Here is a 108,273-nt window from a genome sequence, read left to right as displayed (position 1 = left end):
GTCTCCCTGAGCTGACGCTCGTCCCCTCTCACTAGGATCGACCCATGACCGCCGTCCCCCTCGGAATGCCCTCCGCGCCACCGCCGGTGCTGGCGCCTCGCCGGCCGACCCGCCAGATCAAGGTGGGCAAGGTGATGGTCGGCGGGGACGCACCGATCTCCGTGCAGTCGATGACGACGACGCTGACCGCGGACGTGAACACCACGCTCCAGCAGATCGCCGAGCTCACCGCCGCGGGCTGCGACATCGTCCGGGTGGCCTGCCCGTCGCAGGACGACGCGGACGCGCTGCCGGACATCGCGCAGCACTCGCAGATCCCGGTGATCGCGGACATCCACTTCCAGCCGAGCTACGTCTTCGCCGCGATCGAGGCCGGCTGCGCCGCGGTCCGGGTCAACCCGGGGAACATCCGCAAGTTCGACGACCAGGTCAAGCAGATCGCGCAGGCCGCGAAGGACCACGGCACGTCGCTGCGGATCGGCGTCAACGCGGGTTCGCTGGACAAGCGGCTGCTGGAGAAGTACGGCAAGGCGACGCCGGAGGCTCTGGTCGAGTCCGCGGTCTGGGAGGCGTCGCTGTTCGAGGAGCACGACTTCCACGACTTCAAGATCTCGGTCAAGCACAACGACCCGGTCACGATGGTCCGCGCGTATGAGCTGCTCGCAGAGCGTGGCGACTGGCCGCTGCACCTTGGCGTCACCGAGGCCGGACCCGCCTTCCAGGGCACCATCAAGTCCGCCACGGCCTTCGGCGCCCTGCTGTCGAAGGGCATCGGCGACACGATCCGGGTCTCGCTCTCGGCCCCGCCGGTCGAGGAGGTCAAGGTGGGCAACCAGATCCTCATGTCGCTCGGCCTCAGGCCGCGCAAGCTCGAGATCGTCTCGTGCCCGTCGTGTGGCCGGGCACAGGTCGATGTCTACACGCTCGCGGACCAGGTGACCGCGGGTCTCGAGGGGCTCACCGTCCCCTTGCGCGTCGCGGTCATGGGCTGCGTCGTCAACGGCCCCGGCGAGGCGCGCGAGGCGGACCTCGGGGTCGCGTCCGGCAACGGCAAGGGCCAGATCTTCGTCAAGGGCGAGGTCATCAAGACCGTCCCCGAGAGCCAGATCGTCGAGACGCTCATCGAGGAGGCCATGCGCATCGCCGAGGAGATGGGGGAGCCGGTGGACGCCGAGTCCGCGGGCGCCCCGACCATCACCGTCGGCTGAGTCGTGCGCCACGGCTTCCTCTCCACCGAGAGGTATGCCGCTGTGCTCGCTCTGGCTGCACGCGTCGTCGCACTCCTCCCGCGGGAGCGCATCGCGGTTGCCGTGGACGGGGTCGACGGTGCAGGCAAGACGATGCTGGCCGACGAGCTCGCTGACGCGGTGGGGCATCGTCGTCACGTGATGCGGGTCTCGATCGACGGGTTCCACCACCCGAGCGCGGTCCGCTACCGCCATGGTCGCGGGCCGGAACAGTACTACCGCGATTCCTACGACTACGCGCAGTTCCGGGCTGCGGTCCTCGAGCCGTTCCGCCGCGGGGAGCCCGTCACGCCCGCCGTCAACGACGTCGAGCAGGACCGCCGCGTCGACGTGCCGGCGGTGCCGGTGCAGGCGGACACGGTGCTGCTCGTCGACGGGATCTTCCTCCAACGCCCGGAGCTGCACTCCGCTTGGGACGCGACGCTCTTCGTGGACGTGCCGTTCGAGGTGTCTGTCCCGCGCGGCAACACGCGATTCCCCGGCCTGCACGACTCGGATCCCGAGGCCGAGTCGAACTCCCGGTACGTCCGGGGCCAACGGATCTACCTCGACGAGGTTCGACCGCGCGAGCGGGCGACGTGGGTGCTCGACAACACCGACCTCCGGCGTCCCCGCATCGACGTTCCGGGCTGACCCGACGCGGCGCGCCAAGGATCGAGCTGATGGGGGTCAGGAACATCGGATCTCCCAGGCCGGCTGCTGGGGGTCGTCGTTGTGCACGACGATGTCGGCGAGAGCGGTCGGGCGAACCGTGTCGAAGTAGAACTGTTGAGAGGGGATGTAGCGCTCACGCCACCGTCGGGCGACCTCGACGGCAGACATCACTCCCGCTTCCCGGACGAGGGCGCGCTCCACGGTCGTCTCGAATGCGGTCGAGACGAAGATCCGCAGCTCCCACCGGTCCCGCAGTTCCGGGCGCTGGAGGAAGACGCCGTCGAAGATCAGCACGGCGTCGGCAGCGGCCGTCGTGACCGGCGGTGACAGAGCGCGGTCGGCCGTGCGGTCGTAGACCGCGTGCTGGAACCGCCGGTCTCCACCGGGTCCGAGCGGGTCGAGCAGCACCCGCTTCAGCCCGTCGTAGTCGTGGGTCTCGAGGTAGCAGCCTTCGGGCGAGTACGTGCCCCGCCGGTACCGCTGTGCCTGAGGGTAGAGGAAGCCCTCGATCGTCGCGCGGACGACATCGTGGCCCCGTGCGCCCAGGACAACGGCCAACTCGTCAGCCAGCGTCGTCTTACCGGCCGCGGGAGGGCCGTCGACGGCGACCCTCGTCGGGTGGTCGACCGTGACCGACTCGATCGCTCCGGCGAGGGACGTGAGCAGCTGAGCGCGGGTGCCGCTGTCCATGCCTGCCGGGTCCTCGCCTCGTGAAGGTGCGTCGCGATCACCTTAGCGCCGAAACCCTCAGTTGCGTACCTTGACGGTTACGTAACCTATACGGTACAAAGATGACATGGAGGCTGCTCTACGGGCGCTCGCGGACGACAGCCGACGGACCCTGCTCGAAGCGCTGGCTGACGGCCCGGCAACCGCGGGTGAACTGGCAGCGCTCCTACCCATTGCCCGCCCCGGGGTATCGCGCCACCTGAGGGTGCTGCGGGAGGCGGGTCTCGTCGAGGTTCGCCCAGAAGCACAACGGCGGGTCTACTCACTCCGCCCCGAGCCGCTCGCGGAGATCAACGACTGGTTGGTTCGACACCTGTCGCTGTGGGAACAGCGCCTGGATGCCCTGCACACCGAGATAGCACGCGGCAAGCGTGCGCGAAGGAGCACCCCATGACCGGCAACACACCCGGAAGCGTCCGCATCCTGGGCACCCTGCGCTCAGTGGACGGCAAGGGCATCGTGCGCCTGGAGGACCGGTTCGACACCGACATGGACGACCTCTGGTCAGCCCTCACCGATCCGCGCCGCCTGGCCCGCTGGCTCGGCGACGTCGAGGGCGATCTGCGGGAGGGCGGTGTGTTCCGCGCACGCTACTTCGCGAGCGGCTGGGAGGGCACCGGCCGGGTCCAGGAGTGCGAGCCGCCGCGCCGGTTGATCGTCCTGACCTCGTCGCCAGACGAACGGGAGGGTGTCATCGAGGCGACACTCAGCGCCGACGGCGACGAGACCATCCTCGTCATCGAGTTCCGCGGCCTGCCGCTCGAGCAGCTCGCCGCCTACGGGGCGGGAAACCAGGTCCACGTCGAGGACCTCGCCGCCTACCTCGCCGGCGGAGAACGCTGCGACGCGCGGGCGCGGTGGGAGGAACTCCACCCCGCCTACCAACAGCTCGCCGGCGATATCATCTAGCTCCTCGTCTGGAGGTTGAGCCATGGACACCCACGACCGGTACGCCAGCGTCCGCTACCTCGTCACGGACGTGCAGTCCGCCATCGACTTCTACACCAATCACCTGGGGTTCACGCTCGACAGCAGCGCGGGAGCAGCGTTCGCCGACGTGCGTCGCGGTCCGCTGCGGCTGCTCCTGTCCGGACCCGCCAGCTCGGGCGCCCGAGCCACCCCGCCGGAGGCCAACGTGCCCGGACGTAACCGCATCCACCTGGTCCTCGATGACCTGGACGCCGAGATCGACCGGCTCCGAGCGGCGGGTCTGGCGTTTCGCAGTGAGGTGGTCAGCGGACCCGGCGGTCGTCAGGTCCTGCTCGCCGATCCGGACGGCAACCTCGTCGAGCTGTTCCAGCCCGCCTCGCGCGGCTGAGGCGCCCGCGCGGCGGCTCCAGCGGTTCACTCTCGTTCCCTAGACTCGTTGCACGTGTCCATGGCTGGCGCCACGTGTGGAGGAGGGCCGCTTGTCCGATCCGTTGCTGGCTGGCGCTAGGGCGGCGCCGCCGAGGACCCTCCTCGACGTCCTCGACGCGACGATCGCTTCGCACCCGGACGCCCCGGCCATCGACGACACCAGCAGCGTCCTGACCTATGCGGAGCTGGACGAGCAGGTCGACCGGATGGCCCGCGAGCTTGCAGCGGAGGGGGTCCGCCGAGGGGACACCGTGGGCGTCCGGGCGCCGTCGGGCACCCATGACCTCTACGTGGGGATCCTCGGCATCATGCGCGCCGGCGCGTCCTACGTCCCCGTCGATGCGGACGACCCGCAGGAGCGCGCGGACCTCGTCTTCGGGGAGGCTGGGGTGACTGCTGTCGTCGGCCCCGGCCGCGCGGTCAGCAGTGTTGCCCGTCCTCCCGCTGTCGGGCGGGGCGGCGTCGGCACGCCGGACCTGGCCCCGGACGTGACTCCCGACGTGACTCCTGAGGTGACCCCGGCCGACGACGCCTGGGTGATCTTCACGTCCGGATCGACGGGCGTGCCCAAGGGCGTCGCCGTCAGCCACCGGTCGGCCGCCGCCTTCGTCGACGCCGAGGCGCGGATGTTCCTCCAGGCTGAGCCGCTCGGCCCGGGCGACCGGGTCCTCGCCGGTCTGTCGGTCGCCTTCGACGCGTCGTGCGAGGAGATGTGGCTCGCGTGGCGCCACGGCGCCTGTCTCGTCCCGGCACCCCGCGCGCTCGTCCGGACCGGGATCGACCTCGGTCCCTGGCTCATCGCCCAGGGCATCACGATCGTGTCGACCGTTCCGACCCTGGCCGCCCTGTGGCCCCCCGAGGCGCTCGAGCAGGTGCGGCTGCTCATCTTCGGCGGGGAGGCCTGCCCGCCCGAGCTCGCCGAGCGGCTCGCCACTCCGGAGCGTGAGGTCTGGAACACCTACGGCCCGACCGAGGCGACCGTCGTGGCCTGCGGCGCGGTGCTCGACGGGCGCAGCACCGTGCGCATCGGCCTGCCGCTCGACGGCTGGGACCTCACCGTCGTCGACTCCGACGAGCAGCCTGTCGGGCCGGGGGAAGTGGGCCAGCTCATCATCGGCGGGGTCGGTCTCGCCCGCTACCTTGACCCGGTCAAGGACCTCGAGAAGTTCGCGCCCATGCCCGGCCTCGGCTGGGAACGCGCCTACCGGTCGGGCGACCTCGTGGTCAACGACCCGGAGGGACTCATCTTCGTCGGCCGCGCGGACGAGCAGGTCAAGCTCGGTGGCCGTCGGATCGAGCTGGGAGAGGTGGACGCGGCGCTCCAGGGACTCCGCGGGGTCACCGGAGCTGCTGCAGCCGTCAAGGCGACCGCGGCAGGCACCCAGGTCCTCGTCGGCTACGTCGTGCCCGCTGACGCCGACGACTTCGACCACAAGGCGGCGCTGACGCGCCTTCGCCAGGAGCTGCCGGCCGCCCTGGTTCCGTTGCTCGCCACCGTCGACACGCTCCCGACCCGCACGTCGGGGAAGGTCGACCGCAACGCACTCCCGTGGCCACTGCCCGGCTCCGGTGCCGCGGACGAGACGGAGGCTGGGAGCGAGCTGAGCGGCATACCGTCCTGGTTGGCCCATCAGTGGACCAACACCCTTGGCGCGCCGGTCCGCTCGCTCGACGCGGACTTCTTTGCGCTCGGAGGCGGGAGCCTCTCCGCGGCCCAGCTGGTCTCACGGCTGCGCGAGCAGTACCCGACGGTGACGGTCGCCGACCTCTACGACCACCCCCGCCTCGGTGCCCAGGCGGACTTCCTCGACTCGATCGCGCCCGACCTCGCCGAGGCGACGGTGCGGGAGGTCCGCCGGATCCCGCGCTCGACCCAGCTCGTCCAGACCGTCATCTCGCTCGGCCTGCTCACGGTCAAGGCGCTCCAGTGGCTCGTCGCGCTCGTCGCTGCGACCGAGCTGCTCCGTGCGCTCGACCTGGCCCCGTGGGCGCGTCCCGTGTCGTGGTGGGTCGTGGGCCTCGGTGCGCTTGCGTTCGTCACCCCGCTCGGGCGGATGGCCATCAGCGCCGTGGGGGCGCGCGTCATCCTGGCCGGTGTCAAGCCCGGCACCTATCCCCGCGGCGGCAACGTCCAGCTGCGGCTGTGGGCCGCCGAGCGGTTCACCGAGGTCATGGGTGCGGTCAGCCTGGCCGGGGCGCCGTGGATCATCCACTACGCGAGGGCCCTGGGCGCCGAGGTCGGTCGCGGCGTCGACCTCCACACCGTCCCTCCCGTCACCGGCATGCTGACGATCGGCGACGGCGCCAGCGTCGAGCCGGAGGTCGACCTCTCGGGTTACTGGATGGACGGTGACGTCATCCACGTCGGCCGCATCGACATCGGCGCCGGCGCCCGGATCGGTGGCCGCAGCACGGTCGGACCCGACGTGAAGATCGGCCGTGAGGCCGTCGTCCAAGCCGCGTCGACGGTGCTCAGCAACGTGCGCAAGGGCGCGACGGTGGCCGGCTCGCCAGCCGTCCGGGTCCGCTCCGACGACACGGCGTGGCCGGTGGCGCGCCCTGCGCCGCGCTCGTACTGGGTCGCGCTGTACGGGGTCTCCTCCTTCCTCGTCTCGCTGATCCCGCTCGTCTCGCTCCTGCCCGGGCTGCTCCTCGTCGCCGGCTGGCTTCGCGATGAGACCTCCTTCCGCGAGGCAGCCGTCACGGCCCTGCTGTCGGTACCGGCGGTCACCGTCCTGGGGATGCTGACCCTCGGCGTGCTCACCGTCGTCATCGTCCGACTCCTCGGCCTCGGCCTCACAGAGGGGCACCACCCCGTGCGCGGCCGCGTCGGCTGGCAGGTGTGGATGACCGAGCGGCTTCTCGACCAGGCGCGGACCATCCTCTTCCCGATCTACGCCAGTCTCTTCACGCCGGTGTGGCTGCGCCTGCTCGGCGCGCGGGTGGGCAAGGGCGTCGAGGCCTCGACCGTCCTGCTCGTCCCGCGGATGACGAGCATCGGTGACGGGGCCTTCCTCGCCGACGACACGATGATCGCGAGCTACGAGCTGGGCCGCGGCTGGATGCGCATCGCGCCGGCCAGGGTGGGCAAGCGAGCCTTCCTCGGCAACTCCGGCATGACCGCGCCCGGCCGCCGAGTGCCGAAGCACGGACTCGTGGCCGTCCTCTCGGCGGCGCCGGAGAAGGCCAAGGCGGGGTCGAGCTGGCTCGGCAGCCCACCCGTCCGGCTCCGCCGGGCACCGCAAGGCACCGATGCGGAGCGCACCTACGAGCCGTCCACGCGACTGAAGCTGATCCGGGCCGTGGTCGAGCTCTGCAGGATCGTCCCGGTGACGGTGACCGTCGGCCTCGGGGTCGTGGTGCTCGTCGCGCTGTCCGGCATCGTCCAGGCGTGGGGGGTCTGGGAGGCCGCGGTTCTCGGGGGAGTGGTCCTCGCTGCCGTCGGGGCCGGGGCCGCTGGTGTCACCGTGGTCGCCAAGTGGGTCGTCGTGGGCCCCATCCGTGCCGTCGAGCACCCGTTGTGGAGCCCCTTCGTCTGGCGCAACGAGGTCGTGGACACCTTCGTCGAGATGGTGGCCGGCCCGTGGTTCGCGTGGACGGCGACCGGGACCCCGGCGATCAACATCTGGCTGCGCAGCCTGGGAGCGAAGATCGGGCACGGCGTGTGGTGCGAGACCTACTGGCTGCCGGAAGCCGACCTGGTGCGCCTGGGGGACGGCGTCACGGTCAACCGAGGCTGCGTGCTCCAGACCCACCTCTTCCATGATCGAATCATGAGCATGGACACCGTCACTCTGGCCGCCGGTGCGACTCTCGGACCCCATGGCGTGATCCTGCCCGCTGCCACGATCGCGGCGGGAGCGACCGTCGGCCCCGGGTCGCTCGTCCTTCGCGGCGAGACGGTGCCGCCGAGCAGCCGGTGGACCGGCAATCCGATCGCGCCGTGGCTGGAAGCCCGCCACTGATGCCGCGATCGGCCAAGGTCCGAGACGACGAGGCCCTCGACCCCTACGTGCCCGAACGAGGGGACCGCCGCTACGCCGTCACGCACTACGACCTCGACCTCGTCTACCGGGTGTCGAGCAACCGGCTCGCCGGCCGGGCCACCCTCGACGTGAGCTACCTCGAGGAGACCGACCGGATCGCCGTCGACCTCGCCGGGCTGCGGGCGAGCAAGGTGACCGTCGCTGGAAGAGCCGTCCCCTGGACGCACCGGGGGAGCCGGATCACCGTGCGCCTCCCGGACACCGCGGTGGTGGGCAACACGACGACCGTGTCGATCACCTACGCCGGCAACCCCCGGCCCGCGAGGAGTCGCTGGGGCGCGGTCGGCTGGGAGGAGCTCGACGACGGAGCGCTCGTCGCCTCGCAGCCCTCCGGGGCGGCCACCTGGTTCCCCTGCAACGACCACCCCAGCGACAAGGCCACCTATCGCATCGCCATCGACTGCGACTCGCCCTACGACGTCGTGGTGACCGGCAGCCTCACGGACAGGCGCGTCCGGGGCAGCCGCACCAGTCGGGTCTTCGTGCAGGACGCACCGATGGCGACCTACCTCGCCGCAGTCCACATCGGCCAGTACACGCGCTTCACCCTCGCGCGAGAGCCCGTGCGGCAGGAGGTCGTGCTCCCGGCCGGCCTCGTCGCTCCAGCGCGGGCCGACCTGTCCCGGCAGCCACGGATGATGGAGGTGTTCGAGCGGCTCTTCGGGCCCTATCCCTTCGCCGACTACACCGTCGTCGTCACCCCTGACGAGCTGGAGATGCCGCTCGAGGCGCAGGGCATGGCGACCTTCGGTCCCAACTGGCTCCAGGGCAGGGGACGCGAGGAGCGCCTCGTCGCGCACGAGCTCGCGCACCAGTGGTTCGGCAACAGCCTGACGATCGCCACGTGGCGCGACATCTGGCTCAACGAGGGCTTCGCCTGCTACGCGGAGTGGCTCTGGTGGGAGGTGGCCGATGGCATCCCCGCACACCGCTCTGCCCGCGAGCACTGGTCGCGACTCGCTGCTCTCCCGCAGGACATCGTCATCGGCGATCCCGGCCCCGCCCTGATGTTCGACGACCGGCTCTACAAGCGAGGCGCCCTGACCCTGCACGCCCTGCGCCAGGAGTCAGGTGACCCCAGCTTCTTCGCCATGCTGGGTGAATGGGTCGCCGACAACACCCACGGCTCGGTGACCACCGAGGCGTTCAGTGAGCACGCCTCTCGCCACCTCGGGACCGTGGCCGAGGAGCTGCTTGACGACTGGATCTGGGGTGCAGCCCTTCCCGACCTGCGGATTCCGGCTGGAGGCGACCGTTGAGCTCTGGCGCTCACCGCAGACGCACGTCCACCTGGCCCACCTGACCGGCCACGGCGACCGCCGCGGTTGCCTCAGGCCAGGGCAGCGCCAGGTCATGGACGGTGACCGTGGCGTCGCCGTCCCCGAGGAGCTCACTGGATAGGCCGCTGGGCGGGGTCCGCAGTCCCGCCGGGTCCGTCCGCAGCCCGATCCCGTGGGCCTTGAGCGCCGCCTCCCTGCGCACCCAGCTGACGGCGTGTCGTCGCAGGAGGCCGTCGCCGCTGGGCACGACGTCTCGCTCGTCCGGGTGCAGCGCCACGGCCGGAAAGCCGGGGAACCGGACCGCCTCGGTCGACTCGATGTCGATGCCGAGCGGAAGGGCCGAGAGGGCAACCGCCACCCAGTCGTCGCAGCGCGAGAGGGACAGCTCGACTCCAGGGAATCCGAGGAGCACCGGGCGACCGTGGGGAGCGCCGCACCTCGTGCAGGTGCGATCGAAGCGGAGGGAGGTCGCGGTGGACCCGACCCGGCTCGCGACAGCACGACGCGCGAGCGCGTGCCCAGCGGCATACGACCTGGCAGTGGCCGGTGGGACGATCCGAGCCAGCGTGGCGCGCTCGTGGTCGTCGAGGAGGTCGCGGCCCTCCGGGACGTCGGCGACGCGCCGCACCCAGACGTCGACGGTGACCGCAGTGACAGTGCGGGGCGTGGACGATGCGGTCACTCGTCCATGGTGGCCCACTGCCGTGGCCCGTGCCGGGACGTCAGTGCAGCCGGACCCGCGGGTCGAGGCCGGCGTAGGCCACGTCGACGAGGATGTTGGCGACGACGACCGCCGCGGAGGCGAACAGGACGATGCCGATGATGACGGGCAGGTCCTGCTGGTTGATCGCATCGATGGCGGTCTTGCCGAGCCCGGGGAGGCTGAAGACGGTCTCGGTCACGACGACGCCACCGAGCAGGGTGCCGACGTCGATCCCGAACTGGGTGACGACGGGCGTCAGCGCGGCGCGCAGGCCGTGACGGACGACGACCCTTCTCTCGCCGATTCCCTTGGCCCGTGCGGTGCGGATGTAGTCCTCGCCGAGGACGTCGAGCATCGACGCGCGGGTCAGGCGGGTGTACGTGGCGGCCGACACGAGGGCGAGGGTCACCCACGGCAGGACGAGGTGCTGGAACCACGGCACGAACCCGTCGGTCAGGGGCGCGTAGCCGCCGGGCGGGAAGATGGTGATGCCGTTGAGGGTGAGCCGGAAGTAGAGGAAGTAGAGCAGGAGCAGGCCGAGCAGGAACGTCGGCATCGAGTAGAAGAACAGTGAGAACACGGTGAGCCCGCGGTCGACGTAGGAGCGAGGCCGGACGGCCGAGATGACCCCGTTGAAGACGCCGAAACCGAGCCAGAGAATCGAGGCGCCGATGACGAGCGAGAGCGTGATGGGCAGCGCGGCGGCCATGATCTCGGTGACGGGGACCTGGTGGTAGTAGTCGTAGCCGAGGTCACCGCGCAGGGCGTTGCCGAAGAAGCTGAGGTACTGCTTCCACAGCGGCTGGTCGAGCCCGAGCCGCTGCGAGATGAGCGCGACCGTCTCGGGCGTCGCCTGCCGTCCGGCGAGCGTCTGCGCCACGTTGTTGGGGGCGATGAAGAACAGGGCGAAGACTGCGAGGGTGATGAGCCAGAGGACGAGGATGCCGAGGGCGATGCGGCGCACGAGGAAGCGGGCCATGTGGGTCACTCCTCCCTGAGGAGATCGTCGCGCGGGTTGAACGCGTCACGCACGCCGTCGCCGAAGAGGTTGAAGGCCAGCGTCGTGATGAGCAGCGCCGCACCGGGGAAGATGACGAACCACCACGCCGTGGTGTAGTAGTTCTGCGCCGAGCTGATCATGCCGCCCCAGTCCGCCGTCGGCGGGGGCAGGCCGAGCCCGAGGAAGGACAGCGTCGCCTCGACGACGATGACGACGGGCACGAGCAGCGACGCATAGACGATGACCGGCGCGAGGACGTTGGGCATGACGTCGACGAACATGATCCTCCGGTCGCTGGCACCGAGCGACCTTGCGGCCTCGATGAACTCACGTTCTCGGAGCGAGAGCACCTGCCCTCGCACGATGCGTGCGACGCTCGCCCAGCTGAAGAAGCCGATGACGAGGACAGTGACGAGCAGGCTCGGACCGACGATCGAGACCAGCGCGATCGCGACGAGCAGGAACGGCACCGACAGGATGACGTCGATGAGGCGCGCCAGGATCGTGTCCACGACGCCACCGAGGTAGCCCGCCGCCAGGCCGACGACGACCCCGATGAAGACCGTCATGGCGGTCGCGACGACGCCGACGAGCAGCGAGATCCGGGCGCCGTAGGCGATCCGCACGAAGATGTCGCGCCCGAGGTCGTCCGTCCCGAACCAGAAGATGCGCGACGGCGGGACGGGGAGGCCGTCCGGCGTCAGCCCGATGTCGCGGTACTGGTCGTTGACGCCGTGCCCGGTCAGGGCCGTCGTGACCGGCGCGAAGATGGCCATGAGGATGACGAGGACGATGACCACGAGGGAGATCATGGCGACCCGGTCACTGCGCAGGCGCCGCCACGCGAGGTACCAGGGGCTGCGCCCCTGGATGGTGGCCCCACCCGGGCCTGGTTCCCCTGTGCCCGGAGGGGGCGCCGTGGTCTCTTCGATGCCGTATGCCGCTGAGCTGGCTGACGTGGTCATGGCGTGGCTCCCGAGGTGGTCGGTTGCACGAGTTCCTCGCCGACAGCGAGCGGGTGGAGGCACGCCGTGGGGTGGTCCTCCGCGTCGCCGAGGACAGGCACGAGCGGGGGATCGGTCACCGCGCAGTCCGCCTGGGCTTTGGGGCATCGTGGGTGGAAACGGCAGCCGGAGGGCGGGTTGGTCGGGCTCGGCAGGTCACCGGTGAGCACGATCCGCTCACGGCTGTCGGTCTGATCGGGGTCGGGCACCGGCCGCGCGGAGAGCAGCGCGCGCGTGTAGGGGTGGCGGGGTCGGGAGAACAGCTCGGCCGCGGGCGCGAGCTCGACGACCTTGCCGAGGTACATCACCGCGATCCGGTCGCTGACGTGGCGCACGACGGACAGGTCGTGGGTGATGAACAGGTAGGTCAGCTTGAACTCGTCCTGCAGGTCGATGAGCAGGTTGATGACCTGGGCCTGGATCGACACGTCGAGCGCGGAGACCGGCTCGTCGCAGATGAGCAGGCGGGGGCGTAGAGCCAGGGCCCGGGCGACGCCGATCCGTTGACGCTGCCCACCGGAGAAGTCGGCGGGGAAGCGGTTGTAGTGCTCCGGGTTGAGGCCGACCACCTCCATGAGCTCCTGCACCTTCTTGCGCCGCTCCGCACGGGATCCGATCCCATGGATGACGAACGGGTCGGCGATGATCGAGCCCACTCGGCGCCGTGGGTTGAGGGAGCCGTATGGGTCCTGGAAAATCATCTGGACCTCGCGCCGCACGGCGCGCATCTCCCGCCTGTCGAGATGGGTGATGTCCCTGCCCTCGAAGGTGATGGTGCCGCTCGTCGGCTCGTGCAGCCTGGCCAGGCAGCGGGCCAAGGTCGACTTGCCGCAGCCGGTCTCGCCCACGAGGCCGAGCGTCTCCCCGGGCTCGATGGCCAGGGACACACCGTCGACGGCGCGCACCTGGTCCCCTTGCTGGCGGCCGACCGACCGCGAGCGCGCGTTGAAATACTTGGTGAGCGAGTCCACCTGCAGCAGTGGCGTGTTCACATCACTTTCCCTCCACGGCATGCGACGGAGCGCCAGAACTGGTGTGGGCCGCGACCCCGGAGTACGTCCGCGCATGGGGCAGCCAGCAGGCTGACTGGTGCGCGTCGTCGCCGTCGACCGGCGCGAGCGGCGGGCGCTCGTCCCAGCACCGGTCGAAGACGTCGGGGCAGCGCGGCGCGAAGGGACACCCACCCGGGAGGGCGATGAGCGAGGGGGGCGTGCCCGGGATGGGCGTGAGGCGCTCGACACTGCTCCCCTGCGCAGGGAGGGATCCGAGCAGGCCCGCCGTGTACGGGTGGTGGTGCAGGTAGAACAGGGTGCGTCGCGGCGCCTGCTCCATGACGCCACCGGCATACATGACGATGACGTCGTCGGACATCTCCGCCACGACTCCGAGGTCATGGGTGATGAGGATGATCGCCGTGCCGAAGTCCTGCTGGAGGCTGCGCATGACGTCGAGGACCTGGGCCTGGACCGTCACGTCGAGCGCGGTCGTAGGCTCGTCCGCGATGAGCAGCGCCGGGTCGAGGGCCATGGCCATGGCGATCATGGCGCGCTGGCGCATTCCCCCCGAGAACTGGTGCGGGTAGTCGTCGACCCGACGCTTCGCGTTGGGGATCCCGACCGTGGCCAGGAGCTCGATCGCCCGCTCGTGGGCCTGGTCCTTCGACCGGGACCGGTCATGCGCCCGGATCATCTCGACGATCTGCCACCCGACGGTGTAGTACGGGTGCAGGCTCGACAGCGGATCCTGGAAGATCATGCCGATCTGGGCCCCGCGCACGTGCCGCAGCACCTCCGGGGGGGCCCCGATCAGCTCGACGCCGTCGAGGCGCGCGGACCCGGCGACCCGAGCGCCCCGTGCGAGGCCGGTGATGGCCTGCACGGTGGCGCTCTTGCCGGAGCCGGACTCGCCGACCACTGCGAGGGTGGCGCCCTGGTCCACGTCGAACGAGAGCCCGCGCACGGCACGGACGATTCCGTCCGGTGTGTTGAACGACACGTTCAGGTCACGTACCTCAAGGAGCGCCATGGTCGGTTCCTTCGTCCGTCAAAGGCTCGGTCAGCCGCCCTGCTTGTCTGCGCTCAACCAGACGTTGGTCGGGTCGAACTGCTGGAATTGAGGGATGAAGACGGAGTTGTGGACCTGCTCGGCGTGGTAGTTGGCGTTCTTCGGGTTGGTGATCGGGAAGAACGCTGCGTCCTGCATCACCTGCCGGTCAGCCTGGGCCCACAGCGTTGCGGCTGCGTCCCGGGTCGGGGCCTGGACCGCCTGGGCGATGACGCTGTTGGTGGCCGGGCTGTTGTAGAGGCCGAAGTTGCTGCCCACGGGCGGGAACGACGGCGGTCCGGAGAAGAGCGGGTTGAAGAAGGACAGCGCCGCGTCGCCGTACCAGTCGGCGCCCCACCCCGCGATGGCGAGGTCCCAGACACCGCGCCGGGCGACCGAGGGCACCTGGAGGTACTTCGTGTAGAAGTCCGCATTGGGTGACGGCACACCGACGACATTGACGCCGACCTTCGACAGGTCCTGCTGGAGGGTCTGGAAGACCTTGCTCGAGCCCTCCGACTTGTTGCGGTAGAGGACCTTGAGGGTCATGTTCGCCTGCCCGGCGCTGGCGAGCATCGACTTCGACTTGTTCGCGTCGTACGGGTAGAGGTCGAAGCTGTTCTCACCGCCGACGATGACCGGTGGCAGCACGTGGGATAGCGGCGGGTTGATGGTCGGACCACCGAGGACCTGGATCATGTTGCTGCGGTTCAGGCCGTAGGACAGGGCCTGACGGACCGCTGCCGTCTTCAGGGCGCCACCGTTGTTCGGCGACTCCGTGTTGAAGACGACGTACGGGTTGTTCGAGGCCTGCTCACCGAGGTTGAGCTTGGGGTCCTTCGCGGCGATGAGCGCGGGGAGCTGCGAGGGCGGCGGGCCGAGGTCGAAGCCCATGTCCGCGGCCGGCGTGCCCGTCTGCAGCTGCTGCTGGATCGAGTCCTGCGTGAGCGTCTGGTTGATGTCGATCTTGTCGACGTACGCCTTGCGGATCGGGTCGGTGTCGGCCTTCCAGGCTGGGTTGCGCGTGAACACGATCGACTTCGTCGGGCTGTAGGACTCGACTTGGTAGGGGCCGTCCGACAGCGTGTGCTGCGCGAGCTCTGCGCTCGCGGGGACGTAGGCGTCCCACTCCTTCGGAGCCGGTGAGAACGCCGGCAGGGTGAGCATGTCGACGAAGAACGACGCCGGGTGGTTGAGCGTGAACACGACGTTGAGGTCGCCGTTCGCCTTGACGCCCGGCAGGTCGGTCGAGTTGATGTAGTTCGCGATGGAGCTCGCGTCGGGCTTGACCTTGGCGAAGCCATCACAGAAGGACTTCATCCCGGAGATGAGGTCGATGAAGTCGGGCAGACCGCCGAACGGCTGGGCCGGGTTGCACGTGCGCTTGACGCCGCGGACCACGTCCGCGGCCGTCACCTCGCGTGGCGGACTGGTGTTCCACATGACACCGGAACGGAGCGTGATGGTGTAGGTCTTGCCATCCGCACTCAACCCGGAGCCCTCCTTGGGGATCGCGGTGGCGAGGTCGGGCACGGTGGTCGTCACCTGGCCGTTGACGGCGGGATAGGTGAACAGCTGCCTGCTCCACATCCGTAGACCCAGGTACCCGATGGAGTAGTAGCTGATGTTCGGGTCCATGTAGTCGACGTCTCCGGTCCCAAGCATGTTGAGCGTGCCGCCGCGCACGGCGGCCCCCTCGCCCGTCGCAGTCTGTCCCGCCCCGGGCGTCGCGCTGCTGCACGCGGTCAGGACGAGGGCGGTGGCGACACTGGTGCCTGCCGCCGCTAACGCCTTGGTTCTCGAAGTCATCACGTCCTCCTTCGGCTGCCCTGCAGGCCGGCAGGGCGAGGTGCCTGCGTGACCGCCTGCAAGTGATGACGACCCGAACGTAGGCACGATCCAGCCGGCGGCTGCGTTCGAGTCGCGCGTCGTCACGTGATCGCAAGGCTGTGGTCACGCGCCGTGGGGGAACATGACATTCGTGTGACACTTCTCGGCGGGACGAGATGAGACTCGGGACGCGAGCGGATTACGCTGGTGCCGTGAGGCGAAGCGTCTTACTGGTTGAGGACGACGCCAGGGTCCGGCGGGTTCTGCGGCTCGCCCTGGAGGACGAAGGTTTTGAGGTCACCGAGGCGGCCACCGGCGAGCAGGGCCTGGAGTCCTGTCATGGGTCCGGCCCCGACATCGTGCTGCTCGACCTGATGCTCCCGGACCGGGACGGATTCGCGGTGTGTCGCGAGTTGCGCCGGACGAGCTCGGTCCCCGTCATCATGGTGACGGCTCGGACGGACAGCCACGACGTGGTCGGCGGACTCGAGGCGGGCGCTGACGACTACGTGACCAAACCCCTCGTCGCCAAGGAGCTCACTGCACGGATCCGTGCCCTGCTGCGGCGCGTTGAACCTGCTATGGACCGCAGCCCCCGAAGGGTGGATTTCGGTGACCTCTCAATAGGTCTCGATGATGGTGTCGTGCTCCTGGGAGGAGAAGTGGTGCCGCTGACCCGCACCGAGTTTCGCCTGCTCGTCGAGCTGGCGGTCGCCGACGGCCAGATCTGCAGCCGAGAGCGACTGCTCGACCGCGTCTGGGGCTATGGCTACTTCGGCGACAGCAGGTTGGTCGACGTCCACGTGCGCCGGCTACGGACCAAGGTCGAGCGCGATCCCGCGACACCACGCCACGTGGTGACCGTCCGCGGACTCGGCTACCGACTGACTGCCTAGGGGGTCGCCACGGGAACGCCCACTCGCACCTCATCGAGGCGCCTCGGCGTGCGTGCGCGAATGGCCCTGACCTTCGGCCTGCTCGCTGGAACCCTCTCGCTCGGGTTGTCGATCCTGGCCTGGGTCGTGGTGTCGTCCAACCTGGTCAGCGAGGCGAAGGCCCATGCCGTGACGGAGGCAGTGCTCGACAGGGACGCGGTGCAGGCAGCGGTCGTGCACGGCCCCGAGGCCGTCGACAAGGCCTTGCCCGCCAAGGTGCGGTCGGGCAAGAGCCCCCTGGCCCTCGTCGGAGGCCACTGGCTCTCGGGGGCGCCGGGCTTCGGCCCGGAGCAGCTACCCGTTGATCTCAGGAAGGGCCACGCGCCCATGGAGGGTGTTGTCCAGCGGACGAGCGTCGCTGATGCGCCCTACCTCGTCGTGGCACTGCCGCTCCAACCATCCGGCAATGCGTACTTCGAATGGATCCCGGAGGGGGCCCTCGGGCCCATGCTGCAGCGGCTCGCGCTCGGCCTCACCGCGTCGGCGCTGGTCATGACGGCCGTTGGTCTCCTCCTCGGGAGGTCGGCGACCGGGCTCGCCCTGCGCCCCCTGGCCTCGCTCGGGAGTGTTGCAGGGCGGGTCGCACGGGGTGATCTCAGCGCCCGGCTCCCCACCGACGACGACCCCGACCTGCGAGAGATCGCAACGTCGTTCAACGCCACCATTGACGAGCTGCAGCGGCGGGTCAGGATGGAGTCACGGTTCGCCCTCGACGTCAGCCATGAGCTCCGGACGCCGCTCACCACGATGCTCAACTCGGTCGAGGTCATCCGCAACCGACGCGAGAACCTGCCTCGCGACGTCCGCGAGCCGCTGGACATGCTGACCGCCGACGTGCAGCGCTTCCGCAGCCTGGTCGTCGACCTGCTCGAGTTCTCCCGTGATGACGCGGGAGACCGGTTGGTGAGCGAGGAGGTCGTCATCGCCGACCTCGTCCGGCACGCCGCCGATGCGGCCGCCGGCCGGTGCGTCACCGTCGTGGATCCTGAGGCAGAGGGTGTCGTGATGGCTGTCGAGAAGCGTCGGCTGGAGCGGGTCGTGGCCAACCTCGTCGGCAACGCCGAGACGCATGGCGCCGGCTGCACCGAGGTGCGGGTCAGCAGGAGTGACGGCGTGGCGCGGATTCTCGTCGACGACGCCGGGCCGGGCGTACCGCCCAGCGAGCGGCGTCGCGTCTTCGACCGGTTCGCTCGCGGCGATGGCCGCGGCAGCGCGGTGGGATCTCCCGACGGAGTCAGCGGATCGGGCATCGGGCTTGCCATCGTCGAGCGCCACGTCACGCTGCACGGCGGGAAGGTGTCGGTCGACTCGAGCCCGTCAGGCGGGGCTCGCTTCATCGTTGACCTGCCGATCGCCAGCCCGGCGTCGACCCGTCGCGTCCTGGCGGGATCGGCGGACCGGTCCCACCCGGGAGGGCCGGACGGCGCGCTGGGATGACAGGTGGCCCGCGGACGGGCAGAGTGTGGGAGTGCTCCGCCAACGACTCCCGGTGCGGCCCCTGACGGCTGCGGATCGCGACACCGCGTTGGCATGGTGCGCCCGGGACCGGCCGGCCAACGTCTTCGTGGCCGCCAGGATCGAGGAGGGGGCGCTGCGATCCAACCCGGGCGCCCTCCTCGGACACTGGGTCGACGGCCGCCTCGACGGGCTGGCCTGGGCTTCTGCCAACGTCGTGCCGGTCGGTCTCGACGAGTCGGGCGTCGCCGACATCGCTGCTCGAATCATGCGCCAGCGCCGACAGTGTGCCTCGATCTTCGGGCCGAGCGAACAGGTCGTCGGCCTGTGGAACCGCCTCGGTCCCTCATGGGGACCCGTCCGCGCCATCCGTGGTCACCAACCCCTCCTCGCCACCTCAACCCGGCCCTCGAGGCTCGGCCTCGCGATCGACCCAGCGGTCCGGCCGGCGACGATGGCCGAGGTCGGGCTGGTCGTCCCGGCCGCCGCGCACATGTTCACCGAGGAGATCGGCTACCCCCCGTACTTCGGCTCGGACCGCAGCTATCGCGCCGGTGTCGCAGCGCTGATCCGGCAGGGCCACACGTTCGTGCGCATCGAGGGCGACGAGGTCATCTTCAAGGCCGACATCGGCTCATTGGCGCTGGGTGGCGCGCAGGTCCAGGGCGTCTGGGTGCACCCGCGACTGCGCGGACAGGGGCTCGCCGTGCCTGCCATGGCGGCCGTCGTCGAGCACATCCTCGGCGGGTTGGCCGAGGAGGTGTCCCTCTACGTCAACGACTACAACGTCGCCGCGCGGGCGACCTACGCCCGCTGTGGCTTCCGTGAGGTGGGCGCCTTCACGACTGTTCTGCTCTGAACGTCTCCCGCACAGGCGGCTGAGCGGGGCTCTGGGTCCGCGCCGATACCGGGACCCGATGGCGGCGCTCTCCCTAGAATGAGGAGTCCGTTCCAGTGGCTCGGGGTGCCGTGACAGAGTCCCGGCAGAGGCGGTGCCGACATGCCTGACATCGAGGTCATCCACACCCAGACCTTCTGTGCCCTGTGCGTCTCCAGGTGCGGCGCGCGGGCCACGACGATCGACGGCGAGTTTGTGGCGCTGGAGCCCGACCCCTCCCACCCGACGGGCCACGCGCTGTGCCTGAAGGGGAAGGCGGCCCCCGAGATCACGCGTCACCCGGACCGTCTGCTCCATCCCCTGCGTCGAACGCGGTCCAAGGCGAGTCCGGACCCGGGCTGGGAACGGATCAGCTGGGACGAGGCGCTCGACACCATCGCCGGGCGCCTGTCCACGTTGGCTCGCGAGCACGGGGCCGAGTCGGTCGCCTTCAGCACGTCGTCGCCCTCGACGTCGGCCCTGTCGGACACGGTCGACTGGGTTGCGCGGCTGCGCCGGGCGTTCGGCAGCCCGAACCAGTGCGTCTACATGGAGCTGTGCGGGTGGGGCCGCTACCAGGCACCGTTGTACACCTTCGGGGCGCCGGTTCCCGGCGTCTACATGCCGGACCTGGAGCGAGCCGGGTGCATCCTCTTCTGGGGCTACAACCCGTCGGTCGCGCGGCTCGCTCATGCCACGAGCACCGTGGCCGCGGTGGCCCGCGGCGCCCGCCTCGTGGTGGTCGACCCTCGGCGTGCGGGGCTGGCGAGCAAGGCGCAGCACTGGCTGCAGGTCCGTCCCGGCACCGACGGGGCGCTCGCCCTCTCGCTCATCGACGTCATGATCGAGAACGACTGGTACGACGCGGAGTTCGTGCGGCAGTGGACCAACGCCCCACATCTCGTGCGGTCTGACACCGGTCGACTGCTCCGTGCCCGCGACCTCTCCGCGACGGCAGACCCGGCGGCCCTGGTCGCCTTCGACCTGCAGCGGGGAGTCCCCGTCGAGTACAGCCCGTCCGCGGGCCGTTACGCAGTGGACGCCGTGGACGCCGTGGATACTGCCCACCTTGCCCTCCGGGGCCAGTTCGACGTGGACACCCAGGCAGGGCCGGTGCGCTGCCTTCCGGTCCTCGAGGTCGTGGCCAGGGCGAGCCACCAGCTCGAGCCCGGCGCGGCCGAGCGAGTCACGGGGGTGCCGGCGGACCAGATCGTGGCCACGGCCGAGACGCTGTGGCGGTCGCGGCCGGTCGCCTTCTACGCGTGGAGCGGGCTGGAGCAGCACGGCAATGTCAGCCAGACGATACGAGCGATCGACATCCTCTATGCGCTGACCGGGTCCATCGACCGCCCGGGTGGCAACGTCCTGTTCACGCCGGTGCCGACCAACGCGATCGACGGAGCGGGCCTGCTCCCGGCGGGGCAACGCGCCAAGACGCTCGGTGTCGGGACGCGCCCTCTCGGACCGTCGCGGTTCGAGTTCGTCACGGGAGAGGCCCTCGTGGCGTCCGTCCTCGAGGGCGAGCCGTATCGAGTCCGTGGCCTGGTGAACTTCGGCGCCAACCTCACCATGGCCCACGGCGACAGCGCGCGGGTGCGTGAGGCACTGGCAGCGCTCGAGTTCTTCGTGCATGCGGACCTGTTCCTCAACCCGACGGCCGAGCTCGCGGACATCGTGCTGCCCGTGACGAGCGCCTTCGAGGCCGAGGGACTGAGGGTCGGCTTCGAGGTCAGCCAGGAGGCGCAGTCCCTGGTCCAGCTGCGCCGACCCGTCTCGCGCCCACGCGGAGAGGCCCGGTCCGACCTGCAGATCGTCTTCGCGCTCGCGACAGGGCTGGGCCTCGGCCAGCACTTCTGGGACGGGGACGTCGACGCGGGGCTGCGCCACCAGCTCGAGCCGAGCGGGGTGACGCTCGAGCAGCTGCGCGCCGAGCCGGGCGGCGTGCGCGTGCCCCTCGTCACGCGGCACGAGAAGCACGCACAACGCGACGACGACCGACCCCGCGGGTTCGGCACGCCTTCCCGCAAGGTCGAGCTCTTCTCGGACGTCTTGGCCGAGCACGGCTACGCGCCTGTCCCCGGGTTCGTCGAGCCGTCGTTGAGCCCGGTGTCGCGCCCTGACCTCGCCGAGCGGTTCCCACTCGTCCTCACCTGTGCCAAGTCGCTCTTCTTCTGCGAGACGCAGCACCGCAACGTCGCTGCGCTGCGCAAGAGCGCGCAGGACCCGCCAGTAGAGCTGAACCCGGTGACGGCGCGAGCCAGGGGGATCGCGGCAGGCGACTGGGTGCGGGTCTCCACGCCCCACGGCGACATCCGCGCCCGAGCACGACTCAACTCCAACCTGGCCCCCGACGTCGTGTGTGCCCAGCATGGCTGGTGGCAGGCCTGCGAGGAGCTCGGGCTGCCCGGCTATCCGCCCTTCGGCGCGGGCGACGAAGAGCTGAGTGCCAACCTGAACCTGGTGCTGCGGCAGGGCCCGAGCGACCCGATCAGCGGCAGCTCCCCCCTGCGCGCGACGCTCTGCGACGTCGCTCCACTCGAGCCCGCACTGCAGGACTCGGCCCACGGCACCCAACCGATCGAGTGAACAGCTTTGGGGGTGGGCAGGTTCCCGGAAGTCGTTCACTCGATCGGTTGGGGGGCCCGCGAGGGGTATGCCGCTGAGCCCGGTCCCAGCCGCCGGGCACTCCCGCACGTGCGAAGTTTCCCGTCGTGGGGTGGCCGGGATCCCGGAAGTCGTTCATTCGACAGGCGTGGAGAAGGCGATCGTGATGTCGTCGCCGATGCGCCGATAGCCCATCGCCTGGTAGATCTTGTTGCTCGTCGGGTTCGACAGGTCCGTGAAGAGCATGCATGACTCGCCCGCGTCCATCCGCTCTGCGCTGAGCGCGGCGACCACCGCGGACGCGTAGCCGTGACCGCGCAGCTCGACGGGAGTCCACACACCGCTGATCCGCGTGACGCCGCCGTTGGCCGGCGACGCGTGCGCCATCGAGACGGGGCGTCCCTCGTCGACCCAGAACCCGACCCGCCCGGCGGCGACGCGGTGGGCGAGGCTGTTGACCTTGCGTGGGGTGTGCTCCACGCTGTCGCTGAAGTCCTGGGCCCAACGGTCCACGAGGCCGAGCTCCTCGGGGCGGGCGAGGCGGTAGTGCCCGGTCACGGTGAAGGGCAACGTCGGCCGGGCCGGCAGGTCGAAGGCTCCGACCTCCATGATCGTCCGGGCCGATGACCCGGTGAGTCGGACCCAGGCGTCCCGGAAGGCCTCGGCCGGCCCGCTTCGGCCGCCGACGCCGGGTAGGGAGTCCCGCTCCGCGGCAAGCTGCTGGGCGAGCGCCACGGCCTGCCCCGGCGTCGCCACGGCGACGTGGAGGGGATAGGGCGGGGTGTGCATGAACGCCGCGACGACCTGCCCGGACGCGTCCCGGCCGGCCCACCAGCGCCTGTCCTTGTACTGTGCAGGATCGGCGAGGACCCCGTCGGCCACACTCGCGATGACGGACAGGAGGGCGGGCTCGTCGGCAATGAGCCGGCCGAACCAGGACTTTGCCTCAGCCGGATCGCGAGTGCACTGGAAGGTGACGGAGGTGGGCGGCATACGACCACTGTCCCAAGGCGCGGGGAGGTGCTCCACCGACTTTCGCACATCGCACCCGCTCAGTGGGACACGCGTGCGACGACCTCGCCGTGGGTCATGGCGAACCAGGCGTCCGGGTGCTGCGACCACGCAGCCCAGTCCCGGCTGATCCGCTCGAGGTCGGCTCGGCTGGCGAGACCGCGTTCGATCGCCTGGCTCGCGTACGTCGACTCGAGAGTGCGACGCGCCCAGACGCCGCCCCACCATGCGGTCTGCTCGGGCGTCGAGTAGGTCCACAACGACGCCGAGGGCGCGAGGTCGTCAAGACCCGCCGCGTGCGACCAGGCGAGCAGGCGCCGTCCGGCGTCGGGCATCGCCCGGTTGGCTCGGGCGAGCCGACGGTAGAGGTCGAGCCAGTGAGTCATGCCGTCGGACGCGGGGTACCAGACCATCGAGGCGTAGTCCACGTCACGGACGGCCAGCAGTCCGCCGGACCGCGCGACGCGCGCCATCTCCCGCAGCGCGGCCACCGGGTCGACCAGGTGCTGGAGGACCTGGTGGGCGTGCACGACGTCGAAGGTGTCCGCCTCCCAAGGCAGCTCGTAGACGTCAGCCCGCAGGAACTGAGTCCGACGATCGCCACGCACAGCCGCGTTGCGGCGGGCCTCGACGAGCGGTTCCTCGACCGGTTCGATCCCGATCACCTGGCCGGTGCCGACCGCGTCGGCGAGGTCGAGCGTGATGGTCCCCGGGCCGCAGCCGACGTCGAGCATGGACGTGCCCTCTCGCAGGTGGGGCAGGAGGTATGCCGCTGAGTCGGCGGCGGTGCGCACGCCGTGGGACGCGATGACGCTGGGATGGTGGCCGTGGAGGTAGACGTCGCCCATGCGTCCGACCGTACGGGGCACCCAGCGAGCGCGGAAACGGAGGCGAGCCCAGCGGCATACGGCAGATATCCTTCCGTCGTCAACGTCACTGCCCACCACGTCCCGAGGAGCCAGCCCGTGGTCCTGCACATGTCGTCCCTGTTCCTGCGCACCCTGCGCGAGGACCCGGCGGACGCTGAGGTCCCGAGCCACCGGCTCCTCGTCCGGGCGGGCTACATCCGCCGGGTCAGCCCGGGCGTCTACACGTGGCTGCCGCTGGGCCTGCGGGTGCTGCGCAACGTCGAGCGCGTCGTCCGCGAGGAGATGGACGCCATCGGCTCGCAGGAGCTGCTCTTCCCGGCCCTGCTGCCGAGGGAGCCGTTCGAGTCGACCGGTCGGTGGATGGAGTACGGCGACAACATCTTCCGGCTCAAGGACCGCAAGCAGGCCGACTACCTGCTCGGGCCGACCCACGAGGAGATGTTCACCCTCACGGTCAAGGACCTCTACTCCTCGTACAAGGACCTGCCGCTGTCGATCTACCAGATCCAGACGAAGTACCGCGACGAGGCCCGGCCGCGCGCCGGCCTGCTCCGCGCCCGCGAGTTCGTCATGAAGGACAGCTACTCGTTCGACCTCGACGAGGCGGGCCTGGACAAGAGCTACCAGGCCCACCGCGAGGCCTATGTGCGGATCTTCGACCGGCTCGGGTTCCACTACGTCATCGTCGAGGCGATGGCCGGCGCGATGGGCGGGTCCAAGAGCGAGGAGTTCCTCGCCACCGCGGAGGTGGGCGAGGACACCTACGTCCGCTGCAGCAACTGCGGGTACGCCGCCAACGTCGAGGCGGTCAAGGTCCCGGTCCCGGAGCCGGTCGGGTGGGACGGGGTGCCGGCAGCCCATGCGGAGGACACGCCGGACACGCCGACGATCGAGACCCTCGTCGCCCACCTCAACGAGCACTTCCCGCGGGACGACCGCGCATGGACGGCGGGCGACACGCTCAAGAACGTCGTCGTCACGCTCGTTCACCCCGACGGAACGCGCGAACCGCTGGCCATCGGCGTGCCCGGCGACCGTGACGTCGACGAGAAGCGGCTCGGTGCCCAGGTCGAGCCGGCCGAGGTGGAGGCCTTCGACGAGAAGGCGTTCGCGGAGCACCCCGGGCTCGTCAAGGGCTACATCGGCCCCGGAGCGCTCGGGACCGAGGGCACGACGGGCATCCGCTACCTGCTCGACCCTCGAATCTCCGAGGGCACGCGGTGGGTCACCGGCGCGAACGAGCCCGGCCGCCACGTGATCGACCTCGTCGTCGGCCGTGACTTCACGGGTGACGGGACGATCGAGGCGGCCGAGGTGCGCTTCGGTGACCCCTGCCCGAACTGTGACCACGTCCTCGAGGGAGCCCGCGGCATCGAGATGGGTCACGTCTTCCAGCTCGGCAAGAAGTACGCCGAGGCGCTCGACCTCCGGGTCCTCGACCAGAACGGCAAGCTGGCGACGGTCGTCATGGGGTCCTACGGCGTCGGCGTCTCGCGTGCCGTGGCCTGCGTCGTCGAGGGCAACTACGACGACGCCGGCATCATCTGGCCCCGTGAGCTCTCGCCGGCGGACGTCCACATCGTTGCCGCGGGCAAGGACGAGCCGCTCTTCGTCGCGGCAGAGAACCTGGCGCGCGAGCTCGAGGCCCGGGGTCTGACCTGCATCGTCGACGACCGCCGTGGCGTCAGCCCGGGCGTCAAGTTCAAGGACTCCGAGCTCATCGGGGTGCCGACCATCGTCGTCGTCGGCCGCGGCCTCGCCGAGGGGAAGGTCGAGATCAAGGACCGCCGCTCGGGGGAGCGCCGCGAGGTGGCTCTGGACACGGCCGCCGAGTCGGTGCTCGCCGAGGTGCGGGGCTCGTGACCGATACCGAATCGGCGTCCACGCGCCCCGGCAGGGCGCTGGTCAAGGCGGTCATCTTCGACTGGGGCGGCACCATCACGCCGTGGCACACGGTTGACCTTCGTGCGCAGTGGACCGCCTTCGCCGACGGCGCCGGTCTGGTGGCATGCTCGCGCGACGACCTCGTGAGCGCCCTGTTTGCCGCGGAGGACCTCGCGTGGAAGCGCGGCCGCTCCGAGGGGCTGAGCGCGCGCCTCCACGAGATCCTCGAGTCCTGCGGCCTGCCGCACGGGGACGCCCGGACGGAGGCCGGCACCGCGGCCTACCGTGCGTTCTGGGAGCCGCACACCTTCACCCATCCCGCCATCGGCCCGCTGTGGGAATCGCTGCGCGCCAAGGGGATCCGCATCGGCGTGCTGTCCAACACGATCTGGGACCGCGACTACCACCGGGGCATCTTCGAGCGAGACGGCGTGCTTGACCTCATCGATGCAGATGTCTACTCGAGCGAAGTGCCGTGGGTGAAGCCCCAGGCAGAGATCTTCGCCCATGCCGCTGGTGCGTTGGGGGTCTCCGCCGACGAGTGTGCCTACGTCGGGGACCGCTCCTTCGAGGACGTGCACGGCCCGCAGCAGGTCGGGATGCGGGCCATCTGGATCCCACACTCCGAGATCCCGGTCGACCAGCAGGTGTCGCACGAGGCGACTCCCGACGCCGTTGCGCACGACCTCGTCGACATCGCGACGATCGTCGACGCCTGGAACCTCCTTTGACGGAGGACCTGACGCCGGGCGTCATCGCCCTGCTGGGCGTCGCGGCCCTCGCCGCGGGCTGGATCGACGCGGTCGTCGGTGGTGGCGGCCTGATCCAGCTGCCGGCCCTGCTCATCGGGATCCCGTCCGCGACTCCTGCGCAGCTGCTCGCGACAAACAAGGTGAGCTCGATCTTCGGCACGGCGACCAGCTCGGTGACCTACTTCCGACGCGTGGGCGCCGACCTGCGAACGGCGCTGCCCATGGCGGGGGTCGCCTATCTCGGAGCCATCGGCGGCGCCGTCATCGGGCTGCACATCCCCAAGTCGGCGTTCTACCCGATCATCCTCGTGCTCCTCGTCGTCGTCGGCGCCTACACGATCCTGCGGCCGGACCTCGGCCGGGAGTCGATCAAGCGCTTTCACGGGCACAAGCACGTCGCGCTCGCGATGCTCACCGGATTCGTCATCGGCGTCTACGACGGGGCGCTCGGCCCGGGTACCGGGTCGTTCCTCGTCTTCGCCCTCGTCGGCCTGCTCGGATACACCTTCCTCGAGGCCAGCGTGAAGGCGAAGATCGCCAACTTCGCGACCAACCTCGGCGCGTTGACGGTCTTCGCCCCGGGCGGGCACGTCCTGTGGCAGGTCGGCCTCGTCATGGCGATGGGCAACATCGCAGGCGGCTACATCGGGGCTCGCACCGCGGTCGCCCGGGGCAGCGGCTTCGTCCGGGCCGTGTTCGTCCTGATCGTCTCGGCCTTCATCGTCCGGATCGGCGGCAGCCTCCTCGGCTGGTGGACCTGAACCCCGGGGCGCGAGGGGCGACACTCACACTGGGGTCACTCTGACCTCACAGAAAGGCCACAGGGCTCGGCCGAAGGGTCGAGGCCATGACGAGGCCCCGAACCCCCGACTACTCGACGTCTTCGACCTGGCGAGGTCCATCGACTGCGTTTCGAGCGGACCGCGGCGACATCAAGCGGGTCCCGGGATGGTGGCGCGATGCCTCCGCCATCATCGCTTGGGGGCTCGTCCTCTTCGTCGTCTGCCTCTGGCTCGGTGGAGGCGCGTTGGGCGAGCTGGGTCTCATGGGTTCCGCCGCCGACGCCGTGACCAGCGTCGGGCGTCTCAGCGGTCTGCTTGCCTCGGTCCTCATCCTGATCCAGGTCGCGATCATGGCCCGGATCCCCTGGGTCGAGCAGGCGTGGGGCCAGGACGAGCTGGCCCGGGTGCACCGAATCGTCGGCTTCACCTCCTTCAGCCTGATGCTCACCCACATCGCGCTCACCATCGTCGGCTACGCCATGGGCACGGGGGCGGAGGTGCTCGCCACCTTCCTCGACGAGGTGCTGGGTTCGCCCGGAATGCTGTTGGCGCTGGCCGGCGCCATCGCCCTCGTCATGGTTGCGCTCACGTCCCTCAGGAGGGCCCGGGCACGATTGCGCTACGAGTCGTGGCACCTCCTCCACCTCTACGCCTACCTCGGTGCCGGACTGGCGCTGCCGCACCAGCTGTGGACGGGACGGGACTTCCGGTCGAGCACCGTCGCCACGGTGTTCTGGTGGGGGCTGTATGCCGCTGTGCTCGCGTCCGTCGTCGCCTTCCGTGTCGTCCTGCCGCTCCTCCGCTCCCGCCGTCATGCGCTCGTCGTGCGTGACGTGGTGGCCGAGTCGCCGGACGTCGTGTCCGTCGTGATGGAGGGTCGCGATCTCCACCGGCTGCCGGCTCGGGCGGGGCAGTTCTTCCAGTGGCGCTTCCTCGGGGCTCCGGGTTGGTCGCGGGCGAACCCCTACTCCTTGTCGGCGGCTCCGAACGGCCAGACGCTGCGGATCACCGCGAGGGGCGTCGGCGACTCATCCGCGCGGCTCGCCGGCCTCGCCCCCGGCACCAGGGTGCTCCTCGAAGGGCCGTACGGCCGGCTTCATGCCGGGGTGGCGGTCCGGGACAGATGGCTGCTCATGGGCGCCGGCATCGGCATCACTCCGCTGCGCGCCCTCCTCGAGGAACTGCCGGCGGGGACCGACCGGACGGTGGTCGTCTATCGGGCGAGCAGCGGGGACGAGCTGGTGTTGACCGATGAGCTGCTGTCACTGGCGGAGTCCAAGGGCGCTCGCGTGCTCTCGATGCTCGGTCCCCGAGCCACCAGCCGCCACAGCTGGCTCCCGGAGGACGCGGCCCAGGTGGACGACGCCGAGGCCCTTCGCTCGATCGTCCCCGACATCGCCCACCGTGAGGTCTACGTGTGTGGCAGTGCGCCCTGGATGGAGCTCGTCATCCGTGCCGCCCAACGGTCAGGGGTCCCGCCCGAGGCGATCCACCACGAGCGCTTCACCACCTGAACCGAACTCGGCCCTCGCCTACCCGGACACCAGCGAACCCACCGCACGCACGATGAGGAAACCACCATGCGACGCATCACCTTCTGGGCCCTGAGCACTCTGACTGTTCTGGTCCTGCTCTTCAGCTATCACACGTCACGGTCCTCCGTCGCCGCGCTGCCGTCGTTGACCACGCAGGCGGTGGTCAGCCAGCAGTCGGCGACCCCGTCGAGCTCGCAGCCGACGACCTCCTCGACCTCGCCGTCGGGTGCTTCTGGCACCTTCTCCGGGGACGAGGTCATGACTCGGTACGGCGTGGTCCAAGTGCGGATCACCGTCGACGGGGGTCGGATCACTGCTGCGGAGGCGATCCAGTTCCCGACGGCGGACCGCCACGACCAGATGATCAACTCGCAGGCCGTGCCGGTCTACAACTCCGAGGCGGTGGACGTCCAGTCGGCCGACATCGACGTCGTGTCGGGGGCGACCGTGACGTGGGAGGGCTACACCTCCTCACTCCAGTCGGCCATCGACCAGGCTCACCTGTGAGGGGCCGGACATGACGACGCCGACGATGAAGAGCCCGGCAGGCCGTCCGCTGCAGCGAAGGGCCTGGGTGGAGCAGGTCATGGGGCTGCCGGTGAGCATCCACCTCAGGGGCGAGGCGATCGACGAGTCCCGTTCGAGCGCTGCGGTGCAGGCCGCCTACGCGACGTTACGACGGCTCGAGGGCATCTTCTCGACCTACCGCACCGACAGCGAGGTCATGCGGTTGCGTCGCGGCGAGCTGTCGATCGACGAATGCTCGGACGAGGTGCGCGACGTGCTGGGCGTCGGAGAACTCGCCGAGCAGCGGACGTGTGGGGCGTTCACCACGCTGCTGCCGACCGGCGCGGGAGACCTCGCGTTCGACCCGACCGGCCTGGTCAAGGGTTGGGCGGTGGAGCGAGCGGCTCGAGAGCTGGTCGGTCTCGCTGGCCTGTCCTACTGCATCAACGCTGGCGGTGACCTGATGATCGGCGTCGGCGCAGACCTGCCGCTCAGCGGCCCGGGATCGATCAGCTGGCGGGTCGGGATCGAGGACCCACGGAATCGGTCCGCCATCGCGGGAACGGTCCAGATGACGCACGGCGCAGTCGCCACCTCCGGCACGGCGGCGCGGGGCGCGCACCTGTACGACCCGGCCACCGGCGAGCACGTCGGACGTTCCGGCTCGGTGACTGTCATGGGTCCGGAGCTCGTGTGGGCAGACATCTGGGCGACCGCGCTGTTCGTCGGTGGAGAGCGGGCACGTGACGCCTTTGCCCTGGCCGCGCCGGACTACCTCTCAACTGCGTTGTAGCAATTTTGGTCTTGACTTAATTAAGCAGAAGCGAAAATACTTGGCTCGTGCACGCATTCGACGTTCTCGGTGACCCGGTTCGCCGACGGCTGCTCGTCCTCCTTTCCCAGGGGGAGCAGTCGTCAGGCGAGCTGGCGCGGGTCATCGGCGACGAGTTCGGCATCTCGCACCCGGCCGTCTCGCAGCACCTGAAGGTGCTGCGCGACAACGGGTTCACCACGGTTCGAGCCGAGGGCACCCGGCGGATCTATGCCGTTGACCCTGCTCCATTGGAGGAGCTGGACATGTGGCTCTCGCACTTCCGGGCCTTCTGGACGCAGCGGCTCGACGCCCTCGGCACGGAGCTGCGGCGGGGCAGACGAGCCGCGGCTGCGCAGACGCCGGCCCCAACCGACCATGCCAACGAAGAGAACACACCTCACAAAGGAGTTCCCGATGAAAACGCTGGACCAGCTCGACGCCGTGGACCGCGCCGTCGGAACGGGAAGCCGTGACGACCGAGAGACCAAGTCGGTCGTCCTCACCCAGACCTACCCGGTGCCTCTCGCGGACCTCTGGGACGCCTGCACCGATGCCGAGCGGATCTCGCGGTGGCTCATGCCGGTCACCGGTGACCTCCGCGAGGGCGGCCACTACCAGCTCCACGGCAATGCCGGCGGCACCATCGAGGAGTGCGTGCCCCAGGACCGCATCCGCCTCACGTGGGAGTTCGGTGCCATGGGCGTCTCGTGGGTCGTCGCCACGTTCCGGGCGGAGGGTGACAGCTCCCAGCTCCGCGTCGAGCACATCGCGCACGTCGACGAGCGGTGGCCGGACTTCGGTCCCGGAGCGGTCGGCATCGGCTGGGACATGATGCTCCTCGGGCTCTCGATGCACCTGACCACTGGCGAGCACCTCGACGACGCCCAGGCGCTCGAGTGGCAGATGAGCCCCGAAGGCCTCGAGTTCATGAAACGCAGCCTCGCCGGCTGGACGGAGGCGCAGATCGCATCGGGCGAGGATCGCGCGGCCGCCGAAGCCGCCGCGCAACGCTGCCTGGCTGCCTACACGGGCGACGCCTGATCGCGCCAGCCCTGACTCCCGCCCACTTTTCTCGTCGAGTGTGCAGTTCGCGCCGGGCGCACGGCGCCCACTCGAGCAGGCCTGTCGTCGAGTGTGCAGTTCTCGCCGGGCGCGAACTGCACACTCGACGAGGACTTGGCCCCACCCGCTAGGTCGAGTGGGCAGGCATTGTCCCTCGCGCGCGGCCTGAGATGGCCTGGCTGAGTTCCTCGGTCGTCGTCACCGGCCGGTCGCACACGAAACCACGGCAGACGTATGCCGCTGGGTTGCCTTCCACAAGAGGGCGATCCGCGAGCAGGGGGATCCCGGGCGTATCGGGCTCCCCGTGGACGAGCACCAGGCCGGGGCTCGACGAGAGCCGCGTGGTGCGGGCGAGTGCTTCGCCGCTGACCCCGTCGCCGACGATGGCGACCTGGAGCGGCCCGGCCGCAAGGGCCTCCGCGACAGTGAGGGTCCACCCACCGAAGCGGGGCTCGCGGACGGCGAGTGCCATCCCGGCCTCGACGGCGCGGCGCCCTGCCTCGACGTCGTCCGAGGAGCCGGTCAGAGCGCCGAGCGTCACCAGAGCGCCGGCGAGAGCGGACTGGCCGGATGGCTCGGCGTTGTCGGCGCCGCTGCGCGGACGCAGGAACAGCTGCTCCGCGTCCGAGGCGGTGTCGTGGAAGCCGCCGTCCTCGGCGGCAAAGCGGTCTCGCGCCTGCGCCAGCAGCCGTTTCGCAGCGAAGAGCCACCGCGCCTCGCCCGTCGCCTGATGCAGCGCGAGCAGCCCCTCGGCGAAGTTGCCGTGGTCATCGGCCACCCCCGCAGCCTCGCCGACGCGGCCGTCCCGGGAGGCACGCCGAAGGTGCCCGTCGACGACATGCACATCGAGCACCAGGTCCGCGCAGCTGGCAGCCGCCGTGACCCACTCTGGCTCGTCGAGGATCGCCCCGGCCTCCGCCAGGGCGGCGATGGCGAGACCGTTCCACGACGTCACGACCTTGTCGTCCCGGGCTGGTTGGGGACGCTCGGCCCTGGCACCAGCGAGCCGCCCCCGCACGTCGTCGAACCAGGTCCGGTCGTCGGGATCGCTGAGGAGCTGAAGGGTCGAGGTGCCGTGCTCGAACGTCCCACCCGCGGTCACCGACAGAAGCCGTGCGGCGCGAACGCCGTCGTCCTCACCCAGCACTTCGATGAGCTCACCAGGGGTCCAGACGTAGGTCAGGCCTTCGACGCCGTTCGTGTCGGCATCGAGCGAGGACGCGAACCCGCCCTCGGCCGTGCGCAGCGCATCGAGAAGGAAGGTTGCCGTCTCCCGAGCCACCTTCTCCGCCAAGGGCCTGCCATTCAGACGCCACCAGTGCGCGTACACCCGCAACAACAGCGCGTTGTCGTAGAGCATCTTCTCGAAGTGCGGCACGACCCAGCTCGCGTCCACGGAGTAGCGCGCGAAACCCCCGCCGACCTGGTCGTACATGCCGCTACGAGCCATCGCCTCGAGGGTCCGGTTCGCCATGGCAAGCGATGCGTCGTCACCGGTCCGGGCATGGTGTCGCAGCAGGAACTCGAGCACCATCGACGGCGGGAACTTCGGCGCCGTCCCGAATCCACCTGCGGCGGAGTCGAACTGACCCGACAACATGATGACTGCACGGTCGAGCTCAGCGAGCTCAGCGGCATACGGCTGAGGGCTTCCGACGGCCTCGCGAAGGGCACCGGCGATGTGAAGGCCGGAGGCGCGCACCTCGTCCTCTCGGGTGCGCCACGCCTCGTCGATGGCGTCGATGATGCGAAGGAAGTGCTCGCGAGGGAAGTAGGTGCCGGCGAAGAAGGGCTGTCGGTCGGGGGTGAGGAAGACCGTCATCGGCCACCCGCCCTGGCCCGTCAAAGCGGTGACCGCGGACATGTAGACCGCGTCGATGTCGGGTCGCTCCTCACGATCCACCTTGACGGACACGAACCGGTCGTTCAGCGCTTGGGCCACGTGCTCGTCCTCGAAGGACTCGTGCGCCATGACGTGGCACCAGTGGCACGCGGCGTAGCCCACCGACAAGAGGACGGGGACATTGCGCTCACGCGCCTCGGCGAAGGCAGCATCACCCCACTCCTGCCAGTGGACCGGGTTGTCCCGGTGCTGGAGGAGATACGGGCTGGTGGCCGCGCTGAGTCGGTTGCTCATCACCCCACGCTAGGCGACGGATGGACGGCCTCAGTCGTTCATCGCCTTGATGATCATGACCGCCAGACTGATCCGGTCGCGCGCCGACGGGTCGTCCGCGACCTCGAGCGCGTTGTCCGCCTCGCGCACGATGGTCCACGCCCGCGCGCGCCCCTCGTCCAGGCCACCTCGCTCGCAGATGATCTCCAGGCGGCGGCGGAGCGACCAGCGGACCTGGGAGCCGGTGCCGAGCTCGTCGTCGCGGTTCCAGAGGGCTGGTGCCACCTCGAATGCCGGGTCCCCCGCCATCGGCTTGGGGTCGATGGCGAGCCAGGGGGCCCGGTCGGCGGCCAGGACGTTCGCGTAGTGGAGGTCGGTGTGGAGGAGGCGCTCCTCGGACGGAGGTCGGGCGATCAGCTCGCGGGCGAGGGCGGCCGCCTGGTCGAGGTAGCGCCGTGGGATGACCGGCGGCGCGGCGCGCAGCTCCTGCGCCTGCCGCGCTGCGTAGTCCCTGAGGCGGGGGACTCGCGGGTGCGGTGGGCGGCGCAGCGTGGTCAGCAGGTCGCCGATGACGGCGCACGCGTCGTCGATGGGAACGTCGGTCAGGTCCCGGGTATCGAGGCGCTCGAGCAGCAGCGCAAAACGGGCGGGGTCCGCCCGGACGAGCCGGACCGCGCCATGTCCGTTCCAGGTCTGGAGCGCGAGGGCCTCCGTGGCCGCCTCCGGATGCGGCCAGGTCACCTTGAGGACGGCCGTGCCACCGGTTTCGAGGATCCGCACGGGGATGACGACGGAGCAGAAGCCGCTCATGCTCCGCCCGGTCGGCTCGAGCTCCCACTCGTCCACCAGGTCGCGGAGCAGTCCCGGAAGCGTCTGCAACCAGTGCTCGCCAGAGACGTACCCATCCGCATCGAAGCCCGCGATGTGATGGGCGAAGTGCAGCGGGATGAGGTCGATCACCGGTCCGGCTGCTCCATCCCGGGGAACGCGACGGGATCGAGACCCCACGTGTCGCCGGCGAGCTGGACCGCGGCAACCCAGCGAGCCACGTCATCGAGCGACTGGGTCGTCGGCGCGGCGCCGAGGACCTCACCGATGCCGCCGACGGCACGCTTCAGCACGGTGTCCCCGAGGCGGCGGGCGCTGCGCTGGTCGGTCACGGGGAAGGGGAGCGACCATCCGCTCGCGGCGTCGTCGCGCCCGACGAGTCGCTCGAGGCCGCGCAGACGCTCGAGGGTGCCCAACGCCTGGCGGCGCTGCGTCTTTGAGGACTGCGCCGCGACCACCTCGAAGGCGTAGACCAGCGGCGACGTGCGCTCGGCGAGCTGCGGCCGCACCGGGCTCGCCTCCGAGGCGGGTGCGGCCTCCGCTCCGAGGCGCTGCGCCGAGGCGAAGATCGTGCCGTATGCCGCCGTCAGCAGTTCCCGCGTCTCAGCCGTTGCGCTCGCCGTGGCCTCCAGATGCGCCGAGGGGAGGGCGGCCAGCCTCTTCCTCAGCTCGCCGACCGAGAGGGTCTTTGCCGTTGGCGTCGACGTCGGGGCCGAGGTGATCTCCGCCGTGGGCACCCCGTCGTTCGTCAGACGGCCGACCAGCACCGTGCGCAGCTCGGTGAGCAGTGATCGGGACTCCTTGAGCGCGGCGGGCTTGGCCGCAGCCGGCCACGACCGGAGGAGTGCGTCCAGGTCCCTGACGACCCCGATGATGAGGGCTTCGTCGGGAGCGCGGCGTCTCGTCGGGACCGGCGGCGGGGGCTGGGGGAGGTCGACGCGCAAACCGCAGCCCGTGACTGCCGCCAGCAGGGCCGCGCCGCCCCCGACGAGGAACAGGCGTCGGGTCGTCGACACCGGCGGGAGCTGCACCCGGGACCCGTGCGCCCGGGTGTCGCCATTCATGGGTCAGATCCTCCCACGGGACGTGCGTCATCAGGCGCGCGGCTAGAGTAGAGCCACGCGGCGGGCATCCCAGACGGTGAGCGCCGGGATTCGAGAAGAGCAGGAGGTGTGGGCGATGAGCACGGCCGAGCAGATCAGAGCCACCATCGAGCCCGCTCTCGCGCCGCTCGGGCTCGTCATCGAGGACGTCACCATCAGCCCGGCCGGCAAACGCAGGGTGGTGCGCGTCCTCGTGGACACGGACATCGCCAGGCTGGATCCGGCCGACTCGTCCAGCCCCGTCCCGCCCATCTCTCTCGACGACGTCGCCGAGGCGACTCGTGTCGTCAGCGACCGCCTCGACGACTCCGACGTCATGGGCGGGTCGCCGTACGTCCTCGAGGTGAGCTCGCCGGGCGTCGGCCGGGCCCTGAAGTCCCGCGACCAGTTCCGCCGCCAGGTCGGTCGGCTCGTCGAGGTCGTCCACGAGGGTGGCTCGGTCACGGGGCGGCTCACCGAGGTGGGTGCGGATCGCCTGACCGTCGAGGTCCCGGCCACGAAGCAGGCCGCCGCCCGCATCCAGCGGATCGAGCTGGACTCGGTCCAGCGGGGGACGGTTCAGGTCGAGTTCAAGCGGGCCGACGCGAGCTCGTCTGCTCCGGATGCCGCCGACATGGACGCCGGAGTCGCCGGCGTGGAGGAGGACCACTGATGGACATCGACCTTGCCGCCCTCAGAGCCCTCGAGCGGGAGCGAGACCTAAGCCTCGACGTGCTCATCCCCGCCATCGAGCAGGCCCTTCTCGTGGCCTACCACCGCACCGACGGCAGCTACCGTCTCGCACGCGTCGAGCTCGACCGCAAGACCGGGCACGTCATCGTCTGGGCCCGGGAGGAGGGTGAGCTCCTCCCGGCAGAGGAGGGCGAGCGCGCCGAGCGGGACGAGCCGGGTCCGGAGTTCGACGACACCCCGGAGGGCTTCGGTCGGATCGCCGCGTCGACGGCCCGTCAGGTGATCGTCCAGCGTCTGCGCGACCTGGAGGACGAGGCGATCCTCGGCGACTTCAAGGGCCGCGAGGGCGACGTCATCTCCGGCATCATCCAGCAGAGCCAGGACCCGCGGAACGTCCTCGTCGACTTCGGCAGCGTCGAGGGGATCCTCCCGCTCGCCGAGCAGGTGCCGGGGGAGCGGTACGTCCACGGCGAGCGTCTGCGCTGCTACGTCGTCAGCGTCAAGCGGGGCCCGAGGGGGCCGCAGGTGGGCCTGTCCCGGACGCACCCCAACCTCGTGCGCACCCTGTTCAAGTTCGAGGTGCCGGAGATCGCCGACGGCACCGTCGAGATCGCCGCCCTCGCGCGAGAGGCGGGGCACCGGACGAAGATCGCGGTCCGCTCCAAGGTGCCCGGCGTCAACGCCAAGGGCGCCTGCATCGGTCCCATGGGAGCTCGGGTGCGTGCCGTCATGACGGAGCTGCGCGGCGAGAAGATCGACATCGTCGACTACTCGGACGAGCCAGCCAACTTCGTCGCCGCTGCCCTCTCGCCCGCGCGGGTCCAGGCCGTCGAGATCGTCGACGCCGCCGCCCGCACGGCCAGGGTCATCGTGCCCGACTACCAGCTCAGCCTCGCGATCGGCAAGGAGGGCCAGAACGCCCGCCTCGCCGCCAAGCTGACGGGTTGGCGCATCGACATCCGCCCGGACACCGAGGCCCCGCCTGCGATCGAGTGAACAGCTTCTGGGGATGCGGCTTCGCCGCGGCCGACCCAAAAAGCTGTCCACTCGATCAGAGGGAAGGGCCCCCGGGACGAGACTTCGCGGCATACGGGTTAGACTGTTCTGTGGCCGACCGGACTGGACTCCGCGCCGAGCCGTCCCGCACCTGTGTGGGATGTCGAGGAACGGATAGCTGGTCGGCCCTGCTGCGAGTGGTCGCGGAGAAGGACGCAGATGCACCGGGAAGCACTCCGGTTCACCTTCGGCCCGACCCGGGACACCGACTGCCGGGGCGGGGTGCGTGGTTGCATCCCCGACCTGAGTGTTTCGAGCTGGCAGTGCGCCGCAAGGCGTTCGGACGTGCCCTGCGCCTGCAGGCCCCGGTCGACATCAGCGCGGTGGCACGGCATCTCGGGATCCAGCACCCGTAGCAGCACGAGATCGGTCGTCACCCGACGGCCGTGCACCACACGTCAACGAACCAAGGCGGGTCAAACGCTATGAGCCTCCGATGAGTCATCAGCGATGAGCAAGCCCCAGCAATAACCCACGGTTCGGCCTCCTGTCAGGTCCGGACCAAGACAGGAGAAATGTGGCCAAGGTCCGGGTCTACGAGCTCGCGAAGGAGCTCGGAGTCGAGAGCAAGGTTCTGCTCGCACACCTGAAGAGCCAGGGGGAGTTCGTCCGGTCGGCGTCGTCGACCATCGAGCCCCCCGTCGTCCGCAAGATCAAGGAAACGTTCCCGACGGAGCTCCGCTCTGGAGGCGATGGCAAGGCCCCGGCCAAGACGGCCGCGAAGGCTTCGCCTGCTCCCAGCAGTGCCTCCGCAAGCACAGCTCCGGCGCCGGCCGCACCTGCGGCCAAGGCAGCGCAGAGTGCGCCCAGCCCGAGCCGTCCCGCACCGGCGCCTGCCGCAAAGGCGGCCCCCGTGGCTGCACCAGCGCCAGCGGCCACGGCCCCCGCACCGCCCACGGCTGCTCCGGCCGCGCCCGCAGCCCCAGCAGCGAAGGCAGCCCCCGCTGCCCCAGCTCCCACGCCTGCGCGGCCCGCGCCGTCCCCAGCCACCCGTGCGGGCGCCGCACCGGCGGCACGTGGGGATGCCGCTCCGGCCGCCCGTCAGGGGGGCGCTCCCACCCCCGGCCCGCGCCCTGCGCCGAGGCCGGGACAGCCCCGTCCGGGCAACAACCCGTTCGCGTCGAGCCAGGGCATGGGCCAGACCCGGTCGCGCTCGGGTGACGGGGGACCCCGTCCGGGCAACAACCCGTTCAGCTCGAGCCAGGGCATGCCGCGTCCGCAGCAGCGACCCGCACCGCGCCCCGGGGCACCGGCAGCCCGCCAGGGAGGCGCGCCCGGTGCCGGCCCCCGCCCGGGTCCGCGTCCCGGTGGCCCCCGTCCGAGCCCCGGCATGATGCCGGAGCGCAGCACGGTCGGTCGCCCGGGGCAGCGACCCGCGGGCGGTCCGGGCCGTGGCGCTCCGGGTGGTGGCCGTGGCGGCTTCGGCCCCGGTGGCGGCGGCGCCCCCGGCGGTGGTCGCGGCGGCTTCGGCGGTCCGCGCGGCGGCGGTCCCGGTGGCCGTGGTGGCACGCAGGGCGCCTTCGGCCGTGGCGGCGGGCGTCCGGTCCGCGGTCGCAAGTCGAAGCGCGCGAAGCGCCAGGAGTTCGAGCAGATGCAGGCGCCGTCGATCGGCGGCGTCACCGTCCCGCGGGGTGACGGCTCGACCGTCATCCGGGTGCGTCGTGGCTCGTCGCTGACCGACTTCGCCGACAAGATCAACGCCAACCCGGCGTCGCTCGTCACGGTGCTCTTCCACCTCGGTGAGATGGCGACGGCAACGCAGTCGCTCGACGAGGACACCTTCAAGCTCCTCGGCGCCGAGCTGGGTTACGACGTCCAGGTCGTCTCCCCGGAGGAGGAGGAGCGAGAGCTCTTCGAGCAGTTCAACATTGATCTCGAGACGGGCATCGAGTCCGAGGAGGACGAGGACCTCGAGGCGCGGCCCCCGGTCGTGACCGTCATGGGCCACGTCGACCACGGCAAGACGCGACTGCTCGACGCGATCCGCAACGAGGACGTCGCAGCGGGCGAGGCCGGTGGCATCACCCAGCACATCGGTGCCTACCAGGTCCGCAAGGAGCACGAGGGCGTCGAGCGGGCCATCACCTTCATCGACACCCCGGGTCACGAGGCGTTCACCGCCATGCGTGCCCGTGGTGCCAAGGTGACCGACATCGCGATCCTCGTGGTCGCCGCCGACGACGGCGTCATGCCGCAGACGGTTGAGGCGCTCAACCACGCCCAGGCCGCGGACGTCCCGATCGTCGTCGCCGTCAACAAGATCGACGTCGAGGGGGCCAACCCGGCCAAGATCCGCCAGCAGCTGACCGAGTACAACCTCGTCGCGGAGGAGTACGGCGGCGACACGATGTTCGTCGACGTCTCTGCCAAGCAGGGCATCAACATCGACGGCCTGCTCGAGGCGGTCCTGCTGACGGCGGACGCCGCCCTCGACCTGCGCGCCAACCCGGATCGGGATGCCAAGGGCGTCGCCATCGAGGCCAACCTCGACCGCGGTCGTGGTGCCACGGCGACCGTCCTCGTCCAGACGGGCACCCTCGAGGTCGGGGACGCCATCGTCGCCGGTTCCGCCCACGGACGCGTCCGGGCCATGCTCGACGAGCACGGCAAGAACGTCACCCAGGCGGGTCCGTCCCGACCGGTCCAGGTGCTCGGCCTGTCCTCGGTGCCGCGTGCCGGTGACACCTTCGTGGTGGCCCCGGACGACCGCACCGCTCGTCAGATCGCCGAGCGGCGCGAGGCCGCCGACCGCCAGGCGAGCCTGGCCAAGGCCCGCAAGCGGATCTCGCTCGAGGACCTCAACGAGGCCCTCGCGGCCGGCAAGGTCGAGACCCTCAACCTCATCCTCAAGGGTGACGTGTCGGGTTCGGTCGAGGCCCTGGAGGACGCGCTCCTCAAGATTGACGTCGGCGAGGAGGTCGACCTGCGGATCATCGACCGCGGCGTCGGCGCCATCACGATGAACAACATCAACCTCGCGATGGCCTCGAACGCGGTCATCATCGGCTACAACGTCCGCGCCGAAGGACAGAACGCGGACTACGCCGAGCGCGAGGGCGTCGAGATCCGCTACTACTCGGTGATCTACCAGGCCATCGAGGAGGTCGAGGCGGCGCTCAAGGGCATGCTCAAGCCGGAGTACGAGGAGGTCGAGCTCGGCACGGCGGAGATTCGCGAGATCTTCCGTTCGAGCAAGTTCGGCAACATCGCCGGTTCGCTGGTCCGCAGCGGTGAGATCAAGCGCGGCTCCAAGGCGCGGATCACCCGCGACGGGGTGGTCGTGTCGGAGAACGTCGAGATCGCCGGCCTGCGGCGGTTCAAGGACGACGTCACCGAGGTGCGCGAGGGCTACGAGTGCGGCATCAACCTCGGGTCGTTCAACGACCTGCAGATCGGTGACCTCATCGCCACCTACGAGATGCGCGAGAAGCCGCGCGCCTGAGCCCGAATCGAGAGTGCAACTCCTGCCAGCAGCAGGAGTTGCACTCTCGGTCGGCAATCCAGTCCGTATGCCGCTGGGTTCGCTCCCGTGATCCCCGGGCCTGCCGCGCCGGCGGGCTCCGGGAGGGGTCTGTTCCGCCGCGGCTAGGGTGGGTAAGCGGCCTTCGGGCTGTGCATCGCAGATCCAACATCGAGAAGAAACGAGGTAAGAGCCATGGCTGACCCAGCTCGCGCCCGCAAGATCGCCGACCGCATCAAGGTCATCGTCGCGGAGTACCTCGAGTTCCGTCTCAAGGATGAGCGCCTGGGCTTCGTGACCATCACCGATGCCCGCGTGACCGGCGACCTGCAGCACGCCTCGGTGTTCTACACGGTCTTCGGCTCCGACGAGGAGCGCAAGGCCACTGCCGCCGTTCTCGAGGCCAACAAGGGCCGGATCCGCTCCGCCGTCGGCAAGCAGATCGGCATCCGGCTGACACCGTCCCTCGAGTTCATCGCCGACGCCATTCCCGAGGGTGCGGCCCACATCGAGGACCTGGTCGCACAGACGCGGGCCCGGGACGAGGAGCTGGCCCGCGCTGCGGCCAACGCCAAGCACGCCGGCGAGCCGGATCCGTACCGAAAGCCGGCCGACCGCCCAGTGTCGGACGAGATGTCGCATGAGCTCGACCTCGACGTGGACGTCGAGGCCAGGTGACGGGACCGCGCAGCGGGCTGCTCGTCGTCGACAAGCCGGTCGGGTGGACCAGCCACGACGTCGTCGCCCGCGTACGGCGCCTGTGTGGCACGAGACGGGTCGGTCATGCGGGCACCCTCGACCCGATGGCGACGGGTGTGCTCGTGCTCGGCGTGGAGAAGGGGACCAAGCTGCTCACCTTCCTCGTCGGCTGTGACAAGGCGTACCGCGCGACGATCCGGCTCGGGCAGGCCACCGTCACCGACGACGCCGAGGGTGAGCCGACGACCTCCGCGGGGATCGCCGACCGTGGCGCCGTGGAGGCGGCCCTCCCCGCCGTCGTCACCGGTCTGACCGGCGAGATCGAGCAGGTCCCCAGTGCGGTGAGTGCCATCAAGGTCGGCGGCGAACGAAGCTACGCCACCGTCCGCAGGGGCGGAGAGGTCGACCTGCCCGCGCGACCCGTCACCGTCAGTCGCTTCGACGTCCACTCGGTCGCACCCGCCACCGCGACGGCCGAGGACGGCTCGACGGTGGACGTCCTCGACGTCGAGGTGGAGGTCGAGGTGTCGTCGGGCACCTACGTGCGCGCGCTGGCGCGAGACGTCGGCGCTGCGCTGGGCGTCGGGGGCCACCTGACTGCCCTGCGTCGGACCCGGGTCGGGCGGTTCGACCTGTCAGCGGCAGCCCCTCTCGCCGAGCTGATCGCGCAAGTCGAGCGTGGCGGGGCGGACGCTCTCAACATCCTCCCCCTGGCGGCCGCGGCGAGAGCCCAGCTTCCCGTCCACGAGGTCACGGTCGAGGAGGCCCGCAGGCTCGGCCACGGTCAGCGCATCGCCAGCGCGGCCACCCGGGTCGACTCCGTGGCGGCCATCGACCCGGCCGGCCGGCTCGTCGCGATCCTCGACGAGACGAGGGGCGAGGCGAGAGCGCGCGTGGTCTTCGCCCCCGCCGACTGAGGACTGGCCCACGGCCTCGATGTCGAGTGTGCAGTTGGCGCCCGGCGTGTGTGTGACGTCACGTGCACACTCGAGGAGGAGGGGGTCGGGCACCCGGGTGGTGTGTCGGGGGACCCAGCCCGGCGGCATACGGCCACGCTGTCGAGAACCCGCTCACCGACTGAGGCGGGCGACGACAGGCGTGGACGCCCCGGCCACTACAGTGGTCGCCGTGCATCGCTGGTACGCCCTCCAGGACATCCCATCGGACCTGGGACCGACAGTTGTCACCCTGGGCAACTTCGACGGCGTTCACCGAGGGCATCGAGAGGTGCTCAGCCGGGTCGTCCGTGAGGCCCGGGACCGCGGCGCGACACCCGTGGCGGTGACCTTCGACCCTCATCCGGTGGCCGTGCTCTACCCCGAGCGGGCGCCGGCCCAGATCATGTCGCTCGAGCAACGCCTCGAGGTGCTGGACTCCGTCGGTGTGGGTGCGTCCCTCGTCCTCCACTTCACCCGCGAGTTCGCGCAGCAGACTCCGGAGGAGTTCGTCGAGACGACGTTCGTCGAGGCCCTGGGCGCCGTCGCCGTCGTCGTCGGCAAGGACACCCGGTTCGGGGTGCGCAACTCGGGAGACGTCGGCACGTTGACCGAGCTGGGGGAGAAGCACGGCTTCGACGTCATCGCCCTCGACGACATCGGGGAGGCGGCACCCGAGGGTCGTCGCTGGAGCTCGACCCAGCTGCGCGCGGAGATCCTCGACGGCAAGGTCCGGCACGCGGCCGAGATTCTCGGTCGGCCCCACCGCGTCAGCGGGACCGTCGTCCACGGCGACCACCGTGGCCGCGAGCTCGGGTTTCCCACGGCGAACCTGTCCCCGGACCACGCGGGACTCGTCCCGAGCGACGGCGTCTACGCGGGCTGGCTCGTGCGGCTCGACCTCGAGCCCGGAGCGGTCGACCGCACCCTCCCGGCCGCGATCTCGATCGGCACCAACCCGACCTTCGACGGGCACCAACGGCGGGTGGAGGCCTATGCCCTCGACCGGACCGACCTCGACCTCTATGGGGAGCGGGTCGCCATGGACTTCGTCTCCCACCTGCGGCCGACCCTGCGGTTCGACTCGATCCAGGCCCTCATCGACCAGATGAGCGACGACGTCGCCAGGTGCCGGGAGATCCTCTCCGCAACGGTGCCCGCGTAGGGACGCCCGGGACGCCTGGCCCACCCGGCGGTCACGGAGTGATGCCGATCTGCGTCCACTGGGTGACGTTTGGCCCCAGTTGCGGCATCATCCGGCTCAAGCGGGAGCCCCGCCGTCGCCGAGGACGGGGTCTCGTAGCCGTGACGAAGGAGTCCTGCATGCCCCTGCACGCCGTCGCCGACCGCAAGGTCAACCAAGCCGTCCTCGACAACCGCGCGCCAAGTGTGGGCGCCCTTTTCCGCCAGCGGGTCCAGCAGACGCCGGACAAGCCTGCCTACCTCTACTTCAAGGACGGCGGAGCCGAACTGACCACGCTCACGTGGCGCCAGACCCACGACCTCGTCCAGGAGTGGGCGGCCGGCCTCATCAGTCTCGGCGTCGAGCTCGAGGACCGGGTCGCCATCGCCTCGACGACGAGCCTGCAGTGGGTCCTCGCCGACCTCGCGATCGTCTGCGCCGGCGGCGCCACGACCACGGTCTACCCGACGACGATCGCGGACGACGTCGCCTACATCCTGGGCGACTCCGGCAGCGCCATCGTGTTCGCGGAGGACGAGGGCCAGGTCGCCAAGCTGTCCGAGCGCCGGAACGACATCCCGCACGTCAAGCACGTCATCGTCATGTCCGGCCAGGCGAGCGAGGACGGGTGGGTCATCACGACCGATGACCTGGCCACGACGGGTCGCGAGCTGCTCGCCTCGACACCCGACGCCGTCGATGCACGGATCGACCAGCTCGGCCCGGACAACCTCGCCGTGGTGATCTACACGTCCGGCACGACCGGGCGCCCCAAGGGGGTCCGCCTCTCGCAGGACAGCGTCGTCTACGAAGGCGCGGTCATCGAGGCGACCGACACGATCCGTGAGGACGACCTCCAGTTCCTCTGGCTGCCGCTCTCGCACGTCTTCGGCAAGATGCTGCTCGCCATCGGGCTCCAGATCGGCTTCCCCACCGCCGTCGACGGCCGGATCGACAAGATCGTCGACAACATGGCCATCGTCAAGCCGACGTTCATGGCGGGGCCGCCCCGCATCTTCGAGAAGGCCCGCGGCCGGATCGAGCTCATGCTCGGCCAGGAGACCGGCATCAAGAAGAAGCTGATCGACTGGGCGCTCAAGGTCGGCGGCGAGATGCGCGACGTGCTCGAGCGCGGCGAGACACCGTCCGCCGGACTGGCGCGCCGGCATCGGTTGGCGACGAAGCTCGTCCTCCACAAGATCCAGGAGCGCTTCGGCGGCCGCGTTCGGTTCATGATCAGCGGCTCGGCGCCGCTCAACGCGGACGTGGCCAGATGGTTCGGGTCAGTCGGGCTGCTGCTCGTCGAGGGGTACGGCCTGACGGAGACGTCATCGGGCACCACGGTCAACGACCCGGTGGCCGGCTCCTACCGGTACGGATCGGTGGGCTGGCCGCTGCCGGGGACCGAGGTCCGCGTCGCCGAGGAGGACGGCGAGATCCTCGTCAAGGGGCCGGGCGTCATGCGCGGCTACCACAACCAGCCCGAGGCGACCGCCGAGGTCATCGACGCCGATGGGTGGTTCCACACCGGTGACATCGGACGCATCGACGAGCGCGGCTTCGTCCACGTCACCGACCGCAAGAAGGACTTCTTCAAGACGTCGGGCGGCAAGTTCATCGCGCCGGCCGAGATCGAGGCGAAGTTCAAGGGCATGTGCCCGTACGTGAGCCAGTTCCTCGTGCACGGCGCCGGGCACAACTTCGCCACAGCGCTCGTCACGCTGGACCCCGACGCCATCACCGCCTGGGGCGCGGCGAACGGGATGAGCGGCAGGTCCTATCCCGAGATCGTCACCTCAAACGCTGCCCGCGAGCTCGTCCAGGGCTACGTCGACAAGCTCAACGACAGCCTCAACCGGTGGGAGACGATCAAGAAGTTCACCATCCTCGACCACGACCTGACCGTGGAGATGGGCGACCTCACCCCGAGCATGAAACTTCGCCGCCGAGCCGTCACGGACAAGTACCAGCCCCAGCTCGACGCCCTGTACGAGGAGGAGAACTGAGCCAGCCCCACGTCGAGTGAGCACTTCGCGCCCGCCGAGCCCAGCGGCATACGGCAGCAGGTGAGCGCGAAGTGCACTCTCGATCTGCACGTACCATGGACGGATGCCCGGCGAGTCGATGTTCCATGCCCTCGAGCCGCTGCTGGACAGGGTGACCAAGCCGATCCAGTACGTCGGCGGTGAGCTGAACTCCACCGTCAAGGACTGGAACGTCGGCGGTCACGGGCCGTCCGGTGAGGACCTGACGACCCGGTGGGCGCTGATGTATCCGGACGCCTATGAGGTCGGTTTGCCGAACCAGGGCGTCATGATCCTCTACGAGGTCATCAACGAGCGGCCCGATGCCCTGGCCGAACGCACCTACGCCGTGTGGCCCGACATGGAGGCAGCCCTCCGTGAGGCGGGTTTGCCGCAGTTCACCGTGGACGGGCACCGTGCGGTGGGCGACTTCGACCTCCTCGGTGTCTCGTTCTCCACCGAGCTCGGCTACACGAATCTGCTCACCGCCCTCGACCTGGCCGGCATCCCGCTCCACGCGACCGATCGCACGCTCGAGCATCCCGTCGTCATCGCGGGCGGGCACGCGGCGTTCAACCCCGAGCCGATCGCCGACTTCATCGACGCGGCGGTCATCGGCGACGGCGAGCAGGCTGTCCTGGCGATCACCGACATCGTCTCCGCGTGGAAGGCCGCGGGCCGCCCGGGCGGCCGGCGCGAGCTGCTCCTGCGGCTCGCCAGCACGGGCGGCGTCTACGTCCCCTCGTTCTACGACGTGTCCTACCTGCCGGACGGGCGGATCCAACGTGTCGCCCCCGCGCCGGATGCGCCCGGCGTCCCATGGCGGGTCTCCAAGCACACCGTCATGGACCTTGACGCGTGGCCGTACCCGAAGCAGCCCCTCGTGCCGCTCGCCGAGTCCGTCCACGAGCGCATGTCCGTCGAGATCTTCCGCGGCTGTACCCGCGGCTGCCGGTTCTGCCAGGCCGGGATGATCACCCGCCCGGTGCGGGAGCGCTCCATCACCGGGATCGGCGAGATGGTCGAACGCGGCCTGGCGGCGACCGGCTTCGAGGAAGTCGGGCTCCTCTCGCTCTCGTCTGCGGACCACTCCGAGATCGCCGACCTCACCAAGGGTCTCGCGGACCGCTACGAGGGAACCCAGACCGGGCTGTCCCTGCCGTCGACGCGCGTCGACGCCTTCAACATCGACCTCGCCAACGAGCTGACCCGCAACGGCCGCCGCTCGGGCCTCACCTTCGCGCCCGAGGGCGGGTCCGAGCGGATCCGGCGCGTGATCAACAAGATGGTGACGGAGGAGGACCTCATCAAGACGGTCGCAGCCGCCTACGGGGCGGGATGGCGGCAGGTGAAGCTCTACTTCATGTGCGGCCTTCCGACCGAGACCGACGAGGACGTCCTCCAGATCGCCGAGGTGGCGCGCAGGGTCATCGAGACCGGTCGCACGGTGTCGGGACGTCGTGACATCCGGTGCACGGTGTCGATCGGCGGGTTCATCCCCAAGGCGCACACCCCGTTCCAGTGGGCGGCCCAGCTCGGTCCGGAGGAGACGGACGCGCGGCTGCTCAAGCTGCGCGAGGCGATCCGGGCCGATCGCAACTACGGGTCGTCGATCGGGTTCCGCTACCACGACGGCGAGCCCGGAGTCGTCGAAGGCCTGCTCTCACGCGGCGACCGGCGGGTCGGCCGTGTCATCGAGCAGGTCTGGCGCGACGGTGGTCGCTTCGACGGCTGGTCGGAGCACTTCTCCTACGAGCGCTGGATGGCTGCGGCCGAGCGTGCCTTCGACGGCGATCCGGTCGATGTCGCCTGGTACACGACCCGTGAGCGCGAGCAGAACGAGGTGCTCCCCTGGGACCACCTGGACTCCGGTCTCGACAAGGACTGGCTCTGGGAGGACTGGCAGGACGCCCTCGACGAGCGGGAGGTCGACGACTGCCGCTGGACGCCGTGCTTCGACTGCGGAGTGTGCCCTCAGATGGGCACCGAGATCGAGATCGGCCCCACCGGCAAGACCCTCCTGCCGCTCACCGTCCTCGGCGCCGGGCGCCAGGACCTCCTCGAGCACCAGCACTGAGCCGTATGCCGCTGGGCTCACTTCTCGACGCCTGCTCAGCCCCTGCCCTCCCGCGCCTCCGAGCCGCAACACGCCCGGAAGTCTCGAACGCACCCCGGAAATTACCGGGGTGCGTTCCGAGGAGCCGGGCGTGTTGCAGGCCAAGGGGTGGGCCCGGCTGACACGAGGTCGGCCGGGCCCACGGTGTGCAGCGCTGTCAGCAACGCGTGCCGGTGGGAGACCCACCCACTGCGTAGTTCCAGCAGAAGAGCGTCGCGCCCTCCTGGGTGACGACGAACTGCGCGCTCGTCGCCAGCAGCGTGTCGAGGACGACGGTCCACGCCGTGCTGCCGCCCCCTCCGCAGCCGACCTGCTTGGCGGTCGGGGTTGGGGGAGCCTGGACGGTTGCGGTGATGTCCGGCACGGTGGCGCGGCCGTTCTTGCTCGTTGGGAGCAGGACGGGGCCGGACGAGCCGGACTGCGCCTGCACCGGGTTCTGGCCGGGCACGAAGTTGCCGGACGGGTTGAAGCAGTTGTACGTCGCAACACCCGACACGGTGAGGTTCCCGAAGATCGGAATGTTGCCAAGGCCGCTGAAGTTGCCCCCGGACACGGTGGCGCTCGCAGCGCTGAACGCGATGGTGGGGTCGGCCTTGACGGTGACTGCCGCGAAGGCCGAGGTGGTTCCAAAGGCGACAGCCGCGATACACGCGACGATCGCCATCAGGAGCGACTTGGTGTGCTTCATGTGTGCTCCCTCTTTCCTGTGTGAAGGTGTGTGCCCTGCCCCCGACCAAGGATTCTCACCGACCCGGGGTGAGGCCCGGGTCGGTGCTTGGAGGCGGGCTTCGGCGGCGCAGGTACTGCGCCGCCGAAACCCCGGTTTGATGGTCGATGAGACTGTTTCAGCTCACCGGAACCATCAGTTGGTGATGTCCAACACGGTGCTCTCGCAGTGGTTGCTGCTCCCCACCAGCGGGTCAGTGCTGGTGAAGACGACCTTCCACGAGACCGTCTTGTCCGTGGTCACCTGGATGTTGTCGCCCGCGGGGACGTTGTCACCATTCGTGGTCGACTTCGTTCGGTCGGCCAACGACACTGCGTTGGTGAGGGTGAACGTCTCGGCGTCCCGCAAGACAGTGCCCGTGCAGTTCGCGCTGTCGTAGAGCGTGAACGACACGGTGCCGTTCAGTGCCGTTCCGCCAGTCGCGGTGATCGTCGCCGCGTCGTTCGGCAGCCAGGTCTGAGCAGACGTTGCGCTGGTGGCGTCGTTCACGGTGAAGCACTCACCGTGCGTCGCGTCGCTTGACCCGGTGTAGTTCGCCGTGTCCGAGGTGTAGACCGCCCTGAAGCACCAGACGCCCACGACATTCGCGGTGACGTTGCCCGACACCGCAGATGACGTGTTGTTGGCGCCCACGGTCAACGCCTTTGGGTTGCCAGTGACGGCAGTCCCGTTGGGCGAAGCGCACACTTCAGCACCGGCTGCGCCAGTGACCTGGCTGGGGTTGCAGATGAAGAAGTCGACCGTGCCAGTGGGCGAGCCGCCGGCTGAGGTGCCCGTCACGAGGGCGTGGTCATTGACGACCGTGTTGACGGCCACGGGCGCCGTGATCGGCGTGCTGCCGACACGCGGAGTCGTCAGGGTAGTCGTCGACGCCGGGCCGACCGTCACGTCCTCATTGGTCTCGGAGCAGGTGGCGTTGTGCGACTGGTCCTTCGTGTTCGGAGTGTCTCCGCTGTAGCTGGCCTTCCAGTGGTAGTCACCTGCTTGGGTCGGGGTGAACGTTGCGGAGTAGACCTGTGTGGCCGAGCTGTCCCCGTTCACAGTGACCTGCTGTGTTGCGGCAGCGATCTGACTCCCACAGCCGCTCGAGCTCGGGCCGAACAGCGTAAAGGTGATCGTGCCACCAGCCTTCGTGCGCGAGGCGGCGTTGGGTGCCGACGTCTCGATGACGTTGGCCGTCGGCTTGGGCGCCGTTCCGGACAGCGTTGCCACGTCAGTCACGGGGCTGCCCAGCGTCACATCGTCCCCGGCCGCAGTCGAGAGAGTCGGAGTCACCGGGTTGACGACGAAGCACTCGCCGATGCTCACATCGCTCGAGCCGGTGATGTTCTGGGCGGGGATACCGGAGTAGACCGCCTTCCAGCAGTAGCGTCCAGCCGCCGTGATCCAGGCACTGGGCGAGGTCACGGTGACGGGGAAGGCGCCGTCCGGATCCGACACAGCGACGTCATCACCGACCAGAACGGACTTACCACCGGTGTCACAGTCGGCGTTGGCGGCGTTGTTCGCCTCACACAGGGTGAAGTCGATGGTCCCGGCGGGGTTGGCGGCGCCGCCCTGGATGTCGATGAGGGCCGAGTCCTTGACTTGGACCACCCCGTCCGTTCCGAGGTCGATGCCGGCCTGGGGGATCGGGTTGCCCGCGTCATCCTGCGGGGTCGTCGTCGTGGTGGTCGTGCAGTCCGAGAGGTCGACGCCCGGCTGGAGGATGGTGTCCTTGTAGTCGGCCGTATCCGAGTTGCCGGTCACCGTGCTCGGGATGATGTTGGCGAAGGCCAGACAGGACGGCGTGCCACCGAAGACGACATCGGTGATGTTGATTGCGGCCTCGCCGCGGAAACCGTCCGCGCTGTAGGCCGCAACGGCGACCGAGCTCGAGAGCTGCACGGACGGCGTCAGGGTGAGGTTCGGTGCGGTGCCGTGCCACTCGCGGTAGAACAGGTCCCTGCTGCCACCCTGCTGGTCCCAGAGGATCATGAAGTCGCCCTCTTGCGGAGAAGCCGGGTTGGGGTCGCCCTGGCGGTTGGCCCATGGGTTGCAGCTTGCCAAGACGGTGGCACTGTTGGGGTCGTAGTCGTCGCACACCGTCGGCGCCTTGTTCTTCATGAACTCGAAAGCGATGAAGCCGCTGCCGGAGTTGTTGTCGCGCTCCCACGCGAAGTAGACCCAGTCGTCGCCGTCAGAGTCCTGGGCGGAGTTGATCCAGGCCTGGCGCAGGTCGACCTGTGCGTTTGGGTTGGTCAGGCCCAGAGTCGGAACCGGGTCGTTGTGGATGACGCCGATCTTGGTGGTGTTCTGGTTGAGCGGGCCCAACTCCTTGAGGCTCCCGAAGATGTCCTGTGGATTGGACGCGTTTGGTCCCGTGGCGTCAGCGCCAGGCACGATGGCTGATCCGTTGGGACCGATCGTGAAGGGCGGAGTGGTGCCGGCTTGCGCCAACGGTGCCACTGCTACTGCGCCGCCCAGAATGAGCGCCAGGGCGGCCACCATACTGGTGAAGCGGCGGTGCTGGGTGCCGCTGCCATCGGCCGCCCCACGGCTGCGCTTGATGGGTGAGCTATTCATGTGACGTTCTCCGTTGCAGGTCTGATCACCCGTGCCCCTCGCACGGGTGTGAACGGTGAACTCGCCGGGCGCTGCGACCGCGGCTCCGTCTGGTGTGGAAGGAGTCAGGAGGGCGGAGTCTCACTGTGGGGTCGCGCGCAGGCTCAGCAGAGCTCATTCCGACGCTACTCAGGCCGGAGTGACCTACATCACAAACGGGTAAACCAGCGTCCTATGTCCCGAAAGTCCCGGAACACATCCGAGCAACCTTGGCAAACAACGCCGCTCACCACATGTCGGGCATCTGGGCCGAAAACGGCTCCCCTCAGATCGGGTAGCCGAGGTGGGCCAGCGCCTGCCGGACGAGCACCCCGTGCGATCCGGACATCTCGCCGCGCATCGCCATCTCGGCGGCCTCCTCCGGCGTCACCCACGACAGGTCGAGCGCGTCCTGCTGGGGCTGGCAGTCGCCCATGACGGCGACGATGTAGGCGAGGGACACGGCGTGCTGGCGCGGGTCGTGGTAGGCCGTCACCCCAGGCGTCGGGAAGAACTCGGCGATGGCGATGGGCTGGGGTGAGACCGGGATCCGGGGGAGCGCGACGGGTCCGAGATCGTTCTCGATGTGGCGGGCCAGGGCATCGCGGATCCGCTCGTGGTAGAGGACGCGCCCGCCCACGACCTCCTGGCCGATGCTGCCGTCCGAGTCGGCGCGCAGGAGGACGCCGATGAGGGTCACCACCCCGCGGTCGTCGACCCGCACGGGCACCGCGTGGACGTAGAGGATCGGCAGCCGCTCTCGCGCGCTGTCCAGCTCCTCGCGACTGAGCCACGCACCGGTCGTCTCCACGTCGGTCAGGTCTCCACCCATGTGGACTTCCTATCAGTCGCTCGGCGTCGGCCGCCGGGCAGTGCCGAAGACCGCCTCGGGGTTCATGATGCCCGAGGGGTCGAAGACGGCCTTGACGGCACGCTGCCGCTCGACCTCGCCGCGGCCGACCTCCTCGACGAGCCAGCGCCGCTTCACCGACCCGATGCCGTGCTCACCGGCCACCGTCCCGCCGAGCGACAGCCCGAGCCGCATCAGCTCGTCGAAGGCACGCCAGGCGCGTTGCCGGGCGTCGTCGTCGCCGTGCGCGTAGACGATCGACGGGTGCAGGTTGCCGTCGCCGGCGTGCCCGCTCACCGGGATCGGGACCCGCCAGCGCGTCGACACCTCGGCCGCGCCGCGCACGTAGTCCGCGAGCCGACCCACGGGCACGCAGACGTCCTCGGCGATCCGCGCTCCGAGCGACTCGATCGCGGTGCTCAGCACGCGCCGCCCCTGCAGCAGCAGCTCCGCCTCCTGGCGATCCTCGGCCACGGCGACCTCGAGTGCTCCGGACCCGGTCAGCAGCTCCCCGTACCTGGCCACGTCCTCTGCCGCGTGCCCCGGCCGGTCGGACTGCACGAGGAGCACCGCGTCGCAGTCCGCGGGGAAGCCGTAGTCACCGAACGCCTGCACGGCTGCGACGCTCGCCCGGTCGAGGATCTCGAGCAGGGACGGGCGGTGCCGGTCGAGGCGCAGCGCCACGACTCCCCGGAGCGCCGCGTCGAGCGACGCAAAGGTGGCCAGCGCCGTCAGGGCCGGGTCCGGGGCGGGCAGGAGACGTGTCACGATGCGCGTGACCACCCCGAGCGTCCCCTCGGAACCGACGACGAGGCCGGTCAGGTCGTAACCCGTCACCCCCTTGGCCGTCCGGTGCCCGGTCCGCATGGTCTCGCCTCCGGGCAGCACGACGTCGAGGGCGGTGACCCAGTCCGCGGTGACGCCGTACTTGAGGCAGCACAGCCCCCCGGCATTCGTCGCCACGTTCCCACCCAACGTGCACGTCGCCGTCGACGCGGGGTCCGGCCCGTAGAACAGACCGGCCTCTGCCGCAGCGGCCTTGAGATCGGCGTTGACCACCCCGGGCCCGACCACAGCGATGCCCTCGAGGGGGTCGATCGTCTCGATCGCGTCGAGCCCTTCGACGTTGAGGACGATGCAGCCCTGCGTCGCCCGAGCCCCGCCGACGCGCGACGTTCTCGCCCCTTGCGGCACGACAGGCGTCCCGGTCGCCTCTGCGTGCTCGAGCACCGCCACCACGTCGGCGACGTCGCGGGCGCGCACGACCGTGTAGTCGGAGCCGACGGCGCGCGAGGGGTCCCTGGGCGCGGGCCCGGCGTCAGCGGCATACGTCCGCTTGACGTCCTCGTCGGTCACGACCCGCGACTGCACATTCGACGGGAAGGAGGCCACCCCCACAGGCTAGACTTTGGCGCACAGGCGTCTGAGCCGTCATCAGCGGCGAGCCTCCGGAAGAACGGTCCCAGCCCGGCTGGGGCTCACTAGAACCGGACGGGTGGGCCCGTCACAGCCTTGACAAGAGTGGTCGTATGCCGCTGGGCTCGCTTGCCGGGAGCCCGCGCGGTCGTGCGGCAAGCGGGGTGGTACCGCGGCGGATCCTGTGAGAGACGTCGTCCTCGTGGTGAAGCAAGGACACGAGCAGTCGCAACCACGCAGCATCAGGAGACCACGACCCATGGTGTATCCCAAGGTCACCACCGACCCATCCGGCCCCGGTGCCGGCGTGCCCGCCAACCCGCGTTTTCCCGAGATCGAGGAGCGGGTTCTCACGTACTGGGACGAGGACGGCACCTTCATCGCCTCCGTGGAGAACCGCGAAGCCGGCGAGAACGGGTCGAACGAGTTCGTCTTCTACGACGGGCCGCCCTTTGCCAACGGCCTGCCCCACTACGGGCACCTGCTGACGGGCTACGTCAAGGACATCGTCCCTCGCTACCAGACGATGCGCGGGCGCCGGGTGGAGCGGCGGTTCGGCTGGGACACCCACGGACTGCCCGCCGAGCTCGAGGCGCAGCGCCAGCTCGGCCTCAAGACCAAGCAGGACATCCTCGACCTCGGCATCGAGCGGTTCAACGAGGCCTGCCGCGCATCCGTGCTCAAGTACACGGACGAGTGGCGCGACTACGTGACCCGGCAGGCGCGGTGGGTCGACTTCGACAACGACTACAAGACCCTCGAGCCGAGCTACATGGAGTCGGTCATCTGGGCCTTCAAGACGCTCTACGACAAGGGTCTGGTGTACGAGGGCTTCCGGGTCCTGCCGTACTGCTGGAACGACCAGACGCCGCTGTCCAACCACGAGCTGCGCATGGACGACGACGTGTACCAGCTGCGCCAGGACCCGGCCGTCACGATCGGGTACCGCCTCGAGACGGGCGAGCTGGCGCTCATCTGGACGACGACGCCGTGGACCGTTCCCTCCAACGTCGCCATGGCGGTCCACCCGGACATCGACTACGTCGTCGTCGAGTCCGAGTTCTCGGGCACGGCCGAGCGATACGTCATCGCGGAGGCGCGGCTCGCCGCCTATGCCCGGGAGCTCGGTGAGGACGCAGCCGACCGCGTCGTCGAGCGGTTCAAGGGTCGCGACCTCGTCGGACGGAGGTACACGCCGCCGTTCAGCTACTTCCTGGGTCACCCGAAGGGCCATGTCGTCCTGCCCGCCGACTACGTCACGACTGAGGACGGCACGGGCCTCGTGCACATCGCGTCCGCCTTCGGCGAGGAGGACAAGGTCCTCACCGACTCGTTCGACATCGACGTGGTCGTGCCGGTGAGCGCGGAGGGCCGGTTCACCTACCCGGTCACGGACTACGAGGGCATGCACGTCTTCGACGCGAACGCCCACATCATCGACCATCTCAAGGCACGCACCCGCGGCGAGGGGGAGATGGGCAGCACGACCGAGGGGACCGTCCTGCTGCGTCGCGAGACCTACGACCACACCTACCCCCACTGCTGGCGCTGCCGCGAGCCGCTCATCTACATGGCCGTCTCCTCGTGGTTCGTCGAGGTGACCAAGTTCAAGGAGCGCATGGTCGAGCTCAACCAGCAGATCTCCTGGACGCCCGAGCACGTCAAGGACGGGCAGTTCGGCAAGTGGCTGTCCAATGCCCGCGACTGGTCGATCTCGCGAAACCGCTTCTGGGGCAGCCCGATCCCGGTGTGGAAGTCGGACAATCCCGAGTACCCGCGCATCGACGTGTACGGCTCGTTCGACGAGCTCGAGCGTGACTTCGGCGTCGAGGTGACCGACCTGCACCGGCCGTTCATCGACCAGCTGACCCGTCCCAACCCGGATGACCCGACGGGGATGTCGACGATGCGGCGCGTCGAGGACGTCCTCGACGTGTGGTTCGACTCCGGGTCGATGAGCTTCGCCCAGGTGCACTACCCGTTCGAGAACTCCGACTGGTTCGAGCATCACTTCCCCGGTGACTTCATCGTCGAGTACATCGGCCAGACGCGCGGCTGGTTCTACACGCTCCACATCCTCGCAACGGCGCTGTTCGACCGTCCTGCCTTCCAGTCCTGCATCAGCCACGGGATCGTGCTCGGGTCGGACGGGCAGAAGATGAGCAAGTCGCTGCGCAACTACCCGGACGTGAGCCAGGTCTTCGACCGGGACGGCGCGGATGCCATGCGCTGGTTCCTCATGAGCAGCCCGATCGTCCGCGGCGGCAACCTCGTCGTGACCGAGCAGGGCATCCGCGACGGCGTCCGCCAGGTGATGATCCCGCTCTGGAACGCCTGGTCGTTCTTCTCGCTCTACGCCAACACGGCTCGCGGGGGTGCCGGCTACGACGCGAAGCGATCGACCGAGTCGACCGACGTCCTCGACCGCTACATCCTCGCCAAGCTGCGTGAGTTCGTGGCGGACATGACCGAGCAGCTCGACGGCTACGCCATCGCCGATGCGTGCGACACGATGCGGGCCTTCCTCGACGTCCTCACCAACTGGTACATCCGTCGCTCGCGGGACCGCTTCTGGGGTGGGGAGTCGGAGCAGTCGCTGGCTGCGTTCGACACGCTGTGGAGCGTGCTCGACACGGTGACCCGGGCCACGGCGCCGCTGCTCCCGCTCATGACGGAGGAGATCTGGCGCGGCCTCACGGGGGAGCGGTCGGTGCACCTGACCGACTACCCGGTCGCCGACGAGCTCCCGGCCGACCACGAGCTCGTGCTCGGGATGGACCGCGCCCGTGACGTCTGCTCGGTCGGTTCCAGCCTGCGCAAGGGTGGTGGCCTGCGCGCGCGGCTGCCGCTGGCCGGACTCACGGTGGTCGTGCCCGAGCCGGGGCAGCTCGAGCCGTTCCGTTCGGTCATCCGGGACGAGCTGAACGTCAAGGACCTCACCCTGGTCGACGTCACGACCGCGAGCGAGGCCGACTTCGGCGTGCGCCAGCGGTTGACCGTCAACGCCCGGGTGGCCGGCCCGCGGCTGGGCAAGGACGTGCAGACGGCGATCCGCGGCAGCAAGTCCGGCGACTGGTCCGCTTCGCCGGAGGGCGTCGTGACCTCCGGCGGGCTCGAGCTCGTCGAGGGGGAGTACACGCTCGAGACGGTCGTGGCACGGGATGGCGAGGGCGACACGACGAGGGCCACGGCCATGCTCCCAGGGGGTGGCTTCATCGTGCTCGACACCCGGGTGACGCCGGAGCTCGCGACCGAGGGGGTGGCACGGGACCTCGTCCGCGCCGTCCAGCAGGCCCGGCGCGATGCCGGCCTCCACGTCAGCGACCGCATCAGCCTGACGATCCAGGGCACCCCGGAGGTCTTCGAGGCCACGGTCACCCATCGGGACCTGCTCGTCGCCGAGACCCTGGCCACGCAGTTCTCGTCGGCGGGACCGGACCATCCGCTGGCCAACGGCGGGGGCAGCACGGTCTCCGTGGGCGACGGGTACGGCGCGACCATCGTGGTGACCAAGGCATGACGACCATGGACGCACGCTCGGGGAAGGCTGGCGACGGGCAGGAGTCGCCGGAAGGTGACCTCACGATTCGCCAGGCCGAGGGCAACGACCTCAACGACGTCATCGGGATCGGGCACCGCACCTGGCCGGTCATCTACGAACCCATCGCAGGCATCGACTACGTGGCGATGGGTCTGGCCAAGTGGTGGACCTCCGACGTCGTCGCGGCCTCGATCCGGCGCGGTCAGACACTCGTGGCAGACCTCGCCGGCGAGGTCATCGGAATGGTGGCCTTCGGGACGCAGGGCGACCACTTCGTCGTCTGGAAGCTCTACGTCCTCCCCGAGCACCACGGCAAGGGCATCGGGTCGCAGCTGATGGAGGCCGTCGTCGAACGTGCCCGGGACAACGGCCACACACGGATCACCGTGGCGTATCCGGACGGGAACAGCTACGCCGAGCGGTTCCATCGCGCCCACGGCTTCCTCGAGTCGCACCGTGAGCCCTCCGGTTCGGGGCTTCCCGACACGATCTGGATGGTCCGCGAGCTCGGCCCGGTCGACGGGCTGTCCGAGGGCGGCGCCGAGGGGGCCACATGAGCGGTCGTCCTGACGCGGCCGCGCAGGAGGCGGCGCGGAACCTCGAGGAGATCAGGCGGATGCGCGAGATCGAGGAGGCCATCCTCGGGCGGGCTCCGGAGAACGACGTCGGGCCGTCGCTCGAGCGGATCGCCGCTGTCATGGAGCTGGCCGGCGACCCGCAGCACAGCTATCCGGTCATCCACATCACCGGCACCAACGGCAAGACCTCGACGAGTCGGATGATCGACACGATCGTGCAGGAGAGCGGACTCTCGACAGGCCGGTTCACCTCTCCCCACCTGCACGACATCCGAGAGCGGATCACCCTGTCCGGCAAACCGATTCCGCGGGACAAGTTCATCTCAGCCTATGACGACGTGGCGCCGCTCATCGAGATCGTCGATGCGCGGTCGGCCGGGTCCGGCGGGCGTCGGATGAACTTCTTCGAGGTGCTCGTCGCGATCGCGTTCGCGGCGTTCGCCGATGCACCGGTGGATGTGGCCGTCGTCGAGGTCGGCCTCGGCGGCTCGTGGGACGCGACCAACGTCGCGGACGGCACGGTCGCCGTGGTCACGCCCATCGACCTGGACCACACCCACCTGCTCGGCGACGACCTCGTCGGCATCGCGCAGGAGAAGAGCGGCATCATCAAGGCCGGGTCCGTGACGATCTCCGCTGTCCAGGACCCGGACGTCGCCGCCGTTCTCGCCGAGCGAGCCGAGGAGGTCGGGTCGGACCTGCGCCTCGAGGGTGACAGCTTCGGAGTGCTCGCCCGAGACGTCGCCGTGGGCGGGCAGCAGGTGAGCATCCGCGGCCTCGCGGGTGACTACCCGGACCTGTTCCTTCCGCTCCACGGTGCCCATCAGGCGAGCAACCTCGCGACCGCTATCGCGGCTGTCGAGAGCCTCGTCGGCGGCGGCACCCAGGCGCTCGACCGATCCGTGCTGGCCGCGGCCGTGGCCCGGATGACGTCGCCGGGCCGACTCGAGATCGTCCGGCGCTCGCCCACGGTGCTGGTCGACGCCGCCCACAACCCGCACGGCGCCCGGGCGCTCGTGGCCGCCCTCGACGAGGCCTTCACCTTCACGCGGCTCGTCGGCCTGATCGGGATCGTCGCCGACAAGGACGCCGCGTCAATCCTCGAGGCGCTGGAACCCAAGCTCGACCACGTCGTCATCTCGCGCAGCTCCTCACCGCGGGCCATGCCGCCTGCGCAGCTCGGCGCGCTCGCGACCGAGATCTTCGGCGAGTCGCGGGTGACCGTCGAAGGCAACCTCCCGGACGCACTGGACCGCGCCATCGGCCTGGCCGAGGAGGAGGGTCTCGGCGGCGGCGTCATCGTCACCGGCTCGGTCATCACGGCGGGCGAGGTCCGCCTCCTCCTCGGCGTCACCGACACCTAACCCCACTCCGCACCCCACTCCGCAACACACCGAGCAGTGGTCAGCTCCGGGCGGTTATTTCCGCAGCTCCTTGGCGACTGCTCGGTGTGTTGCGGTGGTCGAGGGCGGGAGGGCTGGGAGGTTCCGTTGGCACGGAGCGAGCTCAGCGGCATACGGACATATGTCTGGCGACGGTCCCGGCTCACGTACCCTGTCCGCCATGCACCCCGCGGTGAAGCTCGTCGTCATCCTGGCCATCGTCGTGGTCGTCGCCGTCCTCTACGGGCGGATCTTCGGCCGGCGGGACCGCGAGGAGCGGTACATCGGCCTCACCGACGCCGTGCGCACCAAGGTCAGCCGGGAGATCAGCGCCGGTCACAAGATCAACGCGATCAAGATCTACCGCGAGGCCACGGGTGCGCCCCTGGCCGACGCCAAGCGGGCGGTCGACTCGTGGTTCGTGCCGGGCCAGGGTCCCGGCGTGCGGGACGCTGCCGCATCGTGGTCCGAGGGACGGCTCACCGCCGAGGCCCGGGCCCGGATCAGCGACCTGGTGGTGGCCGGACGACGGGAGGACGCCATGGCCCTCTATGCCGAGGCGACCGGCGCCAGCGACTCGGAGGCGCAGGCGATCATCCGGTCGTGGGACACGACGCAGAACTACTGAGAGTCTGAGACCCGCGCGATGCACCGCCTGTCCCTCTACGGCACGACCGGCCCTTTCACGAGGCGGATGCTCGCCGCCGTGCTCTTCGGCCAGTCCATCAGCGTCTTCTTCGGCGCTCTCGTCGCCCGCGCCGTCGCCGCGACGGGTCCGGACTGGGGGCTCTCGACGACCTATCTCATCGTCGGCAGCGGCCTTGCCGTCCTCAGCCTCGTCGCCGCGGCGCTGATGCGCCGGCCCTACGGCGTCACCCTCGGCTGGATCGTCCAGGTGCTGACCCTTGCGAGCGCCCTGGTCGTGTCGGCGATGCTCGTCGTCGGACTGATCTTCCTCGCCATGTGGATCGCCTTCCTCATCATGGGCTCTCGCATCGACGAGGCGCAGGCCGATCGGCTCGGAGGCGCCGAGGAGCCCGCCGATAGGGTGGAGGAGTGACCATCGAACGATCCCTCGTCCTCGTCAAACCCGACGGTTTCCAGCGCCGGCTCACCGGGGAGGTCCTGCGGCGCATCGAGTCCAAGGGCTACTCGCTCGTGGCGCTCTCGATCCTGACCCCCACCCGCGAGCAGCTCGCCGTCCACTACGCGGAGCACGAGGGCAAGCCGTTCTATGAGCCGCTTGTCGAGTTCATGAGCTCCGGGCCGGTCGCCGCTGCGGTCATCGAGGGGCAGGACTGCGTCAAGGGCTTCCGGTCGCTGGCGGGCGCCACGAACCCCACCGACGCCGCACCGGGAACGATCCGGGGCGACCTCGGCCGTGACTGGGGGCTCAAGGTCCAGCAGAACATCGTCCACGGCTCCGACTCGCCCGAGTCCGCCGAGCGAGAGATCGGCATCTGGTTCCCGGCTCTCTGAGGCAGTCGGGCCGGCGTTTCGGCGTGCTGCGCCGGGACGGCTGGTGCGTCGATGCCCGAGGATGTCTCTCGTGGACGACTACCTGAGATCAGACGCTCGGGTCATCGACGCGCTCGACCGGGCCTGGGATCGCAGCCGCATGGGGATCGCCAGCCGCATCGGCCGGGTGCGCTCGCGGGCCTTCCTGCTCGTCCAGAGCGCCCTGGCCGCCGGTGTCGCCTGGTGGGTGGCGAGCGAGGTCTTCGCGCACGCCACACCGTTCTTCGCGCCCATCGTCGCCGTGGTCTGCCTCGGCATCTCCTACGGCCAGCGCCTCCGCCGCGTCATCGAGGTGGCCATCGGCGTGGCCGTCGGTGTCTTCACCGCTGACCTCTTCGTCAGCATTGCCGGGACCGGTGGCTGGCAGATCTCCGCCGTCGTCATCGTCGCGATGAGCCTGGCCCTGCTCGTCGGCGGCAGCCCAGTCCTCGTCATGCAGGCGGGCGTTCAGGGGATCGTCGTGGCCGCACTGGCGCCGACTCCGGGGCAGGCGTTCACGCGCTGGACCGACGCCCTCATCGGCGGAGGCGTGGCTCTCGTCGCCGCCAGCATTGCCCCGCAAGCGCCACTGCGCCGCCCGCGGGTCGCGGCGTCAGAGGTCGCCCGCAAGATCAGCGAGCTGCTCCGGCGCGCCGCGGCGAGCGCCGACGACCGGGACGTGGAAGCCGCCGCGCAAGTGCTCGCCTCGGCCCGCGAGACGGAGGCGCTGCTTCGGGAGCTGACGACGGCCGCCGACGAGGGGCTCTCCGTCCTGCACAGCTCGCCGTTCTCGCGGAAGCAGGCCCCCGGCATCCGCAAGATGGCCGATCTCATCGAACCGTTGGACCTGGCCATGCGCAGCACCCGCGTGCTGATTCGCAAGGTCACCGCGGTGGTGGGCCGGGGCGATGACCTGCCGCCCGGATATCGCGAGGTGATCGGCCAGCTGGCCGATGCAACCGACGTCATCGCCCGCGCCCTGCGAGAGAACGCGAGTCCCGACATCGCCAGGAAGGCGGTCCTCGAGGCGGCGATCGCGACGTCGTCCCTGCCGCGCACCGACAACCTCGTCACGGAAACCGTCCTGGCGCAGCTTCGTTCCGTCGTCGTCGACCTGCTCCAGGTCACTGGCCTCGATGTCGACGAGGCGATAGCCGCCCTGCCGCGTGAGCGTCCCCGTGAGTGAGAGTGCGTGGCGCGAGCAGCCGGTCGAGCCGACCCGGACGGCGCCATGGCCGGCACGCCAGCCCCGATAGGCTGTCGCCATGGCTGATTTCGATGTCGTTGTGCTCGGTGCCGGACCCGGAGGCTACGTCGCGGCGATCCGCGCGGCCCAGCTCGGCAAGAAGGTTGCGGTCGTGGAGAAGCGGTACTGGGGCGGCGTCTGCCTCAACGTCGGCTGCATTCCCAGCAAGGCACTCCTGCGCAACGCGGAGATCGCCCACATCATCACGCACGAGAAGAAGACCTTCGGGATCGAGGGTGACGCGACGATGTCGTACGCCACGACCCATTCGCGCAGCCGCGGCGTCGCCGACGCGAGCGCCAAGGGCGTGCACTACCTGATGAAGAAGAACAAGATCGAGGAGGTCGACGGCTGGGGCGCGATCACCAGCGCGACCTCGATGGACGTGGCTCTCAATGATGGCTCCTCACGCACCATCAGCTTCGACAACCTCATCATCGGCACCGGGGCCACGGTGCGAATGCTCCCCGGCATGCAGGTCAGCCCGAATGTCGTCACCTACGAGGAGCAGATCCTCGACGCGAACCTCCCCGGCTCGATCGTCATCGGTGGCTCCGGCGCCATCGGCGTCGAGTTCGCCTACGTGCTCACCAACTTCGGTGTGGACGTGACGATCGTCGAGTTCCTCGACCGCATGGTGCCGACCGAGGACGCGGACGTGTCCAAGGAACTGCTCAAGCAGTACAAGAAGCTCGGCGTCAAGGTCATGCTCTCCACGGCGGTCCAGAACGTCGAGGACACCGGCTCCGGCGTGCGCGTCACGGTGACGCCGGCAGGAGGGGGCGACGAGCAGGTCCTCGAGGCGGACAAGTTCCTCGCCGCGTTCGGCTTCGCTCCGCGCATCGAGGGCTATGGCCTCGAGAGCCTTGGGCTCACGATGACCGACCGCGGTGCCATCGAGGTCGATGGGCGGTGCCGCACGAGTGTGCCGAACGTCTTCGCGATCGGTGACGTCACCGGCAAGCTGATGCTGGCGCACACGGCCGAGGCGATGGGCGTCGTGGCGGCGGAGACGATCGGCGATGCCGAGACCATGGAGCTCAACTACGACATGATCCCGCGAGCGACCTTCTGCCAGCCCCAGATTGCCTCGTTCGGATACTCCGAGGCGCAGGCCCGGGAGAAGGGCTACGACGTCAAGACCGCAGCCTTCCCGTTCTCCGCCAACGGCAAGGCCCGCGGGATGGCCGAGGGCGTGGGCTTCGTCAAGATCGTCGCGGACGCCGAGCACAACGAGCTCCTCGGCGCGCACCTGATCGGCCCCGAGGTCACTGAGCTGCTGCCCGCGCTCACCCTCGCCCAGATGTGGGACCTCACCGCCGACGAGGTCGCGCGCAACGTGTTCGCGCACCCCACGCTCAGCGAGGCGATGAAGGAGGCCATCGAGGGAATCGCCGGCCACATGATCAACCTCTGAGGCACACGACAAACGCCCCTGCCGTATGCCGCTGGGCTCGTCCCGCTTCGAGTTCAGTTCCGAGCGGGGCTGAGTCGGCGTCGGGCTGGGTCCTCCTCGAGTGTGCACTTCGCGTCGGGCTGGGTCCTCCTCGAGTGTGCACTTCGTGACGCATTGCCGCCTGGCGCGAACTGCACAGTCGACCGAGGGGGTCGACACAGCGCCGAGTGCACAGTCGACCAAGGGGTCGACACGGCGCGAACTGCACAGTCGACCGGGAAGTGCGGTCGGCCCTCGTCCCCTCTGGGTCGAGTGTGCAGTTTGCGCCTGATCAGGCCGGAGTGCGGTCGTCCTCGAGGTGGGTCCCGACGGCTTGCGCGAGCAGGGGGTCGACGTCCGGGTGTCCTTCTCTGACCCGCTCGGTGATCGCGCGACGCATCCGGGGATCCCAGAACCGGGCCAGGTGTCCCGCGACCGCTGCCGTCGCCGCCTCGTCCGGAAGATGACGGAAGGCGCGGCAGATGTCGTTGCCCAGGCGAATCTCGGGCGGCAGGTGTGCGGTCACCGCGACCCCACCGCCTCGGCGGCGTGGGCGAGCGCCTCGTCGCCGGCATTGGCGACGCCGACCTGGACCGCGGTGACCTTGTACTCCGGGCAGTTCGTGGCCCAGTCCGAGTTCTCGGTCGTGACGACGTTCGCGCCCGTGACGGGGTGGTGGAAGGTCGTGTAGACGACGCCCGGCTGCATTCGCTCGGAGACGACCGCGTGCAGAGTCGTCGTCCCGACCCGGCTGGTCAGCTCGACCCGGTCGCCGCTTCGGATGCCCCTCACCTCGGCGTCCGCCGGGTGGATCTCGAGGACGTCCTCGGGATGCCACGTCTCGTTGGCCGTCCGCCGGGTCTGTGCTCCGACGTTGTACTGGGTCAGAATGCGACCGGTCGTCAGGATGAGCGGATAGCGGCGGCTCGTCGTCTCGGTAGTCGGGACGTAGACCGTCGGGATGAGTCTGCCCTTGCCACGGACGAACTCGCCGACGTGCATCGTGGGCGTGCCGAGCGGTGCCCCGTCGTTGCACGGCCACTGCATGCTTCCCTCGGAGTCGAGGCGGGCGAAGGAGATGCCGGCGAAGGTGGGAGTCGTCGCGGCGATCTCATCCATGATGGCCGCCGCATCGGGGTACGACATGGGGAATCCCATGGCAGTGGCGATGTCGCAGACGATCTCCCACTCGTCCTTGCCGGTGCGGCTCTGGAGCACCGGGCGGACTCGGTTGAGGCGCCGCTCGGCGTTGGTGAACGTACCGTCCTTCTCGAGGAAGGACGTGCCCGGGAGGAAGACGTGCGCGTACTTCGCGGTCTCGTTGAGGAAGAGGTCCTGCACCACGACGAGCTCCATCGAGGTCAGCGCCTCGCGCACGTGGTTGAGGTTGGGATCGGACTGGGCGATGTCCTCTCCCTGGACGTAGAGGCCCTTGAACGAGCCGCCAATTGCGGCGTCGAACATGTTGGGGATCCGTAGCCCCGGCTCAGGGTCGAGCGGGAGGCCCCACATCGACTCGTAGATGTTGCGGACGTCGTCGAGCCCGATGTGGCGGTAGCCCGGCAGCTCGTGCGGGAAGGAGCCCATGTCGCAGGAGCCCTGCACGTTGTTCTGTCCGCGGAGCGGGTTGACGCCGACCCCTTCCCGCCCGACGTTGCCCGTGATCATGGCCAGGTTGGCCAGGCCCATGACCATCGTCGAGCCCTGACTGTGCTCGGTGACACCGAGCCCGTAGTAGATCGCGGAGTTCGGTCCCGCGGCGTACAGCCGTGCAGCAGCGCGCAACTCCGCCGGGTCGATTCCCGTCGCAGCGGCGGTCGCTTCGGGAGAGTTCTCCTCGCCGACGATGAAGGCGAGGTACTCGTCGACGTTCTCGCACCGCGAGCGCAGATACTCCTCGTCGTGCAGTCCCTCTGTGACGATGGCGTGTGCCATCGCGTTGATGAAGGCGACGTTGCTCCCAGGGAGAAGCGGCAGGTGGTGCGTCGCCTCCACGTGCGGTGATCGGACGAGATCGATACGACGGGGGTCGGCGACGATGATCCGCGCGCCTTCTCTGAGGCGCCGCTTCATTCGCGACGCGAAAACGGGGTGCGCGTCCGTCGGGTTGGCCCCGATGAGCAGCATGACGTCACAGTGCTCGACGGAGGCGAAGTCCTGAGTGCCGGCCGACGTCCCGAACGTCTGGTTGAGGCCATACCCGGTGGGTGAGTGGCACACCCGCGCGCACGTGTCGATGTTGTTGTTGCGGAAGGCGGCTCGCACCATCTTCTGGACGACGTAGACCTCCTCGTTCGTGCAGCGCGAAGACGAGATGCCGCCGATGGACCCGACGCCGTGCCGCGCTTGGATGTCCTTGAATCCGGAGGCGATCCGCTCGATCGCCTCGTCCCACGATGTGGTGCGCCAGTCATCGTGGATCGAGTCGCGGACCATCGGCGCGAGCTGTCGGTCACGGTGCGAGGCGTATCCATAGGCGAAGCGACCTTTGACGCACGAGTGGCCCTCGTTCGCGCCCCCTGCCTTGCTCGGCATCATCCGGACCACTCGGGTCTTCTCGCCCGTGCCTTGCACCTCGGCCCGGAAGGAGCAGCCCACGCCGCAATAGGCGCAGGTCGTGTCGACGGACCGAGTCGGCATGCCCAGCTCGATGACGGACTTCTCAGTCAAGGCGTCGGTCGGACATGCCTGCACGCAGGCGCCGCATGAGACACACTCCGAATCTAGGAAGCTCCTCGCTCCGCCCGCCGATACGCGAGAGTCGAAGCCGCGTCCCTCGACGGTGAGGGCGAACGTCCCTTGGACCTCCGAACAGGCCCGGACGCAGCGCGAACACACGATGCACGCCTTCGGGTCGTAGGCGAAGTACGGGTTCGACACATCAACGGGATCGGACAGGTGGTTTGCCACGTCGAGGCCGTAGCGCACCTCGGCCACGCCGACCTGCCGCGCCAACCCTTGCATCTCGCAGTTCCCGCGGGCGCACCCAGGACAGTCGGTCGGATGGTCGGACAGGTAGAGCTCCATGACCCCACGACGCAGGTCGCGCACCTGCTCGCTCTGCGTCGATACGACCATGCCGTCGACGCAGGGTGTCGTGCACGAGGCCGGCGTCCCCTTGCCGCCCTCGACCTCGACGAGGCACAGCCGACACGAGCCGAAGGCCTTGAGGGAGTCTGTCGCACACAGCTTCGGGATCGCGATGCCCGCCTCCGAGGCCGCGCGAAGGACCGAGGTCCCGGGCGCGACGTCGATGCCGATGTCGTCGATGGTGACGTGCGCCGTGGGCGCGCCGCTGACGGGGGGAGTGCCGTAGTCCGGCTCGGGGGAGTACGGGTCCATCCCATGGGACGCATAGGACGCGCGGGACGCCTGGGACGTGGTCATGGGGTCCTCCTGTCGAAGTCCTCCGCGAAGTGCCGGATCGCGCTCTGCACCGGCATCGGGGTGAGGCCGCCCATGGCACAGAGCGACCCTTTCGTCATCGTGGTGCACAGGTCGTCGAGGAGAAGCAGATTCCGCTCCCGGTCGGTCCCGGCGATGATGCGGTCGATCGTCTCGACGCCGCGGACCGAGCCGACGCGACACGGCGTGCACTTGCCGCAGGACTCCTTGGCGCAGAACTCCATGGCGAACCGGGCCATCCGCGCTGCGTCGAACGTGTCGTCGAAGACGACGATCCCGCCGTGCCCGAGCATGCCACCGGCCTCGAGGAGGGCCTCGTAGTCCATCGCCACGTCGAGGCGGTCCGCGGGGAGATAGGCACCCAGCGGCCCACCGACCTGCACCGCCCGCACCGGCCGGCCGGACAACGTGCCGCCGCCGAAGTCGTGGACGAGCTCACGCAGCGACACCCCGAAGTCGGTCTCGACGATGCCGCCCTGCCGAATGTTGCCAGCGAGCTGGAAGACCTGCGTGCCGCGCGAGCGCCCGGAGCCGAGCGCCGCGTACGCCGCGCCGCCATCGGCGAGGATCATCGGGACTGCGGCGAAGGTGAGCACGTTGTTGACGACCGTCGGCCGGCCGAACAGCCCGTCGATGGCCGGGATCGGTGGCTTGGCCCGCACCTCGCCACGTCGGCCCTCGAGCGATTCGAGCATCGAGGTCTCCTCGCCGCAGATGTAGGCCCCGGCGCCGAGGCGAACGAAGAGGTCGAACGATAGCTCGCTGCCCTGGATGCGCTCGCCGAGCCACCCGTGGGCGTAGGCGACGTCGATGGCTCTGCGGAGCACCGCCGCCGCGGCCGGGTACTCGGACCGGCAGTAGATGTAACCCTCCCGCGCGCCGACCGCATGCGCAGTGATGAGCATCCCCTCGATGAGCGTGAAGGGGTCGCCCTCGGCGAGCATCCGATCGGCAAAAGTCCCACTGTCGCCCTCGTCGAGGTTGCAGCACACGAACTTCAGGTCGGCCGACGACTCGAGGACCGTGCGCCACTTCACCCCGGTGGGGAACCCGGCACCACCACGGCCACGCAGGCCGGACGCGGTGACCTCCTCCACCACCGTCGCCGGATCGAGCTCGAGTGCCCTGCGCAGCCCGGCCCACCCACCATGCGCCTCGTAGTCGGCGATGCTCGTCGGCTCGATGACCCCGACTCGCGCAAAGGAGATCCGTCGCTGCCGGGAGAGCCACGGGTGCTCGTCCACGACGCCGATCGACCCACCGATCGCCGCCCCGGAGAGCATCCCCTCGTCCACCAGCCCGACCACAACACCCGGGGTGACGTTCGGGTACCCGACTCGGCCGTGGGGTGTCTCCACCTCCACGAGCGGCTCGAGCCAGAGCATCCCCCGGGAGCCCGTGCGCACCACGTCGACGCCGGCGTAGTCCTCAAGTGCTGCGGCAACCTCGTCCGCCCCGACGGCGACCGCACTTGAGTCGCCGGGCACGTACACCGTGACGTCGCGCGTGGTGCTCATCGCGTCCACCCCCGCGTGAGACCGAGCAGTCGCTCTGGCGAGAGCCGACCGTGGAGGCGGCCGTCGATCATCCCGGAGGGGCCGAGCGCACAGTTGCCGAGGCAGAAGACCTCGTCCACCTCGACGTCCCCCCGGCCTGCGAACTCACGCCGCGCGTCGGCGTACAGCGTCTCCGCGCCGACGGACTGACAGGCCTCGGCCCGGCACAGGTGGACGGTGTGCTCCGCAGAAGACTCGGTGCGGAAGTCCTTGTAGAAGGACACGACGCCGTGGACATCGGCAATCGACAGGTTGAGCACGTCGGCGATCGCCTCGACGTCACTGCGCCCGATGTGGCCGAGCTCGGACTGGACGGCGTGCAGCACGACCATCAGGGGCCCGCGTTCGTCGGCATGCTGCTCGGCCAGCCGCCGAACCGTCTCGGTCCGTTGGAGATCCAGCCCGCTCTCCGGGCTCGTCGCGCGCGTCATCGTGCTCCCGTCGTTGGGTTCCTTCCGAGTCTATGAAGGTCCGTCGCAAAAGGCACCGCAAGCCTCTCCAGACGCGGAAACGCCCCCGCGTAGCGGGGGCGTTTCTCGATGGGCGAGCCTCGGCGCGCTTAGTACCAGTACTTGCGTCCGCCAACCGCGCGACCCGTGGCTCCCAGGATCCACAGCACCACACCGATGATGATCAGGATGATGCCGATCGTCGTGAGAATACTGATGCTGGCCAGCCATCCGATCAGCAGCAGGATGATTCCAAGGATGATCATGTGGTGCTTCGCTCCTTTGAGTAATTGCCCCGAGCACCGAGCACGTACCCGCGCTCTCACGCGTACAAACACTGAGCCGGCCACCCAGGTCACAGGTCCGTGGAAGCCAGCCCAGCGGCATACGGCGCCTGCCCTCAGAGGCGGCGTGCGGTGTACCAACCGCGGGAGTAGAAGCCGTCGTCGTCGAGCACGGACGTCCCCATGATGTCGCCCATCGTCGGACCGTTCGCGCCAGCCCGGCTGGAGAGGAACCGGTGCCGCCCGAATGAGTCGATTCCGAGGTACATCCCCATGTGGTCGAGCACCCCGCCGTTCTCAGTCTGGAAAAAGACCAGATCTCCGATCTGGAGTGCGTCGTAGTCGGTTGCGGTGCGTCCCTTGTCGGGCACCACGACCACTCCGGGGCCATGCTTGGCGATGGCGTAGGCACGTCGCGGGAGCCCCGGGCCGGCGTCGTTCGAGCCACGCAGCTTCAGCCCCATCCGGTACCCCAGCACCATGCGCCAGTAGCCGGAGCAGTCGAGCGAACCGTAACGTCGGGCCTCGGCACGCTCGAGCCCCACATCGGGAAACCTCCAGTCGATGCCGAGGTAGTCGTAGAAGTCGTTCGCCTCGAGTCGGCCCGACCCCGTCTTGTTCGGGGGTCCGAACGAGGCGTCACCCTTGATGCGCAGACCGTCCTTCTTGCCGTCCGGGGCACCCTGGACGTACTCGAAGGCGATGCCCAGCACGTCCTTCGCCTTGCTCTGACGGATGGCGTCGAACCAGGGTTGGAACCAGTCATCCCGTTCCGCACCCTTTGACCACTCTCTCGGCGCCAGCCGCACCCAGTTGGTCGTGGTCACCGTCGCCTCGGTGGCCGTCGGCTCCTCGAACGTCCGCTCCGGTCCGGTGACAACCACCGTGCGGGCGCCGTCCGTGAACGTCGCGACCACCTGTCCGGAACCGTCCTTGACCACCGTCCGAGGCGGGTCGGACAGACGTTCGTAGACCAGCTCCGCCGCGGGGGCATCGCTGACGCCTTCAGCGCCCGTCGTGTTGTGCGCCGAGTCAGACACGTGGAGCGCGGCTGGATCCGTGGCGCAGGCGCCCAGCCCGAGCACAGCGGCCAAGGCGACGGCAACGGACCGAAGTTGGCGCGACCGCCCCGCGCGGGGGTGGCGTTTCGTCGAGTGGTGCACGCGTGCTTTTCCTCAGGAGCCAGTGAGTAGGTGCAGAACTGAGCCAACTGGGCCAAGGCACAGGACAGCGTCGAGGCTACCAGCAGCCTGTGGCGTGAACGCGTCGGCACCATCTGGGCTGGTACAGTCGACGGCGGCCTGCCGCTTGGGGGAAGCCTGGTCACATCTGACCACCCGGCCCCTACCCGGACAGAGGAACAGTGACGGACACCTACCGGTCCCTGCGCGCTCACCCGAGACCCGCCCCGGACGCGGATCTGCTCGCCTCGTGCGCCCGCGCAGCAGCCGCGCTTCCGGGCAGCCGACTGGCGGTTGCCTCCCTCGGCCCCGACAGCACCCGTTGGTGGCCCAGGGAAGAGATCGACCGCCCCTCGCCTGAGGGGCCGGTGGCCACCCACCTGCTTTCCACGCTCCTTGCCCGGATCACTTTCCCGGTCATCGCCTACGACCTCGCGGACCATGCGGCGACCGCGGGACTGTCCACCTGGGACCTGGAGGGCCTCGCCTCAGCCGTCCTCGTGCCGGTGCGGGACTCAGCGGGCAAGGCGTGCGGCCTGGTTGCCGTCTTCGACCGAGTGCTCAGGGACTGGACTGACGACGACGTACGTCATCTGCTGTCGGTCGCCGACCTGCTCTCCGCTCGCGCGAGCAGCATGGAGCGCTTGTCCGCCGCGAACGCGATTGCCCAGGCCGCGACGGATCTGGAGAGGTGCGTCAACACGGGTCGACTCCAGGCACTCGTGGATGCCGGTCGCGGCGCTGCAGACGCCACGATCCAGCGACGGGCCGGCGAGGCAGGCACCCTGCTCGAGCGGGCCGCCACGCTGGCCGGCCGGCTCCGTAGTTCCATCCGTGCTGCCGGCCCGCTGGGCGCGAGCCCGGACAGGTTCGACCTCGTGGCCGTGGTGGAGCAGGCCGCCGGCGATGCCGCTCGTCTGCAGGGCGTTCCGGCGCCGCAGGTCTACGGCGCAGAGAGCCCGCTGCCCGTCGAGGGAGCTCCGAGGGAGGCCCACACCGCCGTGGTTCGTACCGTCAGCGCCGCCCTCGCCGTCGTCGGACCGGAAGACGTAGCCGCCGTGGTGGCCACGCGCGGTGCCGACACGGCGAGCCTCGAAGGAACCGTTGTCGCAGAGGTGACCATCGACGTTCGAGGTGCCTCCCTCGGTCTCACTGACCTGAGCCGAGCGGCGGCCGGCCGCGTCGACACCGATCGCTCCCCACGTGGCGCAGGGCGAGGGGTTGGCGTGAGCCTTTCCGTCACGGGTACCGAGACGCGACTGGTCGGCCCGGGGATCTACGCCGTGGCCTCCCCCGTGGGCACCCGCATCGTGCTGTCCTGGCCGGTGGATCTGGGGTGACGCGTGCACGTTCTTGATCAAGCCGCCGCTCCGTGGGCTGGGGAGCTCATCTCTGGTCTCGTCGCCTCAGCACTCTTCGCCGTTGTCTTCGCGCTGGCGAAGTGGCGCCTCCGAGGGGGTGACGACCGTGTCGGACCGAGCAACGACGGCCTGGACTGAGTTCCGGCCCCGCTTCACGATGGCCGTCATCGCGGTCTTCGGCGCGGGTGTCCTCGTCGGCGTCGAGACCGGCGTGGGTCGCATCATGCTCGCCGTCGTGATCCTGGCCGCCATGGGGGCATCGCTGGCGCGCGACGGCTACCTCGGCGTCGTCATCGGACTGGTCGGTGCGGCAGGGCTCATCGTGCTCAAGAGGCTGAGCGGCGACTTCGCTGCGCGTGAGTTCTTCGTCATCGGAGCCGAGGTCCTGACGGTGATCGTCGCGGCGTGGGTCGTGGGCATCCTGGGTGAACACCTGAGAACCTCGCTCGACCACGTGGCCAGGCCTGTCGTCGGCACGATCTCACCGGCGTCCAGCGCCCTCGGGGTGCTCAGCACCGACGTGGGAATGTTCCGCCTCGAGGAGGAGCTCGGGCGATTCCACCGCACCGGGGAGCCACTGTCCCTGGCCCTGGTCGAGTCCAGCCCGCTCGCCTATGCGTCCGACGTCGATGAGGATCCAGCCGTCGCAGCGGCTCGACGTGCCGTCGCTCGCAACGTCGAGTCGGTCACCGCCCAGCTGGATGTCGTCTTCGTCCTTGACGAGCGAACCCTCGCGGTCATCATGCCGTCGACGGACGCGGTGGCAGGCATGGAGGCGCTGGGACGTATCGCCCTCGCCGCCAGTGCCGCGACGTTCTCCGGACCGCTGGACCGAAGCCGACAGTTCGTAGCCGATCACCTCGCTCTGCGGACAGCGTTCGTCTCGGCGAGTGGCGCTGACGGTCGGGCCGATGGACTCGTGGACGAGGCGCTGGAGCTGCTGTCCGGAGGCACTGCCCAAGGCCAGCTCTCGGCATGATCACGTCGTTTGTCTGCCTCGGGATCCTCCTGCTCGCGGCTGCCGGAATCGTCACGCACTGGGCCACCGCTGTGCGTCAGCACCAACGACGGCTGGACCAGCTCGACGTGCGGATCCACGTCAACGGCATCCGGGGCAAGTCGTCGGTCACTCGTCTCGTCGCGGGCGTCCTCCGGGAGGGCGGGTTCGTCACGGTGGCCAAGACCACTGGTTCGGCTGCGCGCGTCATCGGCCCCATGGGCGAGGAGACGCCGATCATCCGGCGCGGCGCTCCGACGATCAACGAACAGATCGACGTCGTCGCCGCGCACGTCACGAGCGAGGTGGAGGCCATCGTCATCGAGTGCATGGCGGTGCGACCGCTCTACCAGAAGTACTCCCAGGACTTCATGGTGCGCTCGGACATCACCATCATCACCAACGTCCGTGAGGACCACCAGGAGGAGATGGGGGAGACCCTCGAGGAGATCGCCGACTCACTGTCCGCCACCATCCCGAGGAACGGCGTGCTCATCACCGCAGAGGACCGGGCTCATCTTCGGCAGCGGTTGGAGGACAACGCAGCCGTTCTCGGCTCGCGTCTGGTGCACGCCGACCCGCTCACCGTCAGCGACGAGGACATGGCTGGTTTCGACTACGTGCAGTTCAAGGAGAACGTCGCCATCGGCCTCGAGGTGGCGCGCCTGCTCGGCATTCCTCGCCAGCGTGCGATCGAGGGCATGTGGAAGTCCGTCCCGGACGTCGGAGTCGTCCGCCTCAAGTGGTACCCCGTTCGCGACAAGCAGGTCCTCTGGATCCCGCTGTTCGCGGCGAACGACCGGGAGAGCGTGATCGGCTCCTTCCGGACGCTTGCCCCGTACTTCCCGAAGGACGGGACGGTCGTCGCCCTGCTCAACAACCGGACCGACCGAGGACGGCGCGCGGAGCTCTTCGCCCAGATGGTGCCTCACGACCTTGCGCCCCAGCTGGATCACGTCATCACCCTCGGTGCCTACGAGTCGCAGGTCACCCGGACGATGGTCGAGGGCGGCTACCCGGCATCGCGGATCCACAGCTTCGGAGACGACGTCAAGCCGACTCTGGACGAGCTGCTCGACGGGATCGCCGACCTCATCCCGGGGCAGTCGGGCGTGCTGATCGGAATGGTCAACATCCACACGCATCAGGCGGAGCTGCTGCTGGAGCACTTCGCCGAGCACGACGGCGAGGAGGTCTTCGACGAGATCCTGGAGGCGAGTCGACCTCACCGGGCTCCTGCGGGCACCGCCCGTCTGCATCGCCTCGCATCGCGTCGGGTGCCCGTGACGACGAGGCGGTCCGACCGATGAGCAATGCCTACGTGCTCTCTCCTGACGTCGTCCGCCTCACGATCGTCGTCGGTGTGATGATCAGCGTCGTCTTCTATGAGAGGGCGCAGCTGACGACCGGCGGATCGATCGTCCCGGCCTACCTCGCGCTGTCGGCCGTGCGCCCCCTCGCCGTCGCCGTGACCCTGGGCGTGGGGTACGTCACGCATCTCATCGTCACCAAGGGGCTCGGCGCCCGGTGGATCCTCTATGGCCGGCGCAAGTTCGACGCCGAGGTGCTCGTCGGCCTGACCCTCATCATGGCGTGCACGCTGGTGGCGCATGCGCTGGGGGGGCTCGACCCAGCGCTGCTCGCACTGGCCGGAATCGGGTTCCTCGTCCCCGGGATCATCGCCCACGATATGGCTCGGCAGCGCCCGAGGCGGACGATGCTTGCCATTCTGGCGACCACGGGGATCCTCATCGCCTTCGCCTACGTCGTGTCCAGCATCCTGGCGATCCTGCCCGGCAACAAGCCGGTCGAGGCCGCCCAGCTGTCAGCCACGCTCGGCTACCCCCGCGAGCTGCTCATCGTCGCCGTGGCCCTCAGCGTCCTCGTCGGGATCCTCGTTCACGGGCGGCTCGGGATCCGCTCCGGCGGTTTCATCACGGGTGCCTACCTCGCACTGGTCAGTCCCCGGTGGGGCGACCTGCTGTTCACCGCCGCCGTCGCTGCGGTGACCTGGTTCGTCGTCGTCAAGCTGATGATGCCGCGGCTCCTGCTCTTCGGCCGCAGGAAGGTGTCCGCGATGATCCTCGTGGGAGCCCTCGTGGGCTGGAGCGCCGATCTCGCCATCCAGTGGGTCACCCACGGCCAGTACGTGCCGTGGCTCGGCCTCACCGTGGCCACGCTCATCGTCCCCTCGCTCATCGCCAACGACGCCCAGCGGCAGGGTTGGGAGCGCACGATCTGGGGCACCGTCCTCGTCGGGCTCGGTGTGTTCGGCTTGACCAACCTCATCGCGGCGGGGCTCGCCGGGGCAGGAGCTCTCTCATGACCCGGCGTTCCCCGGTGAGCCTTGCGCTGCCCGCCTTCGCGACCGTGGCCGTGGCGCTCTCCGTCACGGTCGTCGCCCAGCTGGCCGAGTCGCCGGTGGAGGCGGCCGACCCGCGATCGCTGATCACGGGGGTCGTGCGCAGCGAGGACGGCGCCGCGCTCGCCGGGGCAGAAGTGTGGCTCGGCGCCAACCGGGTGACGACGGGCAGCGACGGCCGCTTCTCGCTGGAGCACACCGCCGCGGCCGTGGTGACCGCTTCGGCGGAAGGACACCTGCCGAGGAGTGTGGCGGCGGAGCCCGGCTCCGCAACGGACCTGCGACTGACTGGCAAGCCGGACGAGACCGTCTCGCTGAGGTTTGGTGGTGACGTGATGTTCGGCCGCCGGTACTACGCCAACGTGGCCGGCCACGGCCCCATCCTCAAGCCCGGTGCGACGCCCAATGACATCGCCGGCCTCCTGTCCGGGATCGACCCGATCCTCGACGACGCGGACCTCACCGTCGTCAACCTGGAGACCGCCCTGGTCACGGACCCGTGGAACGGCGTCGGCAAACGCCCGAAGGGCCTGCACCCGACCAAGGACCTCGTCATCACCAGTTCGACCGCGTCGGCCAGAGCCCTCGCCGACGCCGGGGTCGAGGTCGTGTCACTGAGCAACAACCACACCTTCGACGGACTCGGCGCGGGGCTGAAGAGCACGATCGCCGCGCTCGACGCAGCCGGCGTCAAGCACTTCGGCGCTGGGCCGACCGTGGCGGAGGCGTGGAAACCCGCGATCCTGACGGTACGGGGGAACCGCGTCGCCTTTGTCGGCTGCACCACGGTCGACGGTCGGCACTCCGGAACCTCGTACGTCGCCGAAGCCCGGCACGGCGGCGCGGCGGAGTGCGATCCCGCACTGCTCACGGCGGCGGTCCACAAGGCACGGCAGGCAGCACCGCTCGTCGTTGTGACCATCCATGGCGGCGTGGAGTACCGGCGCTCGCAGACCCGCGAGGTCCGTGATCTCGCCCAGACGGCGAAACAGGCCGGGGCCCAACTCGTGGTGGGCAGCCATCCGCACGTTGTCGGCGGGCTCGTGCGCACCGGCCCCAGCCTGTTCGCGGAGTCTCTCGGCAACCTCGCCTTCGACCAGGACCTCTGGTCGACGCTGCCCTCCTATCTGCTGCGCGTCGATGCCCGGTTCAGTCCCAAGGGCGCAGCCCCAGGTGCGCAGCTGGTCAGGGCCGACATCGATCCCATCCTCATCGATGACTACCGCCCCCGGCCCGCGGTCGGAGCGCTGGCCGAGTCGGTGGCTCGCATCGCCTCTGGCTGGGTCGAGGGCGGGGCGGTGCTGCAGCCTCACGCCGCGGCGGTTCCCTTCGCCGGCGCGAAACCCCCGACCACGGCCAAGGCGGAGCTGGCCAAGGACGAGATCCGGCGCATCAGTCCCAGCTGGTGGCTCGCACCAGCCCCTGATCTCAAGGACCAGGTGAGGGCGGGCACCGACCTGCTCTTCGGCACGGGCTCCTTCGAGCCGACCGTCGTCGGAGCGTCCGAGGGAACGATCCCAGGCTGGTCCCCAGGCAAGTACGCCGCAGTGAGCGGCGACGCGTCGTGCCATCCGTCCGGCCGTGGGGTCCAGCTGGCACGTACGCCACTCAGCCTGGAGACGGCGGTGATGTCCCCGGATCACCGGTCTCCGGTCGTCCAGGGGCAGAAGCTCTCGCTGGTCGCCAACGTCCGCCAGGCGTCCGAGGGGAGCCGCCTCGAGGTTCACTGGTATGACGACATGGGCGGCCCGAGCACGATCAAGAGCTCGAGGCTGGAACTGCCCACGGGAGCCTGGTCGCAGGGGAGCTGCCAGCGGGTGCGGTTCGACCTCACGGCTCCCCGCAAGGCCGTTGCCGCGCAGGTCTTCATCGTGCTCGACGCCCCCGAGGGCGGACAGACGATCCGTCGGCTCGCCATCGATGACGTGAGTCTCATCGACTGGGCCCCTCAGGGCCGGTCGGGTCGTCGCTACGACGTCGTCGACGGGCTCCGCAACGGCACCGTGACGTTCCGCTCGGACGGCGGTGCCCCGGCGGGCAGCTCCCCGCTCGTCAGGTGAGTGCCCGGATGAGCCCGGCGGGGCTCCCCATGGGCCTGCTGGTCGTCGATTAGGGAACGGGGGAGGCCCGCTGTTACGCTTGGCGATGCCGTTTGACCGGCCGCGGACAGAGAGCGCCCAGGTGGACATGCCCTGGAGCACCGCGCAACAAGATGAGAAGGAGTCGGTCATCCATGCCATTGGACGCTGACGTGAAGAAGCAGATCATGGCCGAGTACGCCACCAAGGACGGCGACACCGGCTCCCCCGAGGTGCAGATCGCGATGCTGACGCAGCGCATCAAGGACCTCACCGAGCACTCTCGGGCTCACAAGCACGACCACCACAGCCGTCGTGGTCTCCTCCTGCTCGTCGGCCGCCGCAAGCGCATGCTGCGCTACCTCGAGGCGACCGACATCGAGCGCTACCGATCGCTCATCAAGCGACTCGGCCTGCGTCGATGAACACGTGACGAAAGGCGGTCACCGCAGTCCTGCGGTGACCGCCTTTCGTCGTGGTGAGGCTCGCACCCCCGCTGGTCCGCGGCCCGCCTGATGAAACCCCGCACACAACGACGATGTGCGTGGGCACGAAGAGAGAAAGAAAGCGAGGGCCCCTACATGGAGGGTCCAGACATCACCTTCGCCGAGGCCGTCATCGACAACGGCAGCCTCGGGACTCGCACGGTCCGCTTCGAGACCGGGCGCCTGGCCAAGCAGGCCGGGGGAGCCGTCGTCGCGTACCTCGACGAGGACACGATGATCATGTCGACGACGTCCGCGGGAAAGACCCCCAAGGACCAGTTCGACTTCTTCCCGCTCACCGTTGACGTTGAGGAGCGGATGTACTCCGTGGGCCGGATCCCCGGCTCGTTCTTCCGTCGCGAGGGCCGCCCCACGACCGAGGCGATCCTCACCTGCCGGCTCATCGACCGGCCGCTGCGCCCGACCTTCAAGAAGGGCCTGCGCAACGAGGTCCAGGTCATCATCACGGTGTTCGCCCTGAACCCGGACCACCAGTACGACGTGCTCGCGATCAACGCCGCGAGCGCCTCGACGCAGATCTCCGGCCTGCCGTTCTCCGGCCCGATCGGTGGCGTGCGGGTCTCGCTCATCGACGGCCAGTGGGTCGCGTTCCCGAACTTCTCGGACATCGAGCGCTCCGTCTTCGACATGGTCGTCGCGGGCCGTGTCGTGTCGGGTTCGGGTGGCGATGACGTCGCGATCATGATGGTCGAGGCGGAGTCGACCGAGTCGACGTGGAGCCTCGTCAGGCACGAGGGCAAGCAGGCGCCGACCGAGGAGGTCGTCGCCGAGGGCCTCGAGGCGAGCAAGAAGTTCATCAAGGTGCTGTGCGAGGCGCAGGCCGAGCTGGCTGCCAAGGCGGCCAAGCCGGTGGAGGACTTCCCCGTCTTCCTCGACTACGAGGACGACGTCTACGCCGCCGTCGAGGAGGCCGCCTCGGCCGACACGGCTGCCGCCCTGACGATCGCCGGCAAGACCGAGCGCGAGGACCGGCTCGACGAGATCAAGTCGGCGCTGCACCTCAAGCTCGTCGGGGAGGGTGAGGACAGCGACGTGCACGGCCCGTTCGCGGGTCGGCGCAAGGAGGTTTCGGCCGCGTTCCGCGCGCTGCAGAAGAAGCTGGTCCGCCAGCGCATCCTGCGCGACGAGGTCCGCATCGACGGCCGTGGTCTCGCCGACATCCGCGCCCTCGGCGCCGAGGTCGAGGTCCTGCCGCGTGTCCACGGCTCGGCCATCTTCGAGCGCGGCGAGACCCAGATCATGGGGGTCACGACGCTCAACATGCTCAAGATGGAGCAGCAGCTCGACACGCTGAACCCGCAGACGCGCAAGCGCTACATGCACAACTACAACTTCCCGCCCTACAGCACCGGTGAGACCGGGCGCGTGGGCTCGCCCAAGCGTCGCGAGATCGGCCACGGAGCGCTTGCCGAGCGCGCCCTCATGCCGGTGCTGCCGACGCGCGAGGAGTTCCCCTACGCGATCCGCCAGGTGTCCGAGGCCCTCGGATCCAACGGCTCGACGTCGATGGGCTCGGTCTGTGCCTCGACCCTGTCGCTGCTCAACGCCGGTGTGCCGCTGCGCGCCCCGGTGGCCGGCATCGCGATGGGTCTCGTTTCCGACGAGGTTGACGGGGAGACGCGGTACGCCGCCCTGACCGACATCCTCGGCGCAGAGGACGCCTTCGGTGACATGGACTTCAAGGTCGCCGGCACCAAGGAGTTCGTCACGGCGATCCAGCTCGACACGAAGCTCGACGGCATCCCGGCGTCGGTCCTCGCCGGCGCGCTCACCCAGGCCCGCAACGCCCGGCTGCACATCCTCGACGTCATGGCCGAGGCCATCGACGTGCCCGACGAGATGAGCCCCTATGCGCCGCGGATCATCACGGTGAAGGTCCCCGTGGACAAGATCGGTGAGGTCATCGGCCCGAAGGGCAAGATGATCAACCAGATCCAGGACGACACCGGAGCCGACATCTCGATCGAGGACGACGGCACTGTGTTCATCGGAGCCGTCGACGGCCCGTCTGCGGAGGCGGCTCGCGCGGCGATCAATGCCATCGCGAACCCGCAGATGCCGGAGGTCGGCGAGCGCTTCCTCGGCACGGTCGTCAAGACGACGACGTTCGGTGCGTTCATCTCGCTGCTGCCCGGCAAGGACGGCCTGCTGCACATCTCCGAGGTGCGCAAGCTCGTCGGCGGCAAGCGGATCGACAGCGTCGACGACGTGGTCAAGGTGGGCCAGAAGATCCAGGTCGAGCTCAAGGAGATCGACCCGCGCGGCAAGCTCTCGCTCGCGGCTGTCCTGCCCGAGGGAGAGGCCGACACCAAGGCCGAGCCCGCCAAGGCCGAGGAACCGGCTGACGCCTGAGTCACCGACGCGGATGTGAAGCGGCCCGGAACCCCTCGCGGTTCCGGGCCGCTTCGATGCAGGAGCCGGTCAGAAGATTGCGTTGATCCCGTTCCAGCCCGTCCCAATCTGGACTCGCGTCGCCCACCCTCCGGACGCGGTCCGCGCGTACAGCCACAAGGCGCCGGTCCGGTCCCGGGCGACGACGTCGACCACTCGATCACCGGTGAGGTCCCCGGGGCTCATGATTGCGGTCATGCCATTCCACCCGGTGCCGATCCGCACCCGGGGCAGCCAGCCGCCGGACCCGTTGCCGGGGTACAGCCAGAGGTACCCGGTGCTCGACTCGCGAGCCAGGACATCCGCCCGTCCGTCACCGTTGACGTCCCCGGCTCCGATCAACCGGTTGAACACGTTCCAGCCGGTGCCCACCCGTCGCGATCCCTTCCACCCGCCCGAGCCGTTCCCGGCGTAGAGGAACAGCTCTCCGGTCGAGGCCTTGCGAGCGAGGACGTCGACGCGCTGGTCGCCGTCGAAGTCCCCGGGACCGATGATCGCGTTGAACGGGTTCCAGCCCGTACCAACTCGGACCCTGGTGGACCAGCCTCCCTTGCCCGTGCCCCGGTACATCCACAGGTCGCCCGTGGCTGCCTCCCGCGCCAGCACGTCAAGTGCCCCGTCACCGCTGAAGTCGCCGACCGTCTCGAGAGCGCTGAATGCCCCCCAACCGGTGCCGATCTGAAGGCGGGAGGCGAGTCGGCCGTTGCCTCGGCCGGGATAGAGATTCAGCGTGCTGTCGGAGCTACGCCTCGCCAGGACGTCGTTGTTCCAGTCCCCGTTGAAGTCGGCCGTGGAATTGGAGAGCGTCGAGGCGGGAATGGGCAGGTTGCTGAACGCGTAGGTGCCACAGGTCCGGTCATAGTCCCGGGTGTCGTCGTACCACTGCGAGAGGTACACGCGCCCACCCGAGAAGCTCGCCTGCGTGCACCGGTCCAGAGCCTCGTCAGGGTAGTCCAGTCGCCCGGCCGTCGCCCACACGGGGACACCCGGCAGGCGCCAACCGCCGGTGATCTCCTGCCAGCCGTTGGCGAAGGAGTAGAGGCCGTAGGCGTAGCCGTTGTCGCGGAGGCCGCGCATCAGGCCCTCGACGACGTACCGGTTCTCGCGTTGCTGGGCTGCATTGCCTGAGGGCCAGGGTTGCGCCGGGCGTGGTTCGACATCGATCCAGACGACGGGCGGCCGCCAGCCGATGCGAGCCAGCGTCGCCACGGCGTACCTGGCTTCTGCATACCCGACGTTGGAGAGCCGGCCCGCCCGGGTGCTGGTCGACCACGGGCCCTGCGAACCATAGGTGCTCAGCTGCGCGCTCGTCGGGAAGGCGGCCATGGTGTACCCGTGAGCCGGCTTGCTCCGATCCCGGACCCAGGCGACCTGCGACGCGAGACATGGGTTCTCGGTGAACGGCAGGCCTTTGGTCAGGCCCACGATGACGAACTGGGTGCTGTCCGGGGGCATGGGCAGGTCGAACCCGCCGACGCTCGACGCGCACTGCGGCCAGGAGACGTCGTGGCCAAAAAGGGTCGCGGCCTGAGCGGGCGGCGCGATGGCAGGCACGAGGCCGATCAGCAGCGCCACGGCGGCGAGCGGTGCGAGAAGGATCCGGCGGACCCTCCGGAGGTTGGTGCGGGCACGGAAATCACGCATGATGACCACTTCCTCACATCAGCTCAAGTATGCGATGAGACCGAAGCCGACGTTGGGCCTTTGGTCCCGAAGGTGCGATGCTGGCGAGACGGGCGGAGAGCGGTGACCCGGTGGATAGGGTTGCGTCGTGACGGACATCAAGGTCGCGGTGATCGGGGCAAGGGGTCGGATGGGTTCCGAGGCCGTGCGGGCCGTTGAGGAGGCCGAGGGACTGAGGCTCGTCGGCGCGTACGGCTCGAGTGACGAGCTGGGCGACCTGGGCGGCGCTGACGTCGCCGTCGAGCTGACCGTCCCCGCCGCATCACCGGACAACGTCGCTTGGTGCGTGGACCGAGGCGTTCACGTCGTCGTCGGCACCACCGGCTGGGACGACGCTCGAGTGGCAGCCCTGCGACACCGGCTCGAGGGGGCCCCGCCAGCCCGCACCGGCTCGGGGGTCGGCGTGCTCATTGCGCCGAACTTCGCGATCGGAGCCCTGCTCATGATGTCGGTGGCCGCCAAGGCGGCGGCGTACTTCGAATCCGTCGAGATCATCGAGCTGCACCATCCGGGCAAGGTCGATGCGCCGTCCGGAACGGCCGCACGCACGGCTGCCCTCATCGGGGCTGCGCGCGACGAGGCCGGCCTGCCCCCCGTCCCCGACGCAACCACCCACGATCCGGAGGGCGCTCGCGGGGCCCAGCTCAGCGGCATACACGTGCACTCGGTGAGGCTGCGTGGGCTGGTTGCGCACCAGGAGATCCTCCTCGGCAACGCCGGCGAGCAGCTCACGATCCGCCACGACTCGTTCGACCGGGCCTCCTTCATGCCGGGCGTGATCGGCGCGGTCCGGGCCGTCGCCGACCACCCGGGCCTCACCGTGGGGTTGGAGAAGTACCTCGGCCTCGACTGACCTGAGTCACTGGGCCCGTTGCCCGCCGCCGCCGCCCGAGCCTCGCCAGGGCTCGGGCAGCTCGGCCGCCAGGTCCACCGGCGCGCGCATCCGCCAGGCATCGACGACGAGCTCGTCGAGCCGGTCGGTGTCCACCGCCTCGAGACGCAGCATGACGAGTGGCCAGCCGTCATAGGCGGGAGTGGTGAAGAACAGGTCCGGCTCGCCAAGGAGCAGCGCCTGCTTCTCGGCCTCGTCCCCGACGAAGAGGACGGCGATGTCGGTACGGATGACCCGGCGCCGGCCTGGGCTGCGCTCCGGGTAGGACCACACGAATCCCTTGTCGCCCACCCGGAAGTCGAAGCCATCGCTGTCGATCTCGACGACGTGTGGCAGGCGAAGGGCGATCCGACGCACGTCGTCCGCGTCGGCCATCAGGCCCAGCCGGCGAGTCGCAGGAGAGCGGCGGTCGCCGCTCCAAGGACGACGACGACGATGAACGGCGCCCGGAGGATCAGCGCAACAACCGCCACGCCCACCGCGGCGAGGCGCGCGTCGAGCGTCCAGGTACCACCCGGGCCGGTCAGGGTCTGGATCGCGACGAGGGCAGCGAGCAGCGCGACGGGCAGCGCCGCGGTGACGCGCTTGACGTGGGGCTCGGCCAGCAGGTCGGCCGGCACGAGGTAGCCAACGAGCTTGAGCCCGAAAGCGATGGCGGCCGCGGCGAGCAGCGCGACCCACATGCTCATGACTGCACCTCCGGCTCCGACTGGCGCGGCCCCGGGTCCCGCGCCTCCTCGCCGATGCCACCTGCGCCTCGACGCGGTTCGCGCCAGGCGATGAGCGCGGCCAGTGCCGCGACGATGACCGGGACGCCGGGCGGAGTCGCTGGTGCGAGCACGACCGCGACCACAGCGGCGACGACGGCAATCGCGACGGCGTCACGGTTCTTCAGCCGGGGCCAGAGCAGGGCGGTGAACGCAGCGCAGGCCGCCGCGTCGAGACCCCAGGTCTTGGGGTCCCCGAGGGCGTTGCCCACGAGGGCGCCCACGAGCGTCGTGAGGTTCCACAACGCGAAGACAGTCAGACCGGTCAGCCAGAACCCGAGGCGCGCAGCCTTGACGTGCGACTGGGACACCGCGACCGCGGTCGACTCGTCGATGGTGACGTGCGCGGCGGCGAGCCGTCGGACGCCGCGGACCCCGAGCAGCTGGGTCAGCTCCAGGGCATAGAGACCGTTGCGGACGCCAAGGAGCGAAGACGCGGCGATCGCGGCCGGGGCCGCATGCAGGCCGGCCGAGATGATCCCGATGAAGGCGAACTGCGAGCCGCCCGTGAACATCAGCAACGAGAGGGCACACGCCTGCCACACGTCGAGGCCGGCAGAGACCGCCAGAGCCCCGAAGCTGATGCCATAGGCGCCCGTCGCGATCCCGACGGACAGGGCCTCGCGGACGACGAGGCGGCGCTCCTCTGTGCGCAGCACGTCTGCTGTCATGCCGCCTCCAAGGAGGCGGAGAGACGGACCTCCTCGGCGCTCTCGCCGTCGCGGCCCACCACCCGCTCACGGTGGGCGCCGTCCGTGTCCAGTCCAGCCGCGACGAGGAACCCGCGCACCTCCTCGGCGGAGGCGAGGGCCCAAGCGGTCAACCGGTCACGTCCACGGGCCCGGGCCGTGTCGACGACGGCATGGAGCAGGCGGGAGCCATGGCCCTGGCGCCGCGCCTCCGGATGAACGGCGAGCACGAGCAGCTCGGCGGTCCTGTCGTCGGCGTCGGGATCGCTCGATGCGCCCACCGCCGCCAATCCGACCACCTGCTCGCCCGCGCACGCCACGAGCAGAACACCGTCGTCTGCCGCGGCACCCTGGAGCGTCGTCCGCCACGCGGTCGCGAACGCCTGGGGCTGGAACTCGGCGATGACCTCGGGAGCCAGCTCAGCGGCATACGCCTCACGGAAGACGACCGCCTGGACGAACCCGATGGCAGGGGCATCGGACACTCGGGCGAGCCGGACGCTGGCGTCGGCGAGGGGGCCGGGCGGGTGGTCGTGCCCTGGGTGGACGGGGTGGTGCGGTTGGTTCACCACAGCATCGTCTCAGGCGCTCCGCGCGTGCGAGAAAGGGCCACTTTGGTGCGACTGGCGCCCATCTCGCATACTGGACGCATGTATGGCAACGACGTCATCGACCCGAACGAGCCGCTCAACGCGGCGGAGACGGGCGCCTACGACGAGGCTCTCGCACACGACGACCGCCGCGAGCAGGTCGGCGGCGGTTTCGATGCCCTCATCTCCGCTGACCAGCGGATCGAGCCACGGGACGCGATGCCGGACGAGTACCGGCAGACCCTGATCCGCCAGATCGCGCAGCACGCCCACTCCGAGATCATCGGCATGCAGCCCGAGGGCAACTGGATCACCCGCGCCCCCTCGCTGCGCCGCAAGGCGATCCTCATCGCCAAGGTCCAGGACGAGGCGGGGCACGGCCTCTACCTCTACAGCGCGGCCGAGACGCTCGGCGTCGACCGCGCCGAGCTGCTCGACCGGCTGCACAGCGGCAAGCAGAAGTACTCGTCCATCTTCAACTACCCGACGCTGACCTGGGCCGACTGCGGCGCGATCGGCTGGCTCGTCGACGGCGCCGCGATCATGAACCAGGTGCCGCTGTGCCGGTGCTCCTACGGCCCCTACGCGCGCGCCATGATCCGCGTGTGCAAGGAGGAGTCGTTCCACCAGCGGCAGGGCTTCGAGATCCTCTGGAACCTCATGCGCGGCACCGAGGCGCAGCAGGCCATGGCCCAGGACGCCGCCAACCGGTGGTGGTGGCCGGCGCTGATGATGTTCGGCCCGCCCGACACCGGTGACGCCGCCAAGGGGGGGCACACCGCACAGTCGATGGCGTGGGGGATCAAGCGGTTCAGCAACGACGACCTGCGCCAGAAGTTCGTCGACATGATGGTGCCGCAGGCGGACAAGCTCGGCATCGTCCTGCCCGACCCGGAGCTGAGGTGGAACGAGGAGCGCGGGCACTACGACTTCGGGCCCATCGACTGGGACGAGTTCTGGCGGGTCCTGCGCGGTGACGGCCCGTGCAACGCCGAGCGGATCGCCCACCGCCGCCGCGCCCACGAGGAGGGTGCGTGGGTGCGCGAGGCCGCCAACGCCTACGCCGCGAAGCACGCCGACGAGCTGAAGGGAAGTGCCGCGTGACCGAACCCGTCTCCGGGCCCGCCGAGAAGAGCTGGCCGCTCTGGGAGGTGTTCGTCCGCGGGAAGCGAGGGCTCTCGCACGCCCACGTCGGCTCGCTGCACGCCCCGGACGCCCAGATGGCGCTGCGCAACGGTCGCGACGTCTACACCCGCCGTCAGGAGGGCGTCTCGATCTGGGTCGTCCGCGCCTCCGACATCGTCGCGAGCAGCCCGGAGGAGAAGGACTCCTTCTTCGACCCCGCGGCCGACAAGGTCTACCGGCACCCGTCGTTCTATGAGGTGCCCGAGGATGTCGAGTACCTGTGATGGCCGAGAACTCTTCTGCTGCATATCTGCTCGGCGTGGCCGATGACGCGATGGTCTACGCGCAGCGGCTGGCGGAGTGGATGACCAACGCCCCGCAGCTCGAGGAGGACATGGCGCTCGGCAACATCGCGCTGGATCTCCTCGGGCAGGCGCGCGGGCTCTATCCCTACGTCGGCTCGCTCGACGGGACGGGGCGCAGCGAGGACGACTACGCCATGACGCGGGACGAGCGGGACTGGCGCAACGTCCACCTCGTCGAGCAGGAGCGGGGTGACTTCGGGCGGGAGATGGCGCGGTTGCTGTGGTTTTCCTCGTACCAGAAGCAGTTGTATGCCGCTCTGCTCGCTTCCAGCGACGGCGTCCTCGCCGGGGTGGCCGGGAAGGCGCTCAAGGAGGTGCGCTACCACGTCGACCACGCGGCCCAGTGGGTGGTGCGGCTCGGTGATGGCACCGAGGAGTCGCACCGCCGGATGCAGGCAGGCCTGGAGTGGGTGCTGCCGTACCTGGCCGAGCTCTTCGTCGACGACGAGGCCTCCGTGGCGGCCGCGAAGGCCGGGGTCGGGGTCCTGCCCTCGTCGCTGCACGATGCGGTCGTCACTACCGTGGGTGCCGTCGTCGAGCAGGCGACGCTGACCCTCCCGGACGACCCGACATGGCGCTCCCGTGGCGGACGCGCCGGGATCCACTCGGCCCCGATGGGTTACCTGCTTGCCGAGATGCAGCACATCGCCCGCTCCCACCCGGGCGCGACGTGGTGAGCCCGATGGCGACACTTCCGACGAAAGCCGCTGTCGCTGAAGCGATCTCACGGATCCCGGACCCCGAGATCCCGGTCATCTCCATTGCCGACCTCGGCATCCTGCGGGACGTTGAGGTCGACGAGGACGCCCAGGCGCTCGTCGTGACCATCACGCCGACGTACTCCGGCTGCCCCGCGATGGCGGCGATCACGGACCGGATCCGGTGGGAGGCCGAGGCCCACGGCTACCAGGCCGAGGTGCAGACCCGGCTGTCGCCCGCGTGGACGACCGACTGGATGACCGAGGAGGGCCGGGCAGCGCTCGAGCGCTTCGGCATCGCGCCGCCCGGACCGGTCGGGCCGGTCCCTGAAGGGGAGGGCCGTGGTCCCGTTCCCGTCCAGCTCCAGCGGCACGTCGTCAGCTGCCCGCTGTGCGGCTCGAGCGACACGACCGAGATCACCCACTTCGGGTCCACCGCGTGCAAGGCCCTGCGCCGGTGCAACGCGTGCGGTGAGCCCTTCGACGAGTTCAAGGCCATCTGAATGACCGACCTCACCACCGAGGGCGCTCCCGCCCGCCACCGGGCGCGCTTCCACGACCTGACCGTGGCCGATGTCGAGCGGCTCACCGATGAGTCCGTCGCCATCACCTTCGCGGTCCCGCCCGAGCTCGCCGACGAGTACCGGTTCGAGCCGGGCCAGCACCTGACGTTGCGCGCGACGATCAACGGCGAGGAGGTCCGCCAGTCCTACTCGATCTGTCAGTCCCGCGGGGCCGCCACCGCCAGCCGTACCCTGCGGGTCGCCGCAGCGCGGGTCCCCGAGGGACGGATGTCGAACTGGCTCAACGACGTCGTGGCCGCGGGCGATGTGCTCGAGGTCATGACCCCGTTGGGCAGCTTCACGTGCGCGACCCAGCCCAGCGGCATACGGCATCATCTGGCGATCGCGGCAGGTTCCGGGATCACGCCGGTGATGTCCTTGCTCTCGACGGCACTCGAGGAAGAGCCGAGTTCTCGGGTGACGCTGCTCTACGGCAACCGAAGGACGAGCTCGATCATGTTCCTCGAGGAGCTCGAGGACCTGAAGAACCGTTTCGCCGGGCGTTTCCACCTGATCAACGTCCTCTCCCGCGAGGTGCAGGACGTCGAGCTGTTCAGCGGGCGACTCGACCCCGAGCGGCTCGAGCGGATCTTCGCCACGCTCGTGCCGGTCGGCTCCGTGGACGAGTGGTACCTCTGCGGACCCTTCGGGATGGTGACGTCGGCGGAGGCGCTGCTCGCGGGGCGAGGTGTCGACCCGCACCACATCCACCACGAGATCTTCCACGTCGACGACGGCACCGAGCCGAGGCGGAAGGTCGTCGTCGACGAGGGTGCACCGCCCGCGGCGACCGTGACGGTGAACCTCGACGGGCGCACGACGGTGGTTCCCATGCCGAGCCGCGACGAGACAATCCTCGACGCGACGCTCCGCCTGCGGCCCGACGCGCCCTTCTCGTGCACGAACGGCGTCTGCGGCACGTGCCGGGCCAGGCTCGTCTCCGGCGAGGTGCGGATGGACCGCAACTACGCACTCGAGCCGGACGAGGTCGCAGCCGGCATGGTCCTCACCTGCCAGAGCCACCCGGTGACCGACGACGTGTCGCTCGACTACGACGCCTGAGCGAGGAGGTGCCGGGCTCCGATCGCTCAATTCGGCTCGTGTGTGCAGCATTCGGGCTCTGGGCCCCGAAGGCTGCACACGGCGGACAGGCCCTTGCGTCGGACCGAAGCGGGGTTGTGGACAGCCCGGCGCTCGATGCGGTCACCTCGTTGATGCTGGGCGGGTGCCTGGCGACGAAGCGGCCCGAAGCTCCCACCGGCTGCTGTGTGCCCGGATTGCTGGCCAGTCGGGTCTGGTGACTCGCCAGCAGGCCCTCCAGGCGGGAATCACCGATGAGGAGATCCGGTGGAAGATCGCGTCCGCTCGCTGGGTGCGCGTGCACCCGGGCGTCTACCTCACCGAGCCAGGGCGCGACGACTGGGAGGTGCACGCCGTTGCCGCCCTGCTCTTCATGGGTCGACCAGCTGCTCTGTGTGGGCCGAGCGCGGCGCACGCCTGGGGACTGACCGCGTCAGCGGGAGAGAGCATCCACGTCATAGTGCCCGCCGGTCGACGCTCCAGCACAAGACCGGGCATCGTCGTGACCCGCTCGCGGCGCTTCCACGAGCGCGTCCATCCCGATGCCTGGCCGCATCGAACGACCGTGGAGCACACCGTGTTCGACCGAGCCATGGGCACGAGCCTCGACCGTGCTGTGGCCCTGATGGCCAAGGCGTGTCAGCTGCAGCAGACGGATGAGACCCGGCTGCGATCGGTCTTGGCGTCCAGGCCGAACCAGACCCATTTCGGGCTGCTGACGGAGATACTCGCTGACTTCGATGGCATCGAGAGCTCCGCTGAGCTGCGCTACCAGCGCGATGTCGTGGCTGCCCACGGGCTGCCGGCAGGCCATCGTCAGGAGCCGGGCGCCGGACGGACCTCCCGCGACGTCGACCACCCCGACCTGGCGGTCATTGTCGAGATCAACGGCAGACTCGGACACGAGGGGTGGTTGGGCCAGCAGCGCGACGGCCGGCGAGACCGAGTGGCCGCCGTCCAAGGTCGTCTGACCGTCAGGGTCTTCTGGATCGACGTCGCTCACACGCCCTGCCAACTCGGTGCTGAACTCGCGCAGATCTTCACATCACGCGGCTGGGCCGGCCTTCCGCATCGGTGCGCTCGGCCAGGCTGTGCCCTCGATGCGGCCGCTGCGTAGCGGCAAGGGTGGCGTGCGCACAAATCGGGGCCGGGGCACCGAACACCGCACACGACACCCCCGGCGCCTGCGCCACGGCTTGCCCCACGGGTCAGCACCCCCTGGTTACGCTGACTTCGTGCGGCAGTATCTCGAGCTTCTCGACCACGTCCTGACCCACGGGCAGGAGAAGTCCGACCGGACCGGGACCGGCACGCTCAGTGTCTTCGGCCACCAGATGCGTTTCGACCTTGCGGACGGGTTCCCGGCGATGACGACGAAGAAGCTGCACCTGCGCTCGATCATCGGAGAGCTGCTGTGGTTCCTCCGAGGTGACACGAACGTGCGCTGGCTCCAGGAGCGCGGCATCTCGATCTGGGATGAGTGGGCGGACAAGGACGGCAACCTCGGGCCGATCTACGGCTACCAGTGGCGCTCCTGGCCGACGCCGGACGGGCGCCGCGTCGACCAGATCGCGAAGGTCATCGAGCAGATCCGCACCAATCCGGACTCGCGGCGGCTCATCGTCTCGGCCTGGAACGTCGCGGATGTCGACGACATGGCGCTGCCCCCGTGCCACACGCTCTTCCAGTTCTACGTCGCCCCGCCCGGCGCGGACGGCAAACGGCGCCTCTCGTGCCAGCTCTACCAGCGCAGCGCCGACATCTTCCTCGGCGTGCCGTTCAACATCGCGAGCTATGCGCTGCTGACGCAGATGGTCGCCCAGCTGACCGGCCTGGAGCCCGGCGAGTTCGTCCACACGCTGGGCGACGCACATCTCTACCTCAACCACCTCGAGCAGGCCCGGCTCCAGCTGACGCGCACCCCGCACCCGCTGCCGACGATGCGGATCACTGCCGGCAAGACGAGCATCGACGAGTTCGACCTGGACGACTTCGAGCTCGTCGACTATGTGGCCGAGCCGGGCATTCGCGCCCCGATCGCTGTCTGAGCCCAGGCACTTGCTGACACAGTGGCTCCATGACGAACGTGACGATGATCGCCGCCGTCGGCCGCAACGGCGTGATCGGCGACGGCTCCTCGATGCCGTGGCACATCTCAGAGGACCTCAAGTTCTTCAAGCGCACGACGATGGGCCACCCGATGATCATGGGCAGGCGTACGTTCGACGCCATCGGCGTGCTGCCGGGCCGTCGGAGCATCGTGCTGACCCGGCAGGAGGACTGGCGCCACCCGGACGTCGAGACCGCGCACTCGCTGGCCGAGGCCCTGAGCCTCGCCGGACCCGCCGACGAGGTGTTCGTCATCGGGGGCGGCGAGGTCTACCGGGAGGCCATGCCGTATGCCGCTCGCCTCGTCATCACCGAGGTCGACCAGTCCCCGGAGGGCTCGGTCACCTTCCCGGAAGTCGACCTTTCCGAGTGGCAGGAGACCGAGCGCGAGTCGCATGACGAGTTTGCGTGGGTCACCTACCTGCGCCGCTGACCCGACCGGCCTGAAATTCGCCCGAAGGTCGTGTAACGCCGCTGCAGGCAACGCGATGGTAGGGGTGGCGAGGCACTACTCGGACCCCCGAGCGAGTAGTGCCTCGCTTCCCGCGCCCCGGCCTGCCCTGATCGAGTGAACAGGTTTCGGACAGAAGTGACCCCAAAGCTGTTCTTTCGATCGGAGTGGGCGCGCGTCGTCGCCGCCTGGAAGCGCGGAAAGCAGCGGGCGCTAACCTTGGCCCATGGCAGACGCACCCGGGCTAGGACGAGTTCTCTCGGCGATGGTGACGCCGATGCGGGCGGACGGATCGGTCGATCTGGACGCCGCCCAGCGGTTGGCCACGCATCTGGTCGACGAGGGCCACGACGGCATCATCGTGTCCGGGACGACGGGGGAGGCGCCGACGACCACGGCGGCTGAGAAGGAGGACCTCCTCCGGGTCGTCGTCGGCGCGGTCGGCGACCGGGCGGTCATCGTGGCCGGCGCGGGCAGCAACGACACCGCCAAGAGCGTCGAGTCGGCCCGCGTCGCTGAGAAGGTCGGCGCCAACGCGGTCCTTGCTGTCACGCCGTACTACAACAAGCCGCCGCAGGCGGGGCTCGTCGCCCACTTCCTCGCCCTCGCCGACGCGAGCGACCTCCCGGTCATGGTCTACGACATCCCCGGCCGATCCGGCATCGCCATCGCCCGCGAGACCTACCTTGCGATCGCCGAGCACGAGCGCATCGTCGCCGTCAAGGACGCCCGGGCCGACCTGTGGCTCGCCAGCCAGCTCATGGAGGCGACCGGCCTCGACTGGTACTCCGGCGACGACGCGATGAACCTGGCCCATTTCGTCAACGGCGCAGTGGGGTTCGTGGGCGTGACCTCGCAGACCTGCCCCGCGGTCTACCGACGCTTCGCCGACGCTGTCGTGGAGGGCCGCTGGGACGATGCCCGTGCCATCCACCGGTCGCTTCACGCCATGGTGGACGCCGTCATGAACGTCACGCAGGGCGCCATCATGGCCAAGGCGGCCCTCGCCGAGCAGGGCATCATCGAGTCCGCCACGGTGCGGCTGCCGCTCGTCGAGGCGACCCCCGAGCAGCGGCAGGTCGTTCGCTCCGCTCTGGCCACGGTCGCCTGACGAGCGCGCCCACTGCCGAGTTGCCCCAGCCAGCTCGTCTGACCTCGCACCCAACCGACAGGAACCCTGTGAGCCACCCCCACCCCGAGCTGACCGATCCGCCCGCCCTGCCCGGCAACGGCCTCCGGGTCGTCGCCCTCGGTGGGCTCGGCGAGGTCGGTCGGAATATGACCGTCCTCGAGACCCAGGGCCGGTTGCTCGTCATCGACTGCGGCGTGCTCTTCCCCGAGGACCACCATCCCGGGGTCGACCTGATCCTGCCCGACTTCTCCTACCTCGAGGACCGTCTCGACGACGTCGAGGCCATCGTCCTCACGCACGGGCACGAGGACCACATCGGCGCTGTTCCGTACCTGCTCCGCCTCAAGGAGGACATCCCCCTCATCGGCTCGACCCTGACGCTGGCGCTCGTCGAGGCCAAGCTCAAGGAGCACCGCATCCGGCCGTTCACCCTGGCCGTTGCGGAGGGGCAGCGCGAGCGGGTCGGCGCCTTCGACCTCGAGTTCGTGGCGGTGAACCACTCGATCCCCGATGCGCTCGCGGTCTTCGTGCGCACCAGGGCCGGCACCCTGCTCCACACCGGTGACTTCAAGATGGACCAGCTGCCGCTCGATGGCCGGATCACCGACCTGCGTGCCTTCGCCCGGCTGGGGGAGGAGGGCGTCGACCTGTTCCTGACGGACTCGACGAACGCCGACATGCCCGGCTTCACCACCCCTGAGCTCGAGATCGCCCCGGCCATCGACAAGGTCTTCCGGCATGCTGAGCGGCGCATCATCGTCGCCTGCTTCAGCAGCCATGTCCACCGGGTCCAGCAGGTGCTGGACGCGGCCGAGAAGGCCGGCCGCAAGGTCGCCTTCGTCGGCCGCTCGATGATCCGCAACATGGGGATCGCCGCCGATCTCGGCTTCCTGCACGTGCCCGACGGGATCCTCGTCGACGCGAAACGCTTCGGGGACCTGCCCGACGACAAGCTCGTGCTCATCAGCACCGGTTCGCAGGGCGAGCCGATGGCGGCCCTGTCCCGGATGGCCAACGGCGACCACCGGATCAATGTCGGCCCGGGCGACACCGTCCTGCTCGCCAGCAGCCTCATTCCAGGCAACGAGAACGCCGTCTACCGCGTCATCAACGGCCTCATGCGCCTCGGTGCGACCGTCGTGCACAAGGGGAACGCCAAGGTGCACGTCTCGGGCCACGCGAGCGCGGGCGAGCTGCTCTACTGCTACAACATCGTGCGACCGCGCAACGTCATGCCGGTGCACGGGGAGTGGCGCCACATGTACGCCAACGCCCAGCTCGCCATTCAGACGGGCGTGCCCGAGCGAAACGTCGTGCTCGCCGAGGACGGCGTCGTCGTCGACCTCGTCGACGGACACGCCAAGATCACGGGAGTCGTCGACTGCGGCTATATCTATGTCGACGGGACCAACATCGGCGGCGCCGACGAGGCGCTGCTCAAGGACCGTCGCATCCTCCGGGACGAGGGCTTCATCACGTGCATCGTCGTGCTCGACGCCGCGACCGGGAAGATCGCGTCCGGCCCGGAGATCACGGCGCGCGGCTTCGTCGAGGACCAGGAGATCTTCCGGCAGGTGATCCCCAAGGTGGAGCGGGCGATCGAGGAGGCCGTCGCCAATGGCGTTCGTGACGACCAGCAGCTCCAGCAGGTCATCCGGCGCGCTGTCGGCTCCTGGGTGGGCAGCAAGATCCGCCGACGCCCGATGATCATCCCAGTCGTCCTCCAGGCGTGACCCGGTCCGAGGTGCGTGCGAGAGCGCGCTGGTTCGACCTCGGCATCGGCGCGGTCCTCGTCGTCCTCGTGGCCACGGGCGCCGCGCGCTGGGTTGACACGACGGCGCAGCCGATCGTCGTGCTGCAGACCGCTGGCCCGTTCGTCGCGATGGGCCTCCTCGGCCTGCTCGTCGCAACAGCCCTGCTGCGGCGGTGGTGGATGCTGCTGCCGGTGACCGTGGCGGTGGTCGTCGCGGCGACCATTGCGCTCCCGGACTGGTTCGCCCACACGTCGCCGCACGCGCCACGTGACCTCACCGTCATGGCCGTCAACCTCTCGTTCGGCATGGCAGACCCGGACCAGGTCGCGGACGCAGTCCGGGCTCACGACGTCGACGTCCTCGTGGCCACCGAGATCACGCCGGAAGCGGAGCAGGCGCTCGGCGAGTCCGGGCTCGACGACTGGTTCATCGAGCAGGCGGGGGAGACCCGTCCGGACTCCTTCACCGGCACCGTGGTCTACTCGCGTTTCCCCCTGACGGAGGTGACCGGTCGCGACCCGGTCGACGAGCACACTCCGAGCCTTCAGCCGGAGGTCGTCGTTGACGTCAGCGGCACGCCGGTCCGGCTCAAGGCCGTGCACGTCATGGCGCCGTTGTCAGGCGAGACCGAGCAGTGGCGAGCCGGACTCAGGGCCTTGGCCACTTGGCGCGACCGCCAGTCAGGTGACGAACCGACCCTCCTCGCGGGCGACTTCAACGCCGATGAGGGGCATCCTGCGTTCCGGGCCCTCGAGGCCGGCCAACAGGATGCGCACCGGGTGGCGGGGCTGGGCTGGGTCCGGACGTGGCCCTTCGTCGACCATCGCATGCCGCCCTACGTCCAGCTCGACCACCTGCTCAGCCGCATGCTGACCGTCGTCGAGGCGGGACAGGTCGCAATCCATGGCACGGACCACGGCATCATCTGGGCGGTCTATTCGCTGCCGAAGCGCTGACCGGCCCTGCCTCACCAGGGGCGGGTCACCTCACGGTCGCGCGGGTCGGTGCCCGCAACGACCCAACCGGTGTCACCGTGTGTCCACGTTGCTGCAGGTCCGGCTTCGACGAGCTCGCGCACCGCACCGATGAGTCGCTCCACGCCTTCGACCGTCGTGCCGAGTCCGATGCTGGCACGAACGGCAGTGGCGACCCCCTCGCCCGGCGTGGCGGATCCCGGCTCGGCGAGCAGGTCATCGACGAGCAGGTGGGCGCAGAACCGCCCGTCCCGCACGCCGATCCCATGCTCGACGGACAGGACCTGAGAGACGAGCGACGGCTCGAGACCTCGGACGGTGAACGCCACCACGCCCACCCGGTCGTGGCCCTCGCCGAAGACCGACAGCTGCTCAACCCCGTCGACTGATCGCAAACCATCGCGGAGCCGGGCGAGGAGGCGCGACTCGTGCTGTTCGATCGCCTCGCGGTGGGCGTCGATCGTCGCGCACGCCGCCGCGAGCGCGATGGCCCCGATGACGTTGGGGCTGCCGCCCTCGTGCCGCGCAGGCCCGGTCGCCCAGCTCGTGCCGTGCTCGCCGACGGAGCGGGTCGCACCGCCGCCCCGCAGGTAGGGGGCGCCGGCATCGAGCCAGTCCGACCGCCCCGCAAGCACGCCCGCGCCGAAGGGAGCGTAGGTCTTGTGCCCCGAGAAGGCGACGTAGTCGACGTCCCACCCGGCCAGGTCGATGCGCCGATGTCCGGACAGCTGGGCGGCGTCGACCGCGATCCTTGCGCCGTGGTCGTGCGCGATCCGGGCGAAGTCCTCGATCGGCCACACCTCGCCCGTGACGTTGGACGCCGCCGTCACGACGACGAGTCGGGCGCCGTCAGGCTCCGCCGAGCCCGCGTCACGGAGCGCCGCGCGGAGCACCGAGCGGGCCTCCTCGATGCTGCGCGGCACGGGCAGCCGCACGGTCCGGTCGTCTCCCCAGGGCAGCAGGGTCGAGTGGTGCTCGGAGGCGAACACGAACACCGTGGTGGCTGCCGGCAGTGCCGTCGAGAGCGCCGACCAGGAGTCCGTTGTCGTCCGAGTGAAGATGACCGCGTCGTCGCCCCGCGCGCCGACGAACTGGGCCACCTGTGCACGAGCCTCCTCGTACCAGGCACTCGTCAGCCGGGACGCGTAACCCGCTCCACGGTGGACCGAGGCGTAGGTCTCGAGCGCCCGGTCGACCGCCGCCTTGACCGCGACCAGTGCAGGGGTCGAGGCAGCGTGGTCGAGGTTGGCGTAGCTCGTGGTCCCCGACACGGTGGGCACCTGCAGGTCGGCGCCGACGACAGCCGGCAGGGCAGGGTGGGCTGACGGTGTCGTCTCGGCGCGGGGGCGGCTGCGCAGCACGGGTGCGCGGTGGTTGCACGGGGACGTGGTGGTGCTCGGAAGGACGGACATGGCACTGGCTCCTGGGGTCGGGGACCCACCGGATGCAGGTCCGCGCTTGCCGCGCCCCGCCACCACGAACCTGGCGAGGACGGCCTGGTCGTCACCCGGAGCACCCCACCGCGGAGGAGGGTTGCTGGCCAGCTAGCCGGGGCTTCGCGCTGGCGCTCATGACCTGGCACGACGATAGGGACGCTTCCCCCGCGCTGTCCACCGCGTCCTGGCGGCGTGTCGTCATCTGAGACACCACAGATGCCGTATGCCGCTGGGCTCGCTCGCGCGCACCCGCTCCCTCCCAGCACCCACCCCTCTTCGTCGAGTGTGCAGTTCGCGCCGCCCGCCGTCCTTCGTCGAGTGTGCAGTTCGCGCCGCGACCGACCTCCGACAATCGGGCGAAAACTGCACACTCGACCAAGAGGGGGCTGCTCCCGGGAAGCGAGCCCAGCGGCATACGGCACGAGGCGGTGCACGTGGACGGGAGTCAGCAGGACGCGGAGTGCACACTCGACCGGGAGCCGGCTGGACGCGGAGTGCACACTCGACCGGGAGCCGGCCGGACGAGGAGTGCACACTCGACCGGGAGCCGGCCGGACGAATTGGCCATGGTGCGCGTGTGACGCGTGAGTTCAGCGTGGCGTTGACGTACCGTGCCATCATGGCGACACGTGGGTCCGGCAGTGCGCGCACGAGCACATCGGCATCGGGCCGTGCCGCGAGCGGTTCCCGGGGATCCGGTTCTGCACGTGGCCAGGGTTCCTCGCCCCGATCGACCTCTGGACGCGGCGGACGCACGACGAAGCGGCCGGCCCCGCGGGCCAAGGCCAAACCCAAGACCCGGGGCGGCGGGCTTCCGTTGCCGTTGCGGGCCGTGCGGAACACCTGGATGGGGGTCTCCCACGTCGCTGGTGGTGCGGTGCGCCGGGTCGGTACGAGCGCGCGCGACCTCGAGCCCGAGCACCGTCGCGACGGGCTCGGCTTCGCCCTCATCGCCCTGGCCATCGTCGTCGCGGCCCGCGAGTGGTGGGGTGTCCACGGCACCTTCGGCCAGGTCGTCCACGCGGTCTTCGCGGGCACGTTCGGCCGCATCGCCTACGCCGTCCCCCTCGTGCTGCTCGCGTTGGGCCTGCGCCTGCTGCGCGCCCCGGAGGACGAGGCCGCGACGAACCGGATCATCGTCGGCACCATCGCGCTGACCTTCGCGTCGTGTGGTCTCGCACATCTCAGTGACGGGATCCCCAACCCCCCGGACGGGGCCGATGGCATGCGGGCCGCCGGGGGGATTATCGGCTTCCTCGCGTCGAGCCCGCTCGCGGCGGCGGTCTCGCAGTACGGCGCCCTGGCCATCCTCATCCTCCTCGGGATCTTCGGCGTGCTCGTGATCACCGCGACCCCGGTCAACCTCATCCCACACCGCCTTCGTCAGCTCCGCGACCTGGTGCTGCACCGTGAGCACGAGGACGAGCAGGCGCCGGACGAGGCGGCCGAGGGCGGCACCAAGCGGGGCCGGCGCAAGGCGGTGGACCTGTCGGAGCGCGAGGGCGACGAGGCCTTCCGCCAGGCCGCGATGCGGGGGGCCGAGGACGAGCCGACCCTGCGCCTGCGCCCGGGCGAGAAACGTCCCACTGCCCCCGGTCTCCTCGCGCCCCGCCCGGCCGGCGCCTCGGGTTCCACCCAGGCGATCGACGCGACCGACCCACGCACCCACGGCGCCCCCGACACGCAGACCGGCGCCAAGCCGGAGCTGGCTCCGCCGCCGACGTCGACGATGCCCGCGCGGGTCGAGCAGCTCTCCCTCCAGGGCGATGTGACCTACCACCTGCCCGATCTCGCGATGCTGGCCCACGGCGCCCCGCACAAGACGCGCAGCCAGGCGAACGACAAGGTCGTCGAGTCGCTCACCCACGTCTTCGACCAGTTCGACATCGACGCCGCCGTGACCGGCTTCACGCGGGGTCCGACGGTGACCCGCTACGAGGTCGAGCTCGGCTCGGGGACGAAGGTCGAACGCGTCACGGCGCTGTCCAAGAACATCGCCTACGCGGTTGCCTCGGCGGATGTGCGCATCCTCAGCCCGATCCCGGGAAAGAGCGCCATCGGCATCGAGATCCCCAATGCCGACCGTGAGAACGTCGCCCTGGGCGATGTCCTGCGGAGCCAGACCGCCCGGTCCAACGAGCACCCGATGGTCATGGGAGTCGGCAAGGACGTCGAGGGCGCCTACGTCATCGCCAACCTCGCCAAGATGCCGCACCTGCTCGTCGCGGGAGCCACGGGTTCCGGCAAGTCGAGCTTCGTCAACTCGATGATCACCTCGATCCTCATGCGCTCCACGCCGGAGGAGGTGCGCCTCGTCCTCGTCGATCCCAAGCGGGTGGAGCTGACGGCCTACGAGGGCATCCCGCACCTCATCACGCCGATCATCACCAGCCCGAAGAAGGCGGCCGAGGCGCTGCAGTGGGTCGTGCGCGAGATGGACCAGCGCTACGACGACCTCGCGGCTTTCGGCTTCAAGCACGTCGACGACTTCAACAAGGGAGTCCGCGCAGGCAAGGTCAAGCCCTTGCCGGGTTCCGAGCGGCAGCTGACCACGTATCCGTACCTGCTCGTCGTCGTCGACGAGCTGGCCGACCTGATGATGGTCGCGCCCCGCGACGTCGAGGAGTCCGTCGTCCGCATCACCCAGCTGGCTCGGGCCGCCGGCATCCACCTCGTGCTCGCGACGCAGCGGCCGTCCGTGGATGTCGTGACCGGTCTCATCAAGGCCAATGTCCCGTCCCGGATGGCCTTCGCGACGAGCTCTCTCGCCGACTCCCGTGTCGTCCTGGACCAGCCGGGAGCCGAGAAGCTCATCGGCCAGGGGGACGCCCTCTTCCTCCCGATGGGCGCGAGCAAGCCGATGCGCGTCCAGGGCGCGTGGGTCAACGAGTCGGAGATCCACGAGGTGGTCAAGCGGGTCACGACCCAGCTCAAACCCAACTACGTCGAGAACGTCACGGTCGCCCAGCCCAAGAAGCAGATCGACGACGACATCGGTGATGACCTCGACGTGCTGCTGCAGGCGACGGAGCTCGTCGTGACGACGCAGTTCGGGTCGACGTCGATGCTGCAGCGCAAGCTTCGCGTCGGCTTCGCCAAGGCGGGACGCCTCATGGACCTGCTCGAGTCACGGGGTGTAGTCGGTCCGAGCGAGGGGTCGAAGGCGCGCGACGTGCTCGTCCGGCCGGACGACCTCGAGCAGACCCTGGCGTTGCTGCGCGGCGAGGACGTCCCGCACCCCAACGAGCCGGTCGAGCCGGCCGAGGAGGCCGTGCCGTTCGCCGCTGACCCGAGCGTCGTCGAGAGAGCGCCCGCGGAGGATGCGCCCGCGGAGGGGAACCCGCCAAACGCGGCCAGCCCAGCGGCATACGACCCGATGCCCGGGGACGGGCAGCTGCGCACCGCGGCGATGGTCGTCCAGCGTGGCGAACGCCGCGCGCAGGGAGACGACCTCGACGACCCGCCCAACGGGCCGGTGGCCGCTTGGCAGCCGGGTGACCTGACCCCTGTCGCCACCGAGGGTGACGAGGAGTCCGAGGATGCGTGGCAGCTGACGGATCGGCGGGACGAGCGCTGGTGAGCCCGTGGGGGCAGCCGCTGCAGGTCTAGAGTCGGCGTCGTGAGCGCATCACTGGAGCTGTGGCCGTCCACCTCGCGTCGGCCCGGGCCGCCAAGCCGATGGGACCGGATCCGTCGGGGCTTCGCCGAGACTCCGTGCGCCGTGCTGCTGGCGGTTCAGCTCGTGGCACTGCTCGCCTACCCCTACATGGAGACCGCCACGCTCGGCGACTTCCGCGAGCTCGGCCGGATGCTCTTCGGCCTCGTCGGCCTCCTGGTGCTGTTCCTCGCCATCCGCGCCGTGCGGGCGACGCCGGCGCACACCTGGGTGGCGGCGGTCATCGGCCTGCCCGTCGTCGCCCTGACCATCGCCGAGGCGGTCTGGCCCGACAGCGATCAGGTCCTCTTCTGGAGCTCGCTGATGCACGCGGTCTTCTACTTCTACACGGGCTACGGGCTGCTCAGGTACATGTTCGCCGACAACTGGGTGACCCGCGACGAGCTCTACGCCACGGGCGCGACGTTCACGGTGGTCGCGTGGGGTTTCGCGTATCTCTACGTCGCGGTCCAGATGATCTGGCCGCACTCCTTCACCATCTACGGCGAGGCCGTGCCGGGTGAGCGCTCGTGGTACCAGCTGCTCTACCTGTCCATCACGACGATGACGTCTACCGGCCTATCGGACATCTCGGCGGTGACGCCGCATGCGCGCTCGTTCGTCATGCTCCAGATGATGACGGGAATGCTCTACGTCGCGCTCGTCGTCGCCCGACTGGTCGGCCTCACCATCGCCCGCTTCCGCCAATGACGAGCGGGCCAGTCAGCCGTCGAGCTCTGCGATCGTCCTGAGGCTCGGTCGCCGCGTCTCCTGCAGGTCGCGGGCGACGGCCTCAACGTCGCGCATGACCCGGATGGTGTTGCCACGCACGAGCTGCGCGAGGTCCGCATCTGACCACCGCCGCTCGACGAGCGCGGCGACGAGTCGCGGGTAACCACTCACGTCCTCGAGCCCCACCGGATACGTGTCGGTGCCGTCGTAGTCCCCACCGATACCCACGTGGTCGATGCCCGCGACCTCACGCACGTGCTCGAGGTGGGCCACGACGTCCGCGATGGTCGCCTCCGGCTTCGGGTGCTCGCGCCGGTATTCGGTGGCGAAGCGGTGGAACGCGACCCAGTCCTTGGCATCGACGCCGCGTTCCGCAGCGGCGGCCACAGCCTGGACGCGCCACTCCGCCGTGGCCGGGGAGACGAAATCGGGGACGAAGGTCACCATGCACACGCCGCCGTTGTCCCGGAGGGTTTCGAGCACGTCATCGGGGACGTTGCGCGGTGAGTCACACACCGCCCGGGCGGAGGAGTGGCTGAAGATCACCGGGGCGGCGCTCACCTCGATGGCCTGTCGCATCGTCGATGCCGCGACGTGGCTGAGGTCGACCATCATCCCGATCCGGTTCAGCTCGCGCACCACCTCGCGCCCGAACGCCGTGAGCCCGCCCACGGCTGGGACGTCGGTGGCGGAGTCCGCCCACGGCACGTTGTCGTTGTGCGTCAGCGTGAGATACCGCACTCCGAGGACGTGCAGCCCGCGCAGCGTGGCCAGTGAGCACCCGATCGAGTGGCCACCCTCCGCGCCGAGGAGGGACGCGATCCGCCCCTGGGACCTGGCCACGTCGATGTCCGCAGCGGTCCGTGCGAGAGCGAGCTCAGCGGCATACGACCTGATCATGTGGTGGACGCCGTCGATCTGCTCGAGCGTGGCGGTCACGGCCGCGTCGCCCTGGAGGCTGCTCGGCACGAAGACGGACCAGAACTGCCCCCCGACACCGCCGGCCCGGAGGCGCGGCAGGTCCGTGACCGTCGAGGCCACCCGCTTGGCGATGTCGAGGCGCTCGAAGTCGTATCCGGCCTGCACCCTGACCTCCCAAGGGAGGTCGTTGTGGCCGTCCATCAGCGGGTGCTCGGCGAGAAGCGCATGGGCACGGGCCAGCGAATCGGGCATTCAGCCATTGAACACCGGCCCATCTAGAGTGGTCGCATGACCCCTCCCACCGCGGCCTCGACCCGGAGTGTCGCCCTCGTGACCTTGGGGTGCACCCGCAACGAGGTGGACTCGGAGGAGCTGGCCGGCCGGCTGGAGGCGGAGGGGTGGACGCTCGTCGACGACGCCGCGGACGCAGATGTGGCGGTCGTCAACACGTGTGGCTTCGTCGAGCAGGCCAAGAAGGACTCCATCGATGCCCTGCTCGAGGCCTCGGACCTCAAGGAGGACGGCCGCATTCGGGCCGTCGTCGCGGTGGGCTGCCTGGCCGAGCGGTACGGCAGGGACCTGGCCGACCAGCTCCCGGAGGCTGATGCGGTCCTCGGTTTCGACTCGTACCGGGACCTCTCGACGCATCTGCGCACGATCCTCGGTGGTGGCCACGTGCCGAGCCATGTGCCGGGCGACCGGCGACGCCTTCTTCCCCTCTCGCCCGTGGCACGGCAGGACGTGGCCGCGCAGGTGACGCTTCCCGGCCACAACACCATGCCGTATGCCGCTGAGCCGGGTCGCGCACCCGCGAGCGGGCCGCGCGTGGTCCGGGCCCGCCTGGACGGTCGCCCGTGGGCGCCGCTCAAGATCGCCTCGGGGTGCGACCGTCGGTGCTCGTTCTGCGCGATCCCGATGTTCCGGGGGGCCTTCGTCTCCCGGCCGCCCGGCGACGTCGTCGCAGAGGCCCGCTGGCTGGCGGCCCGCGGCGTCAAGGAGCTCTTCCTCGTCTCCGAGAACTCCACCTCCTACGGGAAGGATCTCGGGGACCTCGGGCTGCTCGAGAGGTTGCTGCCGGAGCTGACCGCCGTCGACGGGATCGAGCGGGTGCGGGTCAGCTACCTCCAGCCTGCCGAGATCCGGCCCGGGCTGCTCGAGGCGATGGCGCGGACTCCCGGCGTCGTGCCCTACTACGACATCTCCTTCCAGCACGCGTCCGAGCCGGTGCTGCGGCGGATGCGCCGCTTCGGCTCTCGCGAGGCGTTCCTCGACCTGCTCGCACGGGTGCGGGCGTCTGCTCCCGAGGCGGGGATCCGCTGCAACGTCATCGTCGGTTTCCCGGGTGAGACGGACGGGGACGTCGAGGAGCTCGAGGCCTTCCTCACCGAGGGGAGGCTCGACGTGGTCGGAGTCTTCGGCTACTCCGACGAGGACGGGACCGAGGCGGAGACCCTCACCGAGAAGCTGCCGTCCGAGGTCGTCGCCGAGCGCGTCGACCGCGTCACGCGTCTCGTCGAGGAGCTCAACGCGCAGCGCGCCGAGGAGCGGATCGGCGAGGCGGTCGAGGTCCTCGTCGAGGAGGTCGACGCCGAGGATGGGCGCGTCCTCGGACGAGCGGCGTTCCAGGGTCCCGACGTCGATGGCGTCACCTATGTGGAGGCCTCCGACGGGCGGCAGCCAGCAGTCGGCGACCTCGTACGCGCCGTCGTCGTGGCGACCGAGGGCATCGACCTCGTCGCGGAGTCGCGATAATGGAGCCGCCCTTGTTGCCACACGGTGAGGGTCCCTCGCCGCGCCCCACGGACTGGAACATCCCCAACGCGCTGACCGTGCTCCGGTTCCTGCTCGTGCCGGTCTACGCCGTGCTCCTGTTCCATGACGGCGGAGCCGATCCGTGGTGGCGGTTCTGGGCCTGGGTCGTCTTCGCGATCGCGGCCGTGACCGATGGCATCGACGGGCGACTCGCTCGCCGCAATGGCCAGATCACGACCTTCGGCAAGGTCGCGGACCCGATCGCGGACAAGGCGCTCACCGGCACCGCGTTCATCGGCCTGTCGGTGCTCGGGCTGATCTGGTGGTGGGTGACGATCGTCATCCTCGTGCGCGAGATCGGGATCACGCTGCTCCGCTTTCTCGTCATCCGCCACGGCGTGCTCCCCGCTGGACGCGGCGGCAAGCTCAAGACGATGCTCCAGACCTTCGCACTCGGGGGTCTCACCCTGCCGCTGTGGGTCTTTCCCTTCCCTGAGGTCTGGACCTGGGTGGCCCACGGGATCCTCGGGGCCGCCCTCGTCGTCACCGTTGTCTCGGGGGTCGACTACGTCTTCCAGGCCCTGACCCTGCGAGAGAACAGTGAGCGGACCCGGGTGCGGCGTGCGGCGAGGGCCGCGGGGCGCTCGGATGGTCTGCCCTGAGGGCGCCGTGACCGACGGCCGCAGCGTATCGGAGCGCATTGTCACTCACCTCACGTCAGTGGGTGAGACGGTCGCGTGCGCGGAGTCCCTGACGGCCGGACTCGTGTCGGCCGCCATCGCGGACACCCCCGGGGCCTCGGTCGTCCTCCGCGGCGCCATCGTGGCGTATGCCGCTGACGTCAAGGTTGCGCTGCTCGGTGTCCCGGCGTCAGTCGTTGCCGAGGCGGGGACCGTCGACCCGCGCGTGGCCCGCGCCATGGCCGAGGGGGTGAGGCAGCGGGTCGGCTCGACCTGGGGCGTCTCGACGACGGGTGTGGCGGGGCCTGGACCCGCCGAGGGGAAGCCGGCAGGCACCGTCCACGTCGCCGTCGCGGGACCGAGGGGAACAGTCACGAGGGAGCTGCGGTTGAACGGGACGCGCGCCGACGTGCGGAGAGGTGCAGCGGCGGCCGCTCTCGAGCTCGCCCTCGAGGTCATGACCGAGTCCGCCGGGTTGGGCGGGAGCCCGATGCCGTGCGACCCGGCTCACGACGCGGACGGTCAAACCGCTGCGCCGTCCTGACGGGCAGGCGGTACGGTAGGAACAGCGGCCGTGCTTCACGCACGTGACCAACGGACACGACGACGGATACGACCACTGGAGGAGGACGGCATGACCCTGTTGCGACGTGAGCTCGGAGACGTCCTCCGAGAGCGCCGGCGCGCACAGGGGCGCACGCTGCGTGAGGTCTCGGCAACCGCTTCCGTGTCGTTGGGCTACCTCAGTGAGGTGGAGCGGGGCGAGAAGGAAGCCTCCTCCGAGCTGCTCGCCTCCATCTGCGGCGCCCTCGATCTGCCGCTTTCCCAGGTCCTCATCGACGTCTCGAGCCGCATGGCCGAGTCCGAGGGCCTCGCCCCCACCGTCACGCTGCCCGTCCCTTCAGAGGTCGTCGCTGCGTCAGCTGCCTGATGGGCTCCCCGTCTGACTCGAGTGTGCAGTTGGCGCCGGGCGCGGAGTGCACACTCGACCAAGAGCTGGCCGGTCGGCCCGCGTCCACGGGTGCCCCGGAAGGGGCGGCGGCTCCCGTCCTGGTCGAGTGTGCAGTTGTCGCCGGGCGCCAACTGCACACTCGACCGGAGGCGGGATCGCCTTGGCGACCGGCGGTTGCTCAGTTGGCGACGAGGCGCAGCGCGAACTTGGCCTCACCCTGACCGGTCACCGTGGACGAGATCCCGACTGAGCGCATTGCCTCGACCGCCGCGCGCGCATCGCCGTCGACGTCCCCGAGGTAGAGCTTCTCGAGCCGGTCGAGGTCGACGTAGACGGCGTAGTCGGCGTCGGTCGCGTCGCCGAGGGCGGCCTTGAAGCCGTCCGTGCCACCGAGGTTGCCGCCGGACTTGAGCCGGGTGACGTAGTCCGGGGTGGTGGCGACGTAGAGCTTGCCTCCGTCGACGCTCTTCGTCAGGATGCCTGCCGCGCCGCCCGCATCCTCGATCGTCGTCACAACCTCCTCCGCGCGCTTGGCGTCGCTCGTCACGACCTTGACGCCGAGGGCGGGGACATCGCTGCCGAACTCCTGGTCCGGCAGGCTGAGCGTGAAGGAGCTGCCGAGGAGCACCTTGAGGTCGTCCGGTAGGGCGAGGCCCAGTTGGTCCTCGATCTCGCCGAGCGGGTCATCCATGCCGCTGGACGAAGTGAGGCTGTCGATCTGCTTCTTCAGCTGGGGCCAGGCTTGGTCCAGCAGCTGCGCCCCGCCGGAGAAGTGCGCCGCAGCCAGCGTGTCATCGGGTAGGTCGGTGAGCTCGGACAGGTCACCGTCCACGGGCTGGACCGACTGGGCACCGCTGAATCCACGGGCGATCCCGGCGATCTCGGCGTAGCCGGGATCGAAGCGCAGTGCCGCGGCGACCCGTCCCTGGAGGTCCTGTGGGACCTCGGAGGCCGGCACGCCGAGGACCTCAGCCGAAGACAGCTCCTTGGCGGCGGGCCCCATGTCCCACCACGTTGCCGCGACACCCTGCTCGCCGAGGGCCGTCATGTCGCCAGTGAATGTCCCGTTCTGCGACAGAGTGCCCTTGTCGATCGCCGCAAGAGTGGCGTCGCCCTGCCCGTGCGCGGTGAGGAGGACGTACCCGTCCTTGGCTCGGAGGTCGAGCGCATCGCTTCCGTCGCCGCAGTCCGCGAGGCGGCCGAGCGTCGACAGGGCTTGGTCCTGGTCCTTGACCTGCAGGGCCGCGACGACGTTGGGTTCGTCAGCGGTGCCGCCCGGGCGCAGCCCCACGCCGACGCGGTCACCGAGCCACGGGTCGATGTCCCGCGCGAAGTCGAAGTCCTTGACGCAGTCCTCCTCCGACTCGGCGACGGCGAGGTCCCACAGCTTCTTGCGGGCGTCGCCCGACTCGAGGTCCTTGATCTCGGGGATCTTGCCGAGGAAGCGCACCGCCGCGAGCTTCTGGCCGGCGGAGGGATCAATGTCGACCTGGACGTAGCCAAAGGTGTCGCCCGGCAGGACCTCGGATGGACGCGGGCCGCTGCCACTGAGCTGTTGGATGGCGACCGCACCACCGACCCCGAGCGCGAGGACGGTGGCAACACCGCCGACGAGAAGCGCCCGGTTCGTCTTCCGGCGCGGCGGTGCAGCGGAGCCGGCATCGCCCACACCCGATGATGGGTCCGTGAGCTCGACCGGTTCGGTGGCCCCGGGGAAGGTGTACGACATCGGACCACTCTGGGCCGGCTGGGACGGGTCGTTGTCGGGCATGGTGCCGTCGGTCGGCTGGTTCATCTGACTTCCCCTGGTTGGATCGAGCCCGCTGTCGCGGAACGAGACGACCCTACCGGTCTCTTCGCCGCCTGCTCAGCCGGGTTTGGCAACGGTCAGACGACGATTCGCGCCATGGTGGTTCCCGGTTTCGGTGGCAGACTCGGCTCGTGCGGATGAGCCACTTCTGGACCTTGATGAACGACGAGTTCGGCGAGGCCTACGCCGGGTCGCTGGCCCGCGACCACGTGCTGGGTGCGCTCGGCGGGCGCACCGTGCTCGAGGCTCTCGAGCAGGGCGAGCCACCACGCGCCGTCTGGGAGGCTCTCTGCGACGACATGGACGTCCCTCCGGAGCGCCGCCTCGGCCGCAGCGCGCGAGTGGCGCGAGGTGCCCAAGGAGGGCAGACGGGAGGCAAGCCATGACGGAAACGAGCCCAGCGGCATACGGCATCGAGCTGCTCCGAGGCGACATCACGACCGACGCGGAGGCGGATGCCATCGTCAACGCGGCCAACCGGTCGCTCCTGGGCGGCGGCGGGGTGGACGGGGCGATTCACCGGGCGGCGGGTCCAGAGCTGCTGGCGGAATGCCGCACGCTCGGCGGCTGCGACACGGGCGATGCGAAGATCACGGGGGCGGGGCGACTGCCGGTACGCCACGTCATCCATGCCGTCGGACCTGTGTGGCGCGGTGGCGCTGCGGGGGAGCCTGCGCTGCTGGCATCGTGCTACCGACGAAGCATCGAGCTGGCTGCCGGCGCGGACTGCGCTGTGGTGGCCTTTCCGGCGATCTCGTGCGGGATCTACGGCTACCCGGCGGAGCAGGCCGCGGGCGTCGCCATCGGCGCGGTGGCCGAGGCGATGGCGGAGTTCGGCGTCGTCGAGCGGTCGCGCTTCTGGCTCTTCGGCGACGAGACGTATGCCGCTTTCGACCGAGCGCTCGAAGGTGCCCTCCGTCCCGAGTGACCTTCAAAGACCCGTCCATGAGGGGAGAGTGCCGAGCCGTATCGGCGTGTCGTGGGGGATTGTCCTTGGCGTCGAACACGTGTTCGGTAGGGTGATCCACAGGTGGGGCGCCACGCTCGACGTCGTCCACAGGCCGTCTCGTGGAACAGCCCGATGTCGGTGCCCTCGCCTAACGTCTGACCCGACAGCGAGACCGGACGAGCCGTCGCTGGGGGTCGAAGGTAGACGACCGCAGCGCAGACGGCAGATAGGTGACCGAGATGGCATCGGCGCAGGACAAGGACAAAGCCCTCTCCACGGTGATGGGCCAGATCGAGAAGAACTTCGGCAAGGGCGCCGTCATGCGCCTGGGCGACGACGTGCGCCCGCCCATCGAGGTCATCCCGACCGGGTCGATCGCCCTCGACGTCGCACTCGGGATCGGTGGCCTGCCGCGCGGGCGGATCGTTGAGATCTACGGACCTGAATCTTCGGGCAAGACCAGTCTGGCGCTCCATGCCGTCGCCAGCGCACAGAAGGGCGGAGGGATCGCCGCGTTCATCGACGCGGAGCACGCGCTCGACGCCGACTACGCGCAGAAGCTGGGTGTCGACACGGACGCGCTGCTCGTATCGCAGCCGGACACCGGCGAGCAGGCGCTGGAGATCGCGGACATGCTGATCCGCTCCGGAGCCATCGACATCGTGGTCATCGACTCCGTTGCCGCGCTCGTTCCCAAGGCGGAGATCGAGGGTGAGATGGGCGACAGCCACGTCGGCCTCCAGGCTCGCCTGATGTCCCAGGCCCTGCGGAAGATCACCGGCGCGCTGAGCCAGACCAGGACCACCGCAATCTTCACCAACCAGCTTCGCGAGAAGGTCGGTGTGATGTTCGGCTCGCCCGAGACGACGACCGGCGGCAAGGCGCTGAAGTTCTACGCGTCGGTCCGGCTGGACGTGCGGCGGATCGAGACGCTCAAGGACGGCACCGACGCGGTTGGCAACCGGACCCGCGTCAAGGTCGTAAAGAATAAGTGCCTGGCCGAGGGGACACGGATCTTCGACCCGGTGACCGGGCTGACTCACCGGATCGAGGAGATCGTCGACGGACGGCTTCCGGTCCACGTCGTGTCCGCCGACAAGAACGGCGAGCTGAGCGCACGCGAGGTCTTGTCCTGGTTCGACCAGGGCGAGCAGGAGGTCATAGGCCTCAGGCTGCGCGACAGCACCGAGCTGTGGGTCACGCCAGATCATAAGGTCCTGACCGAGCGCGGCTGGCGTCCCGCCGGGGAACTCGCCCACGGCGACCGCGTCGCACGGCCGCGGAGCTTCCTGGGCTTCGGCTCGGCCGAGCCGGTGCCGCCCGATCACGCCAGGCTGCTTGGCTACCTCATCGGCGACGGCTACGTGGGCGGCAAAACGCCGATCCACTTCATCAATGTGGAGAAATCCCTGCAGCAGGACGCGGCAAGGATCGCGGCCACCCTGGGCTGCGAGGCGAAACCGACGGGGAACATTGGTGAGGTAGCCTTCTCGCACCGTCCGGGAGAAAAGAACG

Annotated in this window: 93 protein-coding genes, 1 pseudogene and 1 riboswitch; of the genes and pseudogenes, 64 read left to right on the top strand and 30 right to left on the bottom strand. The window is 69.7% G+C overall.

Annotated features, from left to right (window positions below; translation table 11 throughout):
• Window positions 1-44: 44 nt before the first annotated feature.
• Both ispG and ABF401_RS17800 read left to right on the top strand, forming a co-directional pair.
• Entirely contained in the window at window positions 45-1,208 is a 1,164-nt protein-coding gene (ispG, locus tag ABF401_RS17805; RefSeq protein ID WP_353510924.1) for a flavodoxin-dependent (E)-4-hydroxy-3-methylbut-2-enyl-diphosphate synthase, read from the top strand.
• Between the two features lie 3 nt (window positions 1,209-1,211).
• Complete coding sequence (locus ABF401_RS17800; RefSeq protein WP_353510923.1) at window positions 1,212-1,880, top strand: nucleoside/nucleotide kinase family protein; 669 nt, start codon at window positions 1,212-1,214, stop codon at window positions 1,878-1,880.
• Window positions 1,881-1,916: 36 nt separating this feature from the next.
• Here the strand turns inward: ABF401_RS17800 and ABF401_RS17795 are convergent, their stop codons facing one another.
• Entirely contained in the window at window positions 1,917-2,591 is a 675-nt protein-coding gene (locus ABF401_RS17795; protein WP_353510922.1) for a nucleoside/nucleotide kinase family protein, read from the bottom strand.
• Between the two features lie 106 nt (window positions 2,592-2,697).
• Between ABF401_RS17795 and ABF401_RS17790 the strand changes: the two genes are divergently transcribed.
• The 5 genes from ABF401_RS17790 (at window position 2,698) to ABF401_RS17770 (ending at window position 9,294) form a co-directional block, all read left to right on the top strand.
• On the top strand, window positions 2,698-3,024 hold the full coding sequence (locus ABF401_RS17790) for an ArsR/SmtB family transcription factor (RefSeq protein WP_353510921.1): 327 nt from the start codon (window positions 2,698-2,700) through the stop codon (window positions 3,022-3,024).
• Window positions 3,021-3,539 carry an SRPBCC family protein gene (locus ABF401_RS17785; protein ID WP_353510920.1) on the top strand — a complete coding sequence of 173 codons (519 nt, stop codon included), beginning with the start codon at window positions 3,021-3,023 and terminating at the stop codon, window positions 3,537-3,539. Before ABF401_RS17790 ends, ABF401_RS17785 begins: the two co-directional genes overlap by 4 nt.
• Before the next feature lie 22 nt (window positions 3,540-3,561).
• A complete protein-coding gene (locus ABF401_RS17780; protein ID WP_353510919.1) occupies window positions 3,562-3,948 on the top strand; it encodes a VOC family protein in 387 nt (128 codons plus the stop codon).
• A 91-nt stretch (window positions 3,949-4,039) separates the two neighbouring features.
• Window positions 4,040-7,954 carry a Pls/PosA family non-ribosomal peptide synthetase gene (locus ABF401_RS17775; RefSeq protein ID WP_353510918.1) on the top strand — a complete coding sequence of 1,305 codons (3,915 nt, stop codon included), beginning with the start codon at window positions 4,040-4,042 and terminating at the stop codon, window positions 7,952-7,954.
• Complete coding sequence (locus ABF401_RS17770; protein ID WP_353510917.1) at window positions 7,933-9,294, top strand: M1 family metallopeptidase; 1,362 nt, start codon at window positions 7,933-7,935, stop codon at window positions 9,292-9,294. Before ABF401_RS17775 ends, ABF401_RS17770 begins: the two co-directional genes overlap by 22 nt.
• 10 nt (window positions 9,295-9,304) lie before the next feature.
• On the opposite strand, the gene ABF401_RS17765 is transcribed toward ABF401_RS17770, so the two are convergent.
• From ABF401_RS17765 to ABF401_RS17740, 6 genes are read right to left on the bottom strand one after another with little or no spacing between them, the layout of a single operon-like run.
• Entirely contained in the window at window positions 9,305-9,997 is a 693-nt protein-coding gene (locus ABF401_RS17765; RefSeq protein ID WP_353510916.1) for a 4'-phosphopantetheinyl transferase family protein, read from the bottom strand.
• A 40-nt stretch (window positions 9,998-10,037) separates the two neighbouring features.
• Window positions 10,038-10,997: an ABC transporter permease gene (locus ABF401_RS17760; protein ID WP_353510915.1), complete on the bottom strand. Its 960-nt coding sequence runs from the start codon at window positions 10,995-10,997 to the stop codon at window positions 10,038-10,040.
• A gap of 5 nt (window positions 10,998-11,002) precedes the next feature.
• Window positions 11,003-11,983, bottom strand: a complete 981-nt coding sequence (locus ABF401_RS17755) for an ABC transporter permease (protein ID WP_353510914.1) — start codon at window positions 11,981-11,983, stop codon at window positions 11,003-11,005.
• Window positions 11,980-13,014 carry an ABC transporter ATP-binding protein gene (locus ABF401_RS17750; RefSeq protein WP_353510913.1) on the bottom strand — a complete coding sequence of 345 codons (1,035 nt, stop codon included), beginning with the start codon at window positions 13,012-13,014 and terminating at the stop codon, window positions 11,980-11,982. The genes ABF401_RS17755 and ABF401_RS17750 overlap by 4 nt, the downstream gene beginning before the upstream one ends.
• A gap of 1 nt (window position 13,015) precedes the next feature.
• Entirely contained in the window at window positions 13,016-14,047 is a 1,032-nt protein-coding gene (locus ABF401_RS17745; protein WP_353510912.1) for an ABC transporter ATP-binding protein, read from the bottom strand.
• 30 nt (window positions 14,048-14,077) lie between these two features.
• On the bottom strand, window positions 14,078-15,874 hold the full coding sequence (locus tag ABF401_RS17740; RefSeq protein ID WP_353510911.1) for an ABC transporter substrate-binding protein: 1,797 nt from the start codon (window positions 15,872-15,874) through the stop codon (window positions 14,078-14,080).
• A 233-nt stretch (window positions 15,875-16,107) separates the two neighbouring features.
• Here ABF401_RS17740 and ABF401_RS17735 point away from each other — a divergent pair, with 233 nt between their 5' ends.
• From ABF401_RS17735 to ABF401_RS17720, 4 genes are all read left to right on the top strand, one after another.
• Window positions 16,108-16,791, top strand: coding sequence for a response regulator (locus ABF401_RS17735; protein WP_353510910.1), 684 nt, complete (start codon window positions 16,108-16,110; stop codon window positions 16,789-16,791).
• Between the two features lie 60 nt (window positions 16,792-16,851).
• On the top strand, window positions 16,852-18,267 hold the full coding sequence (locus ABF401_RS17730) for a HAMP domain-containing sensor histidine kinase (RefSeq protein ID WP_353510909.1): 1,416 nt from the start codon (window positions 16,852-16,854) through the stop codon (window positions 18,265-18,267).
• Window positions 18,268-18,292: 25 nt separating this feature from the next.
• Window positions 18,293-19,144, top strand: a complete 852-nt coding sequence (locus tag ABF401_RS17725; protein WP_502908279.1) for a GNAT family N-acetyltransferase — start codon at window positions 18,293-18,295, stop codon at window positions 19,142-19,144.
• Between the two features lie 141 nt (window positions 19,145-19,285).
• Complete coding sequence (locus tag ABF401_RS17720) at window positions 19,286-21,748, top strand: molybdopterin-containing oxidoreductase family protein (RefSeq protein ID WP_353510907.1); 2,463 nt, start codon at window positions 19,286-19,288, stop codon at window positions 21,746-21,748.
• Window positions 21,749-21,901: 153 nt separating this feature from the next.
• Here ABF401_RS17720 and ABF401_RS17715 read toward each other — a convergent pair whose 3' ends face one another.
• Both ABF401_RS17715 and ABF401_RS17710 read right to left on the bottom strand, forming a co-directional pair.
• Window positions 21,902-22,759, bottom strand: a complete 858-nt coding sequence (locus ABF401_RS17715; protein WP_353510906.1) for a GNAT family N-acetyltransferase — start codon at window positions 22,757-22,759, stop codon at window positions 21,902-21,904.
• A 59-nt stretch (window positions 22,760-22,818) separates the two neighbouring features.
• Window positions 22,819-23,625, bottom strand: coding sequence for a methyltransferase domain-containing protein (locus ABF401_RS17710; protein ID WP_353510905.1), 807 nt, complete (start codon window positions 23,623-23,625; stop codon window positions 22,819-22,821).
• 117 nt (window positions 23,626-23,742) lie between these two features.
• Here ABF401_RS17710 and ABF401_RS17705 point away from each other — a divergent pair, with 117 nt between their 5' ends.
• The 8 genes from ABF401_RS17705 (at window position 23,743) to ABF401_RS17670 (ending at window position 30,961) form a co-directional block, all read left to right on the top strand.
• Window positions 23,743-25,509, top strand: a complete 1,767-nt coding sequence (locus tag ABF401_RS17705; protein ID WP_353510904.1) for a proline--tRNA ligase — start codon at window positions 23,743-23,745, stop codon at window positions 25,507-25,509.
• On the top strand, window positions 25,506-26,261 hold the full coding sequence (locus ABF401_RS17700) for an HAD family hydrolase (protein WP_353510903.1): 756 nt from the start codon (window positions 25,506-25,508) through the stop codon (window positions 26,259-26,261). The genes ABF401_RS17705 and ABF401_RS17700 overlap by 4 nt, the downstream gene beginning before the upstream one ends.
• Window positions 26,258-27,043: a TSUP family transporter gene (locus ABF401_RS17695; protein ID WP_353510902.1), complete on the top strand. Its 786-nt coding sequence runs from the start codon at window positions 26,258-26,260 to the stop codon at window positions 27,041-27,043. The genes ABF401_RS17700 and ABF401_RS17695 overlap by 4 nt, the downstream gene beginning before the upstream one ends.
• 86 nt (window positions 27,044-27,129) lie before the next feature.
• On the top strand, window positions 27,130-28,578 hold the full coding sequence (locus tag ABF401_RS17690) for a ferredoxin reductase family protein (protein ID WP_353510901.1): 1,449 nt from the start codon (window positions 27,130-27,132) through the stop codon (window positions 28,576-28,578).
• A gap of 66 nt (window positions 28,579-28,644) precedes the next feature.
• A complete protein-coding gene (locus tag ABF401_RS17685; RefSeq protein ID WP_353510900.1) occupies window positions 28,645-29,106 on the top strand; it encodes an FMN-binding protein in 462 nt (153 codons plus the stop codon).
• 10 nt (window positions 29,107-29,116) lie between these two features.
• A complete protein-coding gene (locus ABF401_RS17680; protein WP_353510899.1) occupies window positions 29,117-29,899 on the top strand; it encodes an FAD:protein FMN transferase in 783 nt (260 codons plus the stop codon).
• Between the two features lie 47 nt (window positions 29,900-29,946).
• Window positions 29,947-30,393, top strand: a complete 447-nt coding sequence (locus ABF401_RS17675; RefSeq protein ID WP_353510898.1) for an ArsR/SmtB family transcription factor — start codon at window positions 29,947-29,949, stop codon at window positions 30,391-30,393.
• A complete protein-coding gene (locus ABF401_RS17670) occupies window positions 30,335-30,961 on the top strand; it encodes an SRPBCC domain-containing protein (protein WP_353510897.1) in 627 nt (208 codons plus the stop codon). Before ABF401_RS17675 ends, ABF401_RS17670 begins: the two co-directional genes overlap by 59 nt.
• A 148-nt stretch (window positions 30,962-31,109) precedes the next feature.
• On the opposite strand, the gene ABF401_RS17665 is transcribed toward ABF401_RS17670, so the two are convergent.
• From ABF401_RS17665 to ABF401_RS17655, 3 genes are read right to left on the bottom strand one after another with little or no spacing between them, the layout of a single operon-like run.
• Window positions 31,110-33,119, bottom strand: coding sequence for a thioredoxin domain-containing protein (locus tag ABF401_RS17665; protein WP_353510896.1), 2,010 nt, complete (start codon window positions 33,117-33,119; stop codon window positions 31,110-31,112).
• A 30-nt stretch (window positions 33,120-33,149) separates the two neighbouring features.
• Entirely contained in the window at window positions 33,150-34,058 is a 909-nt protein-coding gene (locus tag ABF401_RS17660) for an aminoglycoside phosphotransferase family protein (RefSeq protein WP_353510895.1), read from the bottom strand.
• A complete protein-coding gene (locus ABF401_RS17655) occupies window positions 34,055-34,990 on the bottom strand; it encodes a hypothetical protein (RefSeq protein ID WP_353510894.1) in 936 nt (311 codons plus the stop codon). The genes ABF401_RS17660 and ABF401_RS17655 overlap by 4 nt, the downstream gene beginning before the upstream one ends.
• 115 nt (window positions 34,991-35,105) lie before the next feature.
• Between ABF401_RS17655 and rimP the strand changes: the two genes are divergently transcribed.
• The 9 genes from rimP (at window position 35,106) to ABF401_RS17610 (ending at window position 47,135) form a co-directional block, all read left to right on the top strand.
• Window positions 35,106-35,681, top strand: coding sequence for a ribosome maturation factor RimP (rimP, locus tag ABF401_RS17650; protein ID WP_353510893.1), 576 nt, complete (start codon window positions 35,106-35,108; stop codon window positions 35,679-35,681).
• Window positions 35,681-36,697: a transcription termination factor NusA gene (gene nusA / locus ABF401_RS17645; protein ID WP_353510892.1), complete on the top strand. Its 1,017-nt coding sequence runs from the start codon at window positions 35,681-35,683 to the stop codon at window positions 36,695-36,697. The genes rimP and nusA overlap by 1 nt, the downstream gene beginning before the upstream one ends.
• Complete coding sequence (locus ABF401_RS17640) at window positions 36,694-37,113, top strand: YlxR family protein (RefSeq protein ID WP_353510891.1); 420 nt, start codon at window positions 36,694-36,696, stop codon at window positions 37,111-37,113. Before nusA ends, ABF401_RS17640 begins: the two co-directional genes overlap by 4 nt.
• A 161-nt stretch (window positions 37,114-37,274) precedes the next feature.
• Window positions 37,275-40,199 (top strand): translation initiation factor IF-2, encoded by a 2,925-nt coding sequence (gene infB, locus ABF401_RS17635; protein ID WP_353510890.1) that lies wholly within the window; start codon window positions 37,275-37,277, stop codon window positions 40,197-40,199.
• A 213-nt stretch (window positions 40,200-40,412) separates the two neighbouring features.
• The gene (gene rbfA, locus ABF401_RS17630; protein WP_353510889.1) at window positions 40,413-40,895 is read left to right on the top strand and encodes a 30S ribosome-binding factor RbfA; all 483 of its coding nucleotides are present in this window, start codon (window positions 40,413-40,415) and stop codon (window positions 40,893-40,895) included.
• The gene (gene truB / locus ABF401_RS17625) at window positions 40,892-41,833 is read left to right on the top strand and encodes a tRNA pseudouridine(55) synthase TruB (RefSeq protein ID WP_353510888.1); all 942 of its coding nucleotides are present in this window, start codon (window positions 40,892-40,894) and stop codon (window positions 41,831-41,833) included. The genes rbfA and truB overlap by 4 nt, the downstream gene beginning before the upstream one ends.
• Window positions 41,834-42,044: 211 nt before the next feature.
• Window positions 42,045-43,016: a bifunctional riboflavin kinase/FAD synthetase gene (locus ABF401_RS17620; protein ID WP_353510887.1), complete on the top strand. Its 972-nt coding sequence runs from the start codon at window positions 42,045-42,047 to the stop codon at window positions 43,014-43,016.
• Window positions 43,017-43,174: 158 nt separating this feature from the next.
• On the top strand, window positions 43,175-45,040 hold the full coding sequence (locus ABF401_RS17615) for an AMP-dependent synthetase/ligase (RefSeq protein ID WP_353510886.1): 1,866 nt from the start codon (window positions 43,175-43,177) through the stop codon (window positions 45,038-45,040).
• A 103-nt stretch (window positions 45,041-45,143) separates the two neighbouring features.
• The gene (locus ABF401_RS17610; RefSeq protein WP_353510885.1) at window positions 45,144-47,135 is read left to right on the top strand and encodes a TIGR03960 family B12-binding radical SAM protein; all 1,992 of its coding nucleotides are present in this window, start codon (window positions 45,144-45,146) and stop codon (window positions 47,133-47,135) included.
• Between the two features lie 196 nt (window positions 47,136-47,331).
• On the opposite strand, the gene ABF401_RS17605 is transcribed toward ABF401_RS17610, so the two are convergent.
• The 4 genes from ABF401_RS17605 to ABF401_RS17590 all read right to left on the bottom strand — a co-directional run bounded on the left by ABF401_RS17605 (window position 47,332) and on the right by ABF401_RS17590 (window position 52,726).
• Window positions 47,332-47,862, bottom strand: a complete 531-nt coding sequence (locus tag ABF401_RS17605) for a hypothetical protein (protein ID WP_353510884.1) — start codon at window positions 47,860-47,862, stop codon at window positions 47,332-47,334.
• 174 nt (window positions 47,863-48,036) lie between these two features.
• Window positions 48,037-50,466: a hemagglutinin gene (locus tag ABF401_RS17600; protein ID WP_353510883.1), complete on the bottom strand. Its 2,430-nt coding sequence runs from the start codon at window positions 50,464-50,466 to the stop codon at window positions 48,037-48,039.
• A 304-nt stretch (window positions 50,467-50,770) separates the two neighbouring features.
• Window positions 50,771-51,316, bottom strand: a complete 546-nt coding sequence (locus ABF401_RS17595) for an NUDIX hydrolase family protein (RefSeq protein WP_353510882.1) — start codon at window positions 51,314-51,316, stop codon at window positions 50,771-50,773.
• Between the two features lie 12 nt (window positions 51,317-51,328).
• Window positions 51,329-52,726, bottom strand: a complete 1,398-nt coding sequence (locus ABF401_RS17590) for an FAD-binding oxidoreductase (protein WP_353510881.1) — start codon at window positions 52,724-52,726, stop codon at window positions 51,329-51,331.
• Between the two features lie 283 nt (window positions 52,727-53,009).
• Between ABF401_RS17590 and ileS the strand changes: the two genes are divergently transcribed.
• The 8 genes from ileS to lpdA all read left to right on the top strand — a co-directional run bounded on the left by ileS (window position 53,010) and on the right by lpdA (window position 62,411).
• A complete protein-coding gene (gene ileS, locus ABF401_RS17585; RefSeq protein ID WP_353510880.1) occupies window positions 53,010-56,270 on the top strand; it encodes an isoleucine--tRNA ligase in 3,261 nt (1,086 codons plus the stop codon).
• Window positions 56,267-56,848 (top strand): GNAT family N-acetyltransferase, encoded by a 582-nt coding sequence (locus ABF401_RS17580; protein ID WP_353510879.1) that lies wholly within the window; start codon window positions 56,267-56,269, stop codon window positions 56,846-56,848. Before ileS ends, ABF401_RS17580 begins: the two co-directional genes overlap by 4 nt.
• A complete protein-coding gene (locus ABF401_RS17575) occupies window positions 56,845-58,233 on the top strand; it encodes a bifunctional folylpolyglutamate synthase/dihydrofolate synthase (RefSeq protein ID WP_353510878.1) in 1,389 nt (462 codons plus the stop codon). Before ABF401_RS17580 ends, ABF401_RS17575 begins: the two co-directional genes overlap by 4 nt.
• Before the next feature lie 199 nt (window positions 58,234-58,432).
• The gene (locus ABF401_RS17570; protein ID WP_353510877.1) at window positions 58,433-58,879 is read left to right on the top strand and encodes a hypothetical protein; all 447 of its coding nucleotides are present in this window, start codon (window positions 58,433-58,435) and stop codon (window positions 58,877-58,879) included.
• An 18-nt stretch (window positions 58,880-58,897) separates the two neighbouring features.
• Window positions 58,898-59,311 (top strand): DUF4233 domain-containing protein, encoded by a 414-nt coding sequence (locus ABF401_RS17565; RefSeq protein ID WP_353510876.1) that lies wholly within the window; start codon window positions 58,898-58,900, stop codon window positions 59,309-59,311.
• Window positions 59,308-59,730: a nucleoside-diphosphate kinase gene (gene ndk, locus ABF401_RS17560; RefSeq protein WP_353510875.1), complete on the top strand. Its 423-nt coding sequence runs from the start codon at window positions 59,308-59,310 to the stop codon at window positions 59,728-59,730. Before ABF401_RS17565 ends, ndk begins: the two co-directional genes overlap by 4 nt.
• A 61-nt stretch (window positions 59,731-59,791) precedes the next feature.
• Entirely contained in the window at window positions 59,792-60,934 is a 1,143-nt protein-coding gene (locus ABF401_RS17555) for an FUSC family protein (RefSeq protein ID WP_353510874.1), read from the top strand.
• A 79-nt stretch (window positions 60,935-61,013) separates the two neighbouring features.
• Entirely contained in the window at window positions 61,014-62,411 is a 1,398-nt protein-coding gene (gene lpdA / locus ABF401_RS17550) for a dihydrolipoyl dehydrogenase (protein WP_353510873.1), read from the top strand.
• Between the two features lie 310 nt (window positions 62,412-62,721).
• Here the strand turns inward: lpdA and ABF401_RS17545 are convergent, their stop codons facing one another.
• The 6 genes from ABF401_RS17545 to ABF401_RS17520 form a co-directional block, all read right to left on the bottom strand.
• A complete protein-coding gene (locus tag ABF401_RS17545) occupies window positions 62,722-62,955 on the bottom strand; it encodes a formate dehydrogenase subunit delta (RefSeq protein WP_353510872.1) in 234 nt (77 codons plus the stop codon).
• Window positions 62,952-65,816, bottom strand: coding sequence for a formate dehydrogenase subunit alpha (gene fdhF, locus ABF401_RS17540; protein ID WP_353510871.1), 2,865 nt, complete (start codon window positions 65,814-65,816; stop codon window positions 62,952-62,954). Before fdhF ends, ABF401_RS17545 begins: the two co-directional genes overlap by 4 nt.
• The gene (locus ABF401_RS17535) at window positions 65,813-67,351 is read right to left on the bottom strand and encodes a formate dehydrogenase beta subunit (RefSeq protein ID WP_353510870.1); all 1,539 of its coding nucleotides are present in this window, start codon (window positions 67,349-67,351) and stop codon (window positions 65,813-65,815) included. The genes fdhF and ABF401_RS17535 overlap by 4 nt, the downstream gene beginning before the upstream one ends.
• Window positions 67,348-67,821, bottom strand: a complete 474-nt coding sequence (locus tag ABF401_RS17530) for an NAD(P)H-dependent oxidoreductase subunit E (protein WP_353510869.1) — start codon at window positions 67,819-67,821, stop codon at window positions 67,348-67,350. Before ABF401_RS17530 ends, ABF401_RS17535 begins: the two co-directional genes overlap by 4 nt.
• A gap of 128 nt (window positions 67,822-67,949) precedes the next feature.
• Window positions 67,950-68,105, bottom strand: coding sequence for a hypothetical protein (locus ABF401_RS17525; RefSeq protein ID WP_353510868.1), 156 nt, complete (start codon window positions 68,103-68,105; stop codon window positions 67,950-67,952).
• A 134-nt stretch (window positions 68,106-68,239) separates the two neighbouring features.
• On the bottom strand, window positions 68,240-69,286 hold the full coding sequence (locus tag ABF401_RS17520; protein WP_353510867.1) for an NlpC/P60 family protein: 1,047 nt from the start codon (window positions 69,284-69,286) through the stop codon (window positions 68,240-68,242).
• Between the two features lie 200 nt (window positions 69,287-69,486).
• Between ABF401_RS17520 and ABF401_RS17515 the strand changes: the two genes are divergently transcribed.
• The 7 genes from ABF401_RS17515 to ABF401_RS17485 all read left to right on the top strand — a co-directional run bounded on the left by ABF401_RS17515 (window position 69,487) and on the right by ABF401_RS17485 (window position 78,960).
• Window positions 69,487-70,644: a hypothetical protein gene (locus tag ABF401_RS17515; RefSeq protein ID WP_353510866.1), complete on the top strand. Its 1,158-nt coding sequence runs from the start codon at window positions 69,487-69,489 to the stop codon at window positions 70,642-70,644.
• Between the two features lie 127 nt (window positions 70,645-70,771).
• Window positions 70,772-71,644: a hypothetical protein gene (locus ABF401_RS17510; protein ID WP_353510865.1), complete on the top strand. Its 873-nt coding sequence runs from the start codon at window positions 70,772-70,774 to the stop codon at window positions 71,642-71,644.
• On the top strand, window positions 71,641-72,972 hold the full coding sequence (gene pgsB / locus ABF401_RS17505; protein ID WP_353510864.1) for a poly-gamma-glutamate synthase PgsB: 1,332 nt from the start codon (window positions 71,641-71,643) through the stop codon (window positions 72,970-72,972). The genes ABF401_RS17510 and pgsB overlap by 4 nt, the downstream gene beginning before the upstream one ends.
• Window positions 72,969-73,988, top strand: a complete 1,020-nt coding sequence (locus tag ABF401_RS17500; protein ID WP_353510863.1) for a poly-gamma-glutamate biosynthesis protein PgsC/CapC — start codon at window positions 72,969-72,971, stop codon at window positions 73,986-73,988. Before pgsB ends, ABF401_RS17500 begins: the two co-directional genes overlap by 4 nt.
• A complete protein-coding gene (locus tag ABF401_RS17495; protein ID WP_353510862.1) occupies window positions 73,985-76,084 on the top strand; it encodes a CapA family protein in 2,100 nt (699 codons plus the stop codon). The genes ABF401_RS17500 and ABF401_RS17495 overlap by 4 nt, the downstream gene beginning before the upstream one ends.
• 173 nt (window positions 76,085-76,257) lie before the next feature.
• Complete coding sequence (gene rpsO / locus ABF401_RS17490; RefSeq protein ID WP_353510861.1) at window positions 76,258-76,527, top strand: 30S ribosomal protein S15; 270 nt, start codon at window positions 76,258-76,260, stop codon at window positions 76,525-76,527.
• 156 nt (window positions 76,528-76,683) lie between these two features.
• Window positions 76,684-78,960, top strand: coding sequence for a polyribonucleotide nucleotidyltransferase (locus ABF401_RS17485; RefSeq protein WP_353510860.1), 2,277 nt, complete (start codon window positions 76,684-76,686; stop codon window positions 78,958-78,960).
• A 69-nt stretch (window positions 78,961-79,029) separates the two neighbouring features.
• Here ABF401_RS17485 and ABF401_RS17480 read toward each other — a convergent pair whose 3' ends face one another.
• Window positions 79,030-80,643 (bottom strand): FG-GAP-like repeat-containing protein, encoded by a 1,614-nt coding sequence (locus tag ABF401_RS17480; RefSeq protein ID WP_353510859.1) that lies wholly within the window; start codon window positions 80,641-80,643, stop codon window positions 79,030-79,032.
• Between the two features lie 127 nt (window positions 80,644-80,770).
• On the opposite strand from ABF401_RS17480, the gene dapB reads away from it, so the two are divergent.
• A complete protein-coding gene (dapB, locus tag ABF401_RS17475; RefSeq protein WP_353510858.1) occupies window positions 80,771-81,535 on the top strand; it encodes a 4-hydroxy-tetrahydrodipicolinate reductase in 765 nt (254 codons plus the stop codon).
• Window positions 81,536-81,541: 6 nt separating this feature from the next.
• Here dapB and ABF401_RS17470 read toward each other — a convergent pair whose 3' ends face one another.
• Genes ABF401_RS17470 through ABF401_RS17455 form a run of 4 tightly spaced genes read right to left on the bottom strand, consistent with a single transcriptional unit; the run spans window position 81,542 to window position 83,599 of the window.
• Window positions 81,542-81,949: an MmcQ/YjbR family DNA-binding protein gene (locus ABF401_RS17470; RefSeq protein ID WP_353510857.1), complete on the bottom strand. Its 408-nt coding sequence runs from the start codon at window positions 81,947-81,949 to the stop codon at window positions 81,542-81,544.
• Window positions 81,949-82,263: an AzlD domain-containing protein gene (locus ABF401_RS17465; protein WP_353510856.1), complete on the bottom strand. Its 315-nt coding sequence runs from the start codon at window positions 82,261-82,263 to the stop codon at window positions 81,949-81,951. The genes ABF401_RS17470 and ABF401_RS17465 overlap by 1 nt, the downstream gene beginning before the upstream one ends.
• Window positions 82,260-83,012: an AzlC family ABC transporter permease gene (locus tag ABF401_RS17460; RefSeq protein ID WP_353510855.1), complete on the bottom strand. Its 753-nt coding sequence runs from the start codon at window positions 83,010-83,012 to the stop codon at window positions 82,260-82,262. Before ABF401_RS17460 ends, ABF401_RS17465 begins: the two co-directional genes overlap by 4 nt.
• Entirely contained in the window at window positions 83,009-83,599 is a 591-nt protein-coding gene (locus ABF401_RS17455) for a GNAT family N-acetyltransferase (protein ID WP_353510854.1), read from the bottom strand. Before ABF401_RS17455 ends, ABF401_RS17460 begins: the two co-directional genes overlap by 4 nt.
• 81 nt (window positions 83,600-83,680) lie before the next feature.
• Between ABF401_RS17455 and paaA the strand changes: the two genes are divergently transcribed.
• From paaA to ABF401_RS17400, 11 genes are all read left to right on the top strand, one after another.
• Window positions 83,681-84,724, top strand: a complete 1,044-nt coding sequence (gene paaA / locus ABF401_RS17450) for a 1,2-phenylacetyl-CoA epoxidase subunit PaaA (RefSeq protein ID WP_353510853.1) — start codon at window positions 83,681-83,683, stop codon at window positions 84,722-84,724.
• Window positions 84,721-85,029 (top strand): 1,2-phenylacetyl-CoA epoxidase subunit PaaB, encoded by a 309-nt coding sequence (gene paaB, locus ABF401_RS17445; RefSeq protein ID WP_353510852.1) that lies wholly within the window; start codon window positions 84,721-84,723, stop codon window positions 85,027-85,029. Before paaA ends, paaB begins: the two co-directional genes overlap by 4 nt.
• Window positions 85,029-85,787, top strand: a complete 759-nt coding sequence (gene paaC, locus ABF401_RS17440) for a 1,2-phenylacetyl-CoA epoxidase subunit PaaC (RefSeq protein WP_353510851.1) — start codon at window positions 85,029-85,031, stop codon at window positions 85,785-85,787. Before paaB ends, paaC begins: the two co-directional genes overlap by 1 nt.
• A gap of 5 nt (window positions 85,788-85,792) precedes the next feature.
• Entirely contained in the window at window positions 85,793-86,311 is a 519-nt protein-coding gene (gene paaD, locus ABF401_RS17435) for a 1,2-phenylacetyl-CoA epoxidase subunit PaaD (RefSeq protein WP_353510850.1), read from the top strand.
• Window positions 86,312-87,433: a 1,2-phenylacetyl-CoA epoxidase subunit PaaE gene (gene paaE / locus ABF401_RS17430; RefSeq protein WP_353510849.1), complete on the top strand. Its 1,122-nt coding sequence runs from the start codon at window positions 86,312-86,314 to the stop codon at window positions 87,431-87,433.
• A 163-nt stretch (window positions 87,434-87,596) separates the two neighbouring features.
• On the top strand, window positions 87,597-88,568 hold the full coding sequence (locus ABF401_RS17425) for a type IV toxin-antitoxin system AbiEi family antitoxin domain-containing protein (RefSeq protein WP_353510848.1): 972 nt from the start codon (window positions 87,597-87,599) through the stop codon (window positions 88,566-88,568).
• 118 nt (window positions 88,569-88,686) lie between these two features.
• Window positions 88,687-89,499, top strand: coding sequence for a thymidylate synthase (locus tag ABF401_RS17420; RefSeq protein WP_353510847.1), 813 nt, complete (start codon window positions 88,687-88,689; stop codon window positions 89,497-89,499).
• Window positions 89,500-89,528: 29 nt separating this feature from the next.
• Window positions 89,529-89,993, top strand: a complete 465-nt coding sequence (locus ABF401_RS17415; RefSeq protein ID WP_353510846.1) for a dihydrofolate reductase — start codon at window positions 89,529-89,531, stop codon at window positions 89,991-89,993.
• A gap of 244 nt (window positions 89,994-90,237) precedes the next feature.
• Complete coding sequence (gene dapA / locus ABF401_RS17410; RefSeq protein WP_353510845.1) at window positions 90,238-91,122, top strand: 4-hydroxy-tetrahydrodipicolinate synthase; 885 nt, start codon at window positions 90,238-90,240, stop codon at window positions 91,120-91,122.
• A gap of 68 nt (window positions 91,123-91,190) precedes the next feature.
• Window positions 91,191-92,876: a ribonuclease J gene (locus ABF401_RS17405; RefSeq protein WP_353510844.1), complete on the top strand. Its 1,686-nt coding sequence runs from the start codon at window positions 91,191-91,193 to the stop codon at window positions 92,874-92,876.
• Entirely contained in the window at window positions 92,873-93,853 is a 981-nt protein-coding gene (locus ABF401_RS17400) for an endonuclease/exonuclease/phosphatase family protein (RefSeq protein ID WP_353510843.1), read from the top strand. The genes ABF401_RS17405 and ABF401_RS17400 overlap by 4 nt, the downstream gene beginning before the upstream one ends.
• A gap of 11 nt (window positions 93,854-93,864) precedes the next feature.
• On the opposite strand, the gene ABF401_RS17395 is transcribed toward ABF401_RS17400, so the two are convergent.
• Window positions 93,865-95,283 carry an aminotransferase class V-fold PLP-dependent enzyme gene (locus ABF401_RS17395; protein WP_353510842.1) on the bottom strand — a complete coding sequence of 473 codons (1,419 nt, stop codon included), beginning with the start codon at window positions 95,281-95,283 and terminating at the stop codon, window positions 93,865-93,867.
• Between the two features lie 37 nt (window positions 95,284-95,320).
• Window positions 95,321-95,447, bottom strand: a riboswitch (SAM riboswitch).
• A 479-nt stretch (window positions 95,448-95,926) separates the two neighbouring features.
• On the opposite strand from ABF401_RS17395, the gene ABF401_RS17390 reads away from it, so the two are divergent.
• Both ABF401_RS17390 and ABF401_RS17385 read left to right on the top strand, forming a co-directional pair.
• On the top strand, window positions 95,927-98,887 hold the full coding sequence (locus ABF401_RS17390; RefSeq protein ID WP_353510841.1) for an FtsK/SpoIIIE family DNA translocase: 2,961 nt from the start codon (window positions 95,927-95,929) through the stop codon (window positions 98,885-98,887).
• Between the two features lie 39 nt (window positions 98,888-98,926).
• Window positions 98,927-99,673, top strand: coding sequence for an ion channel (locus ABF401_RS17385; protein WP_353510840.1), 747 nt, complete (start codon window positions 98,927-98,929; stop codon window positions 99,671-99,673).
• Window positions 99,674-99,685: 12 nt separating this feature from the next.
• On the opposite strand, the gene ABF401_RS17380 is transcribed toward ABF401_RS17385, so the two are convergent.
• Window positions 99,686-100,867: a dipeptidase gene (locus tag ABF401_RS17380; RefSeq protein ID WP_353510839.1), complete on the bottom strand. Its 1,182-nt coding sequence runs from the start codon at window positions 100,865-100,867 to the stop codon at window positions 99,686-99,688.
• Between the two features lie 36 nt (window positions 100,868-100,903).
• On the opposite strand from ABF401_RS17380, the gene rimO reads away from it, so the two are divergent.
• The 4 genes from rimO to ABF401_RS17360 all read left to right on the top strand — a co-directional run bounded on the left by rimO (window position 100,904) and on the right by ABF401_RS17360 (window position 103,978).
• Window positions 100,904-102,367, top strand: a complete 1,464-nt coding sequence (rimO, locus tag ABF401_RS17375) for a 30S ribosomal protein S12 methylthiotransferase RimO (protein WP_353510838.1) — start codon at window positions 100,904-100,906, stop codon at window positions 102,365-102,367.
• Complete coding sequence (gene pgsA / locus ABF401_RS17370) at window positions 102,367-103,029, top strand: CDP-diacylglycerol--glycerol-3-phosphate 3-phosphatidyltransferase (protein WP_353510837.1); 663 nt, start codon at window positions 102,367-102,369, stop codon at window positions 103,027-103,029. The genes rimO and pgsA overlap by 1 nt, the downstream gene beginning before the upstream one ends.
• Window positions 103,016-103,591, top strand: a complete 576-nt coding sequence (locus ABF401_RS17365; protein WP_353510836.1) for a CinA family protein — start codon at window positions 103,016-103,018, stop codon at window positions 103,589-103,591. Before pgsA ends, ABF401_RS17365 begins: the two co-directional genes overlap by 14 nt.
• A 90-nt stretch (window positions 103,592-103,681) precedes the next feature.
• The gene (locus tag ABF401_RS17360) at window positions 103,682-103,978 is read left to right on the top strand and encodes a helix-turn-helix domain-containing protein (protein WP_353510835.1); all 297 of its coding nucleotides are present in this window, start codon (window positions 103,682-103,684) and stop codon (window positions 103,976-103,978) included.
• A 199-nt stretch (window positions 103,979-104,177) separates the two neighbouring features.
• Here the strand turns inward: ABF401_RS17360 and ABF401_RS17355 are convergent, their stop codons facing one another.
• A complete protein-coding gene (locus tag ABF401_RS17355) occupies window positions 104,178-105,794 on the bottom strand; it encodes a DUF3352 domain-containing protein (RefSeq protein ID WP_353510834.1) in 1,617 nt (538 codons plus the stop codon).
• Between the two features lie 146 nt (window positions 105,795-105,940).
• Between ABF401_RS17355 and ABF401_RS17350 the strand changes: the two genes are divergently transcribed.
• From ABF401_RS17350 to recA, 3 genes and pseudogenes are all read left to right on the top strand, one after another.
• Window positions 105,941-106,195, top strand: coding sequence for a DUF3046 domain-containing protein (locus tag ABF401_RS17350; RefSeq protein ID WP_502908277.1), 255 nt, complete (start codon window positions 105,941-105,943; stop codon window positions 106,193-106,195).
• Window positions 106,192-106,737 (top strand): O-acetyl-ADP-ribose deacetylase, encoded by a 546-nt coding sequence (locus ABF401_RS17345; RefSeq protein WP_353510833.1) that lies wholly within the window; start codon window positions 106,192-106,194, stop codon window positions 106,735-106,737. Before ABF401_RS17350 ends, ABF401_RS17345 begins: the two co-directional genes overlap by 4 nt.
• Before the next feature lie 260 nt (window positions 106,738-106,997).
• Window positions 106,998-107,990 (top strand): annotated as a pseudogene (gene recA, locus ABF401_RS17340) (recombinase RecA); the annotation flags it as partial.
• Window positions 107,991-108,273: the final 283 nt, after the last annotated feature.

Origin of the sequence: Intrasporangium sp., assembly GCF_040414665.1 — a bacterium.
Lineage (GTDB): Bacteria > Actinomycetota > Actinomycetes > Actinomycetales > Dermatophilaceae > Intrasporangium.
Note: the sequence above shows the minus strand (reverse complement) of the source record. Positions and strands in the feature narration are given on the sequence as shown.

Excerpts from the sequence above, each read along its gene's own strand:
- ispG (WP_353510924.1), top strand. The coding sequence starts at position 45 with ATGACCGCCGTCCCCCTCGGAATGCCCTCCGCGCCACCGCCGGTGCTG.
- ABF401_RS17795 (WP_353510922.1), bottom strand. The coding sequence starts at position 2,591 with ATGGACAGCGGCACCCGCGCTCAGCTGCTCACGTCCCTCGCCGGAGCG.
- ABF401_RS17790 (WP_353510921.1), top strand. The coding sequence starts at position 2,698 with ATGGAGGCTGCTCTACGGGCGCTCGCGGACGACAGCCGACGGACCCTG.
- ABF401_RS17785 (WP_353510920.1), top strand. The coding sequence starts at position 3,021 with ATGACCGGCAACACACCCGGAAGCGTCCGCATCCTGGGCACCCTGCGC.
- ABF401_RS17780 (WP_353510919.1), top strand. The coding sequence starts at position 3,562 with ATGGACACCCACGACCGGTACGCCAGCGTCCGCTACCTCGTCACGGAC.
- ABF401_RS17760 (WP_353510915.1), bottom strand. The coding sequence starts at position 10,997 with ATGGCCCGCTTCCTCGTGCGCCGCATCGCCCTCGGCATCCTCGTCCTC.
- ABF401_RS17755 (WP_353510914.1), bottom strand. The coding sequence starts at position 11,983 with ATGACCACGTCAGCCAGCTCAGCGGCATACGGCATCGAAGAGACCACG.
- ABF401_RS17745 (WP_353510912.1), bottom strand. The coding sequence starts at position 14,047 with ATGGCGCTCCTTGAGGTACGTGACCTGAACGTGTCGTTCAACACACCG.
- ABF401_RS17740 (WP_353510911.1), bottom strand. The coding sequence starts at position 15,874 with ATGACTTCGAGAACCAAGGCGTTAGCGGCGGCAGGCACCAGTGTCGCC.
- ABF401_RS17730 (WP_353510909.1), top strand. The coding sequence starts at position 16,852 with ATGGCCCTGACCTTCGGCCTGCTCGCTGGAACCCTCTCGCTCGGGTTG.
- ABF401_RS17720 (WP_353510907.1), top strand. The coding sequence starts at position 19,286 with ATGCCTGACATCGAGGTCATCCACACCCAGACCTTCTGTGCCCTGTGC.
- ABF401_RS17715 (WP_353510906.1), bottom strand. The coding sequence starts at position 22,759 with ATGCCGCCCACCTCCGTCACCTTCCAGTGCACTCGCGATCCGGCTGAG.
- ABF401_RS17710 (WP_353510905.1), bottom strand. The coding sequence starts at position 23,625 with ATGGGCGACGTCTACCTCCACGGCCACCATCCCAGCGTCATCGCGTCC.
- ABF401_RS17690 (WP_353510901.1), top strand. The coding sequence starts at position 27,130 with ATGACGAGGCCCCGAACCCCCGACTACTCGACGTCTTCGACCTGGCGA.
- ABF401_RS17685 (WP_353510900.1), top strand. The coding sequence starts at position 28,645 with ATGCGACGCATCACCTTCTGGGCCCTGAGCACTCTGACTGTTCTGGTC.
- ABF401_RS17680 (WP_353510899.1), top strand. The coding sequence starts at position 29,117 with ATGACGACGCCGACGATGAAGAGCCCGGCAGGCCGTCCGCTGCAGCGA.
- ABF401_RS17670 (WP_353510897.1), top strand. The coding sequence starts at position 30,335 with ATGAAAACGCTGGACCAGCTCGACGCCGTGGACCGCGCCGTCGGAACG.
- ABF401_RS17665 (WP_353510896.1), bottom strand. The coding sequence starts at position 33,119 with ATGAGCAACCGACTCAGCGCGGCCACCAGCCCGTATCTCCTCCAGCAC.
- ABF401_RS17655 (WP_353510894.1), bottom strand. The coding sequence starts at position 34,990 with ATGAATGGCGACACCCGGGCGCACGGGTCCCGGGTGCAGCTCCCGCCG.
- rimP (WP_353510893.1), top strand. The coding sequence starts at position 35,106 with ATGAGCACGGCCGAGCAGATCAGAGCCACCATCGAGCCCGCTCTCGCG.
- nusA (WP_353510892.1), top strand. The coding sequence starts at position 35,681 with ATGGACATCGACCTTGCCGCCCTCAGAGCCCTCGAGCGGGAGCGAGAC.
- rbfA (WP_353510889.1), top strand. The coding sequence starts at position 40,413 with ATGGCTGACCCAGCTCGCGCCCGCAAGATCGCCGACCGCATCAAGGTC.
- ABF401_RS17615 (WP_353510886.1), top strand. The coding sequence starts at position 43,175 with ATGCCCCTGCACGCCGTCGCCGACCGCAAGGTCAACCAAGCCGTCCTC.
- ABF401_RS17610 (WP_353510885.1), top strand. The coding sequence starts at position 45,144 with ATGCCCGGCGAGTCGATGTTCCATGCCCTCGAGCCGCTGCTGGACAGG.
- ABF401_RS17605 (WP_353510884.1), bottom strand. The coding sequence starts at position 47,862 with ATGAAGCACACCAAGTCGCTCCTGATGGCGATCGTCGCGTGTATCGCG.
- ABF401_RS17600 (WP_353510883.1), bottom strand. The coding sequence starts at position 50,466 with ATGAATAGCTCACCCATCAAGCGCAGCCGTGGGGCGGCCGATGGCAGC.
- ABF401_RS17595 (WP_353510882.1), bottom strand. The coding sequence starts at position 51,316 with ATGGGTGGAGACCTGACCGACGTGGAGACGACCGGTGCGTGGCTCAGT.
- ileS (WP_353510880.1), top strand. The coding sequence starts at position 53,010 with ATGGTGTATCCCAAGGTCACCACCGACCCATCCGGCCCCGGTGCCGGC.
- ABF401_RS17580 (WP_353510879.1), top strand. The coding sequence starts at position 56,267 with ATGACGACCATGGACGCACGCTCGGGGAAGGCTGGCGACGGGCAGGAG.
- ABF401_RS17575 (WP_353510878.1), top strand. The coding sequence starts at position 56,845 with ATGAGCGGTCGTCCTGACGCGGCCGCGCAGGAGGCGGCGCGGAACCTC.
- ABF401_RS17570 (WP_353510877.1), top strand. The coding sequence starts at position 58,433 with ATGCACCCCGCGGTGAAGCTCGTCGTCATCCTGGCCATCGTCGTGGTC.
- ABF401_RS17565 (WP_353510876.1), top strand. The coding sequence starts at position 58,898 with ATGCACCGCCTGTCCCTCTACGGCACGACCGGCCCTTTCACGAGGCGG.
- ABF401_RS17555 (WP_353510874.1), top strand. The coding sequence starts at position 59,792 with ATGTCTCTCGTGGACGACTACCTGAGATCAGACGCTCGGGTCATCGAC.
- lpdA (WP_353510873.1), top strand. The coding sequence starts at position 61,014 with ATGGCTGATTTCGATGTCGTTGTGCTCGGTGCCGGACCCGGAGGCTAC.
- fdhF (WP_353510871.1), bottom strand. The coding sequence starts at position 65,816 with ATGACCACGTCCCAGGCGTCCCGCGCGTCCTATGCGTCCCATGGGATG.
- ABF401_RS17535 (WP_353510870.1), bottom strand. The coding sequence starts at position 67,351 with ATGAGCACCACGCGCGACGTCACGGTGTACGTGCCCGGCGACTCAAGT.
- ABF401_RS17530 (WP_353510869.1), bottom strand. The coding sequence starts at position 67,821 with ATGACGCGCGCGACGAGCCCGGAGAGCGGGCTGGATCTCCAACGGACC.
- ABF401_RS17525 (WP_353510868.1), bottom strand. The coding sequence starts at position 68,105 with ATGATCATCCTTGGAATCATCCTGCTGCTGATCGGATGGCTGGCCAGC.
- pgsB (WP_353510864.1), top strand. The coding sequence starts at position 71,641 with ATGATCACGTCGTTTGTCTGCCTCGGGATCCTCCTGCTCGCGGCTGCC.
- ABF401_RS17500 (WP_353510863.1), top strand. The coding sequence starts at position 72,969 with ATGAGCAATGCCTACGTGCTCTCTCCTGACGTCGTCCGCCTCACGATC.
- ABF401_RS17495 (WP_353510862.1), top strand. The coding sequence starts at position 73,985 with ATGACCCGGCGTTCCCCGGTGAGCCTTGCGCTGCCCGCCTTCGCGACC.
- rpsO (WP_353510861.1), top strand. The coding sequence starts at position 76,258 with ATGCCATTGGACGCTGACGTGAAGAAGCAGATCATGGCCGAGTACGCC.
- ABF401_RS17485 (WP_353510860.1), top strand. The coding sequence starts at position 76,684 with ATGGAGGGTCCAGACATCACCTTCGCCGAGGCCGTCATCGACAACGGC.
- ABF401_RS17480 (WP_353510859.1), bottom strand. The coding sequence starts at position 80,643 with ATGCGTGATTTCCGTGCCCGCACCAACCTCCGGAGGGTCCGCCGGATC.
- ABF401_RS17470 (WP_353510857.1), bottom strand. The coding sequence starts at position 81,949 with ATGGCCGACGCGGACGACGTGCGTCGGATCGCCCTTCGCCTGCCACAC.
- ABF401_RS17465 (WP_353510856.1), bottom strand. The coding sequence starts at position 82,263 with ATGAGCATGTGGGTCGCGCTGCTCGCCGCGGCCGCCATCGCTTTCGGG.
- ABF401_RS17460 (WP_353510855.1), bottom strand. The coding sequence starts at position 83,012 with ATGACAGCAGACGTGCTGCGCACAGAGGAGCGCCGCCTCGTCGTCCGC.
- paaA (WP_353510853.1), top strand. The coding sequence starts at position 83,681 with ATGTATGGCAACGACGTCATCGACCCGAACGAGCCGCTCAACGCGGCG.
- paaC (WP_353510851.1), top strand. The coding sequence starts at position 85,029 with ATGGCCGAGAACTCTTCTGCTGCATATCTGCTCGGCGTGGCCGATGAC.
- paaD (WP_353510850.1), top strand. The coding sequence starts at position 85,793 with ATGGCGACACTTCCGACGAAAGCCGCTGTCGCTGAAGCGATCTCACGG.
- paaE (WP_353510849.1), top strand. The coding sequence starts at position 86,312 with ATGACCGACCTCACCACCGAGGGCGCTCCCGCCCGCCACCGGGCGCGC.
- ABF401_RS17415 (WP_353510846.1), top strand. The coding sequence starts at position 89,529 with ATGACGAACGTGACGATGATCGCCGCCGTCGGCCGCAACGGCGTGATC.
- dapA (WP_353510845.1), top strand. The coding sequence starts at position 90,238 with ATGGCAGACGCACCCGGGCTAGGACGAGTTCTCTCGGCGATGGTGACG.
- ABF401_RS17395 (WP_353510842.1), bottom strand. The coding sequence starts at position 95,283 with ATGTCCGTCCTTCCGAGCACCACCACGTCCCCGTGCAACCACCGCGCA.
- ABF401_RS17390 (WP_353510841.1), top strand. The coding sequence starts at position 95,927 with ATGGCGACACGTGGGTCCGGCAGTGCGCGCACGAGCACATCGGCATCG.
- ABF401_RS17380 (WP_353510839.1), bottom strand. The coding sequence starts at position 100,867 with ATGCCCGATTCGCTGGCCCGTGCCCATGCGCTTCTCGCCGAGCACCCG.
- rimO (WP_353510838.1), top strand. The coding sequence starts at position 100,904 with ATGACCCCTCCCACCGCGGCCTCGACCCGGAGTGTCGCCCTCGTGACC.
- pgsA (WP_353510837.1), top strand. The coding sequence starts at position 102,367 with ATGGAGCCGCCCTTGTTGCCACACGGTGAGGGTCCCTCGCCGCGCCCC.
- ABF401_RS17365 (WP_353510836.1), top strand. The coding sequence starts at position 103,016 with ATGGTCTGCCCTGAGGGCGCCGTGACCGACGGCCGCAGCGTATCGGAG.
- ABF401_RS17360 (WP_353510835.1), top strand. The coding sequence starts at position 103,682 with ATGACCCTGTTGCGACGTGAGCTCGGAGACGTCCTCCGAGAGCGCCGG.
- ABF401_RS17355 (WP_353510834.1), bottom strand. The coding sequence starts at position 105,794 with ATGAACCAGCCGACCGACGGCACCATGCCCGACAACGACCCGTCCCAG.
- ABF401_RS17345 (WP_353510833.1), top strand. The coding sequence starts at position 106,192 with ATGACGGAAACGAGCCCAGCGGCATACGGCATCGAGCTGCTCCGAGGC.